The organism is Prevotella sp. SGI.167, assembly GCF_050313615.1.
Lineage (GTDB): Bacteria > Bacteroidota > Bacteroidia > Bacteroidales > Bacteroidaceae > Prevotella.
The window spans coordinates 1-115,343 of sequence record NZ_JBNPLT010000010.1; the positions used below are offsets into that span (position 1 = coordinate 1).

Consider the following 115,343-nt stretch of genomic DNA (forward strand, 5'->3'; position numbering starts at 1 on the left):
AATAGGATAAATTATCTAAAATTTATTTCATGACGCGTTCTACGTCCTGGATGGTGCGGTTGAACGGACCGTTGTGCTCCAGCTTGATGGTGCACATGGCAGCCGCAAACTTGCCAGCCTCGGTAGGAGTGGCACCCTGCAGTCGCTTGTAGAGATAACCGGCAGAATAGGTGTCGCCGCATCCGGTAGCATCCACCACCTCATGAGGAGCATAGGCTGGAATCTCGTAGAACGTGTCGTCTACATAAATCAGAGAACCCTCGCTTCCCAGGGTGATGATTACCTCGGTAACGCCCCAGGAATGAATCAGCTTGGCGGCCTCGCGTGGCTCCTTCAGCCCCGTGATGGTCTCCATCTCCGTCTCGTTCACCTTCAGATAGTAGGTGTTCTTGAGTACATCAAGCTTGTCCTTCCAGTCGATGGCGTAAACTTTCTCGTCTCTTACCTCGCGCAGATAGCCCTGCACATCGATGGAAACCTTACCCTTGCCGGCAAGATAAGCCACTACTTCTGGCGAGAAATCATCGCTCAGCAGACTGCCCAGATGATAAACCTTGGCCTCTACATGCTCCAGCTGCCTGATGGTGAACGGATCAGCCTTGGCAAGTACACGCTGCTTGCGCTTGTTCTGGTCTTCTTCGTAGATGTTTTCGAAGAAAACCGTGTTGCGGGAAGGGTTCAACGTAACGTCGATGCCGGCTTCGAGCATCTTCTCAACAGGTTCTTTCTCTGTTGGGTCCATTGCCGTGATGAGTGAGAAACTCACATCCTTGGGCAACTGGTTGATGGCGTAGGCGAAGTAAAAGGAAGTTCCGCCTGCCATGTATACAGTACGATTCGGGGTCACAATCTTGTCTTTGGTAATGTGACCGATACAACAAATATCTTTCATTTTTTCTATTTAAAACGACTGCAAAGTTACAAAAAAACTTTGAGTATTTCAGAATTTTTTCTTTTAATTCTGCTTTTATGGCAAATATTTAGAAGAAAAAGCCGGATTTCTTTTGGTGGTATTCGTATTTTAATGTACCTTTGCACCGGATTTAAATAATTTGAACATTATCTAGAGAATAGATTAGACTATATTATGTGGTTTGATAATTTAATCAACGTGCATTCGGCGGTGCAGGGCATCGTCATTCTTTCATTGATTTGTACTTTGGGGCTTGCCCTGGGCAAGATTCATGTCAAGGGAATCTCCCTCGGCATAGCCTTCGTATTTTTCGTGGGTATCGTGGCGGGTCATCTCGGACTCACCATCGATGAGAACATGCTGGAGTTTGCCGAGAGTTTCGGACTCACCATGTTCGTGTATGTGCTGGGACTCTATGTGGGTCCTAACTTCTTCGGTTCGATGCGCCACGAGGGCATCTCGCTCAATCTCTGGAGCCTGGCTGTCATCGCCGTGGGAACCGTTTTCTCGCTCGTCCTGTGCCTGGTGCTGCCCGTGAGCCTGCCTGATATGGTGGGCATTCTCTGTGGTGCTACTACCAATACGCCGGCTCTGGGTGCTGCCCAGCAGGCGCTGCAGCAGTTGGGATTGCCTAGTGGTGGGGCAGCCCTGGGCTGTGCCGTCACCTATCCGCTGGGTGTGGTGGGCGTCATCCTGGCGATGATGTTCCTGCGCAAGCTCTTCGTCAAGCCGGCTGACCTGGAAATCCGACGTGCCGATGAAGACGACCATACAGCCATCGGACAGTACGTCATCGTGAACCCGGCACTCAATGGCAATACCATCGCCGAAATCTCGATGATGACCCATCGCAAGTTCATCATCTCACGTGTATGGAGAGGAGAGCAGGTGATTGTGCCTCAGGCTGATACGGTTCTCCATACCAATGATAATGTGCTCGTGGTTACCAATAAGGATGAGGTCTCGGCGATGCAGATTCTCTTCGGAAAAAAGGTGAACAAGGAGTGGAATAATGATAAGGTAGACTGGAATGCGATTGATGCAAAGGTGGAAAGCCGCATCATCGTGATGACCCGTCCGGGACTGAACGGCAAGCGACTGGGAAGCCTGCAGATGAGAAAATCCTATGGCGTCAACGTGAGCCGAGTGCTGCGTGGTGATATCCGTCTGCTGGCTACCGATGACCTCCGTCTGCAGTACGGCGACCGTCTGACGGTGGTGGGCGACCCTACGAGTATCGACCATGTAGAGCAGTTCCTGGGAAATGCCGTGAAGACCTTGAACGAGCCTAACCTGGGCGCCATCTTCCTCGGAATCATCCTCGGACTTGCCATCGGAACCATTCCTCTGGACATTCCGGGAATGACGGCTCCGGTGCGTCTGGGTATTGCGGGTGGTCCTATCGTGATGGGTATTCTGATTGGTGCGCTCGGACCTCGTGTGCATTTCATCTCTTATATGACCCGTAGTGCGGGCCTGATGCTGAGAGAACTGGGTCTTGCCCTCTATCTCGGTTGTCTGGGCTTGTCGGCAGGTGGACAGTTCTTCGAGACGGTGGTTCGTCCTGAAGGCTTGATGTGGGTAGGCATCGGCTTCCTCATCACGGTAGTGCCTGTAGTTATTGTGGGCCTTATCATCCTGAAGACCAAGAAGTACGACTTCGGAAGCATCTGCGGCATTCTCTGTGGCAGTATGGCGAATCCGATGGCTTTGACTTATGCCAACGAGACGCTGGATGGCGATACGCCTAGCATCAGTTATGCTACGGTTTATCCGCTCGGCATGTTCATCAGAGTGGTGATAGCCCAGGTCATCGTGATGTTCTTTGTCTGAAAGGAAACGGGGTAAACTTTTAGGCACGGCTTTTTAATTTTTTAGGCACGGATTACACGGATTTTTTTATGATACTATAAATACGCTTTATTCACATTAGTGCCATAAATCCGTGTAATCCGTGCCTAAATCAGCTTAATCCGTGCCTAAATCAGATTTAGAAATCAGCCTTTCTTGTTATGGTCATTTTCTTTCCTGTCAATGGGTGCTCGAAGGTTATTTCTTCTGCATGGAGATGCAGTCGGGCAGCCTTCTCGTTGCCGTAGAGCGGATCGCCGAGGATGGGCGCTTTCAGTCCTTCCTGATGGGCACAATGCACTCTGAGCTGGTGGGTTCTGCCGGTTTTCGGATAGAGAGCTATTCGGAGATGGGAATCGTCGACAGTTTCCAGTACTTCATACTCCGTGATGGCTTCCTTGCCCAGCTCATGGTCTACAATCTGACGGGGACGGTCCAGATAATCGGGCATTAGAGGAAGCGAGATGATTCCCTTTTCTGGAATGTCCTTTCCCGAAATGATGGCAACGTACTTCTTCTGTATCTGATGATTCAGAAACGCTTTCTGCAGCCGATGATAGGCAAACTCTGTCTTGGCTATCATCATCACGCCGCTGGTTGACATGTCCAGGCGATGAACGATTAGCGGACCGGTAGCCTCCGGATATTTGCTGCGCATCAGGGCGTGGACGGAAGGCTGGGCTGCGTCTTTTCCCGGTACAGACAGCAATCCTTCGGGTTTATGGATGACCGCAATTTCTCTATCCTCATAAAGCGTTTCCACCTTATTATATAGAGAGAGGTCTACGGCAGCCGGTTCGAAGGTGGAAGCTGGCAGCATCCATTGCAATATCGGCTTGCACTTGCCGTTGCAGGCTGGGTAGAAGTGAAGATGATGACGGATTTCCTCCTTCGGACTCTCTCCCCACCAGAACATAGCCATCTGCAAGGGTTTGTAGCCAAGAGAATAAGCATACTGCAGCAGCTTAGGCTCACAGCATTCGCCACTTCCGGCAGGTGGCACCATCTTCAGGGCTGCTATTCTGCTCGTTGCAATAGTGGCTTGCGGATAATCCCTGAGGGCTGCATCTCTGAAAATCTCCAGCAGGTCTTTGCTCTCGCCTTCATGATTCTGCATGCGGAACTGCGAAAACAGCCATTGCTGCAAGGCATCAGATAATGTCTTGCGCAGTTGCTTCAGGCTAAGAATATCCGCCTGATAGGCTTCGTATTCCGTTTCAAGGCTGGTCTTTTCGGAAAGCGATTTCTTGAGTCGGCGTAGTTCTGCCTTCATAAACTGGCTTTCCTTTACCATTTCTGCCTCTTCCTCCGGATTGAGACTTCCTGCTTCCCGTCGGGCATCACGTTTTGCCTTCGCCTTCTTTATCTTTTCCTGATAGGCAGCGATGGTATGCTTCCGCTCTTCCTGCAGTTGCAGGATGAGACCTTTGGCTTCCTTCATGTGGGTGTTGGCTGCCAATTTCCTGATGCTCTGGTTAATGCCGGATATTTCAGCCTCGTGGGTCTTGAAATATCCGTCGGGCTGCAGATAGTCAAAAACGGCAGGCACAAAGTCGTCCCAGTCGCTTCTTCCTCCTATCTGTCCGCTATAGGCGGCAAGATAGCCTATTTTTGGGGCACCTGATGCAGGTTGGGCATTCTCAACGATGAGTACGCCAAACATTTTTCCTTTATCTATCTCCTCTCGCCAGTCTTCACGCTCCGATAGATAGGTTTGCAGCTCCTTGCATACGGCGATGCAAAGAGGATGAGGCTGATAATCGAGCGGATTGTTCATGCGCTCGGGAATGTCAATGCCTGATAGCAGGGCTTGGTCTATGGAATGAAAAATCATGCTGCAAAGATACAAAAAATCAAGTAGAACTCTTGGTTTATCCACAGAAAAATCTTAATTTTGCAAAATAAAAATGAAAATTTATGATGAATACTCAAAATAGCAACATATTCTATCACCTGATCGCCTTCCTGACGGTGGCTATATGGGGAACAACATTCGTATCTACCAAGGTATTGATGCTGAACGGGCTGTCGCCTGCCCAGATTTTTACCCTGCGCTTCAGCATCGCCTACATACTGATGCTGGCTTTCAACCATCGCCGTCTCTTTGCCGATTCCTGGCAGGATGAGTTAAAGATGGCGTTACTGGGCATTACGGGCGGTTCGCTCTATTTCTGTAGCGAGAACGAGGCGATGAACTTCACCACTACCACCAATACCTCGCTCATTGTGTGTTCCTGTCCGCTCTTCGCCACCCTGCTGGTGCGTATGGTCTATAAGGATTCCAACCGCATTCATATCGTCCAGCTGCTGGGTTCTCTTCTGGCATTTGTGGGTATGATCATCGTGGTATTGAACGGCAGGTTTGTGCTCCATCTCTCTCCGGTAGGTGATGCTCTGGCGTTTACGGCTTGCATGTGCTGGGCTATCTATTCGCTCCTGATGAAGTCGGTAACGGGCGATTATAGTGCAGCTTTCATTACGAGAAAGGTTTTCTTCTATGGCGTACTCACCATCTTGCCTTATTATCTCATCATCCCGGGCTTTCCTCCTCTGGAAGTCTTTACCCGTCCGCAGGTTATCGGCAATCTGCTCTTCCTGGGCTGTCTGGCTTCCATGATCTGCTTCCTGACGTGGAACTGGTGCATCTCCAAGCTCGGAACGGTAAAGGCAACCAACTGGGTGTATTTCAATCCGATAACAACGATGATTTTCGCTTCGTGGGTACTTGATGAGCAAATCACCCCTTATTTCCTGGTGGGTGCTGTCTGCATCCTGATGGGTATGTATATTGCCGATAAGAAAACGAGGGGAGAATCATAATCTTCCCGAAAAACCTACCTAAAAGCAAACAGACTTATGACAGAACTGAAAAAATATACCTGGCTATGGCTGATGGGATGCATGATGCTGCTGGCAGCGTGCTCCTCAGAGAAAAAGGAGGATGACTCCTGGTACATACCCATCGATGAGTTTGTAACCCAGCATCAGCAGATGATGCAAAGCCAGCCCGACTCGATGATTCTGCAAATCAGAAACTTGAAATGCGGAGGCAAGCCGGAACTGGTAGAGCAATGGAAAAGACTGATTGTTGCGAAATGCTGCTATCTGAAAGGCGCCGACGTCAACCTTTGGGAGAAAATCTCTTGATGGAACTGGGTGCTAGAGTCTCTGGTTATCATTGTCAGAAATCTTTTTATCGGGTGATACCTCATCTTAAGTTTAATTACGACCTGTCGCAATCAGCCAAACTGAATCTCAATTTGGGCATCCGTAACCAGTATCTTTTTCAGACTGGCTTTTCTTCGGCTGGACTTCCCACCGAATTCTGGTTTGCTGCCGATCAGAATCATCGTCCGCAATATGCCTATCATGCTGCCTTGCAAGGTGAATTCTGGTTTGCCGAAAAGGAATACCGGTTGAGTGTGGAAACTTATTATAAATGGTTGATGAACCAGATAGAGAACAATAGCAATATGTTTGATATCCTTTTCTCTTCTTATTCTTTTGATGGCTCCTTGTTGCATGGCAAGGGTTACAATTATGGATTAAATCTTCTCCTTGAAAAACGAAGGGGAAAACTGACGGGATGGCTGAGTGGTTCCTTGGGGCGCGCCATGCGAAAGTTTGATGGCGAACAATATCAGGGATGGTATCCTGCCGGGCATGAACGTATTTACGAGCTGAATGCCGTAGCTACTTATCGTATAAATCGCCGTGTCAGTTTAGGCTCAACCTATGTGCTGGCTTCCGGAACCCCTTATACTAAAGTGAATTATGCTTATTTAATGTCGGGCAATCTTGTAACGGAATATGGACCTCATAATGGAGATAGGGTAAAACCTTATATGCGTCTTGATTTGTCGGTAAGTTATGATTTTGCAACGAAGGGCAGCGTTCGTAGCGGAATAAATTTCTCGCTTTATAATGTTACGATGCACGGAAATGATTTGTTCTATCGTATCAAGGTGTATGATAATCATGTGAGATATAATGGTTTTAAGTTCTTGATGCCTATTATGCCTTCTATCAATTATTATTGTAAATTTTGAAACATCTGCTTATGAAAATCAGTCACAATAGTCTTGTCATAATCGTCTTGGCTTTATCCTTTATATTTGGAGGATGTAGCCAGGATGTTTCTACGTCAGATGAATCGCAATTGGTAGTTGAAGGGTGGATTGATGCTGGTGGTTTTCCTATCGTAAAACTGACTAAAACGATTCCTTTGGGTAAGGATGAACTGTCATTAGACAGCCTTTCTCGCTATATGGACAGATGGGCGAAAATTACCATTTCTGATGGTGAAAGAACAGAGGTCTTGGCGGGGAGGTATGATAAAAGATATTTTCCACCTTTTATCTATACCACTTTTGATATGCGTGGCGTGGAAGGAAGGGAGTATGTCTTGAGGGTAGAGGCTTCGGATGGCAAGGTGGCAGAAGCAAAGACCCGTATTCCGGTGTCTGCAAAAATTGATTCCTTTCGTGTAGAACCTACTGATGTAGATAGTCTTTTCCAACTTTATGCCTATACGTCTTATCGAGGAAAATGCAAACTTTTTACGCAGACTGTAGGAAATCAGAACGAAATGTATTCTGCTGAATTAGGCCTTTTTGACGATGGAATGATAGGAGAAGAGGGAAGAATTTCGGTAAAACGGGGTAGGGATAATCTACAGAAAGATTTTACTCCTTTTTTTAAGGAGAATGAAATAGTAAGGGTAAAGTTTTCTTCATTAGGTGAGGAAGGTTATGCCTTTTGGCGCAGTTTCGAAGATATGGCAGCCTTGTCCAGAATTCCCCTGATGCCTGTCAACTCCAATTTGAAGTCGAATGTTCAGGGTGCTTTGGGTTATTGGCTGGGATATGGTTCCAGTTTCTATGAAGTGAAAATCAAGGTGGGGGAAAACATTAAAATTCAGTAATCCCCCTCCTTGCTTGTCTAGTTTCCTGTCGAGACCTGTCACCTTCCTCTAGGAAAGGTTCAAGGCACTTATTTTATTTTTATACCATTCACTCTTTCATATCCATTCATTTGCCCATCCCAATAAAGTTTTCCATTCAAAAGAGTAATCAAATCTCCATTTGATAAAACAATTTTATTATTAGCAATAACATAGGTATATATATACCTATCAGAAAATTCTGCAAGATAAAATGGATATTGAGTATTTGTTTCTTTATAAAAGGCATTATCATTTTTGTTTTGGTATATCTGAAAACAAATGCGCTGAACAGTATTGGCATTAATAAAATGCCATAAATAAATACAACTTTCACCACCTCCCCATAAAACGCCATCAGACCAATAAGCTCCAAAATATAAAATTTCGGTATAGTCGTTTGGATTGTAATTATAGGCATTTTTTACATTTTGACGAACGCTTTCTAAACAAATCCAATATCCCTCAATACCGGATTTTGTTTCTTCAATTTCATCTTCATTCTCGCTAGACGAAGAACAAGCGGTAAAAGAAAACATTGTCAACAAGGCGATGAGAAACGCCATTAAAGAAAAATGTATTTTTTTCATGATTTGTGCCCGTCATGCCGATAGCTCAGCTTTAAATTCGTTATTACTTACAGATATATTTCTTACCATTGATGATGTTGATGCCCTTTTTAGGAGCATTCAGGCGCCGGCCACTCATGTCGTATACCTGACCTTTCTTGCTTTCTTTCAAGACAGGGTTGGCAATCGATGTGTTTACATCCTTCGTTGTGAATCCTATCCTATGTTCGTTGCTGTTTTGAGATCCATTCCTGAGTTTAAGGCTACCAGCTGGTATAATCAGCGTGTAGTGAGTGCCAGCCTCAAGTGTCTTCTGAGGTGTGATGGTTACCTGGGTTTCTGATGTTCCATCGGCTTTTATATTGGTTGCGAAATGGCTGTCAACGTATATTTTTGAACCATAGTCTGTTTCTAGCCTGATCCATTGGGATATAGGCTTGTTGCTCACATATGATACCGCCTGATTGAATTGTAGCACAGGTTTCACGTTTACATCCACATCCGTGTCTCCATCTTTTGGCGAGGAGCTGACCAGCTTGATATCCGTTCCCCCTTCTATCTCTCCGCCTCCATTTTCATTCACCGTTATTACGAATGTCACAGTTGTCAACGGCGTGTCTATTGAATGCCCATATTCCCTTTGGTAGACATGGCATTTTACCTCTACCCGTCCACCTGCAACGTACTTGGTTGCTCCCGTTGCCAATATTGTACAATAGCTATCGAACCTGGAGCCTCCTCCTGCGGCTGTTACACAAACTGAAGGAAACCACCATTCATACTTGCTGATATAATGATTGGAGGAAGGTGAAGCATAGGCATTTAGTGTGGTTTGTTCACCAATTTTAAGTGTAGAATAAAAAATCTCTGCCCTGGCTGATGTTATAAACATAACAAATAGCACTAATAAATAAACTAATCTTCTCATTGTATTTATCTATTAAATAATTAGTAACCTTGTTTTTTCTATAAATGTATTAATGTTTCCTTGCAAATTTAGCCATTTTTTCTACAAGTTGCAAATGGGATTTTCGGCGTTTGGGGGTAATGGGCAAGTTTTAGATTACAAGCGGTCGTTAATGGAGAGTAAGTGGCTTCAGTTTTATTACCCAAAATGCGCCAGTATGTAGGAACACATGCTGCACCAGCCTCTGCCGCCCTCATTTTCTGGGCTTTTGGAAGAGGACAGGTTTAGGCAGAATTTAAAAAGTTTACCGATTTGGCGTTCAGGATAATAAGAGAACAACAAAAACGGAAATAGTTTTTTTCTCTTTTTATCCCTCACATCCCTCACATTTTCTCTTTTTGAATTTTTAATCATTTGATAATGAGGTGGTTGTCTCTCTTGTATGGCGTGATAGATAGCCGAAATGTTTACAAAATCCATCACGCTATCCATCACTTATTGCCTTTATCCATCACGTCTTTCAGCTTATCTTCTTGCTGAAAGTGCTTTTTTTATGCACGTGATTCGGGACAAAGATGAAAGTTTTCGGGACAAAGCTTGCATCTGGCTTTAAAATTTTGTATCTTTGCGGAGTGTAGACAACACAGATTCCACAATGGCAATAACCACTGCGAAACCTAATGTTTAATTAAAAATTTATTTTTTATGGAATTAAATCTTAATGATCCTGCGTTTATCAAAAGTCTGGTAGATTATCATTGGATGTACTGCTTCAATGCCGATTGTCCTCGGGCAGCAGAATGCATCCGATTCATCTCGGCAAAGTTCAAACCCGATGATGTTACTGCCGGAAATGCTGTTTATCCCGATGCAAACCTCCATGCATCTTGTTCCCATTTCATGCGTGTGTACCAGTTCAAGGCAGCATGGGGATTTTCCCATCTCTACGACCAGGTAAAACATGTCGAAATGCAGACCATCAAGTACCGCGTCATGGATGTTCTGGGCAACCGTACTACCTATTATCGTGTACATCGGGGGGAGAAACATCTTACGCCGGAAATGCAGGAGCAGGTGAAGAAAGTCTTTGCTGAATATGGTTATGGGGAACCTGCCTATGATCATTATGCAGAAGAAATCGGATTCGTTTACGAATAAAGCACAATCCCCTGCCGATGTATCGAAAGCGGGAATGCAACGTATCGGTTTGTTTCACAGGGTGAAACAGAGTGTTTCTACGCTTGAAACAAACTGTTTCATGGTATGAAACAAAGTGTCTCGTGTCGATAAACTTTTTAAAATGACAGATAATGAAATTTACCGTAACACATAGAAATAAAAATAACCAGCTCCTGGTAAGTACCAAGAGTCTGGAACGTTTCCTGGGGCGCATCGTAAACGATGACGCCAGGAATACCGTGGAGAACTTCCGTGAATATGTACCTTATCTCATGAATGGTTATGATGGGTATAAGGATATGCCAACCTGGATGCATGTTCACCCTGCGGCAGAATTTCAGAAATCGGAGAATGGACTCCTGAAGATGAAGAAAAACAACGGCGTTCTGCTGCTTACGTTTGTTGATATAAATGAGGATGGAGGTGTGGATGCCATCAAGCAGAAAGTAGCCAGTCTGCCTTCTACTCTTGCAGCCTTTGTGGGAGCCGATGGCATCAGTCTGCATGTTCTGGCGAAATATGCGCTGGCAAAGGGGACGTTACCTGATGAGGAGGTTGCTGCCGACAGGATTTACAAGCAGGCCTTCCTGACCTTTGCTCCGCTTTATCAGACGCTGGTAAAGGCAAAGATGCAGATGCCCGAGCCTTCTATCTTTTCCGATTTTCTGATGACAAGAGATTCTTTTCCTTATTATCGTGAAGATGCCTTGCCCCTGACGTTGAATGAAGTCTTTCATGGCGCAGAAAAACCTGTGGAGAGCGTTGATGAGAAGGAGGCTGACCACTCTTCCGGAGGTGTGGATAACGACCGTAAGGAGTTGAGTGACAATATCATGAGTATGATCGGATTTCTGTGTAAGAAATATGATTTCCGTTATAATTCGGTAATGAAATGCACAGAATATAGGCCAAAGGAAAAGGATTATTGGGGCTATCAGCCAGTGGATGCCCGTGTGCAGAAGCGTATGACGCTGGAGGTACAGCTCGCCAACATCCGTGTGAGCATCAAGGATGTGCGCAATTATCTGGAGTCGGATCTTCTTTCTACCTATAATCCTGTAGATAACTTCCTGTTCAAGTGTGAGGGGAAGTGGGACGGTAAGGATCATATCCGTGCCTTGGCGCGCACGGTGCCTACTGATAATCCTTATTGGGAGGATTGGTTCTATACCTGGTTCCTGGCGATGGTTGACCAGTGGCGTGCTTACAGTCATCGCAAATACGGCAACTCTGTGGCACCACTTCTCATCTCCAAGCAGGGCTACAACAAGAGTACTTTCTGCCGGTCTCTGGTTCCGCCGGAGTTGCAATGGGGGTATAATGATAATCTCGTATTGTCAGAGAAACGGCAGGTGCTTCAGGCGATGTGCCAGTCGCTGGTTATCAACCTGGATGAGTTCAACCAGATTTCTCCTCAGGTGCAGCAGGGATTCCTGAAGAACATCATCCAGTTGCCGAGTGTCAAGATAAAACCTCCGTATGGCAGTCATGTACAGGAATTTCCGAGAATGGCGTCTTTTATCGCTACGAGCAATATGGAGGATATCCTCTCCGATCCTTCCGGTAATCGCCGTTTTCTGGGTGTGGAGCTCACGGGTCCTATCGATGTGAGCCAGCGTCCGAATTATGAACAGCTTTATGCGCAGGCGCTTTCTGCATTACGGGCAGGCGAGAAGACTTATTTTGATGCGGAACAGACCCGGCTGATCATGGCGAACAACAGGAAGTTTGAGGTGGTTTCTCCGGTAGACCAGTATTTCAATCTCTATTTCGACGTGACCGATGATGTCAAGCAGGGTGAGTATCTTACGGCAGCCGAGATATTCCAGGAACTGAAGAGTCACATCGGTTCATCGTTGAAGTTGAGCAATCTCATCACCTTTGGCCGCAAACTTTCTCAGATGCCATCCATTCACCGCAAGCGTTTCAACGACGGCATGCGGTATCTGGTAGTGAGAAAATCGTGATGGATAACGCTAAATCGTGATGGATAGCGTGATGGATTCTTCCGCTTTTCGGAGTATCTATCACGCTATTTAAATATCTGTATATGAGTATGTTAGAGTCTGTAATGTGTGTAAATCGTGATGGGTGATAGATAATTATCTCAAAATGTATTCGCTTCCAATCTTTCCCAGATGGCATCCCGATAGATGAATTTCGATAGCGAACGGATAAAAAATGAAAAATCAGCCAATTGGCAACGGAATGTTGCTGGATGGCTGATTTTCTTATTTAGTATGATAGATTTCTAGTTTCAGACTTTCCTGTCATGGAAATCTGTTGGATTTCTGATACAAATATAGTCAAAAACTCCGAAATATCAAAATGCGTTTTTACTTAATAGAGGCTATGATGCGGGGAGATGGGATTATGCGGTTTGATACAGAGAATAAGCGGTAGGAAATTGCACTATGAAAATGTAGAAGATAATTCTACTCTCATCTTCTCTACATCAAATCTGATGCCATCCCGGTCGATGAATCTGGATAACGAGCCGTCTTCTGCAAGCTCTTTTGGGGTGCCGATGGAGAGATGGTTTTCTTCCATCAGCCAGAGCTGATCGGCAATCTGCAGGGCCAGTTCCACATCATGGGTTGACAATAAGATAGACTTATGCTGCTCGTGGGCAAGGCGACGGAGCATCTGGAGGGTTTCCACCTTGCTCGGAAAGTCGAGGAAGGCGGTAGGCTCATCCAGGATGATGAGGCTGGTTTGCTGAGCCAGCGCTTTGGCAATCATCACCTTCTGGCGCTCGCCATCGCTTAACTCTGTGATAGAACGGGAGGCTAAGTGCTGGATGCCTGTCTGCCGGATGGCTTCATCTACTATCTTTTGATCTGCCGAGGATAAGGTTCCCCAGAAGCCGGTATAGGGAGAACGGCCGATGCCGATGATTTCCTGAACGGATAGTTGGGGAGTATCCATACGGTTAGTGAGAACTACACCTATTTCCTGGGCGAGTTCGCGGGCAGAATAATCGGATAGAGGTTTGTCTTGAATCAGGATTTCTCCATCAAGGGGTGGCTGGAATCCAGATAAGGTGCGGAGCAAGGTAGATTTGCCCACTCCGTTGGCTCCGATGAGACAAGTCAGTTTGTTTCCCTGGAGTGAGGCATGAATAGATGAGGCTACCGCTCTGAGCTGATGCTTCGAGCGATAGCCTATCGTTAGATTCTTGAATGTGATTGTAGTTCCCATCAAAATCTTCTTTCTTCGAAATGTTTATACTGTCGAAGCGGAGATTTACTTGGCAGCCAATACTTCTACCTCTACCAATGCGCCCTTAGGCAACTTCTCTACGGCTACGGCTGAACGAGCTGGGTATGGCTGGCTGAAGAACTCGGCATAAACCTCGTTCATGGCTGCGAAATCGTCCATGCTGTTCAGATATACAGTAGTCTTCACTACGTGAGAAAGGTCGGTACCGGCTGCCTTCAGGATGTTCTGGGCGTTGGTGAGGCTCTGACGAGTCTGCTCCTTGATGCCACCCTCTACGAAATTGCCTGTTGCTGGGTCGATAGGAATCTGACCTGATGCAAATACGAAACCGTTTACTTCGATAGCCTGGCTATATGGACCGATAGCTGCAGGCGCATTGTCTGTGTGAATTGCGTTCATAATTAATTTCCTTTTTCTATTTATTAAATCAATCTGGATGCAAAGATAAGCATTTTTCCCCAAAACTGACCTATTTCGCATCGGAATTTAATAAGTTTTCTTACTATATTCGCTCGGTGTACATCCAAATTGCTTCTTGAAGCTGGTAGAGAAGTGAGACAGGGTGTTGAATCCCGTCATATAGGCAATCTCCGAGATGTTGTACTTGCCTTCCACGATGAGGGTGGCGGCACGATTGAGCTTATAGGTCTTGAAGAAGACGCTTGGATTCTCTCCTGTGAGTCCCTTGACCTTGTAGTAGAGCTTTGTGCGGGAGATGTGCATCAGTTTCGTTACCTTGTTGACATCCAGTTCCGAGTTGGCAAGTTCCTGCTCCATCATATGATAGAGTTCGTCCATGAAGAGTTTATCTTGTGGCGACAGTACTTCCTCCACGTTCTTGTCGGTCTCCGTGGCGTTGGTCAGGATGGTCTTGGTCTTCTCACGGTTGGTGAGTTGCGAGTTGATCATTGCCAGGAGGACCTTTGGGGTGAACGGTTTGGTAACGTAGGCATCTGCTCCACAGTTCAGTCCCTCCACCTGGTTTTCGGTGGTGGTTTTTGCCGTTACCAGGATGACTGGGATATGGCAGAGCTGGATGTCTTGCTTGATTTCCTTGCAGAGTTCATAGCCGCTCATTCCCGGCATCACCACATCGCTGAGGATGAGGCTAGGTTCTTCCTCCCTTGTCGCCTTCAAGGCACTCTCGGCATCGAAACGATAGATGATGCGATAGGATGAAGCCAGGAGGGTGCGAAGATAATGCACCACTTCGGTATCATCATCTACGATGAGTATTTTCGGACGGTTGTCTGTACTGTCGTCTTGACTTATCTTGTCTGCCACCTTCTGACTGTCGTGCAGTGGGAAAGCTTTCTTCTGGTCTTGCTCCAGAGGGGCTTTCTCGTTGGCGGCATAGAGGCTATCCTCGGTAGGCAGGGTAACGGTGAAGATGGCTCCCTGACAGTCTTTGCGATTGCCCGCCTTTAGATTGCCATGGTGAAGTACGGCCAGGCTGCGGGCATAGTAGAGTCCGATGCCTGTACCCCAGTTGATAGTGCCTGTAGACTGGTTGTTCAACTGATAATATCGCTTGAAGATATTCTCCACCTCATTCTGTGGGATTCCTTTGCCTGTATCTGCTACCGTGATGGTGATGATCTGTTCACCCTTGTTAGTGGTACCGGTGTCGAAAGAAACATCTATCTTACCGCCACGAGGGGTAAACTTCATAGCGTTGGACATCAGGTTGTTGATAATCTTTTCCAGTTTGTCGGAATCCAGAAGCATCAGGTAGGAACCTTCCAGTCCGTGACAGTTCAAGGTGATTCCTTTCTCCTCGGTATTCACGATGAAGAGGTCCATGATGCGCTTCATCTCGGAGATAATGTCGGTTTGCTTGACGTGCAAGCGGAGTGTGTCGTTCTCCAGCTTGTTGAAGTCGAGCAACTGGTTGACGAGTCTCAGCATTCTATCCACGCTTCGGCTGATGATGTTCAACAGCAACTTGTCGTGCTTGTTGATGCTTTCACTTTCGCAGAGTTGTTCCACTGGTCCAGAAATCATGGTGAGTGGTGTTCGGAACTCATGCGATATGTTGGCGAAGAAACTCATGTTCATCTTGTTGATGCGCTGTTCCTGCTCCTTCTCATCCTTAGCCTTTTGAACCATGTTCTTCTCGATGCTGATGCGCATCTTCTGCCGATAGATTACGAAGCCGACGCCCCCTATTATAATAAGGTATAGGCACCATGCCCACCAAGAGTTCCAAGGCTCAGGGGCGATGCTTACCAGTATGCTTTTTTCGGCGATGATATTGTCGGATCCATTGCCTACCATCTTTACCTTGAAGGTATAGTTGCCGGCAGGCAGGTTAGAGTAGTACGCCTCGTTGTTATTGCCGGCATCAATCCATGTATTGTCGAATCCAGCCATTTGGTAGAAGTAATGGATGCGCTTGTAGTCGCTGTAGTCGATGGCAGAAAAGGCGATGCTGAAGCTGTTTTGTTTGTAGCTGAGGTGGATATGGGGTGATTCTTCCATACTCTCCTTGATACATCCATTCTTGCCAGGAAGCATAATCTCATTATGTACCTTGAGTGTTTCGAAAAGCAGACTTATCTGCTGGTTCGTGTTTACGTCTTGTGGATTGAAGATGGTAAGTCCCTGGGTACCGCCGAAGATGAGAGTTCCATCTGATAGCTTGCACGATGCCCTATCGTAGAATTGGAAGCCTTTCACACCGTCAGCCTCGTTGTAGGTGGTTACCTTTTCTGTTTTTCCATCTATCTTGTTGAGTCCATACATCGTACTAACCCAAATGTTTCCATCTCTATCTTCCTCGATGCTGGAAATGTCGGAGCAGGAGATTCCTGCTATGGTGGTCAGCTTGTGGCTCTTTGCTTCATACTTCAAGAGTCCGTTGGTGACTGTACCCAACCAGATGTTGCCCTTGCGGTCTTGATAGTTCTTGGTAGGGATATACACACTTCGCTTGATGCACTTCTTCCAGTCATCCGGATTCACCTTAAACTCTTGGACATCGAAGTTGTTTCCATTCATTTCCAGGATAGGTTTGTAGAAGGCAGATATGAGCATGTTGCCATTCTGTAAGCGCATGATGCTGGGAATGAAGCAGAAAGTGGTAGGGAAGAGTTGTTTTTTGGTCATCTCTCCACTTTGTGCTGAAATGCAGTAGATGTTGACGGATGCCGTGGATACCCAGATGTTACCCTTTGCATCCTGGCTGATGTCCATAGGCATGAAGCAAGGGTAGGAGGCTACCTTGTTGAGATGGTTGCCATCGTATTGGCATTTTGCCACATGGTCGCCATTGGCTAGCCATAGATGATTGCTGCTATCCACAAAGATGTTGGTGGCGGCATTCTTCCTGTTGCCGTTGCTGTAGGAAACCATCGGTATGTCCTTGAGTTGCTGGGTTTGCAAGTCATACATATAGAGTCCGTTCTTCTTGGTAGAAATCCAAAGGTGATGATTCCTGTCGGTGGCTACGGAGAGTACGGGCTGTTTGCCGATGGCACGTTGAAGGGCAGGCATGCTATTAAACATATCCTTGTATCTGTAGATGGTTTTTACGCCATCGTCTTCAGAACCGAGCCAAAGGTTGCCCTTGGAATCGGTTAACATCTTGTTGACTTGCATATCTGGCACTTCGAATGGGAAATTCTTGTCGCTTTGTGGCAGGATAGTTTCCTCCTGGGCATTGAAATAGAGTAATCCGTGCTTGGTGGTGCTAAGCAGAAGATTGCCTTTTTCACCATACGGATGGATGCCGCTGACCATATCGTTGGGGATTTGCAAGCCTTGCAAGGCTGCAGGGAGCTGCTGCCATTTCCGGGTGTCCGTATCAAAGAGTTGCATTCCATTGTAGCCAGAGATGTAGAGCTGATGCCCATCGAGGAGAAAAGAGGCGATGGGATAACTCTGTACCGGGTTTGGGGCGATAAGTTTGAGATCTCGGGTGCGATATCCCTTGACAGAGTAAGAGGTAACAATCCACAACACATCTTTCCGGTCTATATGGCAAGAGAAGTTATAGCAGTTCTTCTCCACCATCTTGGAGAGCCTGGTGATGGCTTTGTTGTTTTTTTCGTCATATTGATACAGGTCTGTTATCGTGAAGAAGAAGATTCTTCCCTCCTTGTCTTCCAGGATTTTTTCGATGTTCTTGTTTGCGCTGTTGATACTAACTCGTTTGAAATTGCCATTGGCCTGGTATAGGCATACGCCATTGACGGTGGCTACCCAGAGTCGGTTGTGGGAGTCACGATAAATGTCGGTAATATTGTTGTCGGGCAATCCCAGTGAATCGTCCACGCAGTAGTATTGGTGATACTGGTTGCCATCATACTTGTTGAGACCACGGAAGGTACCTATCCAGATTTGTCCGTATTTGTCTTCGCAGATGCTCTTCACCTTTTGGTTGGAGATATGTTCAGACAGGACGAGGTTCTTCTCGGGTGAAGAGACTTCGGGAATGTCTTTCTGGTCCTGGCAAGCAGTAAGAAGAAGGGTTGCCAAGAGAATGAGTGCGTCATAAAATACCTTTGTTCGTTTCATAATCGATGGTTTTGATAGTTACTACAAAAGTACTATAAAACCTTGATATATACAAGGTTTATAAGACTTTTTAAACAAATAAGCAAGTTTTTGAACATATAGAAAACCCCATTTTGAACAAAAATGTAACACAAGAAAACAAGTTAGAAAAAGATGTATGATAAAAAGCAATACCTTTGCAGCCGTAAACAATTAACAGATTTACAAGAATATAAGCTTAACTAAAAAAGTATTATCTTTAATGAGAAAAATCTATGAGAAAAATGAATGATTACAGAAGATTCCTAACCTTCGTGTTCTTATTGATGATTTCCGGTTCTGCTGCCTTGGCGCAGGAACTGATGAAAGTCGCTGGTCTCGTAGTTGACCAAAATGCCGACCCTTTGATTGGTGTTACCGTGCGTGTGCAGGGAGACAACAAGGGTGGTACAGTAACTGATATGGATGGTAACTTTACAATCCAGGTGCAAAAAGGTAAGACCCTTGTCTTCTCTTATCTTGGCTATAAGAATAAAGAGGTATTAGCCAACTCTTCCAAGCTCAAGATTACATTGCAGGAAGACAACAAGGTACTCGACGATGTGGTGGTTGTAGGCTATGGCGTTCAGAAGAAGAGTTCTGTAACAGGTGCCATCTCTCAGGTGAAGAAAGAGGATATGGAGAATCGAACCATCACCAATGCCAAGTCTGCTCTTCAGGGTAAGACCGCAGGTGTGCAGATTGTTTCTTCTTCGGCTCGTCCGGGTGCATCACCAACCGTTCGTATCCGTGGTTTCTCTTCCAATGGTTCTTCCGACCCTCTCTACGTAGTAGATGGTGTACGCCTAAGCGATATTAGTGGTATCGATCCTAATGACATAGCATCTATGGAAGTGTTGAAGGATGCCGCTTCTGCTGCCATATATGGTGCAGAGGCTGGTAATGGCGTGGTTCTCATTACTACGAAGAAGGGTTCTGTGGGTAATGGAAAGATAACATATGATTTCCAATATGCCATCGAATCGCTTGCTAAAAAGCCTAAGTTGCTCAATGCTGAAGAATATATCCAATATATGAAAGAAGGTAAGACCTTTACAGAGGATTATCTCTTGAAAAATTGGGATGGTACAACCAATACCTCTTGGGTAGATGCCATCTATGGCAAGGGTAAGATGCAGAAGCACAACCTGGGCTTTACGGGTGGTAACCAAAATGGCAACTACTATCTTTCGCTTACTTATCTTGATAATGATGGTATGGTAAAAGGTTGTAATGACCTCTATCGTCGTCTCACCGCTACCATCAATGCTGAATATCAGATCAAGTCATGGTTGAAGGTGGGCACTACTAACCAGATTGAAAAATATAACGCCCGTTCTGTGTCAGAGGGTTCTGAGTATGGTTCTATGATGGCAGCTGTGCTTTCTATGGATCCATTGACCCCTGTTGCATACGAGGGTGGAAACTTGCCTGCTCATATTGCTAATGCCTTGGCAAGCGGAAAGCATCTCCTGACCAATGCGGCTGGTAACTACTATGGTGTGTCTGCTTTCTATGCAGGTGAGCAGTTCAACCCATTCGTGATGCGTGACAATAGCATATCCCGCAACAGTGGATTCAATGTGAATGGTTCCATCTATGCAGATTTCAAGCCTATCAAGGATCTTGTGATTACTTCTCGCTTCGGTTATCGCTTGTCGGGTACCCGCAGTTCTTCCACTTCACTTCCTTTCTATGGAAATGCAACGCAAAGCCGTGATTATGTAGATCAGAGTGCATCTTCTTCTACCTCTATCTATTATCAGTGGGAAAACTTTGCCAACTATATGAAGAAACTCGGCGACCATACCGTGAATGCCATGGTTGGTATGTCTTTCCAGGAATCTACCTACGATTTCGTGCAGGGTGGTTTGCAGGCTAATGGTGAAGATGCTGTCAAGAAGAACAATCCATTGTTCTATTATCTGAATTTCGCATCCGCTTCTGCTACCAAGTCTGTGGGTGGTGAGAAAACCCGCTCAGCCAAGTATTCTTACTTTGGTCGTTTGAGCTACGATTATAAAAACCGTTATTATCTGCAGGCTTCCCTCCGTGCAGATGCTGCCGACTTGTCTAAGCTTCCGGCTACCAATCGTTGGGGATATTTCCCAGCTGTGTCTGGAGGTTGGACCATTTCTGAGGAAAAGTTCTTCGAGCCTTTAAGAGATGTTGTGGCTAGCTTGAAGTTGCGTGCCAGCTGGGGCCAGAATGGTAGCTTGGCTGCCTTGAGTGGCTATGCCTACAGCACCGATATGGCGCAGGGTAGCTTTTATCCGTTAGTTCCTGGTAATAATTATACAACGTCTGTCAGTCCATCTAGTATGGGTAACGATAAGCTGAAGTGGGAAACATCTGAGCAGACCGACTTGGGTATCGATGCGCTCCTCTTCGCTGGCAGAATGAACTTCAGCATGGACTATTTCGTGAAGAAGACCAAGGACTTGCTCGTAAGCGGCACCACTCCATCTCTGGTTATCGGCGGCACCACATCTCCTATCAATGCTGGTAACGTAAGCAACAAGGGATTTGAGTTTGAACTCGGTTGGAGAGACAACATCGGTGATTTCAGCTACAGCGTACGCGGCAACCTCGCTACCTTGAAGAATGAGGTTACTTATCTCGACCCATCCTTGACCCGTTTGCAGGGTACTACCTTTATGAATGTGCCTCTCACATACTTCGAAAAGGGTTATCCTGTGTATTACTTCCGCGGCTATCAGTTTACAGGCATAGACCCAAAGACAGGTGATCCAACTTTTGCCGACCTGAACGATAGTGGTGATCTGACCGATGATGACAAGATGGACTTGGGCAGTGCCATTCCAGACTTCACCTATGGTATCACCTTGACCGCAGCTTACAAAGGCTTCGACTTGGCAGTATTTGGTTCTGGTGCATCAGGCAACAAGATATTCAACTGCATCAACCGTACCGACTACCCTATGGTCAACAAGATGAAGGAACTCTTCTATGACGACCGTTGGACGGAGAGCAATCCTAATGGTAGCAAGCCACGTGCTGGTGCCAACAATATGGACAAGTATGCTACATCCAGTGCAATGGTATATGATGGATCTTATTTCAAGATTAAGCAGATCCAGTTGGGCTACAGCTTGCCGAAGACCCTTCTCAAGAAGGTGGCAATCAGTAACTTGCGTCTCTATGTATCTCTCGATGACTTCTTCACCATCACCAAGTACCCAGGATTCGACCCTGAGGTTTCTACCAATGATGTAGTGGGTATGGGTATCGACAAAGGCGGTTATCCAACCTCAAGGAAGGTAGTGATGGGCTTCAACTTGGAGTTCTAAGGTCTGGAGGTTCATATAACTAACACTATACATAATATATAATAACATTAGGAAATTATGAAAAAGAATATCATATATAGTCTGCTTCTCGTTGTGGCAGTGTTATTTGCCGGTTGTGAAGACAGACTCGATATAGCAAAGCATGGCAATATGGGTGGTCAGGATGATTTCTACAAGACCAATGAGCAGACCGAGCAGGCGGTGGCTGCCATGTATAGCCGTGTGAAGGGATTGTATTTTACTTGGTTCTTTACCAAGAATCTGCTTTCGGATGATGCTTGGTGTGGCGGTGGTAATCGAGGCGACAACAACTCACACGAGCAGTTGAATGAATATACCTTCGATTCTAGCAACAGTAATATCGAGGGCCTGTTCTCGGGTCTCTATGGTGTCATCTATCAGTCAAACCTCGTCATAGAGAAGGTGGCTAATGATACGGAAGTCAAGAAGCGTGCCATAGCCGAGGCTTATTTCTTCCGTGCCTGGGCTAACTTCGAGCTGGTTACCCTTTGGGGCACAGCTCCATTGGTAGATCATCTCTTGGCTACAGGTGAGTACCGTCAGCCAAACAGTACTCCAGAGGCACTTTGGGCTGCTGTGGAGGCAGACTTGAAAGAGGCTATCGGCATGAATGCCTTGCCTTCCAAGAAGAACAAGGACGATCAGGAGACGGGTATGCGTGTTACCCAGGAAGTGGCAAAGGCTTATCTGGGTAAAGCTTATCTCTTCCAGAAAAAGTATCAGGAGGCAGCATCCGCACTCAATGAGGTGGTGGATTCCAAGAAGTACGACCTCTTCCGTGGCGACTATGACATGCAGTTTCATGCCGTCAACAACAACAACTGTGAGTCTATGCTCGAATTGCAGTGGCGTAACGACCAGGAGCAGGCTTGGAGCCAGTTTGATATGACCTTCCTGATGCAGGGATGGCGTACCGGTAATATGACGCTCGAAGGCAAGGCTGCTAACGAAGTGGCACAGGGAACCTACGGCTTCTTGAATCCTCGCAAGTCTCTCTATGAGGCATTTGTAAAAGCAGAGGGCGAGAATGGATATCGTTTGCAGAAGACTCTGCTCAACAGTGATCAGATGGCAGCATACGGCGTGAAGTTGAATCCTGGTCAGAACATCTATGGATGTGAAGGCTACCTCTTCTTCAAGAACCGCATATTGAAGAGTGACAACATCATGGATGCCTCATACTTCCAGGGATTTCAATATACCGACCGAAAGATTATGCGTTATGCCGAAGTTCTTCTCCTGGCTGCCGAGGCAAACCTGGAGGCTGGCAACACAGACGTAGCGCTGAAAGATATCAATGAGATTCGTATCCGTGCCAAGGAAACTCCATTGACTAGCGTTACCTTGGACGACATCAAGACGGAGAAGCGCTTGGAACTCTGTCTGGAAAGTACCCGATTCCAGGACTTGGTACGTTGGGGTGATGCCAAGAATGCCTTGGCTTCACAGGGCAAGGAAATCCCTAACTACTCTTCCAAGGGCGTAAGTTGGGATTTCTCCAATTCTACTTTCGGATTCCAAGACAAGCACATGTTGCTTCCTATTCCTTTGAAGGAAAGAGAATTGAATCCTAATATCCAGCAGAATACGGGATGGTAATCTTCTAATTAACTGATATTTAAAAGATATTGATATGAAAAAATATATAGGTTCAATATTAAGTCTGTTTATTGCAGGGCTGTGTTTCACAGCCTGCGATAACGATGCTCTTGATGGTATGCAGGGGGTATATGCAGATATGCAGAGTTATACATCGCAAGAGGCTACCGTGCAGCCTACCACTAAGTTAAAGAAAGGCGTGAAGGCGCTCAATGTAGATATAAAAGATGTAAAGGGAACTGCCATTCAGATTAGTTTTGGCAGTACCGAGTGGATTCTTCCTGCTGCCTCTTATGCCGTAGCTGAGACCGTGGCTAACAAAACCTGTGTGGTCAAGGTGAATGGTGAGGCAATGAAGAGTGGCGACATCGACGTATCTCTTATCGGGGGCAAGTATTACCTGAACGGTTTGTTTGCCAATGCCGCTGGTCAGCGAGTGAAGTTGAATTATGTAGGAGAGCTTGCCTTCGTTGTGGGACAGGATGACCCAGAAGCATCGGGCTATACTCTTACTATCGCTCCAACTCAGATTGTCGATTGGTCAACAGGTGCTCCTGTCGTCGTGAATCCTAATGCTACCAAGTATATCATCTCTATCAACAATCCGGCAGGTCAGCCTGCTGCTTATCTGGAGGCCGTGAATGCCAATCAGCTCGGTAATACAGACTTGGCTGGTGAATATACCATTCAAGAGAATGCTTCAGAGCCTTGGTTGATGGGCAATGGTTTTGCTTTCCCTCAATACGGTTTCATGGGTGGTAGTTTCTTCGTGGATGAGGCTGGTGTCGCACAATACATCAAGGCTGGTAAGATCATCATCTCTACCGCTAAGGATGCAGAGGGACAAGACTTATTCTCATTCGAGGGCGCTGACCTTGATACCCAGAGTGGTGTGGATGGATCGGCTGGCAAGGGATCGTTTAAGATTAAGTTTGCTGCCATCGCCAAGTAACAAGTAATAAATATAAAAAATAAAACGTTATATTCAATGAAAAGATTTTCGTTATTAGCAATTACATTGTGTGCTATTTGTGGCTCTGCCTTCGGACAGCAAGCCTTGTTCGGAGGGCAGATGCCTCTCTCTCCTGAAATTCATGCAGACAAGACCGTTACTTTCCGCTGCATGGCACCCGGGGCTCAAAAAGTGCAGATAACAGGTGATTTCTTGCCAACCAAGAAAATAGATACCCCGATGGGTAAGTATGATATGCCTGGAGTAGCCGATTTGAAGAAGGATGAGAAGGGGGTGTGGTCTTTTACTACCACTGCTCCTTTGGCACCAGAGCTTTATAGCTATACAATGATGGTGGATGGCGCCAGTGTTACCGACCATCTCAACGTCTATACCGTGCGTGACATCGCCAACGTTTCCAACTATTTCTTGGTAGGCGGAGGGAAGGCAGATCTCTACAAGGTCAACAAGGTTGCGCATGGAACCGTATCAAAGGTCTGGTATGATGATGCCAAAGCTGGCCTTACTCGCCGTATGACAGTATATACTCCTGCAGGTTACGAGACCAGCAAGCAGAAATATCCTGTGCTTTATCTCTTGCATGGTATCGGTGGCGACGAGGAAGCGTGGATGGATTTGGGACGTGCTTCGCAAATTCTCGATAACCTCATTGCGCAAGGCAAGGCGAAGCCAATGATCGTTGTCATGACCAATGGCAATATCTCTCAGGAGGCAGCTCCTGGACAGACTTCGGATAATCTGATAGTCCCTACATTGGGATTGCCTAAGACCATGGAGGGCTCTTTCGAGGCATCTTTCCCTGAGGTAGTGAAGTTCATGGATAGTCGCTATCGTACCATCGCCAATACTCAAGGTCGTGCCATAGCAGGTCTTTCGATGGGTGGTTTCCATTCGTTCTATATTTCTATCAACAATCCTAAGACCTTTGGTTATGTAGGTTTGTTCTCCGCAGCCATCGGCAAGGAGCAGAGGAGTGGTGGTGCCAACGAGTATATCTACGACAATGTGGATGATAAGTTGGCTAACCTCTTTGCAGCCAAGCCAAAGCTCTTCTGGATAGGTATAGGTAATTCCGATTTCCTCTACAAGGACAACACCGCTTTGCGAAAGAAACTGGATAGCAAGGGATACAAATATACCTATATGGAAACTGACGGGGGACATATTTGGCGAAATTGGAGAATCTATCTCACCGAATTTGTTCAAAAAATATTCTAATAATTAGCAGGAAGGTCTTCTAAATCTTAGGAGACCTTCTATAGAATGAGACTAACAATAATCAAAAAATTGATAACAATGAAAAAAATTACATTCTTGGCAACTGCCTTGCTGATGAGTCTTGGCAGTTTTGCCCAACAGGCATTGTTTGATAATGTTCCTGTTATCTCACCTGAGGTGAACGCCAACCATACCGTAACTTTCCGCTTGAAGGCTCCTAATGCCCAAAAGGTGCAGGTTACTGGTGATTTCCTGGCACCGAAAACCATTGATACACCAATGGGAAAGTATGATGCTCCTGGAGTAGCTGATATGACAAAAGATGAAAAGGGTGTTTGGACTTTTACCAGCCAAATGCTTTCACCTGAGTTGTATTCTTACAATTTACTTTTGGATGGAGTGAAGATCGTTGACCCGGGAAGCGTGTATATCACTCGTGATATTACCTCAGAAACCAACATATTCATTCTTTCAGACAAGAAAGGTGATTGTGGTGACCTCTATACCGTTAACGAAGTGCCTCACGGAAATGTGTCTAAGGTTTGGTATGATAGTCCTACGCTCAAGATGCAGCGCCGTATGACGGTCTATACTCCAGCTGGTTATGACAAAGGCAAGGATTATCCTGTACTCTATCTGCTCCATGGCGCAGGTGGCGACGAGGATGCCTGGACTACTTTAGGACGTGCACAGCATATTCTTGATAATTTGATTGCCACAGGTAAGGCTAAGCCTATGGTCGTGGTGATGACCAATGGCAATCCTAATTGCCAGGCTGCTCCAGGTGAGTGGTCAGCAGGTCAATACATTCCTTCTTTCTATGGCTATCAGGGTGCCAAGCCAGCTGCCACCATGGATGAGAGTTTCCCTGATGTGATGAATTATGTGGAGAGCCACTACAAGGTTGCTAAAGACAAGGCTCATCGTGCCATCTGTGGACTCTCTATGGGCGGTGGGCATTCTTTCGATATCTCTCGTCGTTTCCCTACCAAGTTTGATTACATCGGACTCTTCTCTGCAGGTTTGCATGTGGGTACTACTGGCGATTTCCGTAGTGACTTCTACAAGCAGTTGCAGGGTAACGAGGAGGCAAAGACTCAGTTGGCTACTCTGTTTAAGAACAAACCAAAGTTGTATTGGATTGGTATGGGCAAGACCGATTTCCTCTACAAGAGCAGTGCAGACTTGCGTCGCTACTTCGATGAGAAGGGGTATAAATATACCTATTTGGAGACGGAAGGTGGACACATCTGGCGTAATTGGCGTGTGTATCTTACAGAGTTCGCACAGAAGATTTTCAAATGATAAAATAAGTTTTTCAAGTAATAGTTTTACAAAACATAAAAAATAAGGTATAGACAATGATAAAACAGATTTTAGTTTCTTCATGTGTGCTTTTTTCTGCGACTTTCGTAGTGCAAGCACAGAACCCAAAGTTGGGTGTGTCTCCTATCCAGGATGTCATCAATGCGATGACTCTCGATGAGAAGATTCAGTTGGTGGTAGGTTCTACGGGTAAGTATGAGAGCCAGATGGAGGCTACCATTGGTAACCAAGGTCAGTTGGTACAGGGTGCCGCAGGTCAGGTGAATGGTATTGAGCGTCTGGGCATTCCTGCTACGGTTGTAGCCGATGGTCCTGCTGGACTTCGCATCGACCCTAAGCGCAAGGATACCGACAAGACGTTCTACTGTACCCACTTCCCTGTGGCTACTGTGATGAGCTCTACCTGGAACAAAGACTTGGTGTATTCCGTAGGTACCTCTATGGGAGACGAGGTGAAGCATTATGGCGTAGATGTCTTGTTGGCACCTGCTACCAATATTATGCGTAATCCTCTTTGTGGCCGTAACTTTGAGTATTATTCAGAAGATCCATTGTTGGCTGGTACCATTTGTGCTGCTATGGTGAATGGTATCGAGAGCAACGATGTCGGTACTTCGTTGAAGCACTTCGCACTGAACAACCAGGAGACCAATCGTACTCGTAACAATGTTATCGGTAATCCACGTACTTTCCGTGAGATTTACCTGAAACCTTTCGAAATCGTTGTCAAGGAGGCTCAGCCTTGGACGGTGATGACTTCTTACAATCTCATCAATGGTACAATGTCTAGCGAGCGTTGTGACTTGATAACAGAGATTCTTCGCCATGAGTGGGGATTCAAGGGTATGGTGATGACCGATTGGTTTGGTGGTCTTAGCGCAGCTGCCCAGATGGAAGCGGGTAACGACCTTTTGATGCCAGGTAAGGCAGACCAGGTGAAGGAGATTCGCAAGGCTGTGCTCAATGGTCGCCTGTCGATGGAAATCCTCGACCGCAATGTACGCCATATCTTGGAGTATATCATGCAGACTCCTCGTTTCAAGCAGTATGTTGCTGACAACAACCCTGATTTGAAGGGCCATGCTTTGGTGGCTCGCAATGCCGCTACCGAGGGAATGGTGTTGTTGAAGAACAACAAGAATGTATTGCCACTCGTTCAGAAGATTAAGAACATTGCCCTCTTCGGCAATACTTCTTATGATTTCATAGCTGGTGGTACTGGTTCTGGCAATGTTAACCATGCTTATGTGGTAAGTTTGTTGGATGGTTTGAAGAATGCTGGCTATCAGGTGGATGGCGACATCCAGAAGGCATACATAGAGTATGCTCCAAAGGCAAAGGCAAACTTGCCAAAGCCAAAGAATCCTTTGGAGGCTTTCTTGCCTGGTCACTTCATCCCTGAGATGAGCCTTGCTGAATTGAATATGTCTGCTGCCGTCAAGAACAATGATATGGCAATCATCACTATTGGTAAGTCATCTGGTGAGTTCCTGGATCGAAAGATTTCTGATAGCTTCAATCTCACCAAGGAGGAGAAGGATATGATTTCTGGCGTTTGCAACGCTTTCCATAAGGCTGGTAAGAAGGTGGTTGTCATCTTGAATGTTTGCGGCGTTGTTGAGACCAAGAGTTGGATTGGTGGCCCTGATGCTGTATTGTTGTCTTGGTTGCCTGGTCAGGAGGGTGGTAACTGTGTTGCTGATATCTTGTCGGGTAAGGAGAATCCTTCTGGTCGTCTTCCTATGACATGGCCTGTAAGTTATAACGATGTTCCTTCTAAGGCTGATTTCCCTAACCCTGAGACTGTCAAGGTTGACGATGTGCTTGGTATGTTTATGGGCAAGGGCATCGGTAGCAAGGGTGACGTGAAGAATGTGGATTACACCGAATATAATGATGGTGTTTATGTAGGTTATCGTTATTACCAGACTAAGAAAGTGCCTGTATCTTATCCTTTTGGTTATGGTATGAGTTATACTACCTTTAAGTATGGCAAACCTGCGGTAACGAAGGATGCACAGGGCAATATCAAGGTTCTGGTGACTGTGAAGAATGCTGGTAAGGTAGCTGGTAAGGAAGTGGTTCAGGTATATGTGGCTGCTCCTGGCAAGGATATGGATAAACCAGCAAGGGAACTTCGTGGTTACGCCAAGACTAAGAATTTGCAGCCTGGTGAGTCGGAGTCAGTTACTATCGACATCCCATACAAGAACTTGGCTTCTTTCAATGAGATTGATAGTCAGTGGCAGGTTGAGGCTGGTGATTACAAGGTGATGGTGGCAAAGAATGCTGCCGACCTCAAGCCTCTTACTACCGTGATTACTGAGGAAGCTGGTGTAACCGAGAAGGTTCGCCCTTGCTTGCTCAAGGAAGTAAAGTAGTTCTATTAAAGATCAAGCTCAATCATAAAAGAACTTGATGGTAATAAAGAGCTTAATGAGATATAAAAAGAGGGTGCGCTATCAACTGACGGCGCACCCTCTTTTTATTTTTTATGGATTTTTGTAAGTCTCTTCACTTATACAATCCAGAGATGGAAGCCTTTCTGTTCCAAGGCTTCCTTGATTTCCTTGACATGTGCAGAATCGCGGGTCTCCATGGTGAGTCGGAGTACGCAGGCATTCACCTTGTTGCGATTGGCAGAACGGTCGTGATGAACTCCCGTGATGTTGCCTCCCAGGCTTGCGATGACGGATGCTACCTCAACCAATTCGCCCGGCTTGTCGTCCAGCTCCATCTCGATGGTACAGAGACGTCCGCTCTTCACCAATCCACGGTTGATGACACGGTTCAGGATGGTTACGTCGATGTTACCGCCGCTCACCACGCAGATGGTTTTCTTTCCCTTGACTGGTACCTTGTTGTACATCACGGCTGCCACGCTAGCTGCACCAGCGCCTTCGGCTACCATCTTCTCACTCTCTATGAGTTTCAGGATGGCTGCACAGATCTCATCCTCGCTCACGGTAACAATTTCGTCCACGTAGTTGGAGCAGGTCTCGAAGGTGAGTTTTCCCGGTTCCTTTACGGCAATGCCATCGGCTACGGTAGCTACGGATGGTAATCTTTCCTGCTTGTGGTCGTGGAGACTCTGAATCATACTGGCTGCTCCCTCTGCCTGAACACCATAAACCTTGACATTAGGATTTAATGACTTGATGGCAAAGGCGATACCAGAAATCAAACCGCCACCACCAACAGGTACAACTACAGCATCTACATCAGGTAACTGGTCGAGAAGTTCCAGTCCGATGGTTCCCTGACCGGCAATCACATGTTCATCATCGAACGGATGAACGAAGGTGTAGCCACATTCATCTTTCAGTTCCAATGCCTTCTGGTATGCGTCATCATAGACTCCAGGCACCAGGCAAACCTCGGCACCCAGTCGCTTGGTAGCTTCTACCTTCGAGATAGGAGCACCTTCTGGCAGACAGATGAGGCTCTTTACTCCCATAGCGGTAGCCCCGAGTGCCACACCTTGCGCATGGTTGCCAGCCGAACAAGCTATCACTCCCTTCGCCTTCTCTTCTTCGGTGAGTTGTGAAATCTTATAGTAGGCACCACGTATTTTAAACGAACCCGTCTTCTGAAGGCATTCCGGCTTCAGATATACATCACTCTCTGGGTTGATTCTTGGTGTACGAACCAGCTCAGTTTTTCTGATCACTTGGCTCAGCACGAAGCGAGCCTTATAGAAATTATCTAGTTGTAACATAACTGCTGATATGCTTTTGTGTCTGTTGTTACAACAGGATTTGTCATCCTGTCTGATTATTTCTGCAAAGATACTTTAATTTGAAGAAATCACAAAATAAATTGATTTAATTTTTGTTTATGCGATAATAATGTGTAATTTTGTCGCCATGATAAAGAAAACCATTATAAAGCAATGGCGATATCATGCTGTTTATGGCGGGTATGCATCTGGCAATCTTCTCTCCCAAGACCGGTAAGCTGAAGGAGCTGAAGGTGGCGGGAATGCCTCATAATGGCAATATGGACCCTGCTTTTGTAAGGCAGGATTCGTATGGCTATCTGTGGTTGGGCACGATGCGGGATGGACTTTATTTCATGGATATGAAGAAGCAGTATATGCGCCGTGTGAATCTATTGTTGAGCGATGAGCATATAGAAGCGATGTTAGAAGATGCCAACCGGCAGGTCTGAGTTACCACGATGAGAAATGCCTTCTTCTTGACGCATGCCAACAAAACCTTCCTGATGAGCAGTCTTCTATCGGCTAGCCAGGATCAGGATGACTGGCAGTTCTATGCCAATTCTGTTTGTCTTTCTCCTGACGGTAGTGTTGTGTTTGGCAGTTCTGACGGTTGTAAGTTCATGCCTCCTCAGGCTATGAATACTGATTTCCTGCGAACCTATGTTGGTACCCATGCCAGCAAGATGCTCAATATCTTTGGTTTGGAGGTGAAGAATCAAGAAGGTAAGGTGCTTGCCGTTACCGATGAAGTTTCGCGTTTGAGCCGTTATACTTTTACTTATGATGAGAACGACTTGAAGTTTAGTTTCTATTATCCTTCCTTCAGTCGTCGCTCGGCATTGATGTGTCAGTATCGGTTAGAGGGCTATGATAAGGATTGGCAGGCACCTACTTACGAATGTGTGGCTCATTATTCCAATCTGGCACCAGGTAAATACACCTTCCATCTGCGATTGATTTCTTCCATGAACCGTCCTGCATTGGCAGAGCGTAAGATAGAGATTATCATCAAGCCGGCTCCTTGGTGGTCGTCAGCGGCATGGTTGCTCTATTTTGGTATCATCGTTTTCGTGCTCTATACTTTCAACAGGCTCTATCTGAAGGCCCGTACCAATCATCTTCGTCTTCTGCAAGAACAGCGTGAAACAGAGCGCGAGAAGCGTGCCAAGGAGATGAATATGAAATTCTTTGCCAATATCTCGCACGAATTTCGTAACCCTCTCACCATCATTGCCGGTCCGCTGATGATGCTGAATGCCGACAAGGCTTTGCCCGATTCGGTGCATCGCATCCTGAATCATGTCTGTATAAGTGTGAATAGAATGCTGAGGCTTATCGACCAGATGCTCGACTTTAACCAGCTGGAGACCGATGAGCTGCGCCTTAGGGTTGAAGAGGTTGATGCTGCGAAAGAGTTGCGCCAGCAGGTAGCTTCCTTTGAAGAATCTGCCAGGGTGAAAGGCATTAAACTGGAACTGGTCATCAAGCAAGGTAACTACCTGATGTGGCTGGATGGTGATAAGGTGGAGAAAATCATGGGCAATCTTTTTACCAATGCCTTGAAGCATACTTCGCCTGGCGGTGTAATCAGAATAAGTGCCCATGTTGACGATGATATTCTGAAGGTATCTGTCTTCAATAGTGGCAAATTGATGGCTGAGGATAGGATGCAGGATGTTTTCAAGCGCTATTACCAGCTGGCTGATTCGCAGGATTCTGATCTGTATGGTTGGGGTACGGGTATCGGACTCTATTATGTAAAGCGTCTGGTAGAACTTCATCATGGTTCTGTTAGGGTGAACCGGAAGTTTATGGATGAATTATACGGATGGATGGAAAAACGTTCTGCGGAGCAGGATTTGAATGTGGCTACCGTGTGTCGCGACATGCTGATCAGTCCGGCGAAGTTTAATTACAAGATAAAGGAACTCACTGGCGAGACACCTGGTATCTTCTTCCGTAAGTATAAGCTCAACAAAGCAGCAGCTTGGCTGCGTGAAGGCAAGTACAGTATTTCTGAAATAGCCGTGTTGACTGGTTTTAGTACTGCGGCTCATTTCTCTGTAGCTTTTAAGAAGCAGTTCGGTGTTTCGCCGAGTGAATACCTATAGGCTCAATTGCTTGAGTATGTCTCGCCAAGCGAGTTCCAGCGTTTTCGCATCTTTTTTTGGATTGCCTATGTCTTGTTTGTGTCATTGATATTTATTTTTGGCACTCAAATTCATCCTATGCAGAACACATATTCTGCATGCTAAAATGATTTGACCTAGCAAAGGTAGGGCTTTTCCATTGGGAGGTGTTTCGATTTTATATAATTGTTTTTCGAAAATCTATAAAAATGCTGGATAATAGCGAAAAAATACCTGATAGTAACGAATTTTCCAATAGAGAATAACAAGAAATCCCCCAAAGTAGGGGGATTTCTTGAAATATGAATGATTCGAACTTTATGAGTGAAGAAGTGGTAGAATTTACATGTTGAAGTGTTCGAGAGCAGCTGCCACACCGTCTTCTTCATTCGATAAAGTTACGTAGTCGGCCTCGGCTCTAACCTCTGGTGCAGCATTCTCCATAGCCACTCCCATGCCTGCAAGCTTCAGCATGCTGAGGTCGTTGTAGCCATCGCCAAAGGCAATCATATCGGCAGGGGTGAGGTTGATTTTCGTTAAGAGACGACTCAGTGACTTAGCCTTGTCGATACCCTTAGGTACCAGTTCCAGGAAGAAAGGAGCCGAGCGGAAGATATCCATTCTGTCTCCCAGCTTTTCCACTAATTCCTCCTCTGCCTTGAGCATATCCGATGGATCTCCGGTCATGAGGAGTTTGGTTGGATGAGGCTCCAGGGCTTCAAATAGGTTCTCTACCTTTCGAATGTTCATCTTGTTGATGCGTGATTCTTCTTTGACATACTGGTCATCCGGCATCTCGGTGATGATTTCGTTGCCGGCATATCCCAGCAGGGCATGACCGTTCTCCTCTGCATACGCATATAATTCTGGTATCACTTCATCTGGCAGGAACTGCGAGAAGAGTTTTTCGCCAGTTTTGGCATTCACGATATTGCCGCCATTATAGGAAAGAATGTATCCTCCCTGCTTGTTCAGCTCCAGGCATTCTGCCACCGGTTCGATGCCGTAGGTAGGTCGACCGGAAGCAAGGATGATTACTGCTCCCTTGGCTGATGCCTGAAGGAGAGCTTCACGAGTCTTTGGGGTGACCACCTTCTCGTGGTTTGTCAAGGTGCCATCCAAGTCTAAGGCGATGGCACGGTAAGGAATCTGTTTTGTTTTTTCCATTGTCTTATTTTGCTATTATGCTGCAAAGTTAATATAAAAAATTGACCGCACCAAAGTTTTCTCAAAAGGATTGTCTGTATTGTAACATAAACTTTATGATTTGTGCCAAAATGATGAATTATATACTTTTTCTATCGATTTGAGGACATGATAATCGTTTAAATTCTGTATCTTTGCAATCACAAAAATATAATCATAACTAAACTATACGCAATCGGAAATGAAGAAAAACGTTTTAGCAGTAGCGCTGGCATTGATGGCTGGCATCGGCGCCTATGCCGAAAAGAATACCATCACTTCTCCTGATGGTAAGTTGAATGTCGTGGTGGAAGACCGCGATGGCAAACTCTATTATTCCATCGACTATGCAGGCAAGCGAATGATGGAGGAATCGCAGCTCGGACTCCTTGCCAATGTGGGCGATTTCAGTCAGGGCTTGACCTATCAGAATAAGAAAGAAGCAAAGGTGGAGAAGAGCTATGATCTCCGTACCGCCAAGGTCTCGCATGTAGATTATCATGCCAACCAGCTCAACGTGACTTATCTGAACGGCAAGAAGCAGCCGATGACGGTTACCTTCAACGTGAGCAACAACGATGTGGCTTTCCGTTATACTTTTGATCAACTGAAGGCTCAGCATATCATCGTAAACGAAGAGAAGACAGCCTTCAATCTTCCAAAGATAACCACCACTTACCTCTGTCCACAGTCGGATCCGCTCATTGGTTTTGCCCGAACCAAACCAAGCTATGAGGAGGATTACAAGGTAGATCAGCCTTTAACGGCAAAATCCGGCTATGGTCATGGCTATACCTTCCCATGCCTCTTCAAGATAGGCGGCGATGGCTGGGTATTGGTCAGCGAGACGGGTACTCACGGCAACTATCCGGGTTGTCATATCAGCGATTACGATGCAGCAAAGGGTTATCAGATAGCCTTCCCGATGGAGAAAGAGGCAGATGGCATAGGTTCTACATCGGGCGCCTTCATCTTTCCGGGGTCCACTCCTTGGCGAACCATCACCGTGGGTTCTGATTTGAAGCCATTGGTAGAGACCACCATTCCATACGATGTAGTGGAGCCAAGATTCGAGGCTTCCCAGAAATTCGGAACAGGCAAGTATGCCTGGAGCTGGCTCATCTGGCAGGATGGTTCCTGCAACTATAACGACCAGAAGCTGTTCATCGACCTGGCTGCTACCATGGGATTTGAATATGTGCTGGTTGATGCACTCTGGGATACTCAAATTGGAAGAGACAAGATTGCCGAATTGAGCAAGTATGCGCAGAGCAAGAATGTAAGTCTGATGCTCTGGTATAATTCCAATGGCGTGGCAAACGATGCACCTCAGGGACCTCGTGGCATCATGGATAACATCGTGACCCGCAAGAAGGAAATGGCTTGGATGAAGAGCATCGGCATCAAGGGTATCAAGGTGGATTTCTTTGGTGGTGACAAGCAGCATACCATGCAGCAGTATGAAGACATCCTCAGCGATGCCAACGATTATGGCATTCAGGTTATCTTCCATGGCTGTACTTTGCCAAGAGGTTGGGAGCGCATGTATCCTAACTATGTATCGAGCGAGGCTGTACTGGCTTCAGAGAATGTATTCTTCTCTGATTATCATGCCAAGCAGGAGGCTTTCGAACTCACCATGCATCCATTCTGCCGTAATGCTGTGGGAGCGATGGATTGGGGTGGTACCATCATGAACAAGTATCTCTCCAAGGATAACAAGAGCCGTCATCGCCGTTATACCACCGATGTTTTCGAGATGGCTTCGGCTATCATGAATCAGGCAGCTATCCAGTGCATCGCCATCTATCCGAATAATCTTTCTGAGCTTCCTCAGCATGAGATTGATTTCCTGAAGAGCGTTCCTACTACCTGGGATGAGACCAAGTTCATCGCGGGTTATCCTGGAAAATATGCGGTTGTGGCACGTCGCCATGGTGATAAATGGTATGTGGCAGGTTTGAACGGCACCGACCAGGTGATGAAACTCACCCTGAATCTGCCAATGCTTGCCGGCAAGAGTGTTACCTATTATCATGAAACAGCCAGCAAGGACAAGAAGGCACTCTGGCCTGTATCGCAGATGAAGAACGTGAAGGTGGATAAGAAGGGAAACCTGAAGGTGGAAATGCAGCCAAAGGGTGGACTGATCTTGGAAAGGTAAAAAAGTAAAAAGCTAAAATAGTAAAAAGGGCTTTTTAAAAGTAAAGAGGTAAAATCCTGAAATAAGGTGAAAGATGGGAGCTTTCGTTACTTTTTAACGATAAGCACCCATCTTTTATTGTCTGATTTACACTATATTCGAAAATTATTATTATCTTTGCACCGCAAAATATATAACAATAATAAATTTTAAACCTATCAATATGAAGAGATTAGTTTCTGCAGTATTGCTCTCTGTAGCCGTGGCAATGCCTACGATGGCGCAGAAGAATGCAAAGACATTGAGCAATGGTTATCCATTTACTCAGGTTCCTTTTACTAGTGTGAAGATTTCACAGAATACTTTCTGGGGTGCCCGTCTGAAGGCTGCCCGAGAGGTAACCGTGCCATTGGCTTTCAGCAAGTGTGAGAGCGAGCACCGTTACAAGAACTTCGAGATGGCTGCCTATACCCTGCAGCATCCTAACCACCCGGGGTTGGATACCAAGGAGTGGGATGTAAGCAAGTTCATGGGCTTCTCTTTCGATGATACCGATGTGTATAAGACCATCGAAGGTGCCAGCTACATCCTCCAGACTTATCCGAACAAGAAGTTGAAGGCTTACATCGACAGCGTGCTCGATGTGGTAGCTGCGGCACAGGAGCCAGATGGCTATCTCTATACCGCCCGTACCATCAACCCAAAGCATCCACACGGATGGTCGGGAAATAAGCGTTGGGTCAAGGACGAGGAGGCGAGCCACGAGCTTTACAACCTCGGTCACATGGTAGATGCAGCCTGTGCTCACTATCAGGCTACGGGTAGCACCAAGTTCCTGAACATCGCCAAGCGCTATGCCGATTGTGTGGTAAAGGAAGTGGGACCTAATCCAGGACAGGTTACCATCGTTCCTGGTCATCAGATTGCAGAGATGGCTTTGGCTCGTCTCTATACCTTGACCGGTGAGAAGAAGTATCTGGATGAGGCTAAGTATCTGCTTGACTATCGTGGCAAGACTCATATCCGCAACCCATATTCTCAGAGTCAGGCTCCTATCCTGGAGCAGAATGAGGCGGTAGGTCATGCGGTGCGTGCCGGATATATGTATGCCGGTATTGCCGATGTGGCAGCCCTGACCAAGGATTCTGCCTATATGAAGGTGATTGACCGTATTTTCGAAAACATCGTTGGTAAGAAGTACTATCTTACTGGTGGTGTAGGTGCCCGCCATGCCGGTGAGGCATTCGGTGATAACTATGAGTTGCCAAACATGACTGCCTATAACGAGACCTGTGCTGCCATTTCTATGGTTTATCTCTTTGAGCGCATGTTCCTGCTTCACGGCGAGAGCAAGTATATCGACTGCATGGAGCGTACCTTATATAATGGTGTCATCTCTGGTATGAGCATGGATGGCGGCAGATTCTTCTATCCAAACCCATTGTCAAGCGATGGCAAGTATAAGTTTAATGCCGATGGCAACACCACCCGCCAGCCTTGGTTCGGATGTGCCTGCTGCCCGAGTAACTTGTGCCGCTTCATCCCTTCTGTTCCAGGTTATCTCTATGGCGTGAAGGACAACAATATCTATGTGAATCTCTTTGCCGGCAATACATCTACCATCAAGGTGAATGGCAAGGATGTGGTTCTGGAGGAGACTACCGAGTATCCTTGGAACGGCGATATCAAGATTGCTGTGAAGAAGAGCGGCGTAAAGAATGCCAACCTCCTGGTCCGTATTCCTGGATGGGTTCGCAACCAGGTGTTGCCTAGCGATCTTTACAAGTATAGCGATGCCGAGAAGCCTGCTTATAGTGTAACCGTGAATGGCAAGGCTGTAGAGGCTGACCTCGATGCCAACAAGGGTTATCTCCCTGTCAAGAACATCAAGAAGGGCGATGTCATCCGCATCCACTTCGATATGCCGGTTCGTACAGTAGTTGCCAACGTTAAGGTGGCAGATGATAAGGGTAAGGTTGCCGTAGAGCGTGGACCATTGGTATATTGCGCTGAGGCTGTGGATAATCAGAACGAGCCAGTGCTCCGTGCCGTTATGGTCAAGAAGCCTGCCTTCTCGCTGGTAGATAACTACAGCATCGAGAACACAGAGACCAAGGGTGCTCCAGCCTTCTCGGTAAAGGCTATCCAGACATCTTCTCAGGTGCTCGACCAGGCTGCTGATGGCACCGTTTCTGTCAAGAACCAGAAGCTCACCCTGATTCCTTACTATGCCTGGAATCATCGTGGTGCCAACCAGATGAATGTCTGGTTCTATCAGGGCTTGTCGTTTATGGATAAGTAATAAATAGTTTTTTAAATCAAGAAAGCTTGGCAAGGGTGTTTGCCAGGCTTTCTTGTTAATATAGGTTAATCCCATTAAGAAAAACACTTCTTTTCCGTTTATGTTGTAGTTTTGAACAAATAAAACAAAAGAGAGCAAATGACAGAGAATGAATTCATCCATATCGTTCCGCAGTTGCGGCAGATAGCCTTGCAGAGCAGTCAAGGTTATGGTGTTGGCTGCGATGAGGCTGAGGACATCGCACAGGATGCGATGCTCAAGCTCTGGGCCATCAAGGATGATATTCAGTCTGCTGCTCATGCCAAAGGTTCGATGGGCTGCATAGCCAAGCATCTTTGCATCGACTTCTTTCGCAAGCGGAAGATGATTTCGATAGATGCCCAGCCTTTCGATAAGTCGCCTAGCCCCTATGCGCCGCCCGATGTGGAAGTGGAAAACTCGGAGAACGAACAGTGGCTCCAAAAACGCCTCAAGGCGCTGCCCTCCAACCAATATCAGGTGCTTTATCTGCGACAGGTAGAGAAGAAAAGCTCTGAGGAAATAGCGCAAATCGTGGGCATCACCACAGAATCTGTATCCGTGTTGCTATCGAGGGCAAGAAAGCAGATGTTGCAGGAAATCAGAAAAAGATGTCGATAGCTCTTATATATAAATAGGTATAATCAATAAAGGAGGAAAAAATGATATGAACGAAAAAGATATACGTTTGTTGCTCGACCGGTTTATGGCTGGTGAGACTTCTCTGGAAGAGGAGACTCTGTTAGGGGAGTGGTTTCGGCAGCATTCCGATGTGAGCGATGACTTGAAGGAATATCAGCTGATGTTTGGATATTTCGATGAGGGGATGCCCCTCGACTATGAGGCAGAGAATCATGTAGAAGATGCTCATCCGAAGACTAAGGCACGAATGCGTCGCCTATGGTTGCCGCTTAGTTTGGCTGCATCCATCGCCCTGCTGATAGGTTTTGCTATTCCTTGGATAGGGCAACAGACAGGGCATCAGGATGAATCGAAGATGGCTCAACTCGATGGCAGAACGACTCCGGAGGATACAGATTCTGCTGTTGTCCACGAGAAGAAATCGACAAATGCCGATCTCTCCATGCCTGAAAAGGTAAAAAAGTCGGGTGATTCCGTATTTCCCAAGACAAGGAAGCACAAGCAGAGGCAATATCGTCAGCATCTGTTTGCTCCTGCTCCTCCAAAGCTTTGGATAGCTCAGAATATTGCTACCGATTCTCTGTTGGCAGAGCCGGAAAAGCTTGCCGATGCGCATCTTCGGGAGATGGAGGCACAGCAGAACGAAATGTTCTTCAAACTCTATCTCGTCGATGCTCTTCAGACCCAAGCGCTCAATGCCGAAGTAGCCAGTGCCTCGTTCGAAAGCGAGGAGAATGTGCATGATGAGGACTATGTGAGTGATGACCAGGAGGTTTATTAACAAGAAACAATTAAAAAGAAGAAGAATATGAAAACAACTTTTAAATTAGCATTTGTGGCTTGCCTGATGGTGCTCTCTTCGGCTTGCCATGCCCAGAAGCCTATACCGGCTATCGACCAGGCTTTTGATAAATTCGTACAGGATTTATTGCAAGACGACCTCGTTACTTCTTCCACGATGAATACCTACAATATAGGTATGATGAAGGGATTTGAGTTCGCTATTCCTGAGAGAAAGCAGAAAATGGTGGATACCTTTCAAAAGGCTTTATTGAGCAATAGTCGCCTCGCTTATATTAGTTTTACCAAGAATGCGGGCTCTCTCAGTCTTGAAACGAATCGGGTGGGGTATGGCAAGGATAATTCCATGACTTACGAGTTTGGTACTCACAAAGACCGCAACTATAACCTGCAGTATTTCCGTGACAGCAAAGATTCTACCATGCGATATGTTTATGCCTTGGTATGGTATCAGGGAATGGATCGTTCGGTAAAGGGCAGTGTATATAAGTTCTACTCCAAGGATCCGCAAGCTTATAAGATGTCATTATCTTATAAGATGAATGCTGTTCAAGGTTTGGATTCTCTTGTTTACCTGGGCAACGTCAAGTATAACAGGAATCTGGCTCGCAGTTATGACTTGGAGATGACTCCGCCAAAGGATGCGGCTGAGTTTATGGTGCAACTCAACACGCTCCGTGCTGCCTTTAAGAATGCCAGTGACCAATACGCTTATTTGGGAAATCAGGTAACTCGACGTACCCTCCAGACGGGTGTAGCCAACAAGATAGTCAAGCTTTGTAAGGGATATGGCAAGTTGCTGAATGCCGATGAGAAGAAATTCTGCGCCACTTCGCTGAATAAGATGAAGAAGGATACAGACGATGAATATCTGCAGAGCCTTCTGGAATTGACTGCCAATTCTTTGAGGAAGTAGCAAGTCCTGGAGGTATAAACTGAGGAAAATGTGAAATTCTCTCTCGTAAAATACCGCTTTAAAGCGATATTTTCTCTAAAATTATCATTTTCTAGACTTCGGTCTTGTTATAATTTCGTAACTTTGTACGCAAAAAGTAAACGATATGACTAAGAAATTGATAATGATATTAGGCTTGGTGCTTTCATCCATGTTGATGAAAGCCCAGGCTTTTTTTGTGCCTTTCCCGAAGGCTGGTGACAAGTATTGGCAGAAGCAGGTGCCGGTGGCGATGCGCAACGATTATATCCGGTTGGGCAATCTCTATCAGAAGAAGCCTTGGAATGCCATCCCTGCTGAAACTTTTGCCGAGTTCCGAACCAATGGTAACCGTACCCGATACGAGGAAGCTAGCTTTGGTATCAGAAAACAGTTTGTCTGTCTGGTGATGGCAGAAATCATGCAGGGCAGGGGACGGTTCCTGTCTTCTATCCGCAAGGGCTTACATTATTTTATAGAGAAGGAACCCTGGTGGGGAATCCCGGCACATTATCCGCAAGACCATCCTGAAAAGGATATCCAGCCGGTTGATCTTTTCAATGCTGAGACGGCAGGCATGCTTGCATGGACCCTCTATATGCTGGAAGATGAAATCAACAGGAAGGAAAAGGGACTCTGCGATCAGGTGAGAAGTGAGATAGATCGCCGATTCCTGAAGTCGGTGTTGAACCAGCCGCAGGGCTGGAAGAACAATGCCAACAACTGGAATACCTGGATTACGAGCAACTGGTTGGAAACTGTTTTGATCAGCGAAACTGATGCCAAGCAGCGTGATGCAGCCTTCAAGGGTGTGCAGCAATGCCTGCGAACCTTTTTGAAGGGTTATCCCGATGATGGCGGTTGCGAGGAAGGCGTCAGCTATTGGGACTGTGCCGGCGCCTCGTTCTTCGAGTCGCTCTATTTCATGCAGTTTGCTCCCAAGCAGGCTGTCCTGACATTGAATGAAGCTCAGAAGAAGAAGGTGGAGAATATGGGTAGATTCATCACTACGATGTATATCAACGACCTTACCTTCGTGAATTTCTCGGATGCCCAGGCTCAGAATATCCCGAATATCAATATCCTCTTCCCATACGGCGAGTATTTCCAGAATGAGCAGATGATGCAGTTGGCGGCTTATGTAGGCAAGAAATACCAATATACCCTCAAGCCTACTACGCTCTTCCTGAAATCGGGCAACTATCCGAAGCTGGGCAGGGAACTGATGCTCCTCTCCATGCTGCCGAAGTATCAGGCAACAGCGGCTGTAGAGCCTAAGACGGAAGATGCCTATCTGGTAAATTCCCAGATTATGGTGGCGAGCAACAAGAACTGGTTTGTAGCAGCGAAAGGCGGTAACAATGCCGAGAGCCATAATCACAACGATATCGGTAATTTCATCGTTTATCACAACAATCAGCCGGTGGTTATCGACCTGGGACGTGATACCTATACCTCGAAGTCGTTCAGCAACCAGCGCTTTGAGCTGATGAACTGCCGTTCGGCATATCACAATGTTCCCATCATCAATGGATTGGAGCAGAAGGATGGCAGGAAGTATCGTGCCGAGAAGGTAAATCATGTCTTTGTAGATGGTGTTTCTTCCCTGTCGTTGAATCTCGAAAAGGCTTATACCGAGGGAGCGCATGTGGATAAATGGCAGCGTACCATTGCTCTGGATAGAGAATATAACTGGGTAGAAGTAACCGAACAGTACAAGCTCGATTCCCTGCAGATAGAGAAGGACCGACTGAATGGTCAGGTCTTTGATAATCAGATTATCCTGATGGCGTATGGCAAGCCGGTGATTCAGAAGACTGGCAGAATCCTCTTTCAGGGCGGTATGGTTCGTATAGAATATGATGCGCAGTATCTTTCGGCATCTGTTGAAAAGGTACAGATGACGGATGGCATCATGAAGACGCAGTGGAAGGATAACGTCTATCGCATCATTCTGCGACTGAACGATAACTATCCGATGGCAAAAGTGAAATACCGGTTCGTAGGAACGAGGTAAAGTTTATGCCCCACTCTCTTACTTGTCTTTTTCTCGCGAAAAAAGTTTTTTCGTGAGAAAAAGTCTCAAAGTCTTATTCTTTGGTTGAGAATATATTGTATGTACTTGATTTATAGCTGTATAAGAGAATGGTATTTTTGGGATTACTTTACAAAAAGTATCATCAAAGTATCATGATTTTCAGCTTTTCTTTACAAAGCATCTCGCTTTTATCCTTTTATTGATGTTGTCTACTATTTCAGTTTTATTAAATTGAAAGTGTCTACCTTTCTAGTTTATAAAGTAAAAAAGTGTCTACTGAAATCAGGAAAAGTCAAGGGTCTATATGCCACGATGAACAGGTGGCGTATAGACTCTTGATTATATGGTGATATTCGTAATCTACCTGGCATCAAACCAAAGTCGTCATTTTCAAAAAATCTCGCAGATGAATGTGCTTAATGCCATCAATATTGGTTTGACTGTAAAGCCTATCCATAGAAATCACGTATTTGGGATGACTGTCTTTTATCAATTTCAAATTGCCGAATTCACGCTCTACCGTTTCCTCAGAAGCCAGCAGATAGGTAACTTGCACATACGCCACACTATCCGCTTTCTCGGCTACAAAATCAATCTCAGCCTTATACATCTGACCAACATATACTTTATAACCCATCCTGCACAAATGGATATATACAGCGTTCTCCATCACCTTTTCTATATCAAAACGCCTGTTGCCACCTATAATATGATTCCTGATTCCCAGGTCTTCGAAATAGAACTTGTCGCCTAACTCGAAAAGTCGCTTGCCATGAATGTCGTATCTGTTGACTCGATCGATAATAAAAGCATTGTTTAAATACTCCAAATACGTGAGAATCATCTTGGCAGACGTTTCGGTGTTTTGGCTCTTCAGTAATTTTACAATACTCGTTGCAGAGAATTGTTTACCGATATTATCGCTCACAAACTTCAGCAGCGTTCGCAGCAATGGTATATTTCTGATGTTTTCTCGCTCTATGATATCACGAAGCACTATTGTATTATACACATTGTCAAGATAATCTTCTACCAAATCAGTATTTTCCAACCCTAAATTGCGCAACTGAGGGAGCCCGCCATACTGCAGATACAGGTTCAAGGAAGCATCATCATCCTTCAGTTCATGGAACGTCAGGAACTCTTCATAGCAGAGTCCTCGAATGCGATAAGCTATATATCTGCCTCTCAAGCGAGTTGCCAGTTCACCCGACAGCATCTTGGCATTGCTGCCGGTAATCATAATCTGGCAGGTATCATCCGATTGGATACTGAGGAGTGCTTTCTCGAAATCAGAAATTTCCTGCACCTCATCGATAAACAGATAGTTTTCCTTACCCTCAACGATGTTGGCTGCTACATAAGCCTCCAGATTCTGATAGTTGGCTATCATATCAAATGAGGTTTTCTCCTTATCTATATAGATAACGTGATTTTCTTCATTCTCAGCGATGTGATTATAAATTCGCCGCATCACACAACTCTTGCCGACACGCCTCTGGCCCGTCAACGCAATCATCATTCCACGTCCAAACATGCGTTCGATACGATTGGAATACCCTAGTCTTTCTAATATTTTTTGTTTCATACGAGTAAAACTTTCCGCAAAGATACTCTTTTTGTTTCGTATAAGTAACAAAAACGATAGTTTTTTGTTTTTATTACTTATAATTAACAGGTTTGGTACACATTTTCTAATGAACCAGGCAGCGACATCGAGGGTGGTTGCATCATCGAGCGCCCTAAGGTTCTCTATAATCAGAAGACCGGGAAGTTCGTCATGTGGTTCCATCTCGAATTGAAGGGGCAGGGATATGCTGCAGCCCGCTATGGCGTGGCAACCAGCGATACTCCTTTCGGACCATTCAAGTTCATCCGCTCAGGCAGAGTGAATCCTGGTCTTTATCCTATCGGATTCTCCAAGCCAGATACTACCGACCTCAAGCATCAGCTTCTCTTCCCGGAATTGAAGAGCTGGTGGACTCCGGAATGGCGCAAGCAGATAGAGCGCGGTATGTTCTGGATGAGAGACTTTGAGGGAGGACAGATGTCTAGAGATATGACCATCTTCATCGACGATGATGGCAAGGCTTACCATATCTATTCTTCAGAGGAAAATTTAACACTCCAAATCGCACAGTTGACAGATGATTACATGCAGCACAACGGCAGCTACGTACGAGTAGCTGCCGGCGGACAGAACGAGGCTCCAACCATCTTCAAGCAGGATGGCATCTACTGGATGATTACCAGCGGATGTACCGGATGGGCTCCAAATGCTGCCCGCATGTTCAAGGCTAAGAATATCTATGGTCCTTGGGAGCAGTTGCCTAATCCTTGCCGTGGTGAGGGTGCCGACAAGACCTTTGGCGCACAGGGTACCTATATATATAAGGTGGAAACTGCAGCACAGAAGAAGATGTTCCATGGCGCCGACTATGTATTCATGGCAGATATGTGGAATCCGAAGCATTTGAGCGACAGTCGTCACCTCTGGGTGCCTATTTCTTGGGAAAACGGTACACCAGTGTTGAAAAAACAATAAAAAATACGGTCGCTCTGCTTGTTTCTAATTAATTATACATATCTTTGCAGTTGCTTAGCTGAGGCTACCGGCAACTTTCAACTTACAATTATTAATAACAACAAACAATATACAACTATCTATGAATTATATATTTAAGAGTATCATGATGACCCTTGTCTTGGCGCTGCTTCCTTTCATGGGAATTTCTGCCAAGAAAAAAACAGTACAGCAGAGCGACCGCCAATACTGGTGCTCGCTTGCCTACAAGATGGCCCAGCCTGTTCTGGAGAACATGGCTAAGGGCGAGCTGCAGAAGAACATGCAGACGGAGTTCAGTCCAAGCTTCGACAACCGCAACAGGAAGGTGCTCTATATGGAGTGCTTCGGCAGACTGATGGCTGGTGTGGCTCCTTGGCTCACCCTTCCTGATGATGCTACAGCCGAAGGTAAGCAGCGCAAGCAGTTGCGTGAATGGGCTTTGGCTTCTTACAAGAATGCCGTAGACCCTCAGAGTCCTGACTATCTCTGCTGGGGCATCGGCGGTCAGAACCTGGTTGATGCAGCCTATATCGCCGAGAGTTTCCTCCGGGCTTACGATACACTCTGGAAGCCTTTGGACGAGGTGACCAAGCAGCGATACCTGAAGGAGTTTGCCAAGCTCCGCCACATCGATCCTCCTTATACCAACTGGTTGCTCTTCTCTTCTACCATCGAGAGCTTCATGGCAAAGGCGGGTGGCGATTTTGATGAATATCGCGTGAATTCTGCCTGTCGCAAGGTAGAGGAGTGGTATGTTGGCGATGGCTGGTATGCCGACGGTCCTTCGTTCGCTTTCGATTACTACAGCAGCTATGTGTTCCATCCGATGTATCTGGAAACACTCCAGGCGATGGTGGATGCCAAGGTGAATTCCCGCCTCGACTATCAGAAGTACTACGACCGGGAGTTGAAGCGCTGCCAGAAGTACAGCATCATCCTCGAGAGATTCATCTCTCCGGAAGGAACCTTCCCGGCTTTCGGCAGAAGCATTCCTTACCGCATGGCAACCATGCAGCCGCTTGCTCTGATGGCATGGTATCAGAAGTTGCCTAAGGATTTGAGCAATGGTCAGGTTCGTGCAGCCCTGACCAAGGTGCTGCATCGCATGTTCGACCAGGAGAACAACTTCAATGAGAAGGGTTATCTCTCTATCGGTTTCTGCGGAAACAGCCAGAAGAACGTTGCCGACTGGTATACCAACAACGGCTCGCTCTATATGACCACCCTTGCCTTCATGCCTCTCGGCCTGCCTGCCGATCATCCGTTCTGGACAGATGCAGCACAGCCTTGGACCCAGGTGAAGGCATGGAACAACCAGCAGTTCCCTAAGGACCATCACTGGAAGGACGAGATTGTTACCAAGGACAAGTGGTAATTTATAATTGATAATTAATCATGCGCAAGATATTGATGATGTTGGCAGCTGCAGCCTTGGCTTTGCCTCTGAGTGCAGCACAGCCAGCCAAGAAGACCGTTAAGGTCAAGAAACAGAATAAGAAGGAAGTGAAGGCTTCCAGGAAATGGAATCATGAGCAGGTGGTGGAACTCATCACCAAGGTGAATAATTACTGGCAGGTCAATAACAAGCCTGAGGTGCGTGCCTTCTGGGACAATGCCGCTTATCATACCGGCAACATGGAGGTATATAAGATGCTCAAGGACCAGAAAATGCTCGACTACTCTATCCGTTGGGCTGAACACAACGACTGGACCGGTGCTACAGAGGCAAACCCAGCCAAGTGGAAGTATAAGCCATACGGCGAAGGAAAGCAGCACGTACTCTTTGGCGACTGGCAGATCTGCTTCCAGACCTACATCGACCTCTATAACATCGAGGCCGCCAAGGGAAATGCCGCAGCATCAGAATATATGGTGAAGCGTGCCAAGGAGGTGATGCACTACGAGGCTTACTCTCAGCCAACAGATTACTGGTGGTGGAGCGATGCCCTCTACATGGTGATGCCTGTGATGACCAAGATGTACAAGCTTACCGGCGATACCAAGTATCTCGACAAACTCTACGATAATCTCCTCACCACCGATGAGATTATGCTCGACAAGGAGACCAACCTCTACTTCCGTGATGGCAAGTACGTTTATCCAAAGCACAAGAGTGCCAACGGCAAGAAGGATTTCTGGGCTCGTGGTGATGGCTGGGTTCTCGCAGGTTTGGCTAAGGTGCTTCAGGATATGCCAAAGGACTACCAGCACTATCAGTTCTTCGTAGACAAGTTCCAGAAACTGGCTAAGGCGGTAGCTGAAATCCAGCAGCCGGAGGGCTACTGGCCCCGTTCGATGATGGATCCTGATCATGCACCAGGACCAGAGACCAGCGGTACAGCCTTCTTCACCTACGGTATGCTTTGGGGTGTCAACAATGGTTATCTCAACAAGAAGGAGTACAAGAAGGTCATCGACCGTGCCTGGACTTATCTGACAGAGACTGCCGTTCAGCCTGATGGCAAGGTGGGATATGTTCAGCCTATCGGCGAGAGAGCCATCCCTGGTCAGACTGTTGATGCCAACTCTCAGGCAAACTTCGGTGTGGGAGCCATGCTTCTCACTGCCTGCGAATATGATAAGTATCTTGCCATCAAGTAAGATGCTTATATATAATAAGGTATATATCAATTTAAAATAGTATTAATAACAACTGACAAACATGAAACAGAGACTGTTCGTTACATTAAGTTTGGCAGGATTGGCTATGGCAACCTTCGGTGCAACCAAACCGAAGGCTGCCATTAAGTCGTTGAATAAGGCGACCGTCCAGCAGCCAACTTACAAAGAATGGCACGACCTTCAGGTGAATGCCATCAATCGTTTTCCGTTGCACACCAATTTCTTCACCTATCCGGCAGATGACTGGGTTTCTGAGAAAGACGGTAAGATTGTGAGCAAGGATATCCTGCACATGAACAAGACGGAAAGCAAGTATTTCCTTTCGCTCGACGGAACCTGGAAGTTCAACTGGGTGGCTAATGCCGACCAGCGTCCTACCGACTTCTACAAGGAAGATCTTGATGATTCCAAATGGAAGACCATGAATGTTCCAGGCAACTGGGAGATGAATGGATTCGGTGATCCAGAATACGTGAACGTAGGCTTTGGCTGGCGCGGACATTTCGACCAGCAGCCACCAGCAGTTCCTACCAAGGACAACCATGTAGGTTCTTACCGCCGTATCATCGACATCCCTGCCAACTGGGATGGCAAGCAGGTTGTAGCCCATTTCGGTAGCGTTACTTCCAACATCTATCTCTATGTAAACGGCAAGTTTGCCGGTTATGCAGAGGATAGCAAGGTGGCTGCCGAGTTTGACATCACTCCTTATCTGAAGAAGGGCAAGAATCTGATTGCCTTCCAGACCTTCCGCTGGTGCGATGGCTCCTGGGATGAGGATCAGGACTTCTGGCGCTTGAGCGGTGTGGCTCGTGAAAGCTATCTCTTTGCCCGCGATGCCAAGTTGCATTTGGAGGATATCCGTGTTACTCCTGACCTTGTAAACAACTACAAGGATGGTGTGCTCAATATCTCTACCAAGGTAAAGGGTAACGGCAAGCTCGTCTTCACCCTCTTCGATAAGGACGGCAAGCAGGTAGCAACCACCACCGGTGTGGCTAAGAACGGTACTGCCAATTTCTCTCTGCAGGTAGCTAATCCTCAGAAGTGGAGTGCCGAGACACCTTATTTATATACACTGCAGGTTTCCCTGATTGGTACTCAGAAGAAGGACGCTATGAAGGCGGCTAGCATGACTCCTGTCAAGGTAGGTTTCCGCAAGGTGGAAATCAAGAACAAGCAGTTCCTTGTCAATGGTCAGCCTGTGCTTATCAAGGGTGCCAACCGTCATGAGATGGACCCTGACGGAGGTTACGTATTGAGCATGGAGCGCATGATTCAGGATATCAAGATTATGAAGCGCCTGAATATCAACGCTGTCCGTACTTGCCACTATCCTGATGATCCACGCTGGTACGAGCTCTGCGATGAGTATGGTATCTATGTGGTAGCTGAGGCTAACCAGGAGAGTCACGGTTTCCAGTATGGCGATGATGCAGCTGCCAAGAAGCCGATGTTTGCCAAGCAGATTCTGGAGCGCAACCAGCACAATGTTTCCATGTACTTCAATCATCCTAGTGTCGTAACCTGGAGTATGGGTAATGAGACTGTGATGGGCGATAACTTCCTGCAGGCTTACAAGTGGATCAAGAGCCAGGACCAGAGCCGTCCGGTTCAGTATGAGCAGGCTCGCAGAGGCGAGGGTACCGATATCTTCTGCCCTATGTACTATCCTGTAAGTGCTTGTGAAAAGTATGCGAAGGACCCTAACAGTCCGATGCCGCTCATCCAGTGCGAGTACAACCATACCATGGGTAACTCAGGCGGTAACCTGAAGGATTACTGGAATCTGATTCGCAAGTATCCTATCCTTCAGGGTGGTTTCGACTGGGATTTCGTTGACCAGGGTTTGCACCGCAAGGTATTGAAGCCGATGACCATCAAGAATCCTGAGAAGATGAGCAATGAAGAGCTCCGCAAGATAGAATATTGCTACGGTGGCGATTACAACAATTACGACCCTAGCGACAACAACTTCAACTGCAATGGTATCATCGGTCCAGACCGTCAGCTCAATCCTCATGCCTACGAGGTAGCCTACCAGTATCAGAACATCTGGGCTAAGATGGTGAATGCCGAGAAGGGCGAAGTAAGTGTACACAATGAGAACTTCTTCCGCGATTTAGGCAACTATGCCTTGGCATGGAGCCTCATTGAGGATGGCGTGGAGACTCAGAACGGTACCATCGCTGATATCGAAGTGGCTGCCCAGCAGACCAAGAACTTCACCATCCCTTACGACCTTTCTAAGGTAAAGGGCAAGGAGGTGTTCCTCAACATCGACTTCCGTCTGAAGAAGGCTGAACCTCTGATGGAGGCTGGTCAGATTGTGGCTTATGCCCAGCTGACAGTGAAGGAGAAGAAGTGCTGCGGTCATTGTGCAGACAACATGGCTAAAGTTCAGGACGGCAAGAAGGTGAAGGCTAAGCTCGTCGACAAGAAGGGCGAGCAGGATATCACCGTTACTACTCCTGATCTGACCGTGAAGGTGAACCGTACCACCGGTCTCATCTCTGAATATACCTATCGTGGCAAGTCGCTCCTCGGCGAGGGCGGTACCCTGAAGCCAAACTTCTGGCGTGCTCCTACCGATAATGATTTCGGTGCAGGTCTGCAGAAGAAGTTCAAGGTTTGGAAGAACCCTGTCATGAACCTGAAGGGTGTAGCTGTTGAAAAGGATAAGAAGACAAACACCATCAATATCTGTGCAACCTATGAGATGCCAGAAGTGAAGGGCGAGCTGGAAATCGAATATCTCATCATGCCTAACACCGGTGCGATGAAGGTAAGCCAGGAGTTTGATGCTTCTGATGATGCCAAGGTCAGCGATCTGTTCCGTTTCGGTATGCTGATGCAGTTGCCATACGATATGGACAAGAGCCAGTATTACGGCCGTGGTCCTATCGAGAACTATTCAGACCGTGAGGACTGCATGCGTATCGGAATCTACAGCGCTGATGCCGACAACCAGTACTTCCCATACATCCGTCCACAGGAGAGTGGAACCAAGGGCGATATGCGCTGGTGGAACCAGACCGATGCTTCCGGCTTCGGATTCAAGGTGAAGAGCTGCAAGCCATTCTATGCTTCCGCTATCCACTTCGATACAGAAGAACTGGATGATGGTGATGACAAGGATCAGCGTCACAGTTTCAACCTGAAGAAGTCAAAATTCACCAATCTCTTCCTCGATGCAGAGCATTCTGGTGTGGCTGGTGAGAACTCTTGGGGTGCATGGCCTTTGGAGAAATATCGCCTCCATTATGGCGATAAGAACTTCACTTTCGTGCTCATTCCATTAGATAAATAGTAGAAAAACAGGGAATTGGATAAAAATCCAATATATTTAAACAGAAAATCCACCTCATTTGGGGTGGATTTTTTTATCTTTGCAGCACCTATCACGGAAAAGTGTAGGTACAGCCTAAAAATAAACAATAACGAACAATATGAGAAAAGCAAAAATTTTCGCAGCAGCATTGCTGGCGATGTCTTCACTCGGAGCTTTCGCACAGCATCAGTTTACTGTTCAGGCTAACAAGCCTGGAGCAGAAATCCAGCCTACCATGTACGGTATCTTCTTCGAGGATATCAACTTCGGTGCCGATGGTGGTCTTTATGCAGAGATGGTAGAGAACCGTTCCTTCGAATTTCCACAGCGTCTGATGGGATGGAATACATTCGGAAATGTAACCCTCAGCGACGTAAAACCTGCCTTCGACCGCAATCCTCATTATGTAACACTTGAGAGCGCAGGCGCGCGTGAGAAGCAGACTGGTCTTGAGAACCGTGGCTTCTTCGGCATGGGCTTGAAGAAGGATATGAAGTACGATTTCACCGTATATGGCCGTCTTCATCTCATCGATGGCAAGCAGGGCAAGATTCGCGTAGAACTCGTCAATTCAAAGAATGATGTCATTGCCAAGCAGGTCATCAACATCACCAATAATAAATGGCAGAAGCTTACTGCTACCCTTACTTCTCCTCAGACCGATGCCAAGGGTTTGATGCGAGTATATCTGGAGAAGGGTTCTGAGAGCGTAGACCTCGACCATATCTCTCTCTTCCCAGAGGACAACTGGAATGGTCTCCGTGCCGACCTCGTACAGGATTTGGCTGACTTGAAGCCAGGCATCTTCCGTTTCCCTGGCGGATGTATCGTAGAGGGAACCGACCTCGATACCCGTTATGAGTGGAAGAACTCTGTGGGCGCTCCAGAGAACCGTCCTCTGAACGAGAACCGCTGGAGAGATACCTTCCCACATCGCCTTTCCCCTAACTACTATCAGTCATTGGGCTTGGGCTTCTATGAGTATTTCCTTCTTTCAGAGAAGATTGGTGCAGAGCCATTACCTATTCTTTCTGTAGGTCTGGCTTGCCAGTATCAGAATGATGATAAGGATCCTAATGCGCATGTGGCTGTCAAGGATCTCCAGAGCTATATCGACGATGCACTCGACCTCATCGAGTTTGCCAATGGTCCTGTCACCTCCAAGTGGGGTAAGCTCCGTGCCGATATGGGTCATCCTGCACCATTCAATCTGAAGCAGATTGGTATCGGTAACGAGCAGTGGGGACCTATGTACCCTGAGCGTCTGCAGAAGTTCATGGAGCAGATTCATGCCAAGTATCCTAAGATCAAAATCTGCGGTTCATCAGGTCCATCTGCTGATGGCAAGGATTTCGACTATGGTTGGGAGCAGATGCGCAAGTTGGGCGTAGATATGGTAGATGAGCATTACTACAAGAGCCCTGAGTGGTTCCGCAACAATGCCAGCCGTTACGACAAGTACGACCGCAAGGGTCCTAAGGTATTTGCCGGCGAGTATGCTGCCCATGCCGAGCACGATCCTAACTCTTGGGAGGCTGCGCTTTCTGAGGCTGCTTTCATGACGGGTTTGGAGCGTAATGCCGATGTGGTTTATCAGGCTACCTATGCACCTCTCTTCGCTCATGTAGAGGGATGGCAGTGGCGTCCAGACCTCATCTGGTTCGATAACCTCAGCTCTGTCCGTTCTGCCAACTACTATGTTCAGCAGCTCTACGGCGAGAACAAGGGTACCAATGTGTTGAAACTTACCGAGAACGGCAAGGCGGTAGCAGGCGAGAATGGTCTCTATGCCTCTGCTTGTTTCGACAAGACAACCAAGAGCTACATCGTGAAGATTGCCAACACTTCTAACGAGGAGAAGGAAATCAACGTAACCTTCAATGGCATCAAGAAGTTGAACCCTGGTAAGGTAACCGTTCTCCATGCCGACGATATCCAGGCAGAGAACAAGATTGACAACAAGAACGTGGTTGTTCCTGTAGTATCTGATGCTCTGGCTAACGGTAACGTCCTGAATGTCAAGATGAAGGCAAATAGTTTTGTGGTATATAAATTCTAAGAGTTGGTGCGTTTTTTAACGCAAGTTTTCTGTATAAGGTAAAAAGATGATGAGAATCCCTTGCGGCAGCGATGCCGCAAGGGATTGTTTTTTTCTCCCGATGCCCTTGAAATTACATGGCGACGCAGGAATCTCTGTGTCGGGACGTATGAATGGTTACGTTGCCATGTGGTAAAGTCTACGTCGGGACGTAATTTTGGATGATGCCCAAATCCAGGCTCTTACTTTGGGCACCCGATGCCCATAATACGGTCTGAGTATTTCTGCAGACTATTAACGGCTTCTCAATAGGGATAATGCATAGAGAGGCAGTATGGTGACATGCCTTATGGCGTCATCGTCCTGCTTGTCAATGTAATCAAATGATCCGAAATTCTCTAAGGAACAACGGAAGGCTTCGATGAGCTTTTTCTCTCTCATGAATAGCCAGAGACTCTTCATGCCGCCCTGGGTGCCCGATTTGATTTCGATAGGGGTAATTTTCATGTTGTGGATTTCCAGATAGTCTATCTCGGCAACACTCTTCCCCTTCTGCTCCCAATAAAACATCTTCTGGCGCTGGATGCATGGTTTGTAACGCATCATCTCGAGTCCGGCAACCATTTCTGTTACACCTCCCTTATTGACAAGTTCCTGAGGGGTGCCGGCTAAAATAAGTTCTATGAGCTGCTGAGACAGGTCGCCTTCCAGTTGAAGCACAGCTAACAGTAATCCTGGGTCCAGAAAGAGAACCTTCATGCTTTTCTCGTCAGCTTCCGCATCCAGCGGAATACCATTGCCCGAGGTAGCGACCACAGGAGTAACGATTCCTGCAAGTGTCAACAGACGGAGGGCTTCTCTGATTTGTGAACTCTGATAATCTGCAGATATTTGCTTGTATGTCAACTTCTCTCCTGCCTGATGACAGATACCACGCATCGTTGTGCGCAGTAAATTTGGGTTGACTCTCTTTTTATACTTGCTGAAATCATCTTCGTATGTCAGTATGATGTCTTCCTGGATGTTTCTGCATCGGTTGAAATCGTGTGTCTTGGTCCATGCCAGAACAGATTCCGGCATGCCTCCAACAAGCAGGTAGGTGCGGAAGTATTCCACGAGTTTATCATGGAAGGCTTGATCTAAAGACTGGTTTCCGTATGCTTCATTTCGGAGAAGGATGAGCCCTTCTTCGTGATTGGCATACAGAAATTCATCGAAAGTCATCGGATACATGAAGAGCGAGTGAATCCTTCCTACTCCAAAAGTAGGGAGTTCCTGAAGCGTAAATTCCAGAAGTGATCCTGCGGCTATGACATGCAGCTCAGGATAATCTTCCTTGAAGAAGCGTAGTGCCATGATGGCTTCAGGGCATTCCTGGATTTCGTCGAAAAAGAGAAGCGTCTTACCTGCTTCTATAGGGACATTGATATAGCTGCTGATTTTTTTAGCAATCAATCGTACGTCAATATCCCCCTGGAAGAAGGTTTTGATTGCCTTGTTACGTTCGAAGTTTACCTCGGCGAAATACTCGAATTGCTTTCCAAAGTTTTTAACTGCTGATGATTTTCCAACCTGTCGGGCACCACGAAGCAGCAAGGGTTTCCGCATGGAATCTTCCTTCCAGGCGATGAGTTCTGAGTCTATGTTTCTATGTATATATTCTGTCATAATCGTAACTCTTTGAATAACAGGTGCAAATGTAGTGAAAATACTCAAATCCGAGAAATAAATCGCGTTAAAATACTCAAATCCGAGAAATAATCGGCGATAAAATACTCAAATCCGAGAAATAATATGTCCCAGAGGTGGTTACAGTGGTTGCGGTTACAGAAGTTACTAACACATTTCTGCAGGGCATTTTTGGTGGTATCAGAAAAAAGTCGTATCTTTGCAAACAATAAGTAATCATGACTTTATTGAGAACTGAAATAATAACAATTTAAAATTAGATGAGTATGAAAAGACGAATCTTTCTGATGGCTGTTCTTAGCCTGGTGTTTGTGACAAGTGGTTTCGCACAGTTTCAGAGATCAATATTCAACCATGTTGGTTTGAATGTGGGTGCTGGTACTGAGGGTATCAACGTGGGTGTGGCTGCTCCTCTCACCAATTATCTTGAGCTGGAGGCGGGAGTCAGTCTCATGCCAAGCATCAAGGCTAATGCCGATGTTGACTTGCACTCGAATGTATCGCTCAACGTGCAGGGAGTGGCGGTGAGAATCCCAGATGCTACGGTGAATACCGAGGTAGATATCGCTCGTACTACCTTCAACGTCAAGGCACATCTCTATCCTTTTGGAGGAAACAGCAAGTTCTTCCTTACCGGTGGTTTCTCATTCGGCAATCCTAAAATCGCCAAACTGAGCGGCCATAGTGACGAGATTGAGAGATTCGCCAACCAGTATCCAGCTTACAAGCAGGAAATCCTTGACCTGGTCAGCGTGGGACTGGCTGATTATAACGTGAAGCTGGACGATAACTTTGATATCCATGGCGACATCCGCTGCAATTCCTTCCGTCCTTATCTGGGTCTGGGCTTCGGCAGACTGGTTCCCAAGAAGCGCGTAGGTGTACGTGTGGAACTGGGATGCCAGTTTATGGGAACCCTGAAGGTTTACCAGAACGATGAGAAGGTGGAAATCAACAAGGTGTTGGACGATACGATGGGCGATGATGCTGACGACATCTCCAAGTTTATCGAAGACTGGAAGTACTATCCGGTGCTCAAATTGCAGATTGTAGGCAGAATCTTCTAAGGTTGCCAAGATGGGGAAAAATAGTTGGCAGGTGCATGGAACGGTGAACTTTTGCAGGCTATGTACAAGAAAAGTTTGAATTTTGCATAAAAAATACGCTCAAACGCTAGCAATCTGCTCATTTTTTCGTAACTTTGCACCCGCAAACTTATAAATAATAAAAGAAGAATGGCTAATTTGAGATTTGAGGTTGTAGCCGAGGCCTTTAAGAAAAGACCTGTAGAGGTAAAGGCTCCCAAGGTGCGCCCTTCGGAGTACTTTGCCAAGTATGTATTCAACCGCCAGAAGATGTACAAGTATCTGCCATCTGATGTGTACGAGAAACTCATCGATGTGATTGATAATGGTACTCGTCTGGACCGTTCCATCGCTGATGCCGTGGCTGCCGGCATGAAGCTCTGGGCTGAGGAAAACGGGGTAACACATTATACTCACTGGTTCCAGCCATTGACAGAAGGTACTGCCGAGAAGCATGATGCCTTCGTGGAGCACGATGGAAAGGGGGGCATGATAGAAGAATTCTCTGGCAAGCTGCTCGTACAGCAGGAACCTGATGCCAGCTCATTCCCTAACGGCGGTATCCGCAACACCTTCGAGGCTCGTGGCTATTCTGCATGGGATCCAACATCGCCTGTGTTTATCATCGACGATACCCTCTGCATCCCTACCATCTTTATTTCCTATACTGGTGAGGCTTTGGACTACAAGGCTCCATTGCTCCGCTCGCTCCATACCCTGAGTGAGGCGGCTACCGAGGTGTGCCACTATTTTTACCCTCAGGTGAAGAAGGTGCAGACCAATCTCGGTTGGGAGCAGGAGTACTTCCTGGTAGACGAGAGCCTTTACTCGGCTCGTCCTGACCTGATGCTCACGGGTCGTACCCTGATGGGACACGACTCTGCAAAGAATCAGCAGATGGACGACCATTATTTCGGAACCATCCCTGAGCGTGTGCAGGCTTTCATGAAGGATTTGGAAGTACAGGCGCTCGAACTCGGCATCCCTTGCAAGACCCGTCATAACGAGGTGGCACCAAACCAGTTTGAGCTGGCACCAATCTATGAGGAATGCAATCTTGCCGTAGACCATAATATGCTCCTGATGAGTCTGATGAAGCGTGTGGCTCACAAGCACGGTTTCCGTGTACTCCTTCACGAGAAGCCATTCGCCGGCGTCAACGGTTCGGGCAAGCACAACAACTGGAGTCTCTGCACCGATACCGGCGTGCTGCTCCATGCAGCAGGCAAGACACCGGAGGACAACCTCCGCTTCGTAGTCTTCATCGTAGAGACCCTGATGGGCGTTTACAAGCACAATGGACTGCTGAAGGCTTCTATCATGAGTGCTACCAATGCGCACCGTTTGGGAGCCAACGAGGCACCACCAGCCATCATCTCTTCATTCCTCGGAAAGCAGTTGACCGACCTGCTCGACCATATCGAGAAGGCAGACAAGGAAGAACTCTTTGCTCTGGCTGGCAAGAAGGGTATGGAGCTGGATATCCCTGAGATTCCAGAGCTGATGATTGATAATACCGACCGCAACCGTACCTCTCCATTTGCCTTCACCGGTAACCGTTTCGAGTTCCGTGCTGTAGGTTCAGAGGCCAACTGTGCATCATCCCTCATCGTATTGAATGCTGCCGTAGCTGAGGCTCTTGAAGACTTCAAGACTCGTGTAGATGCCTTGATAGCAAAGGGTGAGGACCAGACATCGGCTATTATAGATATTGTACGCGAGGATATCAAGACCTGCAAGCCTATCCGCTTCGACGGCAACGGCTATTCAGATGAGTGGAAGGAAGAGGCTCAGAAGCGAGGTCTGGACTGCGAGGCATCCTGCCCGGTAGTCTTCGACCGTTATCTGGACAAGGAAAGCATCGAGATGTTTGCCAAGACCAACGTGATGAGCGAGAGCGAGCTGAAGGCGCGCAACGAGGTGAAGTGGGAGACCTATACCAAGAAGATTCAGATTGAGGCTCGTGTGATGGGCGACCTGAGCATGAACCACATCATCCCAGTGGCAACCCACTATCAGAGCCGTCTGGCAAAGAATGTAGAGGGCATGATTCACATCTTCGGTGGCGAGGAAGGCAAGAAACTGACAGCCCGCAACGTGAAGATTATCCGTGAGATAGCCGAGCGCACCGAGGCAATAGAGCGTGGTGTAGAGGCATTGGTAGATGCCCGCAAGGTAGCCAACAAGATAGAGAGTGAGCGCGAGAAGGCAGTAGCATATCACGACACGGTAGCTCCAAAGATGGAGGAAATCCGTTATCAGATAGACAAGCTCGAGCTTCTCGTAGCCGATGAACTTTGGACATTGCCTAAGTATCGTGAGCTGCTGTTCATCAGATAATATTTCCAGGATTAGGAATTAAGATAATAAAAAAGAGTGCATTGTTTGTTACAGTGCACTCTTTTTTTATCACCTTGCTCCAGTCAACATCAACGCTTTTTTGTCAGCGTTAAAAAAGTTGGCTAAATATCTGTCTATCTTCGTGCTTTTTGTCCGTTTTTCCAAGATTTAACACTTTGCCTAATTAAAAAGAGGGTGTGTCATAAGTCTAGATAATAGTTGGCGCATAACAGTTGATCACCGCATGCACAACAGCTGTTGTGCATGCGTATATCAGCTGTTATGCAAGCGCACAACAGCTGTTGTGCGACCGGGGATACTGACTACCTCAACAACATATCCTATCTCTTCCAACAACTTATCCTGTCTTTTCCAACAACAAGAAGAGGGTGAATAATTATCTTATGACGCACCCTTTTAGATTCCGGGAATATGGTAAAGTTGGTTAAAAGTAATATAAAGAACGTGAGGAAGTTTGTTTCCTTGCTTGTTTTTTAGTTCTTTTGCCCCATAATTATGGATTCAAGTGTGGAAAATGTGGAGAATTACACAAAAGAGGTATCAAAAATGTGTAAAACTCCACATTTTTCCCACTTCAATTAAAATACAGGGATACGTTTAATAGTATGGTTATTCAAAAAAACTAGGGTGTTGTAAATATTTATATCCATAATTAGCTTCCTTGGTTTGGGGTAATCTAGCAGTGAGAAAATGGATTTCAACATGCGTGTTGCCCTTTTTTTATCACGGAAGAACCTGATGTTACCTCATCATTATAGTCGGCACTTTTACAGAATAAGTTTTTTCAGATTGCAGAACGATAGGAACGTAATCTGTCAGCAGTTTATTGCGGTCGAAAAGCATACTTTTTGCTTTTGACGAATGTATAATGACAAGATGATACTTTGTTGCCCTATTGCGGTTTTATGCTATCTATTTTTTATTAATTTCTCGATATATCTTACTAAAAATAGAATATTTTTAAAGATTTTATGCAAAAAAAAGATAATATTTCATATTTTTGTTGTAATTTTGCAGCCGATATCACATTATTCTATAATAATTTAAAAAAAGACGAGAAATTATGGAAAAAAGACTCTCGCTCTTCTTTGTTTGTCTCTTGATGAGCATCGGAGCAGCGTTTGCCCAGATTGACGTATCTGGAACCGTAATATCTGCAGATGACAACGAACCGATTATTGGTGCCTCTGTTTTAATTTCTGGGAGGGCAGCCACTAAGGGTACAGTCACAGATGTTGACGGTAACTTTAAACTGAATGTTCCTAATGGAACTAAACTCGTGTTTAGTTACGTGGGAATGAAAAGTCAGACAGTACTTGCCTCTGCCCACATGAAGGTGGTGCTTCATCCAGAAGCACAGTTGCAGGAGGTAGTTGTTACTGGTTTACAGAAAACAGACCGACGCTTATTTACCGGTGCTACCGACCGAGTAAACGCCGAGGAAGCTAAATTGAATGGTGTTGCCGACATCAGCCGCTCTCTTGAGGGTCGTGCTGCCGGTGTATCCGTGCAGAACGTGAGTGGTACCTTTGGTTCTGCTCCGAAGATCCGTGTGCGTGGTGCAACATCTATCTACGGTTCTTCCAAGCCTCTTTGGGTAGTGGATGGCGTTATCATGGAGGATGTTTCCGACGTGAGTGCAGACGACTTGGCTTCCGGTGACCCGGAGACCCTGATTTCTTCTGCCATCGCAGGATTGAACTCTGATGATATCGAAAGCTTCCAGATTCTGAAGGACGGTTCCGCTACATCTATCTATGGTGCGCGCGCGATGGCAGGTGTCATCGTCGTTACTACCAAGAAGGGTAAGCAGGGACAGGCTCACTTGAACTACACCGGTGAGTTTACCACCCGCCTCATTCCATCTTATGGCAATTTCGATATTCTCAACTCTCAGGACCAGATGGCCATCTACAAGGAGCTGAAGGATAAGGGATGGCTCAATCTTTCTGATATCCTCAATGGCAGCGACTATGGTGTATACGGAAAGATGTATGAGATGATCAACACCTACAACAGCACCACTGGTATGTTTGGTCTCGCCAACACCCAGGAGGCTCAGAATGCTTACCTGCAGCAGGCAGAGTATCGCAATACCAACTGGTTTAAGCAGCTTTTCTCTTCTGCCATCATGCAGAACCACTCTGTTAGCTTGAGCGGCGGTACCGAGAAGAGTAACTACTACGCTTCACTTTCTGCCATGGTTGACCCGGGATGGTACAAGGATAGCAAGGTGAATCGTTATACCGTGAGCATGAATATGACCCATCATATTCTGGATAATCTCTCTGTCAACCTGATTGGTGGCGGTTCTTACCGTAAGCAGAGAGCTCCAGGTACTCTGGGACAGGATGTGGATGTGGTATCAGGTCAGGTGAAGCGTGACTTCGATATCAACCCATATTCTTACGCCCTGAACACATCACGTGCGCTGGATCCTTATACTTATTATCATGCCAACTATGCAGCATTCAACATCCTGCATGAGCTGGAGAGCAACTACATCGACCTGAACGTGGCTGATGCCAAGTTCCAGATGGAGCTGAAGTGGAAGCCTTTCAAGGATCTGGAACTCTCTACACTGGGTGCCATCAAGTATAGCACTTCTTCGCAGGAGCACAACATCCTGGAGGATTCAAACCAGGCGTTGGCTTACCGCGCCATGGACAACTCGCTGATTCGCGATGCCAACAAGCTGCTCTTCACTGACAAGGACGACCTCTATGCCCTGCCAGTATCCGTATTGAAGCAGGGTGGTATCTATCAGCGCACAGAGAACCGTATGTTGGACTATGACTTCCGTGCCACAGCCAACTATAACCATACTTTTGCGCATAAGCACATCGTCAACCTCTTCGGTGGTCTCGAGACTACCAGCATCAGCCGTAACCGCAGCTGGTTTAACGGCTGGGGCATGAACTACCGTGGCGAGACTGCTTACTTTGAGTATCTCTATTTCAAGAAGTTGGATCAGGAGAACTCCAACTACTACAGCCTGCGCAACACCGATTCACGCAGTGCCGCATTCTATGCCAATGCCACTTATTCGTTCAACGGAAAGTATGTAGTGAACGGAACATTCCGCTACGAGGGTTCTAACCAGATGGGTCGTACTACCAAGGCACGTTGGATGCCTACATGGAACCTGTCTGGTGCATGGAACGTACACGAGGAGAGCTTCTTCCCTAAGCTCAAGCCATTGTCAAGCCTCACCTTCCGTGTGTCTTACAGTTTGACAGGTACTCCTCCTGATGCATCTTACTGCAATGCGCTCACCAAGCTCTCTATGAATACTCCTTACCGTCCTACTACTACCGACAAAGAGTTGGGATTCGTGGTAGCAGCAGTCGGTAACGATGAGCTTACCTACGAGAAGAAGCACGAGTTCAACTTCGGTGTGGATGCAGGTTTCTTCAACAACCGTCTGAACGTGACATTCGATGTATATCAGCGTCGTAACTTCGACGAGATTGCTCCTACCGTTACCCAGCTCTATGGCACAGCCTATGCCAATGTGGGTTCCATGAAGTCATGGGGTGAGGAGTTGAGCATCTCTTCTACCAACGTGAAGACCAATGATTTCAGTTGGCAGACCAGCCTGATTTACTCTCACAACCGCACAGAGATTACCGACCTCTACAATCAGGGTCGCGTCATCGACCTGGTACAGGGTAACGGTTTTGCGAAGCAGGGTTATCCAGCCCGCGCCTTGTTCTCCATCCCATTCGTGGGCGTCAACGAGAAGGGCTATCCTGTATGCATCAACGAGAAGGGCCAGGCTACCGTGGGTGACCTCAACTTCCAGGAGCGTGACAATACCGACTATCTGATTTACGAGGGTTCTACAGACCCTATCTACAATGGTTCCCTGGGTAACACCTTTAACTATAAGGGCTTCCATCTGAACCTGTTCCTTACATACGCCTTCGGCAACGTGGTGCGTCTTGACCCGGTTTTCAGTGCCAAGTATAACGACTTGACATCAATGACCCACGATTTCAAGAACCGCTGGATGCAGCCTGGTGATGAGAATGTTACCAATGTGCCTGGTGTAGTGAGCCGTTATGAGTATGAGCAGAACCGTACATTGCTGAGCACTGCCTACAATGCCTACAACTATACTTCTGTTCGCACAGCCAAGGGTGACTTCATCCGTCTAAAGGAGATTTCACTGGCATACGACTTCCCACACCGCTGGTTGGAGAACTCACCAGTGAACAACATCTCATTGAAGCTTCAGGCTACCAACCTCATGCTGCTCTATGCAGACAAGAAGCTGAACGGTCAGGATCCTGAGTTCATGAATGCGGGTGGTGTGGCTTCGCCAATGCCAAAGCAGTTTACTCTTACATTGAAACTTGGACTTTAATTATTGTAGAAAATAAAAATGAAAATAAAGAAATTATATATCGCCATTGTAGCGTTGGCACTGTCGGCTGGCATGACTTCCTGCAACGATTATCTGGACAAGCAGCCAGATAGCCGTCTGGACTTGCAGAGTCCTACCGATGTGTCGAAGCTCCTGGTTAATGCCTACCCACAGGTGCATCCAGCCTATCTGCTGGAGATGTATTCTGACAATACCGATTGCAACCTGAATACCGTTTGGGATGCAGCCAATCGTTTCCAGCAGCAGGCATACGAATGGGACGACATTACAGAAACCAGTGATTACGAGGCTCCATCTACTTACTGGTCAACCTACTATGATGCCATTACCACAGCCAATATCGCTTTGGAGCACATCAACAGTCAGGCAGATCAGAGCTCTTATTCTGCTCAGAAGGGTGAGGCTCTCCTGTGTCGTGCCTATGCCATGTTCCAGTTGGCTAACGTATTCTGCATGGCTTACGACGAGACCACAGCAGCCACAGACCTGGGTCTTCCTTACCCAGAGGTGGTTGAAACCAATGTACACGTGAAGTACGACCGCGGTACCCTTGCCGAACTCTATGCCAAGATTGACAAGGATTTGCAGGAAGGCTTGAAGCTGGTAGGTTCTACCTACGACAAGCCTAAGTTCCACTTCACATCTACTTCTGCTGCCGCTTTCGCAGCCCGTTTCTACCTCTATTACCAGAAGTATGACAAGGCTGTGGAGTATGCCAACAAGGTATTGGGCAGCAACGCCAAGGGTATGCTGAGAGACTGGAACACCTGGGGTGCTCTTTCTGCCAACAAGCAGATTCAGCCTAATGCCTACATCAACTCATCTGTGAAGGCAAACCTGCTGCTGCAGGTGGTTGTTTCTGAATGGGGAGTCATCGGAGGTCCGTTCCAGTATGGTGACAAGTATGCACACAGTGCCATCGTAGCAGCCAAGGAAACCGTTCAGTCAGAAGGTCCTTGGGGCTTCAGCGACAAGGTGTTCAACTACACCGTGTTCTCTAATGCATCGCTTTCAAAGTATATCGTACGTAAGGTTCCTTACGATTTCGAGTATAGTGATATCCAGGCAGGTATCGGTACTCCTCACGCAGTATATGCAGAGTTTACAGCCGATGAGACCCTGCTCATAAGAGCAGAGGCACAGGCTTTGCTCGGTCATTATGCAGAGGCTCTGAACGATTTGAACACCGAGTTGGCTGCCTTCTCAAAGACAGGCGTGCAGCTTACCCTGGATGATGTGAAGAAGTTCTACAGCGACGCTGTTACCGCTTATTACACTCCTGAGAAGCCAACTCCACGCAAGGCGCTGCACACCAGCTTCGCTATCGACAAGGATACAGAGGAGCCTTTGCTGCAGTGCATCCTTCACCTGCGCCGAATCATGACCATTCACGAAGGCTTGCGCATGCAGGATGTGAAGCGCTACGGCATCACCATCTATCGCCGTGACGTGAAGAGCAACTACAAGATTACAGACGTCACCGACACCATGGAGGCACGCGACCCACGTCTCGCCATCCAGTTGCCACAGGATGTAATCACTGCGGGTGTTACACCAAACCCTCGCAATAAGTAAAAAAACATAAAATAATAGTAAGAAATGAAACATAATATATATATGTTGATGTTGGCATTGGTGATGGGCCTGGGCTTCGTGTCTTGCTCAGACAATGACCCGGACGATCCAACCATCTTCCCTGTTACCTCTCCACAGAGAGACAGCCTGGACTTGTGGTTGCAGAAGAACTACACCAGTCCTTACAACATCGATTTCAAGTATAAGATGGAGGACATCGAGTCTGACTATACTTATACCCTGACTCCAGCCGACTCGGCAAAGTCTGCCAAGCTGGCTATCATCATCAAGTATCTCTGGCTCGATTCATACGCCGAGGTGCTGGGTCCTGATTTCGTGAAGCACAATGTGCCAAGAGTAATCCACCTGATTGGTAGTCCGGCTTACAACAGCAACGGAACCATGGTTCTGGGTACTGCCGAGGGCGGCTTGAAGGTAACACTCTACATGGTGAACAACCTGACCGATGCTATGCTTTCAAGCTATGCATCGATGACTCAGTATTACTTCCACACCATGCACCACGAGTTCACCCACATTCTGAACCAGAAGAAGCCTTACGACACCTCTTATAATAAGATTACCGAGTCGGGCTACGTGAGTGGTAACTGGTATCAGATTCAGGATTCTGAGGCTCACGGCAAGGGCTTTGTCACTCCATACGCAATGTCAGAGGGCTTGGAGGACTTCGCCGAGATGCTGTCTACCTATATCACTTATACTCCTGAGCAGTGGCAGGCAATCCTCGACGATGCCCAGGAGAATGGTGGCGACGAGGCTGTAGCTGCATTGAACCAGAAGCTTAACATCGTGAGAAACTACATGCAGGATTCATGGGACGTGGATATCGATGTGTTGCGTGCAGCCATCCTGCGTAGAGGCAGTGAGTTGAGTTCTTTGGATTTGGAACATTTAAAATAGAATAGATTTATGAAACATATATTTATAGCTATCGTTTGCTTGTTGGGCAGTATGAGCTTGCAGTCGTGTCTGCACGATGACAAGGAATTCTTCGACGAGTCGGCTGCCAACCGCATCGAGAGCACCGTTGAGAATACCCAGAAGATTCTGGAATCTTCTGAGAACGGATGGCAGCTTCATTATTTCACAGGCAAGGGAATGACCGGTGGCGGCTATACCTTCCTCATGAAGTTTGCCAATGGCAAGGTGACCGTGGCTGGCGATACAGCCGTTGCTGCACCTACCGAGCGCGCCACATCCAGTTATACCGTTGACCGCAGCATGGGACCTGTGCTCTCTTTCAACACCTATAACGACATCTTCCATTTCCTGGGAGAGCCTACATACGGCAATATAGAAGGTGAGCAGGGCGACTGGGAGTTCGTGATTACCAAGCTTACAGAAGACAGCATCTTCGTAAAAGGTAAGAAGTGGGAGAACGAGATGGTATTCACCCGCATGGCTGACGGCGTAGACTGGACTTCCTATCTGGACAGCATCGCCGACGTGCAGAAGCGCCTGGGCGTGAACTACAGCGTGGGCAATTCTTCGGATGCCAGCAAGATGGTGGAGATTAATTCCGCCACACGCCGCATTCTTTCGCGCACTGCCGACGGACAGATGGTAGAGCAGCCTTTCTATGTTACTCCTACCGGTATCCATGCCGTTAACGAGCCTGTGGCTCTGGGTGAGGATAAGGCACAGGACTTCCTGGTAAGCAAGGCAGGTGTAATGACAGCCAAGGGCAACGAGAATCTGATCTTGAATTCCTATGCTCCTGGCATCGATACCTGGGTAGGCGAGTGGACACTCTCAGCCATGCAGGGTTCCTGCGATATGACCATCTCGAAGGTGGAAGACCTGGAGAACATGCTGAAAGGTACATTCACCACTGGCGGATATACCTATAATATCGGCTTGAGCTTCAACCCGGAGACGGGTGCACTCAACCTGCCTTCTCAGCTGATTGATGACCCTAGCGGTAGATATCCTGCCTTGTGGCTGATGAACGCCGACCTGAATAAGGGAACGTTGCTCGGACAGGGTGGTATGAACGTGGTATGGCACGGCGTATCTCAGGAAGGTGACTTCGAGGACGATGGCACACTGGCTTCTGAAGGCTATGCTTCTGATACATTCATTGCCCTGGCTTGTACCGCAAAAGGAGAGCCTATCAAGGAGAATGGACAGTATGTGTTTGTCATCGAATGGTATTATCTTTCTAATTTGACTCCAAACAAATAATCAAGCAAGATGAAGAAATCTATATATATAATAGGTATGGCTGCCATGGGGCTGATGGCCTCATGCAGCAGTGACAGCGATTATCAGGCTGTGGCCGAGAGCACTATCAACGTGCTTTCTGCCCAGACTTCGCTCGGACCTAATGCCAGCGAAGGTGAAGTAACCGTGGACTGTACTCCTGCCAAGGCTTACACCGACGAACCTTCATGGCTCAGCGCCAGCATCGAGGGCAGCACCGTGAAGCTGGCTGCTCTTGCCAACGACTCTCGCCAGTCGCGCAACGCCAAGCTAGTTATCAAGAAGACAGAGGCCGACTCTGTGATAATCAATGTTTCCCAGTATGGCCTGGTGTTCGAGATGAACAAGGCTGATATGATTTTCAGCAGCGACGAGGCTACGGAGTTCGTGAAGGCATACAGTTCTAATTCTGATGTCAAGATTACCTATGCTCCTGAGTGGGCAAAGGCTTCGGTTGATGCCGTGAGCAAGGAATTGAAGGTATCGCTCAGCGAGAATACTACAGGTCATCTCCGTGCCGACTATATCAAGTTTCAGGTGGCAGCCGTTACCGACTCTTTCGTGGTGAAGCAGTTTGACTTCGACAAGGATATTGCCGGAGAGTATGTTTATTCTTACTACGATTTCAACGAGGATGACAAGCTGGAACTGCAGACGGTGCATGCTACATTGAGCCGCACCGAGCTTTCTATTCCTAAACTGGGCCTGGTATTCCCTATCTCTGTGAATGAGAAAACAGGTAGCGTGGAGACTCGCAGCAGCCAGTGCCTGGGTAAGGTGGGTAAGTACTTTATCTATGATACCTTCCTCGACGAGGATGGCGCTTACTACATGGGTACAGAGTCTGGAGTTATTTCTGCCACATTCAAGTATAGTGAGGAGTATGGCACTTACGGATTCTTTGGCGGTACTGCCTATAATGTCAATAATGAGTCGGGCAACTTCCTGGCTATGATTCTGCAGGTGTTCAAGGCGAAGAGTCCTTCCATGTCTAACTACGTGCTCGATCAGGGTTTGATGGTACAACCATTCCTCATGGATATACCAAAGGGCGGTGATGCATCTTCTGCCAAGCGTCAGGCTCCAGCCCTGGCTCGCCAGATGGGTCCATCTGCCAGCAGTATGGCAGCCAAGCTTGCAGTATGGCAGTCGTATCGTAAATCTTCTATCATTAAATAAACTTAAAAAGTAAGTAATCATGAAATTATTATCTACACTTTGCCTCACTTTGCTCCTGGGAGCAAGCGGCACTGCGGCGATGGCCTCCAGCAAGGCATCGTTTGCCAAGAAGTTTAAGAATGCCGATATCCATCGCCTGGTTTCTGTGCCAGGCATGGTAAATTGCAGCAACAGTGCTTACCAGATGCGCCAGGCTGGCTTTGCCACAGTGTGCAATGCTCCTACACGCGTAGGCGATACTCCTACCAATTCGGCTTCGGGCGAGGCTTACGGATGGGTTACAGGTTCTGATGGTGGCAACTGGTATTTCACCCAGAACATTACTTCAAGAGACTCTGTTTACAGCGAGTATTATACAGCTCACTTCCATGAGTCTTCAGAAATCACACTGTTCGATAACAACCACAAGCAGGTGGGCTCTATCAATATCACTGTTCCTGAAGGATGGAAGCATGTGACAGGTATTACTCCATACGGTCCTATCACCAAGAAGCTTTTCGATAAGGACGAGAAGTCTGACGAAATCCTGGTGGAGTTCCACGATGCCTTCAACGGTGCGGATAAGTATCTGACTCGTGCCTACGATGTCAATACCGGTGAAATCAAGTTCGAGATGGAGGGTACCGGTCTGGTATTCGATGCATCTAAGGGCTGGAACAGCTACCAGCGTCTGATCATGACTCACGAGTCTGATGAGAAGTATAGTATCGATGTGATAGCCCCTCCTACCTGGGGAAAGGATAAATGTTATGTGGAGTATACTTTCAACTTTGATATTGACAACCGAATCAACTATCTGCAGGGTTCTTGCTTCAACTGTATGAATGTGGATGGTACTCCTTACTATGTTCTGGCAGAGTATGATAAGCCATTTACAAATACCGAGGCAGGTGATGGTTCCTCGGATATTAAGCAGGAACCAGGCAACTTTCTGGTATTGAGAACTTTAGATAAAAATTTTGATAAGGTAGATAGCATCCGTGTATCTATCGATGCACCAGAGGGCACTCCATACCGTTCTGCTGCTTTCGGTCTCTTCGGTAACAATGATTTGTCTAAGGGCTACTTCAGCAACAGCGGCAAATTGAACTATGTGGTAGGACTTTACGATTATGCTCCTGCTTTGGATGGAGACTTGATTTCTTATGCCGTTTACGACTCAGAGAATGGTAAGTTGAAGGATATCTGCGACAAGGTAACAAGCAACAAGAGAGGTTTGCTGAATACCATCCATGGTAAGTCAGAACAGATGTGGTTCTTGCAGACCATGGGTACAAGCGAAGGTTCAGGACAGCAGATTCAGCTGGTTGATGTTCCTTCTTGCGAGAAGGTTGGTGTGTTGCCACAGAGCATTGATGGCAATGCCATCTCTTCTAATTTCGACCGTTACCCAACTGCTGCCAATGCGCAGGGCTACCAGTATGTCATTGCTTTGTCACATGCACAGTCTAATGAGGCAGGCGAGGTTCTTGCTCCTATCGCTTGGGTGAACCCTGATTGCACCATCGATCATGTTGACAGACTTAACTTGGGTCTGAAGGCAGAGAACTTCGCTCCATTGATCAACAGCACCTCACTCAACCCATATCTCTTCAATACCGATGATGATATGGAGTATGTATATATTGCCAAGAAGCGCCGCGAGGATGGCAGCAACAAGATTGACAACGTATTGGAAGTTTCCAAGCTTGATGGTACCGTTATCAAGTCATGGCGAGGTGATGATAACTATGTCTTCTCACAGGCAAGTTTCCCTGTTATGAACGATTTGGGCAAGCGCCAGATGTTTGTCGTGTTCGAGGATAGAGCGAATAATAAGTATGACATGAACTTCTACGACCTTCCTTTCACCAAGTTTGAACAGGGTGGTACTGGTACTGTAGAGGATCCATACCTGATTGCTACTACTGGTGACTTCCAGCAGCTGGCTCTGGAGCCAACCAAGAACTACAAGATGGTAGCTGATATTGATATGTCTAAGGCTGCACAGTGGTGGACTCCTGTCAAGAACTTCACTGGTTCTCTGGATGGTGATGGTCATACTATCTATAATCTTGGTGTGAAGACAACAGAGGACCATACAGGTTTGTTTGGTACCCTCGACCTCAATGGTATTGCCAAGAACCTGATCTTCGTGAACCCTACTGTAGAGGTGACCAATACCAACCAGTTTGCCGGTGTGTTGGCAGGTGAGACCAATTATACTTATGATGGTAAGGGCCAGGCTACTAATGTAGATAGCATTTTTGTTTATGGTGCCAAGATTGCAGGTGATGATCAGTCGTTTATGGCTGCGGGCGGTCTCGTTGGTAGCGCTAATCTTAAGACCAAGATCAATAACTGTTCTTTCCAGGGTGAGATTACTTTGCCTAACTCTGAGAATGTGGGTGGTATCGTTGGTCAGACTCGTACAGGCTCTAGCGTGAACGCATGTTATGCAAATGTCAATGCCACAGCCAAGACTGTTTTGGGTGGTATTGTCGGTATTGCAGGTACTCCTCATGATTACTGTAAGTTCACCAACTGCGAGGTTCGCGGTCAGTTGACAGCTGAGAATGCTGTAGGTGGATTCGTTGGTGACAATTACTTCAACGAAATCTCTAATGTGATCAGCCATGCTGATATCGTAGCAACCAGCAAGTCTGTCTGGAACGGATATGCTGCAGGTGGTATCGTTGGTATGATGGAAAGCTCCTGGACTGAAGGCGATGGTTATGTAAAGAACTGCATCTTCGACGGCTCTATCAAGGCTTTCGAGAATGGTGAAGAGGTAAGCAACCCTGCTACTACTCATCAGATTGCCGGTAGAACTATCGCTGATGAGGACTATGCTGAGGATGAGACTCCTAAGACAGAGACTCGTCTTTCTAACAACTATACTGCCAACAATGTGGGTAACACAGATGCTGCCAGCGTTGAGGGTGCCTTCAAGGCAGCCAAGGAGATGAACAAGGACTTCTTCGCAGGTTTGGAGTATGCTTACGGAAGCACTCTCGCTGAGCCTTGGAAGGAGGATGGAAGCAAGGTTCCTACTCTTTATTTCAACAATATCGCAAAGGCTCTCGCTGTTAGCGCAGATGATGTAACTGTAGGTACTGACGATGAGGGCGCTGTTGTAGTTCAGGTTTCTGTATATGGTATGGAGAACGCAGACCTGGAGTCTGACCTGGAAGTTACTGCTAGTGGTAATGCTACTGCTACTCTTGGTGAGGCTCATGGCAACAGCATCGACCTGGTTATCAAGGGTACGAAGACGGGTATCGGTGAGGTTACCGTTAGCTTCGGTGAGTTCTCTGCTACAATCAATGTAACAGTTCTCAAGAACTATGTAAGCGGTATCGAGAACGTAGAGGATGCTGCAGCTTTGGTTATCAAGGCAGCTGACGCTCAGATTTCTGCCGAGGGTGCTGACGCTATCTATGTTTACAGCGTAAACGGCAAGCTGGTAGGCAAGACTTCTGGTGCTGCTTTCAGCACAGCAGGTTTGACCTCTGGTCTCTACATCGTAAAGGCAACTGATAAGGCTGGTCATAAGGCTACAGCCAAGTTTGTTATCAAGTAAGTATGAAACAATTAATTATATTCAGTTTATTGGTGGTCTGCTTTGTGCAGGCCACCTTTGCTATTCCTGCTTATCCGAAACCTTTGAAGGTGAAGCAGGCTGATGGCTCCTGGATCACCATCCAGATGTATGGTGATGAGCATGGCCATTATGTGATGACTTCCGACGGTATTCCGCTCGTGTTCAATGCCCAGCTGCGAAACTACGAGTATGCCGACTGGAAGAATGGTGAGGTGCAGGTTAGCGGCATCAAGGCTACAGAGGCTTCTGACAGAAGTGCTCAGGTCAAGAAGTTCATCGAAAGCCAGGACAAGTCTGCCATCTTGGAATCTTTCAAGCGTGCCCGTCTGCAGCAGCTGCAGCAAACCCTTTCGTCTCGCAGGAATGCTTCTCTGAAAGCCGGCAGCAATCCTCAGAAAGAGAAATTGAACAATTTTCCAACCATTGGTGAGGTTCACTCATTGGTCATCTTGGTGCAGTTTGCTGATACCAAATTCTCTACCGTAGGTAGCGATGCACATCAGTTCTTCAACAACATGCTCAATGAACCTGGATTTACTTACAGCAATGGTGCCAATGGAAGTGCGAGAGATTTCTATCTGAACAGTTCCAATGGCAGATTCCAACCTCAGTTTGATGTCATCGGTCCTGTAACATTACCTGAGAAATATTCTTATTATGGAGCCAACAAAGGCTCTTCCGTAGATAATCCTGTCCGTCTGGAGGAATTTGTGAGAGAGGTTTGTACACTTGCTGCCCCATCGGTTGATTTCTCCCAATATGACCATAACCAGGATGGCTACATTGACAACATCTATTTTTTCTATGCCGGAAAGGGTGAGGCAGATTCAGGCGATGGCAATGCTCTCTGGCCACATTCTGCCTATTATTCGGATATCGCTACGCAGGCAGGAGCTGCCCAAACTTCGCTGAAACTGAATGGAGTAGAGGTAGGCAACTATACCTGCAGCAACGAAATCAATGGTACCCTCATCACACCTCAGCCTGCGGGCATCGGTACCTTTGTACATGAATTCGGTCATGTGCTGGGTCTTGCCGATCATTATGATGTAAATTATGGCATAACAACCTTCACCCCTGGTTCTTTCGATACCATGGCACAGGCTTCTTACAACAACAATGGCAATACGCCTGCGGCATTCTCTGCCTATGAGCGTGCCTGTCTGGGATGGCTCGACCTGACTGTGTTGAAGAATGGGATAGATACCCTCAATGTCCTGCCTGACCTGAACGTCAGCAATAAGGCATACATGGTGCCTGTGGGAGGAACCAATGATCAGGAATACTTCATCATGGAGAACCGCCAGCAGAAAGGCTGGGATGCGTTCATTCCGGGCCATGGCATGTTGCTTTGGCATATCGATTATGATGCCAAGGCTTGGGAGAAAAATGAATTGAACATCACTGGCACTCATCAGCGTGTGGATATCGTTGAGGCTGATAACAAGCTTACCGACAATACCCGTGCGGGAGATCCGTTCCCTGGAACATCGAATGTGACTCAGTGTAATCTGACTTCCTGGGCTGGTGGCAAGGTGATGTCACTGGATGATATCGAGGAGAAGGATGGCGTCATCAATCTCATGCTCGGCGGACTTAATCTGAAACTGAATACTCCTGACGTGAAGGTTACTGAGGTCCAGGATAGCAGTATTGTGGTAGGATGGACAGATGTGCCTGTTGCCAAGCAATATGTTCTGAACATCAGCTCAGTGGTGAATGGAAAGAAAGAATTTCTGCCGCTCTATAATAATAAGGTGTATACAGCAGCACAGCCTTCTCTTCATGTTGAGCGCTTGAGTCCTGAAACAACCTATGAGATTACCTTGCAGGCTAACCGTGGCTCTTATACTTCTGATGTCTACATCCAGCAGTTCACTACTGCTGCTATTCCTTTCAGCAAGTATTATGTGACTGATGTAAAGGCTACCGCAGTCGGTAAAACAGGCTTCACGGCTTCATGGAAAGGTATGGAAGCAGCAGATGATTACGTAGTCACCCTGCATAAGATGGTTTATGCAACAGAGGCAACTCAGAAGGGCTATGATTTCAGCAAAGAACTCGAGGGTATGCCATCGCTTTGGAAAACCAATGGTAACCTGAGCATGAACAATTATGGCGAGGAATCACCTTGCCTCCGTCTCAACAAGATAGATACCTATCTGAAGATGGCATCTGCCGGCAACCGTATATCTTCTGTCAAGTTCTTCGCCAAGTCATCTTCTTCAACCAAGGCAACCTTGGCAGTAGAGGCTTATCAGAATGGAGAATGGAAGCAGATTGCTACTTTGCAGGGCGGTGCAGACATGGCTTCGGGAGATACCTATAGCTATGATTTGCCGGAGTTGGCTGATTCTGTAAGACTGAATGTCATCCAGCGTACTTCCGGTGCTTTCTATATCGATGATGTGCTTTTGGGATGCAATGCATTGATTCACGAACCAGTGGCAGCCTACCAGAAGGTTTCTACCAATGGCAAGACAGAGTTCGCATTCTCAGGTCTGGAAACAGATGCTACCTATGCGCTGGTAGTAAACGCCAGCAAGAAGGGTGAACTTTCTTACAGTTCCAAGGAACTCATCGTGACACCGGCAAGTTCTACGGGTATCAGTTCTGTCACAGCCACCCCGTCACGTAATGGACAGAAGAGATTCTACGATCTCAATGGCCGCAGGGTTTCTGCCAAGGAGATGCGTCATGGCATTTATATCGTGAAGCAGGGAAACAAGGTATATAAAATCGTGAAATAATAAATACTCCAGCTGCTCAGAAGATGGATGAATACATCTCTACCCTTGACTCAGAGTGTCCAACAGTAAAGGATGAGTACTTAACCAAGCTGGATGACCTCAATGTAGAGATGAGCCAGATGTTCATGAAGCTTTATCAGGAAGACTTGACTCAGGAGCAGTTCAACGCGATGTTGGCTAGAATTGACGCTATCCTGGCTGAGGCTCAGAAGATTGTAGATGAGGCTAAAGAGGCTGAGAAGGTTGCAACCGGCATCAGCGGCATCACTGTCAGCAGGCTGTCAAGGCTGGCAAGGTTTACTCTATCGACGGCAAGCGCATAAGCAAGTCTGCCAAGGGTCTTGTTATTATCAATGGCAAGAAGGTGATTTTAAAGTAAGTTATATATCTTCTCTCGAGCCCACGAAGTAGGGCTTTAAATAGACTTCATTTCGGCTCCCTCGGTCTTTGTGCTGAGGGAGCTTTTTTTGCTTATCCTGAGCAGAAAAGCGCAAACTAAGTTAAATATTCATAAAAGTTTAGGGTTAAAACTCGTAACCTACACATAATCAAATAAAAATGTGTAATTTTGCAGTCCGATTATTTCGGGGATACACTTAGAGTCCCCTGGGTATGGTGTGTTAATAGCACTTCCTGTGGCCGGGATTTGCGGTTAGTGAATCACCTATCCGAAACATAAGTGAGTAAGAAAAGATTAAAAACGTTTTTTAGTAGTAAATTTAAATTTTAAAATGGACACATTAAGTTTCAAGACTATCTCTGTTAATAAGGAGACAGCTAAGAAAGAGTGGGTTGTAATCGACGCAACAGACCAGGTAGTAGGTCGCCTTTGCTCAAAGGTTGCTAAGTTGCTTCGCGGTAAGTACAAGCCAACTTTCACTCCACACGTAGATTGTGGTGACAACGTAATCATTATCAATGCAGCTAAGGTTGTATTCTCTGGCAAGAAGGAGACTGATAAGGTTTACACACGTTACACTGGTTACCCTGGTGGTCAGCGCTTCAATACTCCAGCTGAGTTGCGCAAGCGTCCTGATGGAATGGACAAGATCCTCCGTCATGCAATTAAGGGTATGTTGCCAAAGGGCCCTCTCGGTCGCTCTTTGATGGACAACCTCTTCATTTACGATGGCACAGAGCACAAGCATGAGGCTCAGCAGCCAAAGGCAATTGATATTAACCAGTATAAATAATTAAGGTAGAATGGAAGTAATTAATGCAATTGGTCGCCGTAAGAGCGCTGTAGCTCGCGTATACCTCACAGAGGGTACAGGTAAGATCACAATCAACAAGAAAGATATTGAAACATATTTCCCATCAGCAATCCTTCGCTATGTAGTAAAGCAGCCATTGCAGTTGCTCGAAGCTGAGGGTAAGTATGATATTAAGGCAAACCTCGACGGTGGTGGTTTCACCGGTCAGAGCCAGGCTCTCCGCCTCGCTATCGCTCGCGCTCTCGTTAAGATCGACGCTAACGATAAGAAGGCATTGAAGGATGCAGGCTTCATGACACGTGACTCACGTGCTGTAGAGCGTAAGAAGCCAGGTCAGCCAAAGGCTCGTCGTCGCTTCCAGTTCAGCAAGCGTTAATCTTATACATATATTTTATTATATATTCAGATTATTATAGCTGAGCTAAAAAGTTTAGTATCTAAATCGGTGAGATTCCATTAATCGGGGACTACTCATCGACTGATTCTAGTAGATTTTTTTTCGATAAGCGAGAGCAGAGCCATGCTTGCATGAGTTATGCCGAGCGGAGAAAAAATGCACGTTAGTGAATTCAAAAGAAAGTAAACACAATTTAAAAAGAAAAGACAATGTCAAGAACAAATTTTGACCAGTTACTTCAGGCAGGTTGCCACTTCGGACACCTCCGTCGCAAGTGGAACCCAGCAATGGCTCCTTACATCTTCATGGAGCGTAACGGTATTCATATTATCGACCTCAACAAGACTGTTGCTAAGGTAGACGAGGCTGCTGAGGCCCTCAAGGAAATCGCCAAGACAGGTAAGAAAATCCTGTTTGTCGCTACTAAAAAACAAGCTAAGGATGTAGTTGCCGAGAAGGCAGCTTCTGTAAATATGCCATACGTTAACGAGCGTTGGGCTGGTGGTATGCTTACCAACTTCCCTACAATCCGTAAGGCAGTTAAGAAAATGACAAACATCGACAAGTTGATGAACGATGGTACATTCTCTAACCTCTCTAAGCGTGAGTTGCTGCAGATCAGCCGCCAGCGCGCTAAGTTGGAGAAGAACCTCGGTTCTATCGCTGACTTGAGCCGTCTCCCTAGCGCACTCTTCGTTATCGACGTAATGAAGGAGCACATCGCTGTTAAGGAGGCTAACCGTCTTGGTATTCCAGTTTTCGGTATCGTTGATACAAACTCAGATCCTAAGAATATCGACTACGTTATCCCAGCTAATGATGACGCTAAGGACTCAGTAGAGGCTATCCTCACTGCTGTTTGCGGTGCTATCGCTGAGGGTATCGAGGAGCGTAAGGCTGAGAAGGCTGACGACAAGGCTGCTGCTGAGCAGAAGGATCAGCCTAAGAAGAAGGCTGCTCGCAAGGACGAGGCTGAGTAATTAGGCAAACAAAAATATACTGGAGCCATTGATTCTGTTTTATGATTCGATGGCTTTAGTACTTTTAAAGCAAAGATTATTATTAACTTTTAATATTAAAAAATATTATGGCTGTTTCAATTGAAGATATCAAGAAACTTCGCGCTATGACTGGTGCTGGTCTTGCTGACGTTAAGAAGGCACTCACAGAGGCTGAAGGTGATTTCGATAAGGCAAAGGAGTTGCTCCGTGAGCGTGGTCTCGCTATCGCTGCTAAGCGTTCTGACCGTGAGACTTCTAACGGTTGCGTTCTCGTTAAGAAGGTTAACGATTTCGCTGCTATCATCGCTCTCAAGTGTGAGACAGACTTCGTTGCTAACGGTGCTGACTTCATCAAGTTGACATCTGACATCCTCGACGCTGCTATCGCTGCAAAGGCTCATACTCTCGACGAGGTGAAGGCTTTGAAGGTTGGCGAGTCTGATGCTCAGGCTGCTGTTACACAGCGTTCTGGTATCACCGGTGAGAAGATGGAGCTCGACGGCTACTGCGTTCTCGAGGGTGACAACATCGAGGTTTACGACCACATGAACAAGCACACTTTGTGTACTATGGTTCAGCTTAACGAGAACAACGAAGAGGCTGGTCACAAGATAGCTATGCAGGTAGCTGCTATGCGCCCTGTAGCTCTCGACGAGTCTTCTGTTTCTGAGGAGACTAAGAAGACTGAGCTCGAGGTTGCTGTTGCCAAGACTAAGGAAGAGCTCGTAGAGAAGGCTGTTAACGCAGCTTTGAAGAAGGCTGGCATCAACCCAGCTCACGTTGACTCTGAGGATCACATTGAGAGCAACACCAAGAAGGGTTGGTTGACACCTGAGCAGGCTGAAGAGGCTCGCAACATCAAGAAGACTGTAGGTGAGGAGAAGGCTGCTTCTTTGAACCCAACTATGATCCAGAACATCGCTAACGGTCGTCTGGCTAAGTTCTTCAAGGAGAACTGCCTCGTTGACCAGGAGTTCCAGTTCGGTGATGGCGACAAGCAGACAGTTGCTCAGTACCTCGCTTCTCAGAGCAAGGATCTCAAGATTGTTGCTTACCAGCGTTTTACTCTTGCAGCTGAGTAATTATTATTCGGAAGCAACTGTTAATTTGACTTATAGTTAAATTAGAATATCCGGGAGTTATGGAGTTAAAGCTTTGCTTTGCTTCTAACTCCCATTTCTTTTTTATAAATATTTTTGAGTTATGAAGATATTTGCTATCGGTATGAACTATACCGAACACAATAAATCGCTCCATGGTACGTTATCTAAACCAGAGCGTCCTGTTATCTTTACCAAGGCAGACTCGGCGCTGCTCAACAACGGCAAGCCTTTCTTCATTCCAGACCATCTGGGAAGAATTGAATATGAGACTGAATTGGTGGTGAGAATCTGTAAGTTGGGAAAGACCATTCCGCAGCGTTTCGCCCACCGCTATTATGATGCGGTGACCGTGGGCATCGACTTTACCGCCCGCGAGATGCAGAAGAAGCTGAGAGAGGCTGGACAGCCATGGGAACTTGCCAAGGGATTCGACGGTTCGGCTGCCATCGGAGAATGGGTAGACATCCAGAAGTTCCGTGACATCCAGGCCATCCATTTCCATCTCAACATCAACGGTGAGAACGTGCAGGAGGGCTGTTCCAGCGATATGCTCTACAAGGTGGATGAGATTATCTCCTACATCAGCCAGTACTTCACGCTGAAGACGGGCGACCTGCTCTATACGGGCTGTCCTACTGGTTGCGGTCCGGTGAAGATTGACGACCATCTGGAGGGCTATCTGGAAGACAGAAAGGTGCTCGATTTTATGTGTAAATAATCAAAAGATAGAATTCTAGGTAGGAATATATGAATATGAGTAAGACTTTTCGGATATGGTGGATAGGGTTGTGCCTTCTCTTCATGGCATTGCCCGTTTCGGCACAGAAGTTCTTTAACCTCACTTCGGATGAAGTGAAGGTAGACTCTGTCTTGCCGCAATTCATCTATTCCTATCCCTTGCAGGGTGATTATCAGGATTCCATTTATACCGTAGAGCTGAAATATCCGGAATATATCGATATGTCGGCTGATGATATTGCGCATTATAATCATCTTTCCGGTGCCATTCTGCCTGGTCAGGTGGTGGTAAACCAGAAGGTGATGGAATGCCGCAAGAAGGGAGTCCTGATGATTTCTCTTTCTCCGCTCCTCTTTAGGCAGAACAGATATCAGGCGCTGGTGAGCTTTATGCTCGATGTCAAGGCGCAGCCCTTGAAGCGGGCACAGCAGGAAGCCGGCAAGGAAAACCTGATGAAAAGCCGTGCTGCGGGCAAATCGGCTTCGCTCTATGCTGACCATTCTGTCCTGGCATCGGGAGCATGGGCTAAGATTAGAGTGAGCCAATCGGGCATTCATCAATTGACGGATGCCGTGGTGCGCCAAGCCGGATTCTCTAATATAAATAAGGTGAAGATTTATGGCTATGGCGGAAATCTGCAGAATGAGGCGCTTATAGCCGGTGAACTGAAGAAGCTTGATGATTTGCAGGAAGTGCCGCAATGTATTGTTGATGGCAAGCACTATTTTTATGCCAAGGGACCTGTAAGCTGGGAGGACAAGACTTCTATCCAGCGCATCCGGAATCCTTATTCTGATTACGGATATTATTTCATTACCCAGACTGGGGAAGAGCCTGCACGGATGGATTCTGCCACCTTTATATCTACCTATTTTCCCCAGGCTGAAGACTATCATTCGCTCTATGAGAAGGATGGATACAGCTGGTTCCCTGGAGGAAGGAATCTCTTCGACCCTACCGAAGTACCGTTGGGAGGCAAACAGCAGGTAGCCATCGTCAATCAGACCGGAAGCAGTAACGGAAAGTTGACCGTTGGGGTTACGATGGGTGTCAATGGTTCGGTAGAAGTTCAGAAGAATGGCGTTTATCTGGGAACCATCACCCTGCAGAAGTCGGTGACCTCTGATGCTTCCTACCAGATGGCAGTAGAGAGCTTTGCCACCTATCCACTAAAGGATTTATCAGAAAAGGATACCATCACCCTGCTGCCGAAGACGGGAGGTCCGATGCATCTCGACTATGTGGCGATGACTTGGGAGAAGCCTGTCCCTTTCCCTGGATTCACAGGCATGGTGCCTGCAGCACAGTATGTTTATGGCATCACCAATCAGGACCATCATGCTGACGGGGCGGCTGATATGGTCATCATCATCCCTACCTCCCAGAAATTACTGAAACAAGCTAAAAGACTGAAAGAATTTCATGAAACCCATGACGGGTTGAGAGTTACGATAGTGCCGGCTGATGAACTCTATAACGAGTTTGCCAGCGGAACCCCTGATGCCAATGCCTATCGCCGCTATCTGAGAATGCTCTACGACAAGGCTCAGACCGAGGCGGATATGCCTAAGTATCTGCTGATGTTTGGCGATTGCGTCTGGGACAACCGAATGCTGACGGCAAGCTGTAAGACGCTGAATCCTGACGACTATCTGCTTTGCTATGAGAGCGAGGAGTCTTTCTGCAAGGTGCATTGCTTCGTGAGCGACAGCTGGCTGGGCATCCTGGGCGAAGGAAAGGGAACGGATCCGAGAACCGAACTGCAGGATGTGGGTGTGGGAAGATTCCCGGTAACCACCGTCGACGAGGCTAGGATTATGGTAGACAAGACCATCAACTATGCCAACAACCAGAATGCTGGTGCCTGGCAGAACACCTTGATGTTCATGGGTGATGATGGCAACAACAATCTCCACATGAAGGATGCCAACGAGGTGGCTGATTTCATCTCTTCCCTCTATTCGGGCTATCTCGTCAGGAAGGTGATGTGGGATGCTTATAACCGTGTCACCTCTTCTACCGGAAATACCTATCCCGAAGCTACCAAGATTATCAAGCAGCAGCAGACCGCTGGAGCATTAATCATGGATTATGCCGGACATGCCAGCGAAACGCAGCTCTCTCATGAGGGCGTGCTGAAGATAGCTGATTTCAGGGAGTTCCGAAATGTCAATCTGCCTCTGTGGGTTACAGCCTGCTGCGATATTATGCCGTTTGACGGAGTGACTTCCAATATCGGCGAAGAGGCGGTGCTCAATGCTGGCGGCGGTGCTGTGGCTTTCTATGGTACAACCCGTACGGTTTATGCCCTGGAAAACAAGTATATCAACCGTGCTTTCATGCGCAGGGTACTGAGTAGGGTAGACGGCAAGCCGATAACGTTGGGCGAGGCACATCGTCTGGCTCAGAATGACATCATGATGGGCGCTGTGGTCCAGGGAGAAAAGGATAATTCCGAGAATCATCTCCAGTTTTCGCTGCTGGGAGATCCTGCCCTCTCGCTCAATCTGCCTCAGATGAAGGTGGTGGTAGACTCCATCAATGGGGTGGATTGCCGACAGACAGATGCGGTGGCGAAACTGAAGGCAGGTTCTATTGCCCGAATTGCCGGACATATTGAAGGGGCAGAGGATTATCAGGGTGTGGTGACTGCTACGGTTCGCGATTCCAGAAATCAGATTACCTGTAAGTTGAACGATACTTCTGATGATGGAGCTTCTGAGGCTTTCAGGTTCTATGACCGTCAGAAAACCCTCTTCAATGGTTCTGATAGTGTAAGAAATGGTCAGTTTGTCCTCTCCTTTGCTGTTCCTAAGGATATTAATTATTCGGATAGTGCGGGTCTGGTGAATCTCTTTGCCATCAACGGCAGCAAGAACCAGCCGGTGCAGGGGGCTTCCGACCGTTTCCTGGTGGGAGGCAGTGAGGAGATGCAGAACGATTCCATCGGTCCTTCCATCTATTGCTATCTCAATTCTCCTTCTTTCACGGATGGCGGAAGGGTGAATGCCACTCCTTATTTCGTGGCACAGATTACGGATAAGGACGGAGTGAATGTGTCTGGTAGCGGTATCGGACATGACCTGCAGCTCGTGATAGATGGAGATATGTCGAAGACCTATGTGCTCAACGATCATTTCACGTATGATTTCGGAAGCTATACCAGTGGTTCCACTTATTACAGCATTCCGGAGTTGGAGCCGGGCAAGCATCAGCTGATGTTCCGTGCATGGGATATCCAGAACAACAGTTCTACGGTCCGGCTGAACTTCAACGTGGTGAAGGGACTTACGCCTAATCTCTTCCAGGTGGGCGTGACGGAGAATCCTGCCCGTAATTCTACTACCTTCATCATCTCTCATGATAGGGCAGAGAGCAATATGGATGTGGTGATAGAACTCTATGATACTTCCGGTCGTCAGATATGGCGGCATGCAGAAAATGGAGTTCCTGCTTCTGGGACCTATACCGTGAAATGGGACTTGACGGTTGATGGCGGGCGACCTTTGTCTACAGGTCTCTACCTCTATCGGGTAAGGATTGCTGCCGGGGGTAGCAGTTATGCATCGAAAACCCAAAAACTGATAGTAATCAAATAGATAATATAAAAAATAAACATAATATGAATCAGACTTTCAGAATAATCATAGTAGGAGTCCTCTCCTGTCTGTCCTTGGGAGTGAAGGCGGCAGATGATGATGATACAAAGGAAAAGTTGTTCAATCCTGTCAATTACGCTGTCATATCGCAGACCATTGCGCCTGATGCCCGTGGTGGCGGTTTGGGTGATGTGGGTGCGGCTACCGACCCGGATGTCAACTCCCAGTATTGGAACCCGGCAAAGTATCCGTTCAATATTTCGCGTGCAGGTATCTCCCTGAACTTCACCCCTTGGCTGCGTTCATTGGTCAATGACATGAACCTTGCCTATCTGTCTGGTTATTACCGCATTGGCGATTATAGTGCCGTCTCTGCCTCCTTGCGCTATTTTAATATGGGCGAGGTATATACCGAAGATCCGGGTGTCAATCCGAATGCCAATCCGAATGCCATGACCATCAATCCATACGAAATGTCATTCGATGTGGCTTATTCTCTGATGCTCTGTGAGAAGTTTTCGCTTGCAGCAGCCATCCGCTGGATTTATTCTGATATGCGTTTCGATTACAAGGAGGACAGTTCTCCGGCTTCTGCCTTTGCTGCCGATATTGCCGCCTATTATCAGAACTATGTGGTTATAGGTCAGCGTGAATGCCAGCTGGGTGTGGGTTTGAATATTTCCAATATCGGTAGCAAGATTACTTTCAGCGGTGAGGAGTATAGCGAGTTCCTGCCTGCCAATCTCCGTCTGGGAGCTTCCCTGATGATTCCTATCGATGAGTACAACCGTATTACCCTGGCTGCCGATGCCAACAAGTTCCTCGTTCCTACGGTTCCACAGCAGGAAGAGGGTGAGGATGCGGCTGAATATAAGGATCGTGTGCTCAGGGAATATAATGATATTTCTGCCATCAGCGGTATTTTCAAGAGTTTCAGCGATGCGCCGGGCGGCTTCAAGGAAGAGATGGAGGAAATCAACTATGGCTTGGGTGCCGAATATGTTTACAATGATAAGTTTGCGTTGCGTGCCGGTTATCATCACGAGAGTCAGAGCAAGGGCAACCGCAAGTATTTCACCGTGGGTGCTGGTTTCAAGATGAACGTTTTCTCCCTGGATGCTGCCTATGTGGTGGCTACAGCCAAGAGTAATCCGCTCGACCAGACGCTCCGCTTCACCCTCTCCTTTGATATGGACGGTCTCAAGGACCTCTTTAAGAGATAATGTATAATTTATAATGTATAATTTATAATGATGAATATTCGTGTAGGATTTGGATATGATGTCCACAAGCTGGTGGCAGACCGAGACTTGTGGCTGGGTGGCATCAAGATAGATTATGAACTGGGATTGCTGGGTCATAGTGATGCCGATGTGTTGATACATGCCATTTGCGATGCTTTGCTGGGGGCTGCCAATATGCGTGATATTGGTTATCACTTCCCGGATACGGCTGCCGAGACGCTCAATGTGGATTCCAAGATATTGCTCCGCAAGACGATGGACCTGATTGCTACCAAGGGCTATTCCCTGGGCAATATTGATGCTACCGTCTGTGCTGAGCGGCCTAAGCTCAATCCGCATGTCCCTGCCATGAAGGCGTGCCTGGCTGAAGTGATGGGAGTAGACGAAGACCAGATTTCCATCAAGGCTACAACCACCGAAAAGCTTGGCTTTACGGGAAGAATGGAGGGTATCTCGGCTTATGCTACAGTGTTGATACAAAGGGCATAATTACACTTAATAGCTGTTAAGAACTATTGAATTATTGCAATTCGATTGATGTAAATCAAAAAATATTCATAAAAGGAGTGTTTTTTTGATAAAACATTTGGTGGATAGAAAAAATCATTGTATCTTTGCAGCGTCAAAAGGTTAATAGATTGTTTAGGTTAGTAGTAATAGATTTAGGTTTTTAGTTATTAGGTTTTAAGGTAGATTGTTTAACAGAAAATTGATGAAGGTCGTGAGACTATCTTTGATTAGAATTTTTAAGTTAAACATATTGCATGCCACAGCTCGTTGAGAGTTGTGGCATGTTTTTTATGTATTCCTCTGTTTTTATTTCTTCTTTCTGAAATCGTTTAGTTTGCGTTTCTTGCAATCTTTTTCTTCTTTCCCAATTCCCTCAGGGCATTTTATAGTGCTTGTTGGTGATATGGTTGTCTGACAGCTCTCTTAAAAGAGTACTATAAGTCGTCGGAAGAATAAGGATATATTTCCGTAAGATATAGGTATCTTGGCCGCACAACAGCTGTTGTGCGCTCGCATATCAGCTGTTGTGCACATGTCCACCACGTGTTGTGCAGCCGTAGCTCGGCCGTTGTGCGGTCATCTGTCTATACTGAAACAAAACTCCCCAACCCGCTTGAGAAAGTAGGTTGGGGGATAGTTTTCCGTGCTCATGTTCAAGGGGTCAAAAAGGTATGGAACAGCGTAATTTGCGCAATCTGCATGAGTTTTTTCTTGTTTTTCTTTTGTTTGCACATTTTTTTCCTTACCTTTGCAATCGTAAAATATATTAGCAATGCGAGTACTCATAGTAAATACAAGTGAGAAGGCGGGAGGAGCTGCTGTTGCAGCCAATCGCCTGATGGACGCCCTTAACAACAATGGTGTTAAGGCCAAGATGTTGGTGCGCGATAAGGTGAGCGAGGATATTACGGTTGCGGGACTGCCCCGTTCGCTCAAGTCACAGTGGAGTTTCCTTTGGGAGCGCTGGTGCATTTTCTGGCATTTGCATTTTTCCAAAAAGAATCTCTTTGCCCTAGATATAGCCAATGCCGGAAACGATATCACTTCCCTGCCCGAATTCAAGGAGGCTGACGTAATTCATCTGCATTGGGTGAATCAGGGAATGCTGTCGCTGAAAGGTATCAGGAAAATCTTGAATAGCGGCAAGCCGGTAGTCTGGACCATGCACGACATCTGGCCTGCTTCTTCCATCTGCCACCTCACCCTGGGATGTCATCACTATAATAACGGATGCGGCAACTGCAAGTATCTGCCTCAGGGAGGAGGCAAGAACGACTTATCGGCCCGTATCTGGAAGAAAAAACAGAAATTGTACAGCGTTGGAAGCATTTCGTTCGTAACCTGCAGCCGCTGGCTGGCTTCCGAGGCAAAGCTCAGCGGACTTCTTGCCGGTCAGCGGATAGAAACCATCCCGAATCCTATAGATACGCATCTCTATCGTCCGGAAGACAAGAAGGAGGCACGCCTGCGAACTCATCTGCCAGCGGACAAGCACATCATATTGTTCATTGCCCAAAAGGCGACCAATCCTTACAAGGGAATGGATTATCTGATAGAAGCCTGCCAGCTGATGAGCGAAACCTATCCGGAGATGCGGGACAATACCTGCGTGGCAATCCTTGGCGGTCATGGTGAGGATTTCGAAGGCAAACTGCCTTTCCCGACCATATCCCTGGGCTATGTAAGCGAGGATAAGCGCATTGTTGACATTTATAATGCGGCAGACGTATTCGTCCTGCCTTCCCTGTCGGAGAATCTTCCGAATACCATCATGGAAGCCATGGCATGTGGAGTGCCTAGCGTAGGATTCAAGGTGGGAGGCATTCCGGAGATGATAGACCACCGCAGGAATGGCTATGTAGCCAACTACCGGGAAGCCAAGGATCTGGCTGCCGGCATCCACTGGGTACTCTTCGAGGCAGACCAGGAGAATATCAAGACCGCATGCCTCCAGAAGGTGATGCACAATTATTCACAACATGCTGTTGCTTTGCAATATATTGAGGTATATAACCAGGCGATGGCTTTCAAACACTATCGTATATGATCAAATTCACAGTTGTTACCTGTACCTACAATGCGGCATCCGTATTGCAGCGTACACTGGACAGTATCCAGCGCCAGACGTATTGCAATATAGAACACATCATCATGGATGGCGGTTCGAAGGACAAGACCCTCTCAATGGTGAAGACCTATGAGCACAAGACCGAAGCAGGTGAGAATGCTCATCAGATAGTGGTGGTTTCAGAACCCGACAAGGGACTCTATGATGCGATGAACAAGAGTATCGACCGGGCAACAGGCGATTACCTGGTGTTTATGAATGCCGGAGATGTGTTCCCGTCGGATGATACCCTGGAGCTGGTAGAAGGATGTGTGGGTGAAGGTGAAGACCTGCCGGGCGTGCTCTACGGCGATACGGATATCGTGAATATGGAAGGACGATTCCTGCGCCATCGCCGGTTGACTCCACCGAAGAAGCTGACCTGGCGTTCCTTTAAATGGGGCATGCTGGTGTGCCATCAGTCTTTCTATGCCCGTACTGATATCGCCAAGCAGATTCATTACGACCTGCATTACCGTTATTCGGCAGATGTAGACTGGTGCATCAGAATCATGAAGGAGTCGGCTCGCAGAGGATTACCGCTGCGCAATGTGCATACGGTGCTGACGAATTTCCTGGATGGCGGAATGACCAGTCAGTATCACAAGGCATCGCTGAAGGAGCGTTTCCAGGTGATGAAAACCCATTATGGTCTACTTACAACCCTCTGTGTCCATGCCTGGTTTGCGGTAAGAGGTGTACTGAAACGATAAAAAAGAAGGAATTTGAATAGGGGTAAAAAATAGAAAAGAAGTATTTGAGGTTGTTTTATTTACACTATAAAAATAGAATTTACACCCTAAAAAACAATTATTATACCCTGCGTATTCAAAAATCCACTATCTTTGCAATCGAAATAAAGACAGATCAGTGTGGTGGCACGTAAACATGTCATTTACACTCAAGATATTTTTTCATAAGAAATTTAAGTTTAGTGTTATCTAGAATTGATATTTAATTTGGTATTTTAGCCGTATAATTCGGTTTATTTATGGTTCAACAGGTATTTAAAATATATCAGGTGAGAAATTACTTGATTACATATTTTAAGAAAGAAAGCGCCAGTCGTGATGACTAGCGCTTTCTTTTTTTATGAAAATGCATGCCTGTTTGCAGTTTTTATTGTATCTTTGCAGCAAATTTAAGAAATCAATGGCAGAAACATTAAAGGAAAAAACAGCGAAGGGGCTCTTCTGGGGAGCCATGAACAATGGGGCGATGCAGGTTATCGGACTGGTATTCGGCATCATCCTGGGCAGACTGTTGTCGAAGGAAGACTATGGAATGATGGCGATGATCAATGTGTTCCCGCTCATAGCGATTGCTCTTCAGAACAGTGGATTCGCTTCAGCCATCGGCAATCTGAAGAATCCTACAGCCAATGATTACAACTCCGTATTCTGGTTTAACATCCTTGTGGGTGGTTCTCTTTATGCCATTCTTTTCTTCTGTGCCCCTTTCATAGCCGATTTCTATCATGATGAACGGCTGGTTGCATTGTGCAGACTGGCTTTCATCAACATTCTCTTTTCCAGCCTGGGTACGGCTCAGGCGGCATTTCTCTTCAAGAATATGATGGTGAAGCAGCAGGCAAAGGCGAGTATCACGGCAGTGCTGCTGTCGAGTAGCGTGGGCGTTCTGATGGCATGGAATGGCTTTGCCTATTGGTCATTGGCTGCCCAGGGAGTGGTTTATGTGGGGTTAAATACCCTGCTGGTATGGCATTATTCCACCTGGCGACCTTCGCTGAAGATAGATTTCACGCCCGTGAAGACAATGTTTCCGTTCAGTTTCAAGATAGCAGCCACAACCATCGCCACCAAAATCAACGACAATGTGATGAATATCCTGCTGGGCCGTTTCTATACCAATGCCATTACGGGTAGCTACAACCAGGCTTATCAGTGGAACTCGAAGTGTTATCTCCTGCTGCAGGGAATGCTGAATCCGGTGATTCAGCCTACCTTGGTGAATCTCTCTGACGACAGGGAGCGCCAGCTGATGGCTTTCAGAAAGATGGTCAGGTTTATCTGCTTCCTTTCTTTCCCTCTGCTGTTCGGACTGGGACTCGTTTCCAATGAGTTCATCATCATCACGCTGACCGAGAAATGGCAGTCGAGTGCAGAACTGCTGCGTATGTTGTGCGTGGGCGGTTCTGTGATGCCACTCTATACGCTGTTTTCCAATGTGGTGATCAGCAAGGGAAAATCCGGTGCCTATTTCTGGTGTACGGTATCGCTGAGCGTTACCCAGATCGTGCTGATGCTGTTTCTCTGGCCTTATGGCATCCATCTGATGGTATCGGTCTATGTGGCATTGACCATCGGCTGGATGTTTGTATGGTATGCGCTGGCTTACCGCTATATCAGTTACCGTCCGCTGGACTTTCTGAAAGATACCTGTCCGTTCCTGCTGGCGGCTCTGGGCGTGATGATCCTCACCTATCTGGCAACGATGAGCATTACCAATCTGGCATGTCTGCTTCTGGCTAGGGTTGTGATGGCAGCCGTATTATATTTCGTGGTCATGAAAGTGGCTCGGGTTGCCATATTGGATGAGTGTATCCGTTTTGTATTAAAGAAAAAATAGATGAATATGATGGAAAATCAGACAAGACAATATAGTAATGAGGAGTTGAGAGCCCGGTTCAATCCCGAAGGTTCCCAGCTGTGGAGGCATCAGCAAAGGATGGTAGAGCTGCTGCTGGCTTTTGATGCCATCTGCAAGCGCCATCACATCCGTTACTGGCTGATAGGCGGCACACTGATTGGTGCAGCCCGCCATCAGGGTTTTATTCCCTGGGATGATGATATGGATGTGCAGATGCTTCGGGAGGATTATCTGAAGATGATTGAGATTCTGCCACGCGAACTGGATGAAACGATGGCGCTGCAATGCAGGCAGACGGACGAAAACTATTTCTTCCAGTATGCCAAGCTGAGAGACCGCCGTTCTGTGCTGGATGAGAACAATGGCTATGACAGGATTTTCAAGGAGCGTGGCATCTATATAGATATCTTTCCTATCGACAAGCATCCCAAATGGCTGCAGCGGCTGTCGATGCAGGCCATCGGGCACACCTACAAGATATTGAAGCGGAAGGATCTGAAGAATGAGGTGATTATCGGCAAGGTGATGCGCTGGGTGCATCTGAATGAACGGCTGATTTATCCGGTGATGAGAGGCATCGCCAAACTGACCGGTGGCGCCTATCTGGATGCTTTCGGCGTGCCTTTTGTCGTAGAGCGCCATCTGGAAGACATCTTCCCGCTGACCACCCTGGAGTTTGAGGGGCATCAGCTGCCTGTACCGGGAAACTACGACAAGGTGCTGACAGATCAATATGGCAACTATATGCAGTTGCCGGATCTGGACAAGGTTAATCTGCATGTCGGCAAGTTGGAGTTCAAATTATGAACCAGTTATAAATGGAAAATTCCAGCAACTAAAGCGATTGCTTGAGTTGCTGGAATTTTTGTTGGCAGTGCTGCTTATAGCTGTAACCGAACCATTTGCGCTGATATTTTCTATAGGTATAGATGGTGCAGTATTTGAGGGAATCCCAAAGGGAATGTCTGCCCACCTCATAGATGGTTGGCGGAATCCTGACAAAATACAGGTCTGCCACCGTATCGAAAGCCGAGAAAGCCTTTACTCCCGGCAGACTCAGCAGCCATTCCTCAGCCATGAAACGGTTGTGCAGCTTGGTATCTTCGTCTAGGGCAGGGAGCGTTCTGAAATAAGAAGCCTTTGCCCACCAGAAGTTGCCGGCATACATCTTGTTCTTGAAAGGGGGGAAGAGATAGCTTCCGTAGGTATCATATCCCGCTTCCAGGGTGTTGACAGCCACTTTCCACTGGTTCATCAGGAAATATTCCATCATTCTTCTCCATGCCACAATCTTATCCACGAACCCCCTGAATTCCCTGTCTTCCTGATGCAGGGTAGTCTGATAGGTGATTCCCTTGGTATGGAAATAGTAGAAGAGGAAGTCTTCGTGCTGCGATTTCTCATACATATAGTCGAGTGCCGGAAACTCGAATCGCTGCGGATTGGTGGTCTTGGAAACAAATTCTATCTTATCTTTAGAGTATTGTCCCAGGATATCTTCCAATTCCATGATGTCTTCGTCGTTTCTGGCGATGCAGCTGATATAGAGGCGGTTGCTTGCCTCGAGCAGTCCGCTGTCGGCAAGATGATGCATCTGTTCCCTTACCATTTCTTTCCAGTTGGCGTCGCAGAAGATATGGTAGATGCCGTAGATGGGAGTAGAACAGGCAGGAGTATGGCTCCAGGACGACAGGTCTTTGCGTTCGTATATTCCCAATGTACTCTTGTATATTCTCTTTAGAATGGATGTCATGATTCTGATGGATGCTTTTGATGTTTTAATGAGAAGCTGCTGCTGATGCTTTCAGGGAATTGATGAGACGCAGGAACATGGTTTCCATGTCGTATCTTGGCGTCCAGCCGAGTTGATGCACCTTGCTGCAGGACAGACGGAGCCGGGTCATCGGAGAATAGCCCATGCCTTCCTTCAGCTGGATGACCGGCTGTATATCGGGATTGAAAGTCTTGCAGAGGAACTTCGCCATATCGATGATGGAAATGTAGGTTGATTCGTTGGCAACATTGTAGGCCTCACCGTCTTCACCCTTCAGCAGGATGAAAAGGATCGCCTCGATAGCATCAATCGTATAGCAATAGCAGCGGCTCAGTTCACCGGTGGTATGGAGAACGATGTCTTCTCCGGCAATGATGTTGCGGGCAAACTGTGCGAAGACGCGGTTGTCATCTGCCGTAACGCCTGCTCCGAAGGTCTGGGCGAGGCGGGCTGTCTTGACGTGCACCCCATATTCGCGGGCATAGGCATGGCATAGACATTCGGCTGCTCTCTTGGCTACGGGATAGCTGCTGCGGGTATCTGAAAGATGGATGTATCCCTGCTCTTCCTCGCTGAGCGGATGGGAATCATCATAGATGCTTCCATATACCTCCAGGGATGAAACATTGACGATAGAGGCGGTGTTCTGGCGGAGGGCGAAACGCAGGAGCTGGGCCGTGCCGTCGAAATCGGTCATCATGGTTTCTACCGGTTTGCTGACAAAGTATTGTGAAGCCGTAGGACTGGCAAAATGCACCAGATAATCGATGTGAATCTCCTGCGGCATCTCCTCTGCCTTGCTGAAATCATGCTTCAGAATCACGATGCTCTTGCCCAGAGCTTCTCCTGAATGGGCTTCTTCCTGAGGATGACCCAGTACCTGCTGTGCCTTTTCCTCGTTTCTTACGAAGCAGACGATGGTCAGGTTCAGTCCGTGCTGTCTGTCGAGTTCTTCCAGGCAATGAACCATGCAGGAGCCCAGCAAGCCCGTAGCTCCCGTAATGCCGATGGTCTTGTTTCTCAGTTGTTCGTAAAGCGGAAAGCTTTTGGCAAAGTCTTTCCAGTCTTCCAGTTCTATTTCGTTATGTTTCATTTCTTCTCTATCTTTATCAGAAACCGAAAATCTGCTGGTTCTCGTGTACTGTTACCATGGCACGGAACACGAAGAAATCGGTTGGCGTTGTAATCTTAATGTTCTCCATCGGACCGATGATGGTACCGAGTTTATAGCCGTAATGGCTCATCATCGTACAGGAATCAATAAAGTTGTGCCTGCCTTCTTCAATCGCCTTGCGGTGTGAAGAGAGGATATCTTTCAGTCGGAAACTCTGTGGTGCTCTGGCAATCAGAGAATTGTCTCGTTCCGGAATTTCCAGCGAGTTGTCTTCCTGTTTTACGATGAAAGTCTCTGTGGCAGGTATACAGGTGATGCAGGAGCCGCATTCTTCCACCTTTCGGATATTGTCTGTAATGGTTTCCTCGGTGATGAGTGGGCGTACGCCGTCATGAATGAGCACGTTGGCATCCTTGCCGCCGGCAAACTCCTCGGCAGCACAGAGTCCGTGATAGATGGAGTCCTGTCCGCTGTTGCCGCCAGGAACAATCTTCACTACCTTGCTGATTTCGAACTTGCGTATCATCTTCTCCAGGAAAGGAATCCATGATTCGATGCAGGCTACGACGATTCCGTCTATCTCCGGATGATTGTCAAACAATTCCAAAGTATAGATGATGATAGGTTTGCCGTTCAGTTCCAGGAACTGCTTAGGTCTTGACTTGGTGTGCATTCTGAGGCCTGAGCCTCCTGCAAAGATGACTGCTATGTTCATAAGATTCCTTTTTTAGAGAGTTATTATAAAGAATGTGGCTTTTTAGAGCCGCTTATTTCATGATCTGGGTTGCCTGGTCTGACATGTAAGTGATCAGCCAGTAGCCATTCCATGCCCAGAGATACAGGGTGAGCAACCAGCAGAAATATCTCAGGATAATCTGTTTGCCCGGTGTGAGTGACTTCATCAGATAGGCGATGGCAATAGGAATGATGAATATCCAGTGGCAAGCCATGATATACATCTCGTTTAGTCCGAATCCCATCACGAAGTGGATGACGATGTCTAATCCCAGCCAACTCAGTACCATGAGGAAGAACTTATGTCGGATGCCAACCACGATGCTGATGAGGAACAGCAGCGAGATGATGGCTTCGATGACATAATTGAATGTGTAGTTATACTTCACGATGGTAGGTCGGTTTACGCACATATCGTCCAGGAGATAAGAGTCGTGGAGCTGGATGGATTCTCCCATCATGTTGTGAATCAGGGCATCTGTCCTGGAAGTTGACGTATCGGTCCATTTCCAGAATCCTTCCTTCTTCATCGGTTCTCCTGTATGAGCCAGAACCCATGCATGATGGATGGAATCCTTTCGCTGCTGTTCCGGATCCTTGGCATGTGTCTTTACCTCAATCTGCTTATCTACATGAAACTGAGGTTCCCTTACCTCTGTATAGATAAGATAGGCAGTAGTTACCAGCAGGATGGCTGGCAGAATCATAGCCACGAGATTCTTAGGGGCGAAGACCTTCCTGCCGTTGGTAAACCAGGCTGCCAGATAGGTCTTGGCAATGTTGCTGAGGGTGACTCCTCCGGTCAGGAAACTGAGGATGCCGATGGTCCAGGCAGACAGTTGGCGTCTTTCCTTCATCGCCATGCCTGCCAGATACAGCGTCATGGTCAGCATGAGGAGCGACCAGCAGAAGTGGTCGGGTACCAGCATGGAAACCATCACCATACCGAAGGAATAGAGCATGGTGGAGAAAAGAATGCAGTCTTTCTTCTTCAGTTCTATGATTTCCCGGAAGATGCGATATACGAAGATGAAGGAATAGAAGGCGCTTGCAATGAGCAGGATAGCCATGAATATCATCGCATAGTTGGTATCGCCCGAAGATATCAGTTCCTTGTTGATGAGATAGAAGGGATAAAGGATGACAGCAAAGAGCGGATGGCGCGGAATCTCGAAATAGAGTTTGCCATTCGACATAAAGATGTACGACCATGCATCAAAGCCGGATACATGGAAGGTCTTGGCGAACAACTGCCAGAAGCTGACGTGGTGCGCTCTGAGGAAAAGGTTGCCGTATTTGTAGAAGAACAACCCGTTGAGCAGTACGAATACCAGTAAAGCCACGAGGGCCGGTATCCTTTCTTCTTTCTTGATTTTAAAAATATTCTTCATTCTTCTTTTCTTATTTGCCTGCAAAGTTAGTGTAAAAAATTGATTGTAGGAAGAAAAAATGGGAAATATTGCATCTTGGCTAGTTTTTGGGGCAGTTTTATTTGGCATTGTCTCCTTTTTGCGTTATCTTTGCAGAGAATATAGTTTCTAGAGTTGGCTAATTTTGTAAACAAGTAATATATATGAAACAACCTGCTAAGATAGATGTGGCTGTATTGATGCTGTTCTTCAATCGCCCGGATCATTTCCAGAAAGTTTTCGACGAGGTAAGGAAGGCTCGTCCTGCCAAGCTGTTCCTCTATCAGGATGGAGCTAGGGGAGAGCGGGATGTGCCGGGTATTGAGGCGTGCCGCCAGATTGCGTCGGATGAGAATATCGACTGGGAATGTGAGGTGCATCGTTCTTATCAGACCAAGAACCAGGGATGTGACCCTTCGGGACATCTCTCGCAGAAATGGGCTTTCTCGATGGTTGACAAGTGCATCGTCCTGGAAGATGACTGTGTACCGTCTCTGTCGTTTTTTCCTTTCTGCAAGGAAATGCTCGACCGGTATGAGCACGATGAGCGTATCTCCATGATTGCAGGATTCAATGAGGACGAGATAACCGCTTATTGTCCCAACAGTTATTTCTTTACTTCGGTATTTGCCATCTGGGGTTGGGCTTCGTGGCGTCGTGTTTTCGATAAGCGCGATGAGCAGTATGCTTTCCTGGATGATGCTTATACCATGCGGGAACTGAAGTCGTTTGCCAAGAGCAGGAAGCTGCGTTCTGATCTTATCCGGATGATGCAGGACCATCGCGCCTCAGGCAAGCAGTATTTTGAAAGTCTGTTCTGGTCTGCCATGCTGCTGAGTTCGGGTATGGCGATTATGCCGGCAAAGAATCTGATTAATAATCTTGGCTTGTCAGATGAGTCTACCCATTTTTCGGGTAGCATGAAGACCACGCCGAAGGCTTATCGCAGGATTTTCATGATGAAGCGCCATGAATTGGAGTTCCCGCTCAAGCATCCCCGTTATATCCTGGAAGATGTTGAGTATAAGGAACGTCTCTACAAAATTAATTGCTGGGGCCATCCGTGGATTAAGATAGGCCGTTCGCTGGAAGAACTCTTCCTGAATCTGCGATACGGCAATTTCTCCATCATCCTGAAAGCCATCCGGAAACGGTTGGGAAAATGGATGGGAACGGAAAAGCATGTTTAAATGAAAGTATAAAAAAACGCCCTGTAAGAGCAAAAGCATCATTAACGTTTAGTTTTAACGCTTTTGCCTTTACAGGGCGTTTCTTGTTTACAGACAGAAATATCTGAATATCAATGATCCGTTGTATAGAATGAGATAGACGGTCAGGATGCCGATGGTGGTGATGATGCCCTTGCGGAATCTGCCTTGGGCTGACTTGCAGAGATATGCCATGGCTATTGGCAAGACATAGATCCAATGTGCCGTCATGATATATACTTCGTTCAGTCCGAATCCCAATCCGATGTGCAGAAACAGGTCGAGTGCAAAATAGGACAGGGCAAGCCACTGGAACCTGTGCTTTCTGCCAGCCCAGATACCTCCGGCAAACAGCAATAGCAGGATGGCTTCTGCTGCATAGTTCCACCAATGGCGATAAGGTACAAACATCGGACGGGCACAGTTGTTTCTCAATTCATCTTCCAGCAGATAATCTTCGTGCAACTGGATGCTTTCACCGAAGAAGTTTTCGATGAGCGCCTGGCTTCTGGAGGTAGTGACATCGGTCCAGCTCAGAAATCCCACCTTCTTCATCGGTGCTCCCTGCTTTGGTCCTTTTTTCTTCTTAGCCTCTTCCTTTGCCAGCTGTTTTGCCTTCTGTATGCTGTCGTTCTTGGCTTTCTGTGCGATTTCCTCAGGCGTGATAATCTTGAGTCCTCGCTGGATGGAATCCTGAACGAGCGAATCCTTCAGCTGCTTCAGTTTGGCTGCACGTTGCTGTTTTTCCTTTCTTGCCGCCATCTTCTTGGCTTTCGCCTCTTTCTTCGCCATTTCCTGAGGCCATACCAGTGTGCGGTATTCCCATTGACAGAATCCCCAGAGCAGTCCTGCCGGTAAGACGACTGCCAGCAGAAGGTGCTTAGGCCGGAAGAACGCCTTGCCGTTAACGAAGAAGGAAGAGAGGAAAATCTTCAAACCGTTGTTGAGCGAGGTTCCTGCGGTGAGCAGGAAGTAGAGGATGCTCTGCCAGATCTTGAACTGATGATGACTCTTCATTCTCTTGCCGGAGATATAAAGTGCCAGAATCAGCAGCATCATCGAGATGACAAAGTGGTCGGGAACGATGGTGGTGACCATGACGAATCCGAAGGAAAAGAAGAGCAGGGTGAGCATCCGGGAAACTTTCTGTCCCAATTCTACGACTTCACGGAAGATACGATAGAGGAATATCATGGCATAGAAGCCGCAGAATATCTGAATGGCGATGGCGATGAAGAGGGCACAGTTGTAGCCTGTCAGCTTCATCAGTCCCATATTCAGCAGATAGGGAACGTACATATAGGCTGCCAGCAATGGATGGCGGTATACATTATATGCCGCACTCCAGTCGCTCAATACCCAGTAAGTCAGCGGGTCGAAGCCTGATACGCAGAAGTGGCGGATGAAATTCTTGTAGTAATCATCGGTTATCTGTGTGAAAGCCCCAGCGTATCGGGCAATAACGAAGCTGTTGAGGACGGCAAGCATCAGGAAAATGACGAGTGCCAGCCATCTTTCTTCTTTTCTAATCTTGAATATATCGAAAACTTTTTTCATATTGGTTTTGCTATGATAAATCTTTTATTTCTATTTCTTTTTAAGAAAGAACCTCACCAGGAGGAAGTTGACTGGGATGCAGATGCAGAGCGTAGGAATCATTGCCCATTGTTTGGCGAGTCCCAGCCCTACGAAGACATTCAGGCAGAGGGTCTGCATCGAATAGTTGACGATGTGCGACAAGGTGAATCCTGCTCCCCGCTTGGCATTCGCTTTCACCTTGAAGGTATAGCGCGTGCTGGCGATGAAGTTGAAGATGAAACTCACCAGGTAGGCGATGGTATTGGCGGTAGTTGCCAGGGTATGGTCGCCTATCTGCGGAATGAAATGAGCCAGGGCTGGCATCATGGCAAGGTAGATGACGTATTGCAGTATGGTGGCTAGTCCGCCCACAATGCCAAAGCGCACTACTTCGCCCAGCTTTTCCCGCTTGGCATCATCCATATCGTTTATTTTTTTCTTGATATTCATGGTTCTATTCTTTTATTGAATTATCTTAATATCTTTCCCTTTCCGAAGAGGTAAGCCAGTTTGGTCTTTTCCATGATTCTGGCAATGGCGATACTTCCCAGGATGGCGAGTATCACGGTGAAGAGAGCAAACGAAATCTCGCTCGGATCCCAGGCAAAGAGGGGATGGTAGAACTTCGCAGCCATCGTAAAGATGGGGTGGAAGAGGTAGATAGGCAGCGTGTTGCGACCTATATATAATAAGGTGTTCTTGATTCTGTTGGTCACCTTTGCCGCTTTTTCTATCATTGGACTGAAATCCTTGAAGCGTTCGGGAGCATCGAGCAGGTGTTGCAGGAACAGCAGGGTGCTGATGCAGCACCAGCAGGAGAAAACGATGGCCAGGTTGCCCCAGTCGTACCAGTCATCGTGGTTGAGCAGATAAATCCACAGGATGATGGCGAAGGACTCGTGGCGGAACAGCTTGTTCCACTCCGTCTTGCTCTGTCGGATGACCACGCCGATGAAATAATAGGCTGCTGCACTTGCCGATAGGGCTGGAGTTTCTGATATCAGGAGCAGCGTAAGTGCGAAGACGAAAAGGCTGGCATAGGTATCTCTTTTCGTATAATTCTTGCGTAAATCATTCCAATTCCTTCCACGGAAGCAGAAATAATAGAGCGTTCCGCAGATAATCATGGTCTGGATAAACCAATAGGGACCGATGGAAGTGACGAAGATTTTCTCGCATATCTGGGAGAGGGAGAGCTCTGTGATGCCATCTCTCACCGGCATATAATAGGAGAGGACTGAGAATCCTGTCACCATGATGACATAAGGCAGGGCGAGGCATTTCAGATAGTTTCCCATCTGCCTGCCGGTCTTCTCGATGTTCACGAGATAGCCCGTGATGATGAGGAAGGTAGGCATCATGAATGACAGGATGCCTGCCTTGAGCTGGGGATATGCGTTGCCGAAACTCACGATATGAATCAATATCATGAGGATAATGAGGATGGCTCGAATGAAATCGAGATCGGTATTTCTTTTCATCTGGTTCCTTCTGATTTATATGTTTCTATATCTGTGACTTATCTTTCAGGAAGACTTCTTCCGGGAGTGATTATTCTCTGAAAGGTTTATTCACTGGATGGTTTATTCTCTGAAAGGCTTGTAGTGCCCCTGGTCTGCGAAGGCAAGCATCTCCTTATCGCCACGGCTGTCGCCGAAGGCTTCTATCTCATAGAGAGAACGGTCGAGAAATGTCTTGTCACCGGTATCTGCTGTTTGTGATGCAGAAAGGGCTTCCGTGATTCGGCATACTTTTTCTGCTCCATAACAGTTGTTGCTCTTGAAGCGGCCCGTCAGTTTGCCTTCCACAACTTCTATCTGTGTACCAAGCACCTGAACGCCTTTCAGATTCCGAATCTCAAAGAAGGGGCGCACCCAGTTGTCGATGCTGGCACTTACGATGAAGACCTTTGCCCCAGCCGCCAATGCTTCATGTACCAGGGTGATGCCCTTAGGACGAAGCAGATGCTGGCTTTCTTCAGCGAAGCCACAGCAGAGCGCATTAAACTTCTCGATGCGCATGCCGGCAAAGAGGTGAGCAAAGATGAGTTGCTTCGCCTTCCAGTTGGGAAAGAGATGCAGTTTCATCAGCACCAGGAGCGGACTGTACATCAGAAAAACCATCAGGAAACGGCTGGTTCCCTTGGCATACTTGATGAATTCCAGCAAGGTATCGCTTGTTGTCAGTGTTCCGTCGAAATCGAAACAGAATATTTTCTTCTTCATTTCTTGTTCTTCTTTTGGATTAATCTTATACGATATAGATAAGGATGAGGAAGGAGAGCAGCCAGGCAAGGACGATAAACTGGGTAATCCTGTCGCGCAGGATAATCTTCGTAGGGTCGCCGCTCTTCTGGTCTACCACTGCTATCTGGATGTATCTCAGCAAACCCACCAATACGAATACACTGGTAAGATAGAGATAATCAGTATGGAAATTCTCGATAACCTCAGGACTCACCGTATACATGATGTAGCATACCAGGGTAACCGAGGCGGTAATGGTAATTGCCTGGTTGATGAAGGTGAGGTTATAGCGGCTGGTGTTCTTGCGGGGAGCCTCGCCCGTCTTTTCCATGCGCAATACATCGTCGCGGCGCTTGGCAAAACTCATGAAGAGGGTGATGAGGAAGGTCATCAGCACAATCCACTTACTCAGCATGATATGGGTAGCCACACCACCTGCCAGCAGGCGGAGTACGAAACCGAAGGCTACGATACAGACATCGATGATGGCATACTGCTTGAGCTTGGCGCAGTAGCAGAGGTTTAAGAGCCAATAGAAGGCGATGATGCCCATGATTTCCCATGATTCCAGCAGACAGCATGTACCCATGGAGAGTGCCAGCATGAGAAACATCAGACCGTATGCCTGCCTGATGCTTACCGCTCCTGATGCAATCGGGCGGTGGCACTTCACGGGGTGACGGCGGTCGGCCTCTACATCAAAGATGTCGTTGAAGCAGTAGATGCTCGATGCAGCAAAGCTGTAGGCGAAGAAGGTAATCAGTCCAGCCAGCAAAGCATCGATATGGAACAGGGCACCGCCAAAGAACAGCGGTACGAAGATGAATCCGTTCTTGATCCATTGTTTTGGGCGAATCAGTCGCATTAAGGCAGCCATTCCTTTGCTGTCTTTCATTTTATTCTCGTTCATAAAAACTCCTTTTTACTTGATAATCTTAGCTAATTCATTAGAAATCCATCCTGCTATCTTGCTCAATATCCATGCTGCAGGCAGGGTGATTGCTATGCAGGCAAGGAAGGTTGGCCAATAGCCCAGATGATAAGGTTCTATATATTTGAGTACGAAGTGGATGTGGATGAGGTAACATTCCAGGCTCAGTGCTCCTACCAGCATGAAACCGCGGTTGAACCAGTGGGGCGTACGGCGGAAGATGCGGTTGAGCAGCAGGATACTCGTGATGGTGAGCGGGATATAGAGCATTCGCTCCAGGAAGAGCGGGAACATGCCATGTTTCTCCTGCTCCAGAAAGATACTCGCCAGCAGCGTCATCAGGAACATCAGCCATATCATCCATATCGAGGCTCCGTCGAGTGTCTGCTTCTGTCTTACCATCTCACCCATATTGATGCCGATGAAGAAGATAGGCACGCGGCTCCAGAATATCTCCAGATGTCCCACAGCCTGATGTATCGGGGTGACATATTGTACCAGGATGCACCACATGATCATCACCACCGGCAACCACCGGTAAATAGGGTGGCGCTTGATGAGTTCCATATAGGCAGGGGCAAAGAGATAGAGCATCATCGTGGCTGGGATGTACCAGAAGTTGAGCTCATCATGCAGCCAGAACCCCCAGTTGATGGTTATCTCGCCCAAGAGATTGATCCAGTTCCATGCACTGCCTCCCTGGAAGCCTGGGATATAGAAGAGGCAGGCGATGATGAGCCAGGTTGGGTAGATGCGCAGATAGCGGCGGATGAAGAAATGCTTGGCAGAAGGATTCTTCGTCCACGAGAACCACAGTCCTATTCCGCTGAGGAATAAGAACATATCTACTCCCACATTACCCATTCTGCGAAGCCCGAAAAAGGCATCCTCTCTAGGTAGTGCTACATGGAACAGGATGATGAACAGCATGGCTGCTCCCATCAGTTCGCCACGAAATCGGCTGATATTTGCCAGTTCTATATCTTTTATCTTCATAAGCTAAGTGAAGAGTGAAGAACGAAGAGTGAAGAATTCTCTTGTCTTCTTGTTTGTTTTTTGTTATGGAGGTGAAAAACGAAGGGTGAGTTTCAATAGCTATTGAATTCTTCACTCTTCACTCTTCGTTCTTCACTCTCAATACTTTGGATTTGGAATCTTCTTCATCAGTTGGGTAAACAGCCATGCCAGACAAACGCTGGCTATGATGTAGAGCAGCAGACCGGCATAGATGTCGCCACGGCGACTGATAGGGATGAAGATTTTGCGGGCTACCGGATGAATGACGAAGAGGGCACCTGAGATGCTGCCCATCCATGCCAATACCTTGTAAGTGCCCTTCAGCCAGTTGATGTCCTGCAGGAGTTCAGCAAGCAGTACGCTCAGCAGACAGATGAAGAAGGGAACGAAGGTCCAGCCCAGCATGCTTCCGCTCAGACTGTAGATGAGCGAGATGCTGAAGATGATGCCAAAGAAATTGGTGACTGGTGAATGGAAGGTCATCAATATCTTCTCGCCATAACGTGCATAGAGGATGCCGAGTCCGAATGGCAGCATGCCTCCCATGAAGTTGTAGCGGTAGCGGTTCATCGCTTCACTCTCCGGATTGTCGAATCCCAAGGCTAGCTGAATGCCGATGCAGATTGCCATCAGCGCCACCGTCCATCCCCAGTGACGGCGATAGATGAAGAGGCGGTATAAGATGTAGAGCTGCAGCATCAGTCCGAAGAACCAGTATGGTCCCGGCCAGATGATGTTGTCTGGGTTTGGCAATACATTGTTGAACATGCCCAGCATTGCCACAATGTCGAGCGCTGCATAGTGATGAGAGCCCGGCGTGATGAGGTCGAGCATGGTGAATGCTGCAAAACCGGTTATCATCATCTTGAAGAGTTTCAGATAATGATAGCGCACGAAGCGCAGCGGCTCGCGCCAGTTGATGCGCCAAGCCGATTTCTCACCAGAGATATGATATATCTGTGCTTCCTGTTCTGCTGAGAGGTGGGGTTTTGCCTCATATTTCATCACCAGTCCGTAGGCACTCAGGAAGAGGAATACCGGCACTCCGTAATGACCGAAGAACGAGAGCAGGTGGATAGGCAGGTTAAAGTCGGGATTGACGATAACCTGAGCCAGCCAGTCTACGTTGTGCTGGATATACTGATATTCGTTCTCCTTGACGATAGGACCTAGCCAATGACAGTAATTGTGCAGGAAGATGCCGATGATGGCAAGTCCTCTCAGTGCATTGCAGGCTTCTCTTGTTAATATCGACTGTTTCATTTCTTATCTCCTTTCTTGCTTTTTTCCTTTTTACTTTTTTCCTTTTCTACCTTTTCCAGATGCTCGTCGCGCAGCTGGTCGTAGTCGGCTGAATTCTTGAGGATACGTGGTCGCATCTCGTTGTATTTCGGACTCAGGATATTATATTCCTCCTTGTAGGTAGGCGTCTCGATGCCAGCCAGATATAATAATAGGTGAGGCAGGGCATCGGTCATGAATCGCTTGTCCTTTGCCTTGCGTATCTGACGGTAGATGTCGCGGTGGTTCCTGATATACTTCGGTGAACAGTATATCCAGAAAGGAATTTCGAATTCGTAGTGGGCCAGCGGCCAGTCGATGTTGGCTGAATGGTTACGGCAGATAAAGCCGCGGTCCTCCTCATAGCATTCCTCGCCATGGTCTGGTACATAGATGACAACGGCATCCTCCTTCTGGAATCGTTTCACGATCTGCGCCACGATAGAGTCGTTGTAGAGGGTAGCATTGTCGTAATGGCTCAGCATCTTGCGCTGTGCCGTGGTCAGCTCTGGTCGCTTTTCCTCGTAGCTGCTTGCCCAGAACTTGGCTTGTTCCTTGCGGTAGCGCAGCTTGTAGTTCACGTGCTGTCCCATCAGGTGGAAGATGGTGAGGTTGTGCTCCTTTTGGAATGTCTTCAGACTGTCGTCATAGTCTTTCAGCAATCCGTCGTCAAGATCGTGCAACTGGGTATTGCGATGGTCAAACTGCAGCTTGCTCAGTTCCGGATTGTTCAGGAAGAAGCCACCGCTGAAGTCATAGACGGCTTCTTTAGCCTGCGGCAGGAATTCGTTTGTGATGAAGGTAACGTTGTAGCCAGCCTTTCTGAACACTTCCGGGAAGAGCGGATAGTCGCACCATTCTCCTTTCTCGCCTATCACATGGGTGGAGAGCATGTTCTTGAATACGAAGCTGGTCAGGTTCCAGCAGGTTACTACATCGGTGAATTTGGTGAGTTTCCGGCTCTTTTCCAGGGCTGTCTGTCTAGGAGTCGTCTCCATGAAATAGCCGTATTGCTGCGAGTGATGTCTGCCGTAGCTTTCGCCGATGATGAGCACGATATTAGGTGAGCGATAGCTGCAGCTGTCCACCTTTACGGTATGTGCGGCACGGATAAGCTGGGTTATCTGATGCGCTGCCAGCTGGTTGGCATAGATACTGAAGTCGAGTCGGTAGATAGGCAGATAGAGCACGGCATGGTCTTTCTCTGTCAGGGTGTGCTCCACCTCTCCGATGGTTTTGCCCGACATCAGCTTGTGGAAAGCCGTCTTGTTGTGCCATGAAGTGCACAAGCCAGTGATGAAAACAGCGATACAGAGGATTCCGAAACTTGCCGGCATGGCTGCGGTCATACGAGGAATGACCATCAACCGTTTCTTGAGCGAAGCCAATTCGAGTATGGTGATGAGGAAGACATAGAGCTTGATGAGTGGCTTGCGGAAGATGGCGATGAGTATCTGAATCAGAGCCAGGAGCAGGATCCAGCCTACGCTGCTGAAGAGAACTTCGGCAGAGATGAGTGCTGAGAGGAAGTTGCTCGCCTCTGCACTGTTGGTTTCACCCACCAGCATCAGCATGGAAGGATTGAGTGTGGAACCGAAATTCACGAAGCAATAGGTGTCTGCGGCTGCGGTGCTATATAATATAATGTATAGCACGATACGTAGACAGAAGCGTACCTTCTTGGGGAAGATAGCAAGAATGGCACACAGGAGGTAGAGGTCGACAAAGAGTTCCAGAAACAGATTGTCGTACAATGAGCCATATTTCGGTATGGTCACCAGTGAACTGATCGTGCCCAGTAAGTACATGAACACGAAGAAGTTGGCATTTCTGCGAATAGGAGCAGATGCCACACTAAGACACTTCTTGATGATTTCTTTCCAACTCATATCTTTCTATTGTTGTTTAAAATGTTGTAAACAGTTTTTTGAAGCAAACGTTATATGCTTTTAAAAGGCAGAAGTTTCCAAACACCCGGATGTTATTTTTTTATCGGGCGTTATAGTTTCTTTTTACCAGTTCTTCGATGCTCTCCGGTACCATTCCCTTGATACTCTTTCCTTCTTTGATGCGCTGCCGTATCTCGGTACTGCTGATGTTGAGCAATGGAGTTGCTACTATTGTTACGCCTTCAGGCACTTCGCCCACGCTGCTTCCCTGACGGGGATAGACAACGATGGGGTAGTGGGCAAGGATATCTTCGTGATGATACCACTTGTCGAAGGCAGCCCAGTTGTCCTCACCTATCAGCAGCGTAAACTCGATGTCTGTGAATTCCTGGCTGATGGCTTGAAGCGTGTGCCAGGTATAGGATGGCTTGGGCAGGCGAAACTCGTAGTCGCATGTCTTGAGCAGAGGCTCCTTCTCCAGTGCCTTCTCTACCATTTCCAGTCGCAGATGGTCATCGAGCAAGTCGGTTGCCGTCTTTTTAAAGGGGTTCATAGGCGATACCATAAACCACACCTCATCCAGCCCCGCCTTCTCGCATAGGCTTTTCGCCAATGCGATATGGCCGGTATGGATGGGGTTGAAGCTACCGCCAAAGATTCCTACTTTCTTACTTTGAACTTTGAACATAGAACTTTGAACTTTATGATTAGCAAAGCGAGCTGTATTTGCCTTTTGGACAGGCGATGGAATCGCCTGGAACGGGGGCTTTGCTTTCTGATAGCGGGCTTTACTTTAGCTATTCTTTGCTTATGCTTTAGCTATTCTTTGCTTATGCTTTAGCTATTCTGCGTCTAAAAAGGCTTTTACGAGCTGATAAACTTCTTGCTGAGCCTTCTCCAGGTCATCGTTGACAACGACGTGGTCGAACTGAGGAGCGAAGGTCAGCTCATAGCTGGATTTGGCAAGGCGCTGTTCGATAACCTCTGGGGCATCAGTATTACGACCCACCAGGCGGCGGCGCAATTCCTCAACCGAAGGTGGCTGTACGAAGATGCTCAGGGCACGGTCGCCATAGAAATTCTTGATGTTCACACCGCCTTTAACGTCAACGTCGAAGATTACCGACTCGCCCTTGGCAAGCTGGTTTTCCACCTGCGACTTCAAGGTGCCATAGAATCTGTCCTGGTAAACCTCCTCGTATTCCAGGAATTCATCAGCTTCTATCTTAGCCTTAAACTCCTCAGGAGAGAGGAAGAAATATTCAACACCATTCTGCTCTGTGCCACGAGGAGCACGAGAGGTACAACTGATGGAGAAAGCCAACTTCAACTCTGGGTGTTCTTTCATCAACCAGTTGACGATGGTGCTCTTACCACTGCCCGATGGGGCACTGAAAATTAATAATCCGTTCTTCATTGTTCCTTTTTCTTTTTATATGCCATTCTTTTGCCAGGCGATGGAATCGCCTGGAACGGGGGCTCTTTTTTGGGAGCTCTTTTTGGGGAGAGCTTTTCTTTTTTGGGAGCTCTTTTTGGGGGCTCTTTTGGGGGAGAGCTTTTCTCTTTAGAGAGCATTCAGCACCTGTTCCTTGATCTGCTCCAGCTCGTCCTTCATCTTCACTACGATGTTCTGCATTTCTGCCTGGTTGCTCTTGGAGCCGGTGGTGTTGATTTCACGTCCCATTTCCTGTGCGATGAAACCGAGTTTCTTTCCTACGCCATGACCTTCCTCGTTCATGGTCTCACGGAAATACTTCAGGTGGTTGGCAAGACGCTGCTTCTCCTCGCTGATGTCGAGCTTCTCGATATAGTAGATAAGCTCCTGCTCCAGTCGGTTCTTGTCATAATCCACATTCGGAATCTGCTGCAAGCCGGTAACGATGTTCTGTCTGATCTTCTCCACGCGAGCCTTCTCGTATGGTTCGATGCTAGCCAGGAGAGCCTGGATGTTATCCACTTTCTCGGTAAATTTCTTCTGAAGAGCGGCTCCTTCCTGCTTGCGGAAGTCCTGAAGATGGGTCACAGCCTCGCAAATTGCATTTTTGGCAACCTCCCATTCCTCTTCTGTCAATTCTTCGACTTCTGTCTTCGTTGTTACATCAGGAAGACGCAACAGACAGTTGTACCAGTCAGTTGGCTCAGGAATACCGGTTTCTTCCGATATTTTCTTGATCTGCTGGTAATAATTCTGTACAAGCGCACCGTTGATAGGTGTAGCATCGGTGGCAGCATCCTTCTCTATCCAGATAGAGAAGTCTATCTTTCCTCTTTCCAATGACTTAGCGATGTACTGACGAATTTCCATCTCCTTCTCTCTGTAGAGCGGAGCTATACGTGTAGAGAGGTCAAGCGTCTTGCTGTTTAATGACTTTATCTCTACATTAATCTTCTTTGTTTTGTAGGCCGCGGTAGCTTTTCCGAAGCCTGTCATTGACTGTATCATATAATCTTTCGCGTTAAATTTCTGCAAAAGTACAAAAAAAAGCGAGAAAATGCGTATATTTGCAACTTATTTAAGAATATATTTTTAAATTATGTCGTGTATTTTGAATATTGAGACGAGTACGGACGTGTGCTCAGTGGCAATTAGTGATAGTGGACAGGTGATTTTCAACAAGGAAGATCACTCAGGTCCTAACCATGCAGTTAAGTTGGGTGTGTATGTTGATGAGGCTTTGGATTTCCTCGATTCTCATGGTCTTCCATTAGAGGCTGTGGCTGTAAGTTGTGGTCCAGGTTCCTATACCGGATTGCGTATCGGCGTGAGTATGGCGAAGGGCATCTGCTATGGCCGTGGCGTGAAGTTGATAGCAGTTCCAACCCTTGAACTGATGGCTGTGCCTGTATTGCTAGGCGAACATCCTGAAGATGAAGACGCCCTCATCGTACCTATGCTCGACGCCCGTCGCATGGAGGTATATGCCGAAGTGCTCGACCGCGCCTTGAAGGTGGTTCGCCCTATCCAGGCTGATATTGTGGATGCTGATACTTACAAGGAATACCTTGATCAGCATCATGTGTATTTCTTCGGCAATGGTGCTGCCAAGTGTATGGAGACCATCAATCATCCTAACGCTCACCTCGTAGAGGGCATTGAACCATTGGCAAAGAACATGGCTCCGCTTGCTGAGAAGCGATTTGTAGAAGGCAAGTTTGAGGATGTTGCCTATTTCGTGCCTTTCTATCTCAAGGACTTCGTAGCCAAGATGCCGAAGAAATTAATTTAAGCGGCTCTCATCCATGAGCGCATTGACTATATTAAAATAATTAGATGAAGAAGAATATGAATATACAAGGATTAGATTACAATACACAGCGGGAGAAACTCGTGCTGCCAGAATATGGCCGCGAAATCCAGAAGATGGTGGATCACTGTCTGACGCTCACCGACCGCAATGAGCGCCAGCGTTGCGCTGAGTCCATCATCAGTATCATGAAACGTATGTTCCCAGAGGGAATGACGCAGGCAGAGAAAGACCGTAAGTTCTGGGATCATCTTGCCATCATGAGCGGATTCCAGCTGGATATCGACTATCCTTACGATATAGCTCATGCTGCTCTGATTGCCAAGAAGCCAGAGCCAATGGACTATCCGATGAAGCGCATTCCTGTGCGCCATTACGGAGCCATGATGTTCGGTGTGTTTGAACAACTCGAGCATATGGAGCCGGGAGCAGAGCGTGATGCGCTTGTAGAATTGACAGCCAATCAGATGCGTCGCGACCTGATGCAGTGGAGTCATGGCTCGGCTGATGAGGAGAAGGTGGCTTCTGACCTTGCCCGCTATACTCATGGTAAGATACAGCTGGATCTGGGCACCTTTAAGTTTGCTCCTATCCGTGATGTGCCTTACAATAATAATAACGGTAAAAAGAGAAAATAAGTAACACATTATTAAATAGAATTCTATGGAGTCTTTCATTATAGAGGGCGGACATCCGCTCCAGGGTACCATCTATCCCCAGGGCGCCAAGAACGAGGCGCTGGAGGTAATCTGTACCACCATCCTTACCGATGAGCCTGTGCGCATTAATAATGTGCCGGACATATTGGATGTGAACAACCTCATCAAGTTGCTCAAGGAAATAGGTGTGAAGGTTACTCAGCATAACCGTCACGACTATACCTTCCAGAGTGACGAACTGAATCTGGACTATCTCGAAAGTCTGGAGTTTGTGAAGAAATGTTCTTCCCTTCGTGGCAGTGTGCTCATGTTTGGTCCGCTGCTCGGAAGATGCGGCAAGGCTACCATTGCCAAGCCGGGTGGCGATAAGATTGGTCGTCGCCGTCTCGATACCCATTTTCTGGGTTTCAAGTATCTGGGTGCAACCTTCGTCCATGACGAGGAGCGCAATGTGTATCAGATTCAGGCAAAGAAGCTCAAGGGCTGCTATATGTTGCTTGATGAGGCTTCCGTGACGGGTACAGCCAATATCATCATGGCTTCCGTCCTGGCTGAGGGAACCACCACCATTTACAATGCGGCTTGCGAACCTTATATCCAACAGCTCTGCCATCTGCTCAATGCGATGGGAGCACAGATCAGTGGCATTGCCAGCAATCTGATTACCATCGTGGGCGTCAAGAAGCTGCATGGTGCCAGCCATCGCATCCTGCCCGATATGATCGAGGTGGGTTCGTTTATCGGAATGGCTGTCATGTGTGGTGCCGGTATCCGCATCAAGGACGTTTCGGTCAAGGATCTCGGTATCATTCCTGATTCTTTCCGCCGTCTCGGTGTGAAGATCAAGGTAGAGGGCGATGACCTTGTCATTCCGGAGCAGAAGCATTATGTGATAGATTCGTTTATCGACGGTACCATCATGACGCTTGCCGATGCTCCATGGCCTGGACTTACGCCAGACCTTCTTTCGGTGCTCCTCGTGGTGGCTACTCAGGCTCGTGGCAGTGTGCTTTTCCATCAGAAGATGTTCGAGAGTCGTCTCTTCTTCGTAGATAAGCTGATAGATATGGGTGCACAGATTATCCTCTGCGATCCTCATCGTGCCGTGGTGGTAGGTCATGACCATAAAATCAAGTTGCGTGCTGGCAGGATGACGAGTCCGGATATCCGTGCCGGTATCGCCCTGCTGATTGCTGCCATGAGTGCCAACGGTACCAGCCGTATCGAGAATATCGCTCAGATAGACCGTGGTTACGAGGATATCGAGCATCGCCTCAATGCGCTGGGTGCCAAGATTACCCGTGTCTGCGACTAGGTGTTCAAAATTCAAAGTTCCAAGTAATATGATTAGACGTGACGAAGTATATAAGATAGGTAAGTTGGGAAAGCCTCATGGGGTGAAGGGCGAGATAACCTTTGCCATTACCGATGATGTTTTCGACCGTGTGGATGCCGAGTATCTGGTGCTCGACATCGACGGCATCCTCGTACCTTTCTATTTAGAGGAGTATCGTTTCAAGAATGATGAGAATGTACTCGTGAAATTTGAGGATATCGATACCCAGGAGCAGGCTCGCAACTATACCGGTCGCGAGGTCTTCTTTCCACGCCACCTTTCAGATAGCGATGGTGAGAACATGACCTGGGCAGAAATCATCGGTTTTCAGCTGGTAGATGCCGTAAGCGGAAAGTTGGTAGGTACTCTGGATCGTGTTGATGATTCCACCCTCAACCTCCTTTTCGAAGTGACGACTCCTGAAGGTGATGACATTCTCATCCCTGCCAGCAACGACCTCATCGAAGAGGTGAATGCTGAAAAGAAGGAAATCAGAATGGCGATTCCGGAAGGATTGCTTGACTTATAAATGATATAATGATGAAGAAACAACAGATATGTATTCTCGGTTCTACCGGCAGTATCGGCACGCAGGCACTCGATGTCATCGAGCAGCATAGCGACCTTTACGAGGTATATTGCCTTACCGCCAACAACCGGGTGAAGGAACTTGCCGAGCAGGCACATAAGTTCCACCCTGCTGCCGTAGTGATAGCCAACGAGAACCACTACGAGGAACTGCTGGATATGCTGAGCGATGAGCCAGATATCAAGGTTTATGCAGGTGCCCAGGCGCTTTGCGACATAGTACAGTCAGAGCCTATCGATATGGTGCTGGCTTCCATGGTTGGTTTTTCTGGCTTGGAGCCGACTATCCATGCCATCAAGGCTCGTAAGAAAATTTGTCTTGCCAACAAGGAAACCCTCGTGGTGGCAGGTGAGTTGATTTGTAATCTTGCCCAGGAATATCATGTGCCTATCCTTCCGGTAGACAGTGAACACAGCGCCATCTTCCAGAGTCTGGTGGGCGAGGGCGACAACGAGGTAGAGAAGATTCTCCTGACCTGTTCGGGCGGTCCGTTCCGTAATTATACCCACGAGCAGTTGGAGAAGGTTACTGCAGCCGATGCCCTCAAGCATCCTACCTGGGATATGGGAGCCAAGATTACCATCGATTCGGCTTCGCTCATGAACAAGGGTTTCGAGGTGACAGAGGCGAAATGGCTTTTTGGCGTTCCTGCCGACAAGATAGAGGTTCTCATCCATCCTCAGAGTGTTGTTCATAGTGCTGTTCAGTTTGTCGATGGAGCCGTGAAGGCTCAGTTGGGCGTGCCTGATATGCGTCTGCCTATCCAGTATGCCTTCTCGTTCCCTCAGCGTCTGCATCTCGATGGGGAGCGTCTCGACCTCTTCAAGACGCAGGATTTGCAGTTCTTCAAGCCTGACTATAAGAAGTTCAAGTGCCTGCAGCTTGCCTTTGATGCTATCAGGAAGGGTGGCAATATGTCGTGCATCGTGAATGCAGCCAATGAGATTGTGAATGCCGGTTTCCGCAAAGGCGAATGTGGCTTCCTCCAGATGGCAGACATCATCGAGGAGACGATGGCTAAGGCCACCTTCGACAGCAATCCAGATCTCGATGTCTATCTGCAGACGGATGCTGAGGCTCGCCGCATAGCAACAGAGCTGATGCTCAAGTAATAATTAATAATGTAGAATTAATAATTAATAATTAAAATGAACGCAGGATATAGGACTCATCATAAAGTTCAAAGTTCCAAGTTCAAAGTTCAAAGTAAATAAATGGAAGTATTTTTGATCAAAGCGTTGCAGCTGATGCTGTCGCTTTCCATCTTGGTGTTGCTCCATGAGGGCGGACACTTCTTCTTCTCCAAGCTCTTCGGTGTAAGAGTAGAGAAGTTCTATCTGTTCTTCGACCCTTGGTTCCATCTCTTCGAGTTCAAGCCAAAGAATTCGGATACCACTTACGGTTTGGGATGGTTGCCTCTCGGAGGATATTGTAAGATTTCGGGTATGATAGACGAGAGTTTCGATACTGAACAGATGAAACAGCCTGAGCAGCCTTTCGAATTCCGCAGCAAGCCGGCATGGCAGCGCCTGCTGATTATGATTGGCGGTGTGCTGGTCAATTTCGTACTGGCTCTCTTCATCTATTCCATGATTCTTTTCCATTGGGGCGAAGACTATGTAGCTACCAAGGACATGACTCAGGGAATGAAGTTCAATACCGAGGCAAAGGCATTGGGTTTCCAGGACCATGATATTCTCGTGGGTACTGAATTCGGAGCTTTCAAGACCTTTGATGGCGACATGTATCGTGATCTTTCTACAGCCACTCGTGTAGATATCATCCGTGGCGGCAAGCCGATGAGTCTCAATCTGCCAGGCGACCTCGACATGCTCAGCATGATCAAGGAGAGTCCTCGCTTCGTAGAGGTTTATCTGCCATTGCAGATTGACAGTGTGATGAAGGATTCTCCTGCCAGCAAACTGGGTTTGGCAAAGGGTGATAAGATTCTCGCTCTGAATGGCAAGAAGGTGGATTCTTTCAATGAATTCCAGTTGGAGCTGGGACGCATCAATGATGTTCTCGCCTCTACCTCTTCTCATCAGGACAGCGTGAAGGCATTGACAGCTCAGGTAACCTATCTCAAGGCGTCTGGCGATACTTTGAAGAACAATGTCATGCTGCAGTCTACCGAGAACGGTGTGAAGTTTGGCTTCTATAATCATCCTGTTCTCCTGGATTACAAGGTTACCCATATCAGCTACGGCTTCTTCCAGAGTTTCCCTGCGGGTATCAAGTATGGTTGGAATGTATTGTCGGGCTATGTAGGCGATATGAAGTATGTCTTCACCAAGGAAGGTGCCAAGAGTCTGGGTGGTTTCGGAGCCTTGGGCAGCTTGTTCCCTTCTATGTGGGATTGGCACGCCTTCTGGATGATGACCGCTTTCCTGAGCATTATTCTGGCGTTCATGAACATTCTTCCTATTCCGGCATTGGATGGCGGACATGTGTTCTTCCTCCTTTACGAAATCATTACAGGCCGCAAGCCGGGCGATAAGTTCATGGAGCGTGCCGAGTATGTCGGTTTCGCTATTCTCCTCCTCCTGCTCGTTGTAGCCAACCTGAATGATGTGTTGAGATTCTTCCACCTGATGTAAATGCCTTATATAATTAAGGTGGATAAAATATAGAAAAGATAAAGGTCGCTGCCATGACGGTAGCGACCTTTTTGTTGGTATTTTATATGAATCGGTTTTTGTTAATTTTAAATTTTGTTTGCTATTTATCGTATTTCGTGTCTTGTAGTTTCCTAATTATGAGTAGCGGATAATCTGTCCCGGTGTCAGCTTCTTATCCTTCTTGTAACCGTTGAGTCGGCAAATCTGCTCTACGCTTACACCACGTTTCTCAGCGATGCTCATGAGCGTTTCACCATACTTAACCTTGTGATAGAGCTTTTCTCCTGATGGACTGGCGGTATATCTTCCAACCTCTCCACCGTTCACCTGCTCCTTGGTATATCCACCGTTTCCAATCTTGCCGCGTGCAGCGTTAGCCTCTGCATATTCGCTCTCGTAGGTATCGCGATTGAAATTGTAGAAGTCGCCAGTGACGTCCTGGTTGCGGAAATCGAAGAAGAGTGCCGGGTTCAAAGCCACGCCACAGAGACGGGTTTCGAAATGGAGGTGAGAACCTGTGCTTCGACCGGTGTTACCACCCAAGCCGATTACATCTCCTGCTCTTACTTCTTCGCCCTCAGTAACGAGCTGCTTTGAGAGGTGGCCGTAGATGGTCTCCAAGCCGTTGTTGTGACGAATAACGATGTACTGACCGTAACCACCACCTTCATATCTTACGATGCGAACTCTGCCTGAAAAGGCTGAGCGGATTGAGTCGCCAATATAAACCTTGATGTCCATACCTTTATGTTGGCGGCCAAAGCTAGCACGGTAACCGAAGTTACTTGTGACAACGCGACTAGGAGTTGGCATGCAGAAATGACGAAGGTCGATACGGAAGTGCTCTGGCAATTTTGTTGCCTTATGGGCATACTTGTTAGAGAAGTCCTCGTACAGTTCAGCTGCAGGATTTTCTCTATCTTCCACTAGTCGATAGTGCGAGACAGCAAGCGTGTCAAGCGCTTTCATTCTGTGGTCTACTGGAGCTTGTCTTGCTAACAGATCCTGTCCGCAAACGGGAACAGCTGTTAACGCCAACAAGGCAACGACCGAAATTTTTTTCATTCTTTTTTTAAAACTCATACTACTTTTTCTATTTTCTTTTTAGGTCCATGTCAATAAGCGCAGAATCCATAATCCAAATTCTGCAAAAACCACTAGGGCAAGTACCCTAATCTGCGATTTTGTTATATAGACGTTGCAAATATAACAAAAAAATCTCGAAAAACAATGGTTGTTAACGCCAACTCCCCGATATTTAACGTGATAATCTAGTTTTTAACGTTTGTTATGAAGGTTCGGTGCAATTAATTGTCAATCTGCTCGTTTTCATGCTTTTGCAGGATTCTGAGCAATGCCACGGCAGGGGAATGTCCCATGAAAATATACTTTTTTACCTCCGGACTGGTAAATCTGAGGCATTCCTGATAGGCTCGGAACAGGTCATCCAGGTTGATGGTGAATTCCTTGCCCGATGATTCCCGGATGCCGATAATCATTTTGGCGGTTACATGTAATTTAATGTATCTGATGCCCGTTACGCTTTCTATTTCTTTCAATTCCGATAAGATAGCGCGCATCTCGTCCATGGTGAGTTTCGGACGAGGTTCTCTGATGGCTGGTTTTCTTCTTCTATCCATAATTGCTTTTGTTTTTTAATGTTTTTTGCCTGGCGATAGAATCGCCAGGAACGGGGGGTGATTGCTGAAACCGCCTTTTTTATTGCCGCTTTAGCTGATGGCTGCCCAGTTGATATGGGTTTTCTTCAATTCCTTGAGGCGGTTCCAGAGCAGGGCGTTCTGAGGGGCATTGCATTGCGGGTCGTTGTCGATGATTTCCTGGGCTTCATTGCGTGCCAGCTGAACCAGCTGGCCGTCTCTGGCAATATTCGCTATCTTCAGGTCGAAAGCCATGCCGCTCTGCTGCGTACCTTCCAGGTCGCCGGGACCACGGAGCTTCAAATCGGCTTCGGCGATGCGGAAACCGTCGTTGGTATCACACATGATGTCGATGCGCTTGCGTGTCTCCTCAGAAAGCTTGAAGTTAGTGACGAGGATGCAGTAACTCTGGTCGCAGCCTCTTCCCACACGGCCTCGCAGCTGATGCAGCTGGGAGAGACCGAAGCGCTGGGCATCCAGTATCACCATCACCGAGGCATTCGGCACGTTCACGCCCACCTCTATGACGGTGGTGGCAACGAGAATCTGCGTCTCGCCCTTCACGAAAAGCTCCATCTCCTCTTCCTTCTCGGCTGATTTCATCTTGCCATGAATCTTGCTCAGCTTGAATTCCGGAAACGCCTGTTTCAGCGTCTCGTAGCCTTCTTCCAGGTTCTTCAGGTCGCTCTTCTCGCTCTCCTTGATGAGCGGGAAGACGATATATACCTGTCTGCCGAGATTAATCTGATGGCGGATGCTCTGGTAGAGGCTGGTGAGCTGGGTATCAAACTTATGCAGGGTCTGTATCGGTTTTCTGCCCGGTGGCAGTTCGTCGATGACGCTCACGTCCAGGTCGCCATAAATGGTCATGGCGAGGGTGCGCGGGATAGGGGTGGCAGTCATCACGAGGATATGCGGTGGATTCTCGCTCTTGCTCCACAGTTTCGCTCTCTGTGCCACACCAAAGCGGTGCTGCTCGTCGATGACGGCAATGCCCAGGCGCTGGAACACCACGGGGTCTTCCAGTACGGCATGGGTGCCGACCAGAATCTGGATATCGCCGGTGGCGAGGTCGGCAAGAATCTTTTCTCTTTTCTTTCCTTTCACGATGCCCGTCAGCAGTTCTACCCGGATGTCCATGCCCTTCAGGAAAGAGTGGATGGTCTGGAGATGCTGCTCGGCAAGGATTTCTGTAGGTGCCATCATGCATGCCTGATAACCGTTGTCCAGGGCGATGAGCATGGTCATGAGTGCCACGAGCGTCTTGCCCGAGCCTACATCGCCCTGCAGGAGGCGGTTCATCTGTCTGCCGCTGCACATGTCGGCCCTGATTTCGTGCATCACCCGTTTCTGCGCTCCCGTCAGTTCGAAGGGCAGATGGTCGGCATAGAAGCCGTTGAAGATGTCAGCGATGCGGTTGAAGACATAGCCCCGGTATTTGCGTCGCTGGTCGCTGGCATACCTTAATATATTAAGCTGCACATAGAAGAGTTCCTCGAATTTGAGGCGCACCTGAGCCTTCTGCATCTCCTGATGGGAATGCGGATAGTGAATCATGCGGATGGCTGCATCTCGCGAAACCAGATGCAGGCGCTCTACGATATGGCTTGGCAGTGTTTCGGGAAGAGGAGGAAGGATGGTGACCAGCTGTTTGCTCATC

85 protein-coding genes (1 of these 85 running past the window's edge) are annotated in these 115,343 nt (G+C 47.2%); 55 read left to right on the forward strand and 30 right to left on the reverse strand.

All coding sequences use genetic code 11. The features are described 5' to 3' along the window. Window positions 1-22: 22 nt before the first annotated feature. Window positions 23-892 carry a PfkB family carbohydrate kinase gene (locus tag ACQRBJ_RS06865; RefSeq protein ID WP_294971614.1) on the reverse strand — a complete coding sequence of 290 codons (870 nt, stop codon included), beginning with the start codon at window positions 890-892 and terminating at the stop codon, window positions 23-25. Window positions 893-1,087: 195 nt separating this feature from the next. Here ACQRBJ_RS06865 and ACQRBJ_RS06870 point away from each other — a divergent pair, with 195 nt between their 5' ends. Next, window positions 1,088-2,746: a putative transporter gene (locus ACQRBJ_RS06870; protein WP_445303175.1), complete on the forward strand. Its 1,659-nt coding sequence runs from the start codon at window positions 1,088-1,090 to the stop codon at window positions 2,744-2,746. A 157-nt stretch (window positions 2,747-2,903) separates the two neighbouring features. Here ACQRBJ_RS06870 and ACQRBJ_RS06875 read toward each other — a convergent pair whose 3' ends face one another. After that, entirely contained in the window at window positions 2,904-4,598 is a 1,695-nt protein-coding gene (locus ACQRBJ_RS06875) for a pseudouridine synthase (protein ID WP_445303176.1), read from the reverse strand. An 86-nt stretch (window positions 4,599-4,684) separates the two neighbouring features. Between ACQRBJ_RS06875 and ACQRBJ_RS06880 the strand changes: the two genes are divergently transcribed. From ACQRBJ_RS06880 to ACQRBJ_RS06895, 4 genes are read left to right on the forward strand one after another with little or no spacing between them, the layout of a single operon-like run. After that, on the forward strand, window positions 4,685-5,584 hold the full coding sequence (locus ACQRBJ_RS06880) for a DMT family transporter (protein WP_445303220.1): 900 nt from the start codon (window positions 4,685-4,687) through the stop codon (window positions 5,582-5,584). Window positions 5,585-5,620: 36 nt separating this feature from the next. Continuing rightward, window positions 5,621-5,911 (forward strand): hypothetical protein, encoded by a 291-nt coding sequence (locus tag ACQRBJ_RS06885; RefSeq protein WP_445303177.1) that lies wholly within the window; start codon window positions 5,621-5,623, stop codon window positions 5,909-5,911. Beyond that, window positions 5,911-6,813 (forward strand): TonB-dependent receptor, encoded by a 903-nt coding sequence (locus tag ACQRBJ_RS06890; protein ID WP_294971604.1) that lies wholly within the window; start codon window positions 5,911-5,913, stop codon window positions 6,811-6,813. The genes ACQRBJ_RS06885 and ACQRBJ_RS06890 overlap by 1 nt, the downstream gene beginning before the upstream one ends. Window positions 6,814-6,824: 11 nt before the next feature. After that, on the forward strand, window positions 6,825-7,688 hold the full coding sequence (locus ACQRBJ_RS06895) for a DUF4249 family protein (RefSeq protein WP_295346989.1): 864 nt from the start codon (window positions 6,825-6,827) through the stop codon (window positions 7,686-7,688). A 68-nt stretch (window positions 7,689-7,756) separates the two neighbouring features. Here ACQRBJ_RS06895 and ACQRBJ_RS06900 read toward each other — a convergent pair whose 3' ends face one another. The 3 genes from ACQRBJ_RS06900 to ACQRBJ_RS06910 form a co-directional block, all read right to left on the reverse strand. After that, on the reverse strand, window positions 7,757-8,296 hold the full coding sequence (locus ACQRBJ_RS06900) for a hypothetical protein (RefSeq protein ID WP_294971600.1): 540 nt from the start codon (window positions 8,294-8,296) through the stop codon (window positions 7,757-7,759). Window positions 8,297-8,339: 43 nt separating this feature from the next. Further along, window positions 8,340-8,876 carry an Ig-like domain-containing protein gene (locus ACQRBJ_RS06905; protein WP_294971598.1) on the reverse strand — a complete coding sequence of 179 codons (537 nt, stop codon included), beginning with the start codon at window positions 8,874-8,876 and terminating at the stop codon, window positions 8,340-8,342. Between the two features lie 504 nt (window positions 8,877-9,380). Beyond that, the gene (locus tag ACQRBJ_RS06910; RefSeq protein WP_445303178.1) at window positions 9,381-9,674 is read right to left on the reverse strand and encodes a hypothetical protein; all 294 of its coding nucleotides are present in this window, start codon (window positions 9,672-9,674) and stop codon (window positions 9,381-9,383) included. 213 nt (window positions 9,675-9,887) lie between these two features. On the opposite strand from ACQRBJ_RS06910, the gene ACQRBJ_RS06915 reads away from it, so the two are divergent. After that, on the forward strand, window positions 9,888-10,340 hold the full coding sequence (locus tag ACQRBJ_RS06915) for a DUF6078 family protein (protein ID WP_118151447.1): 453 nt from the start codon (window positions 9,888-9,890) through the stop codon (window positions 10,338-10,340). A 152-nt stretch (window positions 10,341-10,492) separates the two neighbouring features. After that, on the forward strand, window positions 10,493-12,328 hold the full coding sequence (locus ACQRBJ_RS06920) for a VapE domain-containing protein (protein ID WP_445303179.1): 1,836 nt from the start codon (window positions 10,493-10,495) through the stop codon (window positions 12,326-12,328). A 445-nt stretch (window positions 12,329-12,773) separates the two neighbouring features. On the opposite strand, the gene ACQRBJ_RS06925 is transcribed toward ACQRBJ_RS06920, so the two are convergent. From ACQRBJ_RS06925 to ACQRBJ_RS06935, 3 genes are all read right to left on the reverse strand, one after another. Then, window positions 12,774-13,562 carry an ABC transporter ATP-binding protein gene (locus tag ACQRBJ_RS06925; protein WP_445303221.1) on the reverse strand — a complete coding sequence of 263 codons (789 nt, stop codon included), beginning with the start codon at window positions 13,560-13,562 and terminating at the stop codon, window positions 12,774-12,776. 45 nt (window positions 13,563-13,607) lie between these two features. Continuing rightward, on the reverse strand, window positions 13,608-13,982 hold the full coding sequence (locus ACQRBJ_RS06930; protein ID WP_006848032.1) for a RidA family protein: 375 nt from the start codon (window positions 13,980-13,982) through the stop codon (window positions 13,608-13,610). 87 nt (window positions 13,983-14,069) lie between these two features. Further along, window positions 14,070-18,101: a two-component regulator propeller domain-containing protein gene (locus ACQRBJ_RS06935; protein ID WP_445303180.1), complete on the reverse strand. Its 4,032-nt coding sequence runs from the start codon at window positions 18,099-18,101 to the stop codon at window positions 14,070-14,072. A 254-nt stretch (window positions 18,102-18,355) separates the two neighbouring features. Between ACQRBJ_RS06935 and ACQRBJ_RS06940 the strand changes: the two genes are divergently transcribed. The 6 genes from ACQRBJ_RS06940 (at window position 18,356) to ACQRBJ_RS06965 (ending at window position 28,948) form a co-directional block, all read left to right on the forward strand. Further along, on the forward strand, window positions 18,356-21,430 hold the full coding sequence (locus ACQRBJ_RS06940) for a SusC/RagA family TonB-linked outer membrane protein (RefSeq protein WP_441935726.1): 3,075 nt from the start codon (window positions 18,356-18,358) through the stop codon (window positions 21,428-21,430). A gap of 57 nt (window positions 21,431-21,487) precedes the next feature. Beyond that, entirely contained in the window at window positions 21,488-23,050 is a 1,563-nt protein-coding gene (locus ACQRBJ_RS06945) for a RagB/SusD family nutrient uptake outer membrane protein (protein WP_445303181.1), read from the forward strand. 34 nt (window positions 23,051-23,084) lie between these two features. Continuing rightward, a complete protein-coding gene (locus ACQRBJ_RS06950; protein WP_445303182.1) occupies window positions 23,085-24,002 on the forward strand; it encodes a hypothetical protein in 918 nt (305 codons plus the stop codon). Between the two features lie 36 nt (window positions 24,003-24,038). Continuing rightward, a complete protein-coding gene (locus ACQRBJ_RS06955; RefSeq protein WP_445303183.1) occupies window positions 24,039-25,241 on the forward strand; it encodes an esterase in 1,203 nt (400 codons plus the stop codon). Window positions 25,242-25,319: 78 nt separating this feature from the next. Beyond that, window positions 25,320-26,546, forward strand: coding sequence for an esterase (locus tag ACQRBJ_RS06960; protein ID WP_089543261.1), 1,227 nt, complete (start codon window positions 25,320-25,322; stop codon window positions 26,544-26,546). 59 nt (window positions 26,547-26,605) lie between these two features. After that, a complete protein-coding gene (locus ACQRBJ_RS06965; RefSeq protein ID WP_445303222.1) occupies window positions 26,606-28,948 on the forward strand; it encodes a glycoside hydrolase family 3 C-terminal domain-containing protein in 2,343 nt (780 codons plus the stop codon). 137 nt (window positions 28,949-29,085) lie between these two features. Here the strand turns inward: ACQRBJ_RS06965 and ilvA are convergent, their stop codons facing one another. Further along, window positions 29,086-30,285: a threonine ammonia-lyase gene (gene ilvA / locus ACQRBJ_RS06970; RefSeq protein WP_445303184.1), complete on the reverse strand. Its 1,200-nt coding sequence runs from the start codon at window positions 30,283-30,285 to the stop codon at window positions 29,086-29,088. Between the two features lie 185 nt (window positions 30,286-30,470). Between ilvA and ACQRBJ_RS06975 the strand changes: the two genes are divergently transcribed. Together ACQRBJ_RS06975 and ACQRBJ_RS06980 are read left to right on the forward strand one after the other, a co-directional pair. Continuing rightward, window positions 30,471-30,737: a hypothetical protein gene (locus tag ACQRBJ_RS06975; RefSeq protein ID WP_441933030.1), complete on the forward strand. Its 267-nt coding sequence runs from the start codon at window positions 30,471-30,473 to the stop codon at window positions 30,735-30,737. 9 nt (window positions 30,738-30,746) lie between these two features. Beyond that, the gene (locus ACQRBJ_RS06980) at window positions 30,747-32,399 is read left to right on the forward strand and encodes a helix-turn-helix domain-containing protein (RefSeq protein ID WP_445303185.1); all 1,653 of its coding nucleotides are present in this window, start codon (window positions 30,747-30,749) and stop codon (window positions 32,397-32,399) included. Between the two features lie 360 nt (window positions 32,400-32,759). On the opposite strand, the gene ACQRBJ_RS06985 is transcribed toward ACQRBJ_RS06980, so the two are convergent. Then, entirely contained in the window at window positions 32,760-33,566 is an 807-nt protein-coding gene (locus ACQRBJ_RS06985; RefSeq protein ID WP_295347072.1) for a Cof-type HAD-IIB family hydrolase, read from the reverse strand. A gap of 238 nt (window positions 33,567-33,804) precedes the next feature. Between ACQRBJ_RS06985 and ACQRBJ_RS06990 the strand changes: the two genes are divergently transcribed. The 6 genes from ACQRBJ_RS06990 to ACQRBJ_RS07015 all read left to right on the forward strand — a co-directional run bounded on the left by ACQRBJ_RS06990 (window position 33,805) and on the right by ACQRBJ_RS07015 (window position 42,459). Continuing rightward, a complete protein-coding gene (locus ACQRBJ_RS06990) occupies window positions 33,805-35,766 on the forward strand; it encodes a glycoside hydrolase family 97 protein (RefSeq protein ID WP_445303186.1) in 1,962 nt (653 codons plus the stop codon). Between the two features lie 202 nt (window positions 35,767-35,968). Further along, entirely contained in the window at window positions 35,969-38,047 is a 2,079-nt protein-coding gene (locus ACQRBJ_RS06995; RefSeq protein ID WP_441935715.1) for a glycoside hydrolase family 127 protein, read from the forward strand. A gap of 138 nt (window positions 38,048-38,185) precedes the next feature. Beyond that, complete coding sequence (locus ACQRBJ_RS07000; RefSeq protein ID WP_445303187.1) at window positions 38,186-38,686, forward strand: RNA polymerase sigma factor; 501 nt, start codon at window positions 38,186-38,188, stop codon at window positions 38,684-38,686. A gap of 46 nt (window positions 38,687-38,732) precedes the next feature. Next, window positions 38,733-39,488, forward strand: a complete 756-nt coding sequence (locus ACQRBJ_RS07005; RefSeq protein ID WP_445303188.1) for a hypothetical protein — start codon at window positions 38,733-38,735, stop codon at window positions 39,486-39,488. 27 nt (window positions 39,489-39,515) lie between these two features. Continuing rightward, a complete protein-coding gene (locus ACQRBJ_RS07010; RefSeq protein ID WP_445303189.1) occupies window positions 39,516-40,424 on the forward strand; it encodes a hypothetical protein in 909 nt (302 codons plus the stop codon). Between the two features lie 145 nt (window positions 40,425-40,569). Then, entirely contained in the window at window positions 40,570-42,459 is a 1,890-nt protein-coding gene (locus ACQRBJ_RS07015) for a heparinase II/III domain-containing protein (RefSeq protein ID WP_445303190.1), read from the forward strand. A 391-nt stretch (window positions 42,460-42,850) separates the two neighbouring features. On the opposite strand, the gene ACQRBJ_RS07020 is transcribed toward ACQRBJ_RS07015, so the two are convergent. Further along, the gene (locus tag ACQRBJ_RS07020) at window positions 42,851-44,068 is read right to left on the reverse strand and encodes an ATP-binding protein (protein ID WP_445303191.1); all 1,218 of its coding nucleotides are present in this window, start codon (window positions 44,066-44,068) and stop codon (window positions 42,851-42,853) included. A gap of 192 nt (window positions 44,069-44,260) precedes the next feature. On the opposite strand from ACQRBJ_RS07020, the gene ACQRBJ_RS07025 reads away from it, so the two are divergent. The 5 genes from ACQRBJ_RS07025 (at window position 44,261) to ACQRBJ_RS07045 (ending at window position 53,058) form a co-directional block, all read left to right on the forward strand. Further along, entirely contained in the window at window positions 44,261-45,025 is a 765-nt protein-coding gene (locus ACQRBJ_RS07025; protein WP_445303192.1) for a family 43 glycosylhydrolase, read from the forward strand. A gap of 145 nt (window positions 45,026-45,170) precedes the next feature. Continuing rightward, complete coding sequence (locus tag ACQRBJ_RS07030) at window positions 45,171-46,421, forward strand: DUF2264 domain-containing protein (RefSeq protein ID WP_445303223.1); 1,251 nt, start codon at window positions 45,171-45,173, stop codon at window positions 46,419-46,421. 20 nt (window positions 46,422-46,441) lie between these two features. Next, the gene (locus tag ACQRBJ_RS07035; protein WP_445303193.1) at window positions 46,442-47,647 is read left to right on the forward strand and encodes a glycoside hydrolase family 88/105 protein; all 1,206 of its coding nucleotides are present in this window, start codon (window positions 46,442-46,444) and stop codon (window positions 47,645-47,647) included. A gap of 61 nt (window positions 47,648-47,708) precedes the next feature. Next, complete coding sequence (locus ACQRBJ_RS07040; protein WP_445303194.1) at window positions 47,709-50,978, forward strand: glycoside hydrolase family 2 TIM barrel-domain containing protein; 3,270 nt, start codon at window positions 47,709-47,711, stop codon at window positions 50,976-50,978. Window positions 50,979-51,117: 139 nt separating this feature from the next. Further along, window positions 51,118-53,058: an alpha-L-arabinofuranosidase C-terminal domain-containing protein gene (locus ACQRBJ_RS07045; protein WP_445303195.1), complete on the forward strand. Its 1,941-nt coding sequence runs from the start codon at window positions 51,118-51,120 to the stop codon at window positions 53,056-53,058. Between the two features lie 273 nt (window positions 53,059-53,331). On the opposite strand, the gene ACQRBJ_RS07050 is transcribed toward ACQRBJ_RS07045, so the two are convergent. Further along, window positions 53,332-54,705, reverse strand: coding sequence for an ATP-binding protein (locus ACQRBJ_RS07050; RefSeq protein ID WP_445303196.1), 1,374 nt, complete (start codon window positions 54,703-54,705; stop codon window positions 53,332-53,334). A 287-nt stretch (window positions 54,706-54,992) separates the two neighbouring features. Between ACQRBJ_RS07050 and ACQRBJ_RS07055 the strand changes: the two genes are divergently transcribed. From ACQRBJ_RS07055 to ACQRBJ_RS07160, 22 genes are all read left to right on the forward strand, one after another. Continuing rightward, entirely contained in the window at window positions 54,993-55,793 is an 801-nt protein-coding gene (locus ACQRBJ_RS07055; RefSeq protein ID WP_295347011.1) for a hypothetical protein, read from the forward strand. Between the two features lie 168 nt (window positions 55,794-55,961). Beyond that, window positions 55,962-58,151: a glutamine synthetase III gene (locus ACQRBJ_RS07060; RefSeq protein ID WP_445303197.1), complete on the forward strand. Its 2,190-nt coding sequence runs from the start codon at window positions 55,962-55,964 to the stop codon at window positions 58,149-58,151. A 1,084-nt stretch (window positions 58,152-59,235) separates the two neighbouring features. Then, entirely contained in the window at window positions 59,236-62,541 is a 3,306-nt protein-coding gene (locus ACQRBJ_RS07065; protein WP_445303198.1) for a SusC/RagA family TonB-linked outer membrane protein, read from the forward strand. Between the two features lie 18 nt (window positions 62,542-62,559). Then, complete coding sequence (locus ACQRBJ_RS07070; RefSeq protein ID WP_445303199.1) at window positions 62,560-64,137, forward strand: RagB/SusD family nutrient uptake outer membrane protein; 1,578 nt, start codon at window positions 62,560-62,562, stop codon at window positions 64,135-64,137. A gap of 24 nt (window positions 64,138-64,161) precedes the next feature. Beyond that, window positions 64,162-65,058 (forward strand): zinc-binding metallopeptidase, encoded by an 897-nt coding sequence (locus tag ACQRBJ_RS07075; protein WP_445303200.1) that lies wholly within the window; start codon window positions 64,162-64,164, stop codon window positions 65,056-65,058. A gap of 9 nt (window positions 65,059-65,067) precedes the next feature. Beyond that, window positions 65,068-66,342: a DUF4302 domain-containing protein gene (locus tag ACQRBJ_RS07080; RefSeq protein WP_445303201.1), complete on the forward strand. Its 1,275-nt coding sequence runs from the start codon at window positions 65,068-65,070 to the stop codon at window positions 66,340-66,342. 9 nt (window positions 66,343-66,351) lie between these two features. Further along, on the forward strand, window positions 66,352-67,539 hold the full coding sequence (locus ACQRBJ_RS07085; protein WP_445303202.1) for a BACON domain-containing protein: 1,188 nt from the start codon (window positions 66,352-66,354) through the stop codon (window positions 67,537-67,539). Between the two features lie 19 nt (window positions 67,540-67,558). Next, window positions 67,559-71,101 (forward strand): T9SS type A sorting domain-containing protein, encoded by a 3,543-nt coding sequence (locus ACQRBJ_RS07090; protein ID WP_445303203.1) that lies wholly within the window; start codon window positions 67,559-67,561, stop codon window positions 71,099-71,101. Window positions 71,102-71,103: 2 nt separating this feature from the next. After that, complete coding sequence (locus ACQRBJ_RS07095) at window positions 71,104-73,872, forward strand: M6 family metalloprotease domain-containing protein (RefSeq protein WP_445303204.1); 2,769 nt, start codon at window positions 71,104-71,106, stop codon at window positions 73,870-73,872. 23 nt (window positions 73,873-73,895) lie between these two features. Further along, window positions 73,896-74,195 carry a hypothetical protein gene (locus ACQRBJ_RS07100; protein WP_445303205.1) on the forward strand — a complete coding sequence of 100 codons (300 nt, stop codon included), beginning with the start codon at window positions 73,896-73,898 and terminating at the stop codon, window positions 74,193-74,195. 408 nt (window positions 74,196-74,603) lie between these two features. Continuing rightward, entirely contained in the window at window positions 74,604-75,065 is a 462-nt protein-coding gene (rplM, locus tag ACQRBJ_RS07105) for a 50S ribosomal protein L13 (RefSeq protein ID WP_153125664.1), read from the forward strand. 10 nt (window positions 75,066-75,075) lie between these two features. Continuing rightward, a complete protein-coding gene (gene rpsI / locus ACQRBJ_RS07110; RefSeq protein ID WP_006848006.1) occupies window positions 75,076-75,462 on the forward strand; it encodes a 30S ribosomal protein S9 in 387 nt (128 codons plus the stop codon). 230 nt (window positions 75,463-75,692) lie between these two features. After that, a complete protein-coding gene (rpsB, locus tag ACQRBJ_RS07115; RefSeq protein WP_153125662.1) occupies window positions 75,693-76,463 on the forward strand; it encodes a 30S ribosomal protein S2 in 771 nt (256 codons plus the stop codon). 107 nt (window positions 76,464-76,570) lie between these two features. Beyond that, the gene (tsf, locus tag ACQRBJ_RS07120) at window positions 76,571-77,566 is read left to right on the forward strand and encodes a translation elongation factor Ts (protein WP_294969169.1); all 996 of its coding nucleotides are present in this window, start codon (window positions 76,571-76,573) and stop codon (window positions 77,564-77,566) included. Between the two features lie 121 nt (window positions 77,567-77,687). After that, window positions 77,688-78,305 (forward strand): fumarylacetoacetate hydrolase family protein, encoded by a 618-nt coding sequence (locus ACQRBJ_RS07125; protein ID WP_089544418.1) that lies wholly within the window; start codon window positions 77,688-77,690, stop codon window positions 78,303-78,305. A 35-nt stretch (window positions 78,306-78,340) separates the two neighbouring features. Further along, complete coding sequence (gene porU / locus ACQRBJ_RS07130; RefSeq protein ID WP_441935681.1) at window positions 78,341-81,925, forward strand: type IX secretion system sortase PorU; 3,585 nt, start codon at window positions 78,341-78,343, stop codon at window positions 81,923-81,925. Window positions 81,926-81,948: 23 nt separating this feature from the next. Beyond that, window positions 81,949-83,148, forward strand: coding sequence for a type IX secretion system outer membrane channel protein PorV (porV, locus tag ACQRBJ_RS07135; RefSeq protein ID WP_445303206.1), 1,200 nt, complete (start codon window positions 81,949-81,951; stop codon window positions 83,146-83,148). Window positions 83,149-83,178: 30 nt separating this feature from the next. Continuing rightward, the gene (ispF, locus tag ACQRBJ_RS07140) at window positions 83,179-83,658 is read left to right on the forward strand and encodes a 2-C-methyl-D-erythritol 2,4-cyclodiphosphate synthase (RefSeq protein WP_217760548.1); all 480 of its coding nucleotides are present in this window, start codon (window positions 83,179-83,181) and stop codon (window positions 83,656-83,658) included. 793 nt (window positions 83,659-84,451) lie between these two features. Beyond that, window positions 84,452-85,726 (forward strand): glycosyltransferase family 4 protein, encoded by a 1,275-nt coding sequence (locus ACQRBJ_RS07145; protein WP_445303207.1) that lies wholly within the window; start codon window positions 84,452-84,454, stop codon window positions 85,724-85,726. Beyond that, the gene (locus tag ACQRBJ_RS07150) at window positions 85,723-86,499 is read left to right on the forward strand and encodes a glycosyltransferase family 2 protein (protein ID WP_264951227.1); all 777 of its coding nucleotides are present in this window, start codon (window positions 85,723-85,725) and stop codon (window positions 86,497-86,499) included. The genes ACQRBJ_RS07145 and ACQRBJ_RS07150 overlap by 4 nt, the downstream gene beginning before the upstream one ends. Before the next feature lie 439 nt (window positions 86,500-86,938). After that, complete coding sequence (locus ACQRBJ_RS07155) at window positions 86,939-88,375, forward strand: lipopolysaccharide biosynthesis protein (RefSeq protein ID WP_294969184.1); 1,437 nt, start codon at window positions 86,939-86,941, stop codon at window positions 88,373-88,375. Between the two features lie 6 nt (window positions 88,376-88,381). Next, window positions 88,382-89,203 carry a LicD family protein gene (locus ACQRBJ_RS07160; RefSeq protein ID WP_445303208.1) on the forward strand — a complete coding sequence of 274 codons (822 nt, stop codon included), beginning with the start codon at window positions 88,382-88,384 and terminating at the stop codon, window positions 89,201-89,203. A gap of 28 nt (window positions 89,204-89,231) precedes the next feature. Here ACQRBJ_RS07160 and ACQRBJ_RS07165 read toward each other — a convergent pair whose 3' ends face one another. Genes ACQRBJ_RS07165 through ACQRBJ_RS07180 form a run of 4 tightly spaced genes read right to left on the reverse strand, consistent with a single transcriptional unit; the run spans window position 89,232 to window position 93,410 of the window. Beyond that, window positions 89,232-90,149 (reverse strand): hypothetical protein, encoded by a 918-nt coding sequence (locus ACQRBJ_RS07165; protein WP_445303209.1) that lies wholly within the window; start codon window positions 90,147-90,149, stop codon window positions 89,232-89,234. A gap of 25 nt (window positions 90,150-90,174) precedes the next feature. Continuing rightward, complete coding sequence (locus tag ACQRBJ_RS07170) at window positions 90,175-91,263, reverse strand: NAD-dependent epimerase/dehydratase family protein (protein WP_445303210.1); 1,089 nt, start codon at window positions 91,261-91,263, stop codon at window positions 90,175-90,177. Window positions 91,264-91,279: 16 nt separating this feature from the next. Next, window positions 91,280-91,999 (reverse strand): IspD/TarI family cytidylyltransferase, encoded by a 720-nt coding sequence (locus tag ACQRBJ_RS07175; RefSeq protein ID WP_118065759.1) that lies wholly within the window; start codon window positions 91,997-91,999, stop codon window positions 91,280-91,282. A 52-nt stretch (window positions 92,000-92,051) separates the two neighbouring features. Then, window positions 92,052-93,410 (reverse strand): DUF6080 domain-containing protein, encoded by a 1,359-nt coding sequence (locus ACQRBJ_RS07180; protein WP_294969196.1) that lies wholly within the window; start codon window positions 93,408-93,410, stop codon window positions 92,052-92,054. Window positions 93,411-93,592: 182 nt separating this feature from the next. On the opposite strand from ACQRBJ_RS07180, the gene ACQRBJ_RS07185 reads away from it, so the two are divergent. Continuing rightward, the gene (locus ACQRBJ_RS07185; RefSeq protein ID WP_445303211.1) at window positions 93,593-94,618 is read left to right on the forward strand and encodes a hemolysin activation protein; all 1,026 of its coding nucleotides are present in this window, start codon (window positions 93,593-93,595) and stop codon (window positions 94,616-94,618) included. 87 nt (window positions 94,619-94,705) lie between these two features. Here ACQRBJ_RS07185 and ACQRBJ_RS07190 read toward each other — a convergent pair whose 3' ends face one another. From ACQRBJ_RS07190 to ACQRBJ_RS07240, 11 genes are all read right to left on the reverse strand, one after another. Beyond that, a complete protein-coding gene (locus tag ACQRBJ_RS07190; RefSeq protein ID WP_445303212.1) occupies window positions 94,706-96,193 on the reverse strand; it encodes a DUF6080 domain-containing protein in 1,488 nt (495 codons plus the stop codon). A 30-nt stretch (window positions 96,194-96,223) separates the two neighbouring features. Then, window positions 96,224-96,664, reverse strand: a complete 441-nt coding sequence (locus ACQRBJ_RS07195) for a GtrA family protein (protein WP_153125635.1) — start codon at window positions 96,662-96,664, stop codon at window positions 96,224-96,226. Window positions 96,665-96,684: 20 nt separating this feature from the next. Then, the gene (locus ACQRBJ_RS07200) at window positions 96,685-97,695 is read right to left on the reverse strand and encodes an acyltransferase family protein (protein WP_445303213.1); all 1,011 of its coding nucleotides are present in this window, start codon (window positions 97,693-97,695) and stop codon (window positions 96,685-96,687) included. Window positions 97,696-97,797: 102 nt separating this feature from the next. Continuing rightward, the gene (locus tag ACQRBJ_RS07205) at window positions 97,798-98,439 is read right to left on the reverse strand and encodes an HAD family hydrolase (protein ID WP_445303214.1); all 642 of its coding nucleotides are present in this window, start codon (window positions 98,437-98,439) and stop codon (window positions 97,798-97,800) included. Window positions 98,440-98,464: 25 nt separating this feature from the next. Beyond that, window positions 98,465-99,337 carry a decaprenyl-phosphate phosphoribosyltransferase gene (locus ACQRBJ_RS07210; RefSeq protein ID WP_445303224.1) on the reverse strand — a complete coding sequence of 291 codons (873 nt, stop codon included), beginning with the start codon at window positions 99,335-99,337 and terminating at the stop codon, window positions 98,465-98,467. Between the two features lie 45 nt (window positions 99,338-99,382). Next, entirely contained in the window at window positions 99,383-100,387 is a 1,005-nt protein-coding gene (locus ACQRBJ_RS07215; protein WP_217760507.1) for an acyltransferase family protein, read from the reverse strand. A 138-nt stretch (window positions 100,388-100,525) separates the two neighbouring features. Beyond that, on the reverse strand, window positions 100,526-101,671 hold the full coding sequence (locus ACQRBJ_RS07220) for an acyltransferase family protein (RefSeq protein ID WP_445303215.1): 1,146 nt from the start codon (window positions 101,669-101,671) through the stop codon (window positions 100,526-100,528). Further along, entirely contained in the window at window positions 101,668-103,578 is a 1,911-nt protein-coding gene (locus ACQRBJ_RS07225; protein ID WP_445303216.1) for a sulfatase-like hydrolase/transferase, read from the reverse strand. Before ACQRBJ_RS07225 ends, ACQRBJ_RS07220 begins: the two co-directional genes overlap by 4 nt. 100 nt (window positions 103,579-103,678) lie before the next feature. Next, the gene (gene nadD / locus ACQRBJ_RS07230) at window positions 103,679-104,266 is read right to left on the reverse strand and encodes a nicotinate (nicotinamide) nucleotide adenylyltransferase (protein WP_445303217.1); all 588 of its coding nucleotides are present in this window, start codon (window positions 104,264-104,266) and stop codon (window positions 103,679-103,681) included. Between the two features lie 153 nt (window positions 104,267-104,419). Further along, window positions 104,420-104,995: a guanylate kinase gene (gene gmk, locus ACQRBJ_RS07235; RefSeq protein WP_445303218.1), complete on the reverse strand. Its 576-nt coding sequence runs from the start codon at window positions 104,993-104,995 to the stop codon at window positions 104,420-104,422. A 147-nt stretch (window positions 104,996-105,142) separates the two neighbouring features. Beyond that, the gene (locus ACQRBJ_RS07240) at window positions 105,143-106,021 is read right to left on the reverse strand and encodes a YicC/YloC family endoribonuclease (RefSeq protein ID WP_217760504.1); all 879 of its coding nucleotides are present in this window, start codon (window positions 106,019-106,021) and stop codon (window positions 105,143-105,145) included. A 91-nt stretch (window positions 106,022-106,112) separates the two neighbouring features. Here ACQRBJ_RS07240 and tsaB point away from each other — a divergent pair, with 91 nt between their 5' ends. From tsaB to rseP, 6 genes are all read left to right on the forward strand, one after another. Then, window positions 106,113-106,805 (forward strand): tRNA (adenosine(37)-N6)-threonylcarbamoyltransferase complex dimerization subunit type 1 TsaB, encoded by a 693-nt coding sequence (gene tsaB / locus ACQRBJ_RS07245; protein WP_153125618.1) that lies wholly within the window; start codon window positions 106,113-106,115, stop codon window positions 106,803-106,805. A 56-nt stretch (window positions 106,806-106,861) separates the two neighbouring features. After that, entirely contained in the window at window positions 106,862-107,461 is a 600-nt protein-coding gene (locus ACQRBJ_RS07250; RefSeq protein WP_294969230.1) for a DUF4290 domain-containing protein, read from the forward strand. 25 nt (window positions 107,462-107,486) lie between these two features. Then, window positions 107,487-108,797 (forward strand): UDP-N-acetylglucosamine 1-carboxyvinyltransferase, encoded by a 1,311-nt coding sequence (gene murA / locus ACQRBJ_RS07255; RefSeq protein WP_295347029.1) that lies wholly within the window; start codon window positions 107,487-107,489, stop codon window positions 108,795-108,797. Between the two features lie 28 nt (window positions 108,798-108,825). After that, window positions 108,826-109,347: a ribosome maturation factor RimM gene (gene rimM, locus ACQRBJ_RS07260; protein ID WP_294699896.1), complete on the forward strand. Its 522-nt coding sequence runs from the start codon at window positions 108,826-108,828 to the stop codon at window positions 109,345-109,347. 11 nt (window positions 109,348-109,358) lie between these two features. Continuing rightward, window positions 109,359-110,519, forward strand: coding sequence for a 1-deoxy-D-xylulose-5-phosphate reductoisomerase (locus ACQRBJ_RS07265; RefSeq protein WP_445303225.1), 1,161 nt, complete (start codon window positions 109,359-109,361; stop codon window positions 110,517-110,519). A gap of 102 nt (window positions 110,520-110,621) precedes the next feature. Further along, a complete protein-coding gene (gene rseP, locus ACQRBJ_RS07270; RefSeq protein ID WP_295347030.1) occupies window positions 110,622-112,004 on the forward strand; it encodes an RIP metalloprotease RseP in 1,383 nt (460 codons plus the stop codon). A gap of 156 nt (window positions 112,005-112,160) precedes the next feature. Here the strand turns inward: rseP and ACQRBJ_RS07275 are convergent, their stop codons facing one another. The 3 genes from ACQRBJ_RS07275 to recG all read right to left on the reverse strand — a co-directional run. After that, window positions 112,161-113,108 carry a M23 family metallopeptidase gene (locus ACQRBJ_RS07275; RefSeq protein ID WP_294969236.1) on the reverse strand — a complete coding sequence of 316 codons (948 nt, stop codon included), beginning with the start codon at window positions 113,106-113,108 and terminating at the stop codon, window positions 112,161-112,163. Window positions 113,109-113,332: 224 nt separating this feature from the next. After that, window positions 113,333-113,665, reverse strand: a complete 333-nt coding sequence (locus tag ACQRBJ_RS07280; RefSeq protein ID WP_441935655.1) for a hypothetical protein — start codon at window positions 113,663-113,665, stop codon at window positions 113,333-113,335. A 90-nt stretch (window positions 113,666-113,755) separates the two neighbouring features. Beyond that, window positions 113,756-115,343: the 3' portion of an ATP-dependent DNA helicase RecG gene (recG, locus tag ACQRBJ_RS07285; protein ID WP_445303219.1), read on the reverse strand. It continues 509 nt past the right edge of the window; only the last 1,588 of its 2,097 coding nucleotides appear in the window; its start codon lies beyond the right edge, outside the window; the stop codon is at window positions 113,756-113,758.

What these genes read in the sequence shown, in the direction of transcription:
- ACQRBJ_RS07240 (WP_217760504.1), bottom strand. Translation starts at nt 106,021, where the DNA reads ATGATACAGTCAATGACAGGCTTCGGAAAAGCTACCGCGGCCTACAAA.
- ACQRBJ_RS06910 (WP_445303178.1), bottom strand. Translation starts at nt 9,674, where the DNA reads ATGGATAGCGTGATGGATTTTGTAAACATTTCGGCTATCTATCACGCC.
- tsaB (WP_153125618.1), top strand. Translation starts at nt 106,113, where the DNA reads ATGTCGTGTATTTTGAATATTGAGACGAGTACGGACGTGTGCTCAGTG.
- gmk (WP_445303218.1), bottom strand. Translation starts at nt 104,995, where the DNA reads ATGAAGAACGGATTATTAATTTTCAGTGCCCCATCGGGCAGTGGTAAG.
- ACQRBJ_RS07015 (WP_445303190.1), top strand. Translation starts at nt 40,570, where the DNA reads ATGACTAAGAAATTGATAATGATATTAGGCTTGGTGCTTTCATCCATG.
- ACQRBJ_RS07205 (WP_445303214.1), bottom strand. Translation starts at nt 98,439, where the DNA reads ATGAAGAAGAAAATATTCTGTTTCGATTTCGACGGAACACTGACAACA.
- ACQRBJ_RS07250 (WP_294969230.1), top strand. Translation starts at nt 106,862, where the DNA reads ATGAATATACAAGGATTAGATTACAATACACAGCGGGAGAAACTCGTG.
- ACQRBJ_RS07070 (WP_445303199.1), top strand. Translation starts at nt 62,560, where the DNA reads ATGAAAATAAAGAAATTATATATCGCCATTGTAGCGTTGGCACTGTCG.
- ACQRBJ_RS07220 (WP_445303215.1), bottom strand. Translation starts at nt 101,671, where the DNA reads ATGAAACAGTCGATATTAACAAGAGAAGCCTGCAATGCACTGAGAGGA.
- ACQRBJ_RS07280 (WP_441935655.1), bottom strand. Translation starts at nt 113,665, where the DNA reads ATGGATAGAAGAAGAAAACCAGCCATCAGAGAACCTCGTCCGAAACTC.
- ACQRBJ_RS07095 (WP_445303204.1), top strand. Translation starts at nt 71,104, where the DNA reads ATGAAACAATTAATTATATTCAGTTTATTGGTGGTCTGCTTTGTGCAG.
- ACQRBJ_RS06920 (WP_445303179.1), top strand. Translation starts at nt 10,493, where the DNA reads ATGAAATTTACCGTAACACATAGAAATAAAAATAACCAGCTCCTGGTA.
- ACQRBJ_RS07200 (WP_445303213.1), bottom strand. Translation starts at nt 97,695, where the DNA reads ATGAAAAGAAATACCGATCTCGATTTCATTCGAGCCATCCTCATTATC.
- ACQRBJ_RS07195 (WP_153125635.1), bottom strand. Translation starts at nt 96,664, where the DNA reads ATGAATATCAAGAAAAAAATAAACGATATGGATGATGCCAAGCGGGAA.
- rseP (WP_295347030.1), top strand. Translation starts at nt 110,622, where the DNA reads ATGGAAGTATTTTTGATCAAAGCGTTGCAGCTGATGCTGTCGCTTTCC.
- ACQRBJ_RS06880 (WP_445303220.1), top strand. Translation starts at nt 4,685, where the DNA reads ATGAATACTCAAAATAGCAACATATTCTATCACCTGATCGCCTTCCTG.
- ACQRBJ_RS06935 (WP_445303180.1), bottom strand. Translation starts at nt 18,101, where the DNA reads ATGAAACGAACAAAGGTATTTTATGACGCACTCATTCTCTTGGCAACC.
- ACQRBJ_RS07035 (WP_445303193.1), top strand. Translation starts at nt 46,442, where the DNA reads ATGCGCAAGATATTGATGATGTTGGCAGCTGCAGCCTTGGCTTTGCCT.
- ACQRBJ_RS07060 (WP_445303197.1), top strand. Translation starts at nt 55,962, where the DNA reads ATGGCTAATTTGAGATTTGAGGTTGTAGCCGAGGCCTTTAAGAAAAGA.
- ACQRBJ_RS07125 (WP_089544418.1), top strand. Translation starts at nt 77,688, where the DNA reads ATGAAGATATTTGCTATCGGTATGAACTATACCGAACACAATAAATCG.
- rimM (WP_294699896.1), top strand. Translation starts at nt 108,826, where the DNA reads ATGATTAGACGTGACGAAGTATATAAGATAGGTAAGTTGGGAAAGCCT.
- ACQRBJ_RS06870 (WP_445303175.1), top strand. Translation starts at nt 1,088, where the DNA reads ATGTGGTTTGATAATTTAATCAACGTGCATTCGGCGGTGCAGGGCATC.
- ispF (WP_217760548.1), top strand. Translation starts at nt 83,179, where the DNA reads ATGAATATTCGTGTAGGATTTGGATATGATGTCCACAAGCTGGTGGCA.
- ACQRBJ_RS07090 (WP_445303203.1), top strand. Translation starts at nt 67,559, where the DNA reads ATGAAATTATTATCTACACTTTGCCTCACTTTGCTCCTGGGAGCAAGC.
- ACQRBJ_RS07185 (WP_445303211.1), top strand. Translation starts at nt 93,593, where the DNA reads ATGAAACAACCTGCTAAGATAGATGTGGCTGTATTGATGCTGTTCTTC.
- ACQRBJ_RS07190 (WP_445303212.1), bottom strand. Translation starts at nt 96,193, where the DNA reads ATGAAAAAAGTTTTCGATATATTCAAGATTAGAAAAGAAGAAAGATGG.
- ACQRBJ_RS07010 (WP_445303189.1), top strand. Translation starts at nt 39,516, where the DNA reads ATGAAAACAACTTTTAAATTAGCATTTGTGGCTTGCCTGATGGTGCTC.
- ACQRBJ_RS07045 (WP_445303195.1), top strand. Translation starts at nt 51,118, where the DNA reads ATGAGAAAAGCAAAAATTTTCGCAGCAGCATTGCTGGCGATGTCTTCA.
- rpsB (WP_153125662.1), top strand. Translation starts at nt 75,693, where the DNA reads ATGTCAAGAACAAATTTTGACCAGTTACTTCAGGCAGGTTGCCACTTC.
- ACQRBJ_RS06890 (WP_294971604.1), top strand. Translation starts at nt 5,911, where the DNA reads ATGGAACTGGGTGCTAGAGTCTCTGGTTATCATTGTCAGAAATCTTTT.
- ACQRBJ_RS07145 (WP_445303207.1), top strand. Translation starts at nt 84,452, where the DNA reads ATGCGAGTACTCATAGTAAATACAAGTGAGAAGGCGGGAGGAGCTGCT.
- ACQRBJ_RS07265 (WP_445303225.1), top strand. Translation starts at nt 109,359, where the DNA reads ATGAAGAAACAACAGATATGTATTCTCGGTTCTACCGGCAGTATCGGC.
- ACQRBJ_RS06945 (WP_445303181.1), top strand. Translation starts at nt 21,488, where the DNA reads ATGAAAAAGAATATCATATATAGTCTGCTTCTCGTTGTGGCAGTGTTA.
- ACQRBJ_RS07065 (WP_445303198.1), top strand. Translation starts at nt 59,236, where the DNA reads ATGGAAAAAAGACTCTCGCTCTTCTTTGTTTGTCTCTTGATGAGCATC.
- rpsI (WP_006848006.1), top strand. Translation starts at nt 75,076, where the DNA reads ATGGAAGTAATTAATGCAATTGGTCGCCGTAAGAGCGCTGTAGCTCGC.
- ACQRBJ_RS07155 (WP_294969184.1), top strand. Translation starts at nt 86,939, where the DNA reads ATGGCAGAAACATTAAAGGAAAAAACAGCGAAGGGGCTCTTCTGGGGA.
- ACQRBJ_RS07100 (WP_445303205.1), top strand. Translation starts at nt 73,896, where the DNA reads ATGGATGAATACATCTCTACCCTTGACTCAGAGTGTCCAACAGTAAAG.
- ACQRBJ_RS07000 (WP_445303187.1), top strand. Translation starts at nt 38,186, where the DNA reads ATGACAGAGAATGAATTCATCCATATCGTTCCGCAGTTGCGGCAGATA.
- ACQRBJ_RS07080 (WP_445303201.1), top strand. Translation starts at nt 65,068, where the DNA reads ATGAAACATATATTTATAGCTATCGTTTGCTTGTTGGGCAGTATGAGC.
- ACQRBJ_RS07165 (WP_445303209.1), bottom strand. Translation starts at nt 90,149, where the DNA reads ATGACATCCATTCTAAAGAGAATATACAAGAGTACATTGGGAATATAC.
- porV (WP_445303206.1), top strand. Translation starts at nt 81,949, where the DNA reads ATGAATCAGACTTTCAGAATAATCATAGTAGGAGTCCTCTCCTGTCTG.
- tsf (WP_294969169.1), top strand. Translation starts at nt 76,571, where the DNA reads ATGGCTGTTTCAATTGAAGATATCAAGAAACTTCGCGCTATGACTGGT.
- ACQRBJ_RS07175 (WP_118065759.1), bottom strand. Translation starts at nt 91,999, where the DNA reads ATGAACATAGCAGTCATCTTTGCAGGAGGCTCAGGCCTCAGAATGCAC.
- ilvA (WP_445303184.1), bottom strand. Translation starts at nt 30,285, where the DNA reads ATGTTACAACTAGATAATTTCTATAAGGCTCGCTTCGTGCTGAGCCAA.
- ACQRBJ_RS07025 (WP_445303192.1), top strand. Translation starts at nt 44,261, where the DNA reads ATGTGGTTCCATCTCGAATTGAAGGGGCAGGGATATGCTGCAGCCCGC.
- ACQRBJ_RS06990 (WP_445303186.1), top strand. Translation starts at nt 33,805, where the DNA reads ATGAAGAAAAACGTTTTAGCAGTAGCGCTGGCATTGATGGCTGGCATC.
- ACQRBJ_RS06950 (WP_445303182.1), top strand. Translation starts at nt 23,085, where the DNA reads ATGAAAAAATATATAGGTTCAATATTAAGTCTGTTTATTGCAGGGCTG.
- ACQRBJ_RS06940 (WP_441935726.1), top strand. Translation starts at nt 18,356, where the DNA reads ATGAGAAAAATGAATGATTACAGAAGATTCCTAACCTTCGTGTTCTTA.
- ACQRBJ_RS06930 (WP_006848032.1), bottom strand. Translation starts at nt 13,982, where the DNA reads ATGAACGCAATTCACACAGACAATGCGCCTGCAGCTATCGGTCCATAT.
- ACQRBJ_RS06875 (WP_445303176.1), bottom strand. Translation starts at nt 4,598, where the DNA reads ATGATTTTTCATTCCATAGACCAAGCCCTGCTATCAGGCATTGACATT.
- ACQRBJ_RS07150 (WP_264951227.1), top strand. Translation starts at nt 85,723, where the DNA reads ATGATCAAATTCACAGTTGTTACCTGTACCTACAATGCGGCATCCGTA.
- ACQRBJ_RS06925 (WP_445303221.1), bottom strand. Translation starts at nt 13,562, where the DNA reads ATGGGAACTACAATCACATTCAAGAATCTAACGATAGGCTATCGCTCG.
- ACQRBJ_RS07040 (WP_445303194.1), top strand. Translation starts at nt 47,709, where the DNA reads ATGAAACAGAGACTGTTCGTTACATTAAGTTTGGCAGGATTGGCTATG.
- ACQRBJ_RS07030 (WP_445303223.1), top strand. Translation starts at nt 45,171, where the DNA reads ATGATGACCCTTGTCTTGGCGCTGCTTCCTTTCATGGGAATTTCTGCC.
- ACQRBJ_RS07020 (WP_445303191.1), bottom strand. Translation starts at nt 44,068, where the DNA reads ATGAAACAAAAAATATTAGAAAGACTAGGGTATTCCAATCGTATCGAA.
- ACQRBJ_RS07275 (WP_294969236.1), bottom strand. Translation starts at nt 113,108, where the DNA reads ATGAGTTTTAAAAAAAGAATGAAAAAAATTTCGGTCGTTGCCTTGTTG.
- murA (WP_295347029.1), top strand. Translation starts at nt 107,487, where the DNA reads ATGGAGTCTTTCATTATAGAGGGCGGACATCCGCTCCAGGGTACCATC.
- rplM (WP_153125664.1), top strand. Translation starts at nt 74,604, where the DNA reads ATGGACACATTAAGTTTCAAGACTATCTCTGTTAATAAGGAGACAGCT.
- ACQRBJ_RS06895 (WP_295346989.1), top strand. Translation starts at nt 6,825, where the DNA reads ATGAAAATCAGTCACAATAGTCTTGTCATAATCGTCTTGGCTTTATCC.
- ACQRBJ_RS07055 (WP_295347011.1), top strand. Translation starts at nt 54,993, where the DNA reads ATGAAAAGACGAATCTTTCTGATGGCTGTTCTTAGCCTGGTGTTTGTG.
- ACQRBJ_RS06885 (WP_445303177.1), top strand. Translation starts at nt 5,621, where the DNA reads ATGACAGAACTGAAAAAATATACCTGGCTATGGCTGATGGGATGCATG.
- ACQRBJ_RS06960 (WP_089543261.1), top strand. Translation starts at nt 25,320, where the DNA reads ATGAAAAAAATTACATTCTTGGCAACTGCCTTGCTGATGAGTCTTGGC.
- ACQRBJ_RS06975 (WP_441933030.1), top strand. Translation starts at nt 30,471, where the DNA reads ATGCTGTTTATGGCGGGTATGCATCTGGCAATCTTCTCTCCCAAGACC.
- nadD (WP_445303217.1), bottom strand. Translation starts at nt 104,266, where the DNA reads ATGTTCAAAGTTCAAAGTAAGAAAGTAGGAATCTTTGGCGGTAGCTTC.
- ACQRBJ_RS07210 (WP_445303224.1), bottom strand. Translation starts at nt 99,337, where the DNA reads ATGGCTGCCTTAATGCGACTGATTCGCCCAAAACAATGGATCAAGAAC.
- ACQRBJ_RS06900 (WP_294971600.1), bottom strand. Translation starts at nt 8,296, where the DNA reads ATGAAAAAAATACATTTTTCTTTAATGGCGTTTCTCATCGCCTTGTTG.
- ACQRBJ_RS07225 (WP_445303216.1), bottom strand. Translation starts at nt 103,578, where the DNA reads ATGAGTTGGAAAGAAATCATCAAGAAGTGTCTTAGTGTGGCATCTGCT.
- ACQRBJ_RS07050 (WP_445303196.1), bottom strand. Translation starts at nt 54,705, where the DNA reads ATGACAGAATATATACATAGAAACATAGACTCAGAACTCATCGCCTGG.
- porU (WP_441935681.1), top strand. Translation starts at nt 78,341, where the DNA reads ATGAGTAAGACTTTTCGGATATGGTGGATAGGGTTGTGCCTTCTCTTC.
- ACQRBJ_RS07170 (WP_445303210.1), bottom strand. Translation starts at nt 91,263, where the DNA reads ATGAAACATAACGAAATAGAACTGGAAGACTGGAAAGACTTTGCCAAA.
- ACQRBJ_RS07085 (WP_445303202.1), top strand. Translation starts at nt 66,352, where the DNA reads ATGAAGAAATCTATATATATAATAGGTATGGCTGCCATGGGGCTGATG.
- ACQRBJ_RS06995 (WP_441935715.1), top strand. Translation starts at nt 35,969, where the DNA reads ATGAAGAGATTAGTTTCTGCAGTATTGCTCTCTGTAGCCGTGGCAATG.
- ACQRBJ_RS06915 (WP_118151447.1), top strand. Translation starts at nt 9,888, where the DNA reads ATGGAATTAAATCTTAATGATCCTGCGTTTATCAAAAGTCTGGTAGAT.
- ACQRBJ_RS07215 (WP_217760507.1), bottom strand. Translation starts at nt 100,387, where the DNA reads ATGAAGATAAAAGATATAGAACTGGCAAATATCAGCCGATTTCGTGGC.
- ACQRBJ_RS07180 (WP_294969196.1), bottom strand. Translation starts at nt 93,410, where the DNA reads ATGAAGAATATTTTTAAAATCAAGAAAGAAGAAAGGATACCGGCCCTC.
- ACQRBJ_RS07005 (WP_445303188.1), top strand. Translation starts at nt 38,733, where the DNA reads ATGAACGAAAAAGATATACGTTTGTTGCTCGACCGGTTTATGGCTGGT.
- ACQRBJ_RS06980 (WP_445303185.1), top strand. Translation starts at nt 30,747, where the DNA reads ATGAGAAATGCCTTCTTCTTGACGCATGCCAACAAAACCTTCCTGATG.
- ACQRBJ_RS07160 (WP_445303208.1), top strand. Translation starts at nt 88,382, where the DNA reads ATGATGGAAAATCAGACAAGACAATATAGTAATGAGGAGTTGAGAGCC.
- ACQRBJ_RS06865 (WP_294971614.1), bottom strand. Translation starts at nt 892, where the DNA reads ATGAAAGATATTTGTTGTATCGGTCACATTACCAAAGACAAGATTGTG.
- ACQRBJ_RS07075 (WP_445303200.1), top strand. Translation starts at nt 64,162, where the DNA reads ATGAAACATAATATATATATGTTGATGTTGGCATTGGTGATGGGCCTG.
- ACQRBJ_RS06955 (WP_445303183.1), top strand. Translation starts at nt 24,039, where the DNA reads ATGAAAAGATTTTCGTTATTAGCAATTACATTGTGTGCTATTTGTGGC.